We start from the raw sequence: 115,343 nt of genomic DNA on the forward strand, positions 1-115,343 counted from the left end.
GGCCCCGCTGGTCGCCGTGGTCACCTGGCCGGACGGCACCGGCGGCCGCTCGGCCGCTGCGGCGGCCCGCCTGGAGTCCGCCCTCGCCGCCGCGACGGAACCCGGCACCCGGGTCCTCTCGTACGCCGGCACCGGCGACGGGGCATTCCTCTCGCCCGACGGCCGCACCACCTACGCCCTGGTCTACCCCCGCTCCGGAAAGCCGGACCTGGCCGGACTCTCGGCGGTGCGGGACGCCACCGAGCGGCTGCGCACCGGGCTGCGCGCGGCGCTGCCCGAAGCCCGGGTGAACGTGACGGGCGTGCTGCCGCTCCAGGAGGACAGCGCCACCGAACGGCCGGCGCTCCTGCTCCAACTGACCAAGGCAGCCAGCGCGTTGGGCGCCCTCCTGCTGCTCCTGCGGACCTTCCGTCCGCTGCTCTCGCTGCTTCCGCTGCTGTTCGCCGCGGTGTCGTCGGTGGCGGCCCTCGTGGTGGTCCTCGCGCTCGCGGGCGGCATGGAGCTGAGCTTCGTCGTGGTGTATCTGATCCCGGCCGCGGCCCTCGCGCTTTCGGTGCGGCGCGCGGCGACCCTGGTGACGGCGTGGCGCGCGGAGCTCGCGCGCGGCTCCGACGCCCGGCTCGCCCCCCTGCGCGCGGGTTCCGTACTGGCGGACCGGGCGGTGACCGGCGCCTTGGCCGGGGCCGCGGCCCTGGCGGCGCTCGCCCTGCTCCCCGTCCCCTTCCTGCGCTCGATCGGCATCGCGGGAGCCGCGGTCTGCCTCATCACCACCCTGGCCGCCCTGACGCTGGGCCCGGCACTGCTGTGCTGGGCGCCCGGCCGGCTGCGGGAGCGGCGGCCGAGCAAGGGCCGATCACCACAACTCCGTTTTTGCCCAGGGGAGTTGGCGCCGCCGGGTAGGCGTCCGCGTGCTCCGCGCCTGCTCGCCGCCGGCGCTCTCGTCGCCCTCGCACTGCTCACCGGGGCGGCCGGGTTCCTGACGGCCGGGAATCCCCGGGCCGACGCGCTGGTGCGCGGCGGGCCGGCCCGGGACGGGCTCGACCAGCTGACCGCCGCCGGGATTCCGTCCGGCGTCCTCAACCCCCTTGAGCTGCTTGCCCCTTCCGGCGTCGAACCCGCCGAAGTGGCAGCGCGGGCGGCCCGGGTTCCCGGAGTTGTGACGGCCGTGGCGCCCGATGCCGCGGCCTGGCGCCGCGACGGGACCGCGCTCGTCGCCGTGATCCCGTCCGGGGAGCCGATGACCGCGTCCGGCCGCCGCACGATGAAGGACGTGCGGTCCGCGTCGGCCGGGACGGAGACGCTGACCGGCGGTTCGGGCGTGCCCGAACTCGACCTGGTCCAGGGCGTGTACCGCCTGGTCCCGCTCGGCCTTGCGGTCATGGCGCTGCTGGGCTTCGCCGTGGTGGCCGGGCTGCGGTCCGCCGGGGTGGCCGTGCGGGCGGCGCTGTGCGGGGCGGTGTCGGCGCTCGCGGTGAGCGGGCTCCTGGTCCTCGTGTGGCAGTACGGCCCCGGCGCCCGGCTGCTGGGCGGGGTCGCGGCGACGGGGGCGGTGACCGGGTGGGTTCCGCTGGTGGCGGGCGCCCTGGCCTTCCTCGACGCGCTGGACCGGGCCGTGGCGCCCGGGTCCGCACCGCGCGTGCGGCCCGGCATCGGACTCGTCGGCCCCCTGTCCCTTCTGGCCATCGGGCTCGGGCCCCAGGTCGAACTCGCCCTGCTGGTGACGGGACTCGGCGGTGCGGTGCTGCTGAACTCGATGCTGTTCCGGGCCCTTGCGGCCCTGCCCGGAAGGTCACGTCCGGGCGCACACGAAAGGTCCGCGGAAACCGCCACACGTGCCCTTCCGGCCACCCCGGCGTCATCTTATTGGTCTAGACCTAGATTGCCGCTCGGCCATACGATCCCCCTGGCCGAACCATCGGACCACGCACGGTGACATCACGGCATACGCGAACCTGGGGGAACCCGCATGCTAGAGGCACTCGGAATCCAGCAGTCCACCGAAACCGTCTACCGGCTCCTGCTTGAGCAACCGAGTTACGGCGTACCGGAGTTGGCCGAACAGTTGGGATGGTCCGAGAGCGAGGTCCGGTCGGCGCTCGCCCATCTCGCCGATCTGCGGCTCGTCCTGATGGACGACGCCTCGGAACCGGTGGCACCGTTCAACCCGGACGTCGGCTTCGCGTTCCTGCTCTCGCGGGCCGAGGCCGAACTGACCAAGCGCAGACGCCAGGTCGAGGTGGCCCAGCAGGCGGTGGCGGCGATCCTGGCCAAGTTCAGCGAGAGCGGCACCTTCCGGCACGACGTGGTCGACCGCATCCAGGGGGTCGACGCGGTGCGCGAGCGCCTGGAGGACCTGGCCTCCAGCGCCCGCGCCGAGTGCCTCTCGCTGCTGCCCGGCGGGGCCCAACTGCCCGACACCATGGACGCGAGCCAGCCTCTGGACCAGCTCGCCCTCGAACGCGGGGTGCGCATCCGCAGCATCTACCAGGAGAGCTTCCGCAACGATCCGCCCACCCTGGAGTACGTGCGCTGGTACTGCGATCTCGGCGGCGAGGCCCGCACGGTGCCCATCGTCCCGATGCTGATGGTGATCGTGGACCGCAGCGCCGCGCTGGTCCCGGTGGACCCGCAGGACGCGCGGGCCGGGGCGCTCGAAGTGCGCAGCCGCGGTCTGGTCAACGCGCTGGTCGTCCTGTTCGACCATCTGTGGGAGTCGGGCACCCCGTTCGGGGAGGCGCCCCGGCGCAACGAGCACGATCTCTCGCCCCAGGAAAGGGAGTTGCTGCTGCTCCTCGGCATCGGCTGCACGGACGACATCGCCGCCCGGCGGCTCGGGGTCTCCCTGCGGACCGTGCGCCGGATGAGCTCGGACCTCATGTCCCGCCTGGGCGCCCGCAGCCGTTTCGAGGCGGGCGTACGAGCGGCCAAGGAGGGCTGGCTCTGACGTTCCGTCAGGAGTCCTGGCCGCACTCGCGCCCCGTCCGGATTCCGGACGGGGGTTCCCTTGGCCGGGTCTCTCCCCTAGATTTCCTGCGCATTACCAAGTGATCCGCAACACCAGGTGATCCAACGCGCAGGTGATCGTGAGGGGACGGAACCACCCATGCCGGAATCGACGGAAGTGAAGAGACCGGTGATCACGCCCTTGCGCGTGGTCATCGCGCTCTGCCTGATCGCGCCCTTCGTGGCGATGCTGTGGGTGAGCTCGTACGCCAAGACGGACCCCGCGCTCGGCGGCATCCCCTTCTTCTACTGGTACCAGATGCTCTGGGTGCTGATCTCGACGGCGCTCACGATGATCGCGTACAAGCTGTGGCAGCACGACCAGCGTTCGCGCACCACCGCCCCCAGCACCTCCGACAGCAGCAAGGGGGGTGCGTCCAAGTGAAGGACGGCGTGAACGGCGTCGCACTCGGCGTCTTCATCTTCTTCTTCCTGGCCGTCACGGTCATCGGCTTCATGGCCGCCCGCTGGCGCAAGGCCGAGAACGAGGCCTCGCTCGACGAATGGGGCCTGGGCGGGCGGTCGTTCGGCACCTGGGTCACCTGGTTCCTGCTCGGCGGCGACCTCTACACGGCGTACACCTTCGTCGCGGTGCCCGCGGCGATCTACGCGGCGGGTGCGGCCGGGTTCTTCGCGGTGCCCTACACGATCCTCGTGTACCCGCTGATCTTCACCTTCCTGCCGCGCCTGTGGTCGGTGTCGCACAAGCACGGCTATGTCACCACTTCGGACTTCGTGCGCGGCCGGTTCGGCTCCAAGGGCCTCTCGCTCGCGGTCGCGATCACCGGAATCCTCGCGACGATGCCGTACATCGCCCTCCAACTGGTGGGCATCCAGGCCGTGTTGGACGTCATGGGTGTGGGTGGCGAGTCCGGCAACTGGTTCGTCAAGGACCTGCCGCTGCTCATCGCGTTCGCGGTGCTCGCCGCGTACACCTACTCCTCGGGCCTGCGCGCCCCCGCGCTGATCGCGTTCGTGAAGGACGGCCTGATCTACCTCGTCATCGCGGTGGCGATCATCTACATCCCGATCAAGCTGGGCGGCTTCGACGCGATCTTCAGCGCCGCGCAGCACAAGTTCGCGACGCCGAACCCGAAGACCGGGCAGCCGACCGGGGCGATCGCTCCCGGCCACGCCGGCCAGTGGACGTACGCCACGCTCGCGCTCGGCTCGGCCCTCGCACTGTTCATGTACCCGCACTCGATCACCGCGACGCTGTCCTCGCGCAGCCGCAACGTGATCCGCCGCAACACCACGATCCTGCCGCTGTACTCCCTGATGCTGGGGCTGCTCGCGCTGCTCGGCTTCATGGCGATCGCGGCGGGCGTCAAGGTGAGCAACGGCCAGCTGGCCATCCCGCAGCTGTTCGAGGACATGTTCCCCGACTGGTTCGCGGGCGTCGCCTTCGCGGCGATCGGCATCGGCGCGCTGGTCCCGGCGGCGATCATGTCGATCGCGGCCGCGAACCTTTTCACCCGCAACATCTACAAGGACTTCATCAAGCCGGACGCGTCGCCCGCGCAGGAGGCCAAGGTCTCCAAGCTGGTCTCGCTCGTGGTGAAGGTCGGCGCACTCGTCTTCGTCCTGACCATGGACAAGACGGTCGCGATCAACTTCCAGCTGCTCGGCGGCATCTGGATCCTGCAGACCTTCCCGGCCCTGGTCGGCGGCCTGTTCACCCGCTGGTTCCACCGCTGGGCACTGCTCGCCGGCTGGGCGGTCGGCATGGTCTACGGCACGCTCGCCGCGTACGGAGTGGCCTCGCCCACCCAGAAGCACTTCGGCGGCTCCTCCAAGGAGATCCCCGGCATCGGCGAGATCGGCTACATCGGCCTGACGGCCTTCGTGATGAACGTGGTGGTGACGGTCGTCCTGACCTTCGTGCTGCGCGCCGTGAAGGCCCCCGACGGCATCGACGAGACGTCCCCCGCCGACTACACGGCGGACGCCGGCGACCCCGGCGTCGCCGTCGAGCTCCCCCCGGCGACAGCGGGCTCGGCCCACTGATCCCGGGCCGCAACCAGTACTGCCAAGGGCCGCCGCACCCACCAGGGTGCGGCGGCCCTTCCGCAGGGCGACACAACATGTGGGGGGTGCTTCAGGGAGCACCCCCCACATGTATGCTCGTGCTCGCTGTCGCCGCAGGGGAATCCGGTGGGAATCCGGAACTGTCCCGCAACGGTATGACCTGTACGTCTTTGTACGGGTCGAGTCCGAGCACCTGCCGACGGCGCGTCCGGGTCGACCGAACCGGACGCCAGACGTCCGGGCCTCGCGGTTGGGCCGGTGGACGACGTGCCGAGGGCTGCCCCGACGCGCGCCGACGCCTCCCCCGAAGGCCCCGTGCCGAGCGAGGAGTGCCCCCACGTGACCATCGCCCCAGCGGATCCCGCTTCAGCGATCACCGAAGAGCTCGCGGATGCCCCCGGGACCGCGCTGCTGCGGACCCTGACGGAGCTCACCGCCGATCTCGCGGACACCGACCCCGGCCGGGTCGCCGCCGCCGCGCTGCGGGGCCGCAACGCCCGCTCCGACGAGGCCGAGCTGCGCGAGCTGGCCACCGAGGCGGCCGCGGGGCTCATCTCCGAGGACCCGGCGTACTCCCGTCTCGCCGCGCGGCTCCTGACGATCACCATCGCCGAAGAGGCCGCCACCCAGGGCGCGGTGTCCTTCTCCGCCTCGGTCGAGGTCGGCCACCGCGAGGGCCTGATCGCGGACCGGACCGTCGAGTTCGTCCGCGCGCACGCGGGCCGCCTGGACGCCCTGGTGGACACCGCCCTCGCCGACGGCGCCGACGACCGTTTCGGCTACTTCGGCCTGCGCACCCTCTTCTCCCGCTATCTGCTGCGCCACCCGATCACCCGCAAGGTCGTCGAGACCCCCCAGCACTTCATGCTGCGCGTGGCGTCCGGCCTCGCCGAGGACGATTCGGTCCGCGCCCTGGGCGAAGTGGCGTCCCTGTACGGCCTGATGAGCCGCCTGGACTACCTGCCGTCCTCCCCCACGCTCTTCAACTCCGGCACCCGGCACCCCCAGATGTCGTCCTGCTACCTGCTCGACTCGCCGCTCGACGAGCTGGACTCGATCTACGACCGCTACCACCAGGTGGCCCGCCTCTCCAAGCACGCCGGCGGCATCGGCCTCTCGTACTCGCGCATCCGCAGCCGCGGTTCGCTGATCCGGGGCACCAACGGCCACTCCAACGGCATCGTCCCGTTCCTCAAGACGCTGGACGCCTCGGTGGCCGCGGTCAACCAGGGCGGCCGGCGCAAGGGCGCGGCCGCGGTGTACCTGGAGACCTGGCACTCCGACATCGAGGAGTTCCTGGAGCTGCGCGACAACACCGGCGAGGACCAGCGCCGCACGCACAACCTGAACCTCGCACACTGGATTCCCGACGAGTTCATGCGCCGCGTCGACGCCGACGGCACGTGGTCGCTGTTCTCGCCGGCCGACGTGCCCGAGCTGGTCGACCTGTGGGGCGAGGAGTTCGACGCCGCCTACCGCAGGGCCGAGGCCGCGGGGCTCGCCCAGAAGACCATGCCGGCCCGGGACCTGTACGGCCGCATGATGCGCACCCTCGCGCAGACCGGCAACGGCTGGATGACCTTCAAGGACGCCTCCAACCGCACCGCCAACCAGACGGCGGAGCCCGGCCACACGGTCCACTCCTCCAACCTGTGCACCGAGATCCTGGAGGTCACGGACGACGGCGAGACGGCCGTCTGCAACCTCGGGTCGGTCAACCTCGGCGCGTTCGTGGTGGAGGGAGCCCGCGGCGGGGAGATCGACTGGGAGCGCCTGGACGAGACCGTCCGCACCGCGGTGACCTTCCTCGACCGGGTCGTCGACATCAACTTCTACCCGACCGAGCAGGCCGGCCGTTCCAACGCCCGGTGGCGTCCGGTGGGCCTGGGCGCGATGGGCCTGCAGGACGTCTTCTTCAAGCTGCGCCTGCCCTTCGACTCCCCCGAGGCGAGGGCCCTTTCCACCCAGCTGTCCGAGCGGATCATGCTCACGGCGTACGAGGCCTCCACCGACCTCGCCGAGCGGTCGGGCCCGCTGCCCGCCTGGGACAAGACCCGTACCGCGCGCGGTGTGCTGCACCCCGACCACTACGACGTCGAGCTGACCTGGCCGGAGCGCTGGGCGGCCCTGCGGGAGCGCATCGCCAAGGTCGGCATGCGCAACTCCCTGCTCCTCGCGATCGCCCCGACCGCGACCATCGCCTCCATCGCGGGCGTGTACGAGTGCATCGAGCCGCAGGTCTCCAACCTGTTCAAGCGCGAGACGCTCAGTGGCGAGTTCCTCCAGGTCAACGGCTACCTGGTGGAGGAGCTCAAGAAGCTCGGCGTGTGGGACGCGCAGTCCCGCGAGGCGCTGCGCGAGGCCAGCGGCTCGGTGCAGGACTTCGGCTGGATTCCGGCCGAGGTGCGCGCCCTGTACCGCACGGCGTGGGAGATCCCGCAACGCGGCCTGATCGACATGGCCGCGGCCCGTACCCCCTTCCTCGACCAGTCGCAGTCGCTCAACCTGTTCCTGGAGACGCCCACCATCGGCAAGCTGTCGTCGATGTACGCGTACGCCTGGAAGCAGGGCCTGAAGACGACGTACTACCTGCGCTCGCGCCCGGCGACCCGCATCGCCCGCGCCGCCCAGGCCGCCACCATCCCCGTCCAGCAGGCCGCGCCCGACGCCGACGCGGTCGCCTGCTCCCTGGAAAACCCCGAGTCCTGCGAGGCCTGCCAGTAATGAGCTCCACCGACAAGAAGAACCTCCTCGACCCGGGCTTCGAGCTGACCCTGCGTCCCATGCGCTACCCGGACTTCTACGAGCGCTACCGGGACGCGATCAAGAACACCTGGACCGTCGAGGAGGTCGACCTCCACTCCGACGTCGCCGACCTCGCGAAGCTGACGCCGGGCGAGCAGCACATGATCGGCCGGCTGGTCGCGTTCTTCGCGACGGGCGACTCGATCGTCTCCAACAACCTGGTGCTCACCCTCTACAAGCACATCAACTCCCCCGAAGCGCGGCTCTACTTGAGCCGTCAGCTCTTCGAGGAGGCCGTGCACGTCCAGTTCTACCTGACGCTGCTCGACACCTACCTGCCCGACCCGGAGGACCGCGCGGCCGCGTTCGACGCGGTCGAGGAGATCCCCTCGATCCGCGAGAAGGCGCAGTTCTGCTTCAAGTGGATCAACGAGGTGGAGAAGCTCGACCGGCTGGAGACCAAGGCCGACCGCCGCCGCTTCCTGCTCAACCTGATCTGCTTCGCGGCCTGCATCGAGGGCCTGTTCTTCTACGGCGCCTTCGCCTACGTCTACTGGTTCCGCAGCCGGGGCCTGCTGCACGGCCTCGCCACCGGCACCAACTGGGTGTTCCGCGACGAGACGATGCACATGAACTTCGCCTTCGAGGTCGTGGACACCGTCCGCAAGGAGGAGCCCGAGCTCTTCGACGACGAGCTGGAGCAGCAGGTCACCGACATGCTGAAGGAGGCCGTCGCCGCCGAGCTGCAGTTCGGCCGTGACCTGTGCGGCGAGGGCCTGCCGGGCATGAACACCGAGTCGATGCGCGAGTACCTGGAGTGCGTCGCGGACCAGCGGCTGACCCGCCTCGGCTTCCCGGCGGTCTACGGCTCGCAGAACCCGTTCTCGTTCATGGAGCTCCAGGGCGTCCAGGAGCTGACGAACTTCTTCGAGCGCCGCCCGTCGGCCTACCAGGTCGCGGTCGAGGGCTCGGTCGGCTTCGACGAGGAGTTCTAGCCCGCCGGCACCAAGCGCGAGGCCCCACTCCCTCGGGGGGAGCGGGGCCTCAACGCGCCGGTGGCGTACGTCAGTTGTTGGGCACGGTCTCGTACCGCGGGGTGCCCTCCGCCATCTGCTTCAGCGCGTCCTTGCGGTCGCGCTTGGAGAGGCGGTCGATGTACAGGTAGCCGTACAGGTGGTCCGTCTCGTGCTGGAGGCAGCGCGCGAAGTAACCGGTGCCGCGCACCTTGATGGGGTTGCCCTCGACGTCCTGACCGCGGACCACCGCGTAGTCGGGGCGGGCCAGCTCGGCGTACGCGGTCGGCACGGACAGGCAGCCCTCGTTGGACTCGTCCAGGACGCGCTGCTCGGCCGGGAGCTCTTCGAGCACCGGGTTGCAGACGACGCCCACGTGCCGCACACCGTCGTCGTCCGGGCAGTCGTACACGAACACCTTCAGGTCCACGCCGATCTGGTTGGCCGCGAGGCCCACGCCCTCGGCCGCCTTCTGGCTGGCGAACATGTCGTCGACGAGCCGGGCGAGCTCGCCGTCGAAGGCGGTGACGTCCTTGCACTCCTTGTGGAGCACCGGGTTGCCGACGACCGTCACCGGGCGGGCGGTGCCGCGCTCGCGGTAGGCCAGCTCACGCGCCTCGCAGTCCTCCGTGTCCACGACGAACCCGTCGTTCTCGACCTGCTGGTCCGTCTCCTGCTGCGCCATGTCCGCCGTACGCCTTCCTGAAAACCCGATTCGATCCGTACAAGCCTAAGGCCGGTTCAGCAGACTTCTTCCAGATCCCGCCACTCCCGGCTGTCCGGGTTGTCGGCCACCCAGCCGTCGAGCAGGCCGCGCACCAGGCCCGCGGGGGCCGCGATGCCGCACTCGCGCTCGGGAACCCACAGGTCGCCGTTGGTGCGGTGGCCGAGCGGGCCGGGGTGTCCGGGCTCGCTGTGGTCGTGCGGGTCGAGGTGCTCGCCGTCGCCCTCGTCGCTGGGCATCTCCGACTCGGAGCAGGCCCGGCAGAGCAGGCGCACGGAGGAGGACCAGTCCTCGGCCGCGAAGCCGGCGTCGGCCGCGAGGCGCTCCAGCGCGTCCCGGTCGGTCTCGGTGGCGGCCTCCAGGAGGACCACCCAGGTCGGCACGGGCGAGGGCGCCCACAGCTCGATCTCGTCGAACACCGGGAAGGACGGGCCCGCGGCGGTGGTGCGCTCGCCGTGCGGGACGCCGTCGTGCAGCACGACCTCGCCCCAGCGGCGGCCCGAGGAGGGCAGTGGGATGGAGAGGACCTCCATGCGGGCCGGGTCGAGCCGACGGCCCCACACCACCTCGGCCTCGCCCTCGGGCGACAGGCGCACGGCGGCGCTGCCCAGCTCCATGCCGACGGGCTCGCCGCTGCCGGTGGCCTCGCCCGGCACCTTCAGGCCATAGGCCTGCCAGGCACGGCGGGCCAGCGGCCAGTCCTGCAGGGCGGTGGCCGCGATGCCCACGTTCCACCAGTCGGGGGCCCCGCTCTCCTTGTCGAGCAGGGCCACGGCCCGCAGCCCGGCGGCCCGCGCCTGCTCCCAGTCGTGCCGGAACTTGTGCAGGAGCGCCAGGTTGAACCAGGACTCGGACAGCCAGGGCTCCAGGTCCGCCGCGCGCGTCAGCAGCGCCCCCGCGTCCTCGTACCGGCCGTCGCCGATCAGCGTGAACGCACGGTCTGTGGCCTGCCGCCACGAGGCGGAGGGCCGGTGCCGTCCCTTGCCGAAGATCCTCACGATTCCCGCCTGCCCAGACCGGCCCCGACTACCGGGTCGGTCTTACGGTCTCCCAGTTTTCTGGGTTCTTTTCGCATCCAACCATGCCCGGCCGGAAGGCCGCTCATTACTCCTGGGTTACCCAGGAGGCACCCGGGTCAGACAGCCTCGGGCCAGCACACGTGCCAGGGATTCGACAACCTGGGGATGGTAGTCGCGGCCGGTGCCCAGGCGCAGCTGTTCGAGTGCGTTCAGCGATCCGCCGGGCCCTTCGGCGCCCTCCGCAAGGTCGTCGTAGGCGTTGACCGCGCGGACGATCCGCGCGGGCACCGGCTGCTCCCGGTACGGGTCGGCCTGCCGCTCGACGATGAGGGCGACATCGGAGGGCACCCCGGTCTGGCGCACGACCGCGCCGCCGAGCAGCGCGATCCGGCGCTGCTCGGCGACGGGCAGCCTGGCGGTGGCCCCGGCGGGGACCGGGTCGAGCAGGGAGAGCTGTCCGATGTCGTGCATGAGGGCCGCGTACTCCAGAACGGTCAGCTCGCTCTCGGACAGACCCAGCTCCCGCCCGACGGCCCGGCTGAGCTCGGCGACCCGGCGGGCGTGGCCCGCCTTGGTGTACCCGGCGATCTCGGTGGCGCGGGCCAGTGAGGTGATGGTCTGGCGGTAGGTGACGCGCACGGCCGCGTACCTCCGGAAGGCCAGCTGGGTGAGGAGCAGCGGCACACAGAACACGGGCAGCGCCCACAGCCCGGCGACCGCGACCGCGAGGGCGATCACCGTGCCGGTCGCGCACACGGCGGAGCCGATGCCGAGCAGGCCGCGCAGCTCGTCCCGGAGCAGCGGCCCGAAGGGGTAGCGCGTACGTGCGCGGAGCAGCAGCGCGGCCACCACCGCGTCGCACAGCGCGGTGAGCAGGAGCAGCAGCAGGAGGACGAACGCGAAGGAGGGGCCGCGCCCGAACCAGTCGTCGAGCAGTCCGGAGTTGTACAGCGGCTGGAAGCAGACGGCGGCGAAGGCGACGGTCAGCACCCGCCGGGCCGCCTGGTCGGGGCGCGGCCCGCGCCCGACGGCGACGTGCGGTACGGAGCCCAGCAGCGCGGAGGCGACCACGACGGCGATCACCTGGAGCACGCCGTGCCCACTGGCGTGCCCGGCGTTCTGTCCGAGCAGCGCGTACGCGAGCGCTCCCGCCGAGGCGAGCGGCGCCGGGTCCCGCTCGCCCTCCCGCGCGCCCCACCGGGCCAGCTCCCCCACCGCGATGAGCACGCCGAAGGCCGCCGCGGTGCCGGGGTCGGCGAGCCCGTCGCGCAGGGTCGCCCAGATCGCCCAGGCGCTGAGCGCCGCGGCGAGGGCGTGGACGGCGAGCACGGGGGCGGTGGGCCGGGCGGCCATGTCAGGCCCCCTGGGCGTTGGAGGGACGGGGTTCGGGGCGCCGGTCGGGGTCGGCAGGGCCGGACCCGGGGCGCCCGTCGGCCTCGGGGGTGCGGGGCGGCCGGGGCGGAGGCACGTTTCCGCGCGCGGCCGTGGTGGCGGGCTCGTCCGCGGTGACCTCCACGTGCCAGCCGTACCGGGACAGCGCCCGCACCAGGCCCTCCACCATCCGCGGGTCGAACTGTGCGCCCGCACAGCGCTCCAGCTCGGTGACGGCGGCGGCGACGGGCCTGGCCCGCCGGTAGGAGCGGGTGGACGTCATCGCGTCGAACGCGTCGGCCACCGCCACCACGCGTGCCGCCTCGGGAATCTGGCCGCCGGCCAGGCCGTAGGGGTAGCCGCTGCCGTCGAGCCGCTCGTGGTGGTGCAGGATCGCGCCGCGGGCCTCGCCGAGGAAGCCGATGCCGCGCACCATCTCGTGGCCGTACTCGGGGTGCAGTTCGATCACCGCCCGTTCCTCGGGGGTGAGCGGCCCGTCCTTCCTGAGGACCCGGGTCGGCACCCCGAGCTTGCCGACGTCGTGCAGGATTCCGGCGAACCGGATGACCTCCAACCGCCCTTCCTCCATGCCGAGTTCACGCGCGATCATCTCCGAGGCACGGCCCACGCGCTCGCTGTGGCCGCGGGTGTAGCGGTCCTTGATGTCGACGGCCTGCACGAGGGCGCGGATGGTGGCCTGGTGGGCGGCGCGCTCGCGCTGGTACTGGGCGAACACCCAGCAGGAGATGTACATCGGCAGCAGCACGAAGAGCGCCGCGGGCGGTCCGAACCGGCTGCGCCACAGCACCGCCATCATCAGCCCGGCGAGCCCGTGCACGCAGTGCGGGGCGAGCGAGCGCAGCAGCAGGCCGCGCCAGGCGGTGCGGACCGGGCGGCGCTCGGCGGTGGCCAGGATGAGGCCGTCGAGCGCGGTCAGCACCAGGCAGAAGACGAGAGCGGCGGCACCGGCGGGCACCAGCGCGTAGGGGAAGTCGGGCGCCGCCGCCGAGCTGCCGCCGCCCAACGCCGCTCTTCCGCCGAGGAGTTGATGGGCGCCGGCCCCCGCGAAGGCGGCGATGGCGAGCTCGGCGGCCCGCCAGGACCGGCGCACTCGGCGCGGCTCGTCCTCGACGTACGCGATCAGCGCGCCCGGCACCGCGACCAGGGCCGCGGCGGGAGGCGGAAGCAGGAAGACCGCGGCGAGCAGCACCGGGAAGAAGGAGCCGGAGGCGATCGGCACGCTGACCCGGCCGGCCAGGATCGGGCAGCGGGCCGGCCATTCGCAGAGCGCGTACAGGCCCGCGAGCAGGGCGACGGCCGCCCAGGGCACACCCCCGCGCAGCACGGGCAGGGCGCAGGCACCCGCACCCGCGGCGGTACCGACGACGGCGAGGCGCGCGCCTGCCGGAATGTCCCGCAGTCCCCGCGACTGCGCCATGGCCCCCACCTCCCCATCCGCCCGGGCAGTCCATTGCGTATGGCTTCGCGAGGATAGGCCCGTGGGCGGCGGCGGTCAGGCGCATGGTCGGAATAGGCCGTTTCGAGCCACCCGGATTCGCACCTTCGGGTGACGCGCCCCGGCAAAACGGGGAGCGGCCCCGGCCGATGGCCGGGGCCGCTCTCAACTTCCCTGCCGCGGGCGGCAGTTCACCGTTCTTGATCGTCCGCGTCACAGCGGCGGACGGCCCGGGTCACTCGGGACGCAGCGTCGGGACCTCTCCGGTGACGACGTCCTGCTCGGGCACGGCCTGGCCGGAGCGGATCAGGTCGATCCGGCCCATCACCTTGGAGCGCAGATCGCTCGGCACGTCGTCCGAGCCGCAGCAGCGCTTCACCAGCTTCTTCACGGCCTGCTCCAGGCCGTACTTCTCCAGGCACGGCGAGCACTCCTCGAAGTGCACCTCGAACTTGTCGCAGTCCGTGGGGGGCATCTCGTGGTCGAGGAACTCGTAGAGATGGTCCAGGACCTCAGAGCAGTCCGTCTCGTGCGGCTCTCCGCAGCTCATGAGCCCGAGCCTTTCGCTTCGTCCGACTCGCCGGCGCCGGCCGGGACGAGCCCGCGGTCACGGGCGTAGTCCTCCAGCATTCCGCGCAGCTGGCGGCGGCCCCGGTGCAGCCGGGACATCACCGTACCGATGGGAGTACCCATGATGTCGGCGATCTCCTTGTACGCAAAGCCCTCTACGTCCGCGAGATACACGGCGATGCGGAACTCTTCCGGAATGGCCTGGAGGGCCGCCTTCACGTCCGAGTCGGGCAGGTGGTCGAGCGCCTGCGACTCGGCGGAGCGCAGACCCGTGGACATGTGCGACTCGGCGCGGGCGAGCTGCCAGTCCTCGATCTCCTCGGCGGCGCTGCGCTGGGGCTCGCGCTGCTTCTTCCGGTAGGAGTTGATGAACGTGTTGGTGAGAATCCGGTAGAGCCAAGCCTTCAGGTTGGTGCCCTCGCGGAACTGGTGGAAGGACCCGTACGCCTTGGCGTACGTCTCCTGGACCAGGTCCTCCGCGTCGGCCGGGTTGCGCGTCATGCGCAGGGCCGCGGAGTACATCTGGTCGAGGTAGCCGAGGGCATCCCGCTCGAAGCGCGCATTGCGCTCGGCGGTGGTCTCTTCCACGTGGCCGTCGTCGGTCCCTGTGACCGGACCCACCTCCTCGAACGGTGTGACGGATCCGAATGCGGACCCACTCGAATCGGAGGATAGACGACGATCCGCTCCGCCCGCCGCTCGAACAGGAGCGGTCCTGGCCGCGGAAAGCACCGTCCACTCCAGGTCAGAGGCGGCCTTGCGGCTCGGGCAGATGGTCGAACCCATGCGACGGACTCCCTCTCCACAGCTTGGTCTGCTAGGTCTGCGTAATCCCTTACGTCGGCCATAACAGCGGCCCCGCACCGCGCATTCCCGGGGCCGACGGGGAGTCAGGGACCGAGCGTGCCGAGCCATCCGCCGACCGCCCCGGTGATCACGTCCAGCGCCTCCTGCTGCGTGAGGGAGGCACGTTTGGGCACGGCGAACCCGTGGTCGGCGAACGGCACTTCCACGAGCTCGTACGCCTCTTCGGGGAACTCGGCGGGCTTCCCGAAGGGGTCGTTGCCGCCCTGGACCACGAGGGTGGGCGCGCCCGCGCCGAGCAGCTCCGGCGCCCTCGACTTCTCCGGCTTGCCCGGTGGGTGCAGCGGGAAGCTCAGGGCGAGGACCCCGGCCGCTCCGAGCTCCGCCGCGGTGCGGCAGGCGACCCGCGCCCCGGCGCTGCGGCCGCCCGCGACGACGGGCAGGCCCTTCTTCGCCACGGCCGGCCAGAGGTCCCGCCATCCGGTGTCCAGCGTCCTGGGCGCCGGGGCCAGCTTCTTGCCGGCCACCCGCCAGGGCTGCTCCACCAGGGCCACGCTCACCCCGAGCGGCGGGAGCGCGCCGGCCAGCGCCTGGAGGTCACGGGCCTCGATGCCGCCGCCCGCGCCGTGGCTGACGGCCAGCACCAGGCGGGCCTTCTTCGCGGGGTGCCAGGTGATGCGCGCGTCCCCCGCGCCGGTCTCGATGATCTCGCTGTCGGTCACGGGGCCATCCTGCCGCGCGGGGTGCCCCGGCCCGGGCAGGGCGGTCAGAACAGCGTGCCCTCCTCCGGGCCCTCCAGTTCCGTCACAAGATCCGGCCCGTTGTTGCGGACGTTGCTGACCGCCGTCGAGACGGGATAGGCCCGCATGAGGCCCTCGGGCGGCGGCGCGAGCAGCCCGCGCAGTTCCTCGGTGTCGACCCGGGCCGGGTCGAGCCACGCCGACCAGCGGTCCGGCGTCAGCATCAGCGGCATCCGGGGGTGGATCTCGGCGAGGGAGCCCGGGCCCTCGGCGGGCGCCACGGCCAGCGGGCCCGCCTCGGCCTCGGTGGTGATCACCGAGCAGGTCACCCACCAGGCGGAGGGGTGGTCGTCGGGCAGGGTGCGGTCGCGCCAGAACTCGTACAGACCGGCCATCGCGAAGACCGAGCCGTCCGCCGGGGTCACGAAGTACGGCTGCTTGCGGGGCCGCTTCTTCTTGCCCTCGACCTCCAGCTCGCGCTCGCCGACGCCGGTGACCCATTCGTAGTAGCCGTCCGCCGGGATGATGCAGCGGCGCGAGGAGAAGGCCTTCTTGAAGGAGGGCTTCTCGTGGACGGTCTCGGCCCGCGCGTTGATCATCCGGGCCGCGCCCTCGGGTGATTTCGCCCACGCGGGGACGAGCCCCCACTTCAGCTTGCGCAGCTGGCGAACCGGACGGGGCGATTCGGCGTCTTTGAGAGGACGCTCCAGGACGACGTGGACCTCTTTGGTCGGGGCCACGTTCCAGTCGGGCTCCAGGGCCTCGGCCGGGTCCCACTTCTCTATCTCGAAGACGCCCGCGAGATCCTCGGGCTTCCGACTCGCTGCATACCTACCGCACATAGGTGCCAGACTGCCACGGCGCCCGTACCCCATGAGGAGCCGTCCCAGAAATGTCCGCCCTGCAAGACTTCCAGCTCTTCGGCACGCAGAGCGCCCCGGCCTCGTGGCTGGTGGTGGCGACCGGCGTGGCCGCGCTCGTGTTCGTCGTCCCGCACGGCCTGTGGCGGCTTTCCCGGAACGCCATCACCATCGCCCACGAGGGCGGCCACGGCCTGGTGGCGCTGGTCACCGGGCGCCGCCTCGACGGCATCCGGCTGCACTCCGACACCAGCGGCCTGACCGTGAGCCGGGGCAAGCCGCACGGCCTCGGCATGATCCTCACGGCCGCCGCCGGGTACACCGCTCCCCCGCTCCTCGGCCTGGGCGGCGCCTGGCTGCTCGCCGCCCACCACGTCACGCTCTTCCTGTGGCTGGCCACCGCCCTGCTGCTCGCCATGCTGGTGATGATCCGCAACGCGTACGGCGTCCTGACGGTGGTGCTCACCGGCGCCGCGTTCCTGCTCGTGTCCTGGCTGACCGGGCCGGACGTCCAGTCGGCGTTCGCCTACACGGCCGTGTGGTTCCTGCTGCTCGGCGGGGTGCGCCCGGCGTTCGAGCTCCAGCGCAAGCGCCGCCAGTACAACGACGGGGACTCGGACGCCGACCAGCTGGCCAGGCTCACCCACGTGCCGCCGGCGCTCTGGCTCTTCCTCTTCCACGCCGTTTCGGTCTGCTCACTGATCGGCGGCGGCCGCTGGCTGCTCGGCCTCTAGGGCCCGGCCCCACTAAAGTGAGGGCCATGACCGAAACGCCCGTGCACCCCGCCCTCTGGCCCGCCCCCCTCGCGAGCGGAACCGTCGACGCGACGGTCACCGTGCCCGGATCGAAATCGGTCACCAACCGCGGGCTCGTCCTGGCCGCGCTTGCCGCCGAGCCCGGCTGGCTGCGCCGCCCCCTGCGCTCGCGCGACACCCTGTTGATGGCGGAGGCGCTGCGCACCCTGGGCGTCGGCATCGAGGAGGGCGTGGGCCCGGACGGTTCGGGCGAGGCCTGGCGCGTGATCCCGGCCGGTCTGCACGGCCCGGCCACGGTCGACGTCGGCAACGCCGGCACGGTCATGCGCTTCCTGCCCCCGGTCGCCACGCTCGCCGACGGCCCGGTCCGCTTCGACGGCGACCCGCGCTCCTACGAGCGCCCCCTCGGCGGTGTCATCAACGGCCTGCGGGCGCTCGGCGCGCGCATCGACGACGACAGCCGCGGCGCACTCCCGATGACCGTGCACGGCGCGGGTGCCCTCGAAGGCGGCCGGGTGGAGATCGACGCCTCGTCCAGCTCGCAGTTCGTCTCGGCCCTGCTGCTCTCCGCGCCCCGCTTCAACCAGGGCGTCGAGGTCCGGCACGTCGGCGCCACGCTGCCCTCCCTGCCGCACATCCGGATGACGGTCGACATGCTGCGCTGCGTGGGCGCCCAGGTCGACGAGCCGGAGACGGGCGGCGAGCCGAACGTGTGGCGGGTCTCGCACTCGGCGCTGCTCGGACGCGATCTGACCGTCGAGCCGGACCTGTCCAACGCCCAGCCGTTCCTGGCCGCGGCCCTCGTCACCGGCGGCACGGTCGTGATCCCCGACTGGCCGGCCCGCACGACCCAGCCCGGCGACCAGCTGCGCGGGATCTTCACGGAGATGGGCGGCACCTGCCAACTGACCGACCGCGGGCTCGTGTTCAACGGCTCCGGCCGCATCCACGGCATCGACGTGGACCTGAGCGAGGTCGGCGAGCTGACCCCCGGCATCGCGGCCGTCGCGGCCCTCGCCGACTCCCCCTCGACGCTGCGCGGCGTGGCCCATCTGCGGCTGCACGAGACGGACCGCCTGGCCGCGCTCACCAAGGAGATCAACGAGCTCGGCGGCGATGTGACGGAGACCGCGGACGGTCTGCACATCCGTCCGCGCCCGCTGCACGGAGGCGTCTTCCACACCTACGACGACCACCGCATGGCCACCGCCGGCGCGATCATCGGCCTCGCCGTCGAGGGCGTCCGGATCGAGAACGTGGCGACCACGGCCAAGACGCTGCCCGACTTCCCCGACATGTGGAGTTCCATGCTGGCGGGGTCCGGAAGCTGAGCGGGACTTAAGATCATGCGCCGCTACGGCAAGAACCCCGACGAGGACGACATCCGCGTCCGCCCCAACCCCAAGGGCAACCGCCCCCGCACCAGCATCCGCCCCAAGCACGAGGACGCGGCCGAGGGCATGGTCCTCACCGTCGACCGGGGCCGGCTGACGTGTCTGGTCGGGGACCGCACGATCCACGCCATGAAGGCCCGCGAACTGGGCCGCAAGGCGGCGGTGGTGGGCGACCGGGTCGACATCGTGGGCGACCTGTCCGGCAAGAAGGACACGCTCGCGCGGATCGTACGGATCGGCAAGCGCACCTCGGTCCTGCGGCGCACGGCCGACGACGACGACCCGTACGAGCGCGTGGTGGTCGCCAACGCCGACCAGCTCGCCATCGTCACCGCGCTCGCCGACCCAGAGCCGCGCCCCCGTCTCATCGACCGCTGCCTGGTGGCCGCCTACGACGGCGGGCTCACGCCCCTCCTGGTGCTGACCAAGTCGGACCTGGCCCCGGCCGACGAACTCCTGGAGATGTACGGGGCGTTGGGCGTCCCGTACGTGGTCACCTCGCGCGAGGAGCTGTACGAGGGCGACGCGGCGGACCGGGTGCGCGAGCAACTGCACGGCAAGGTCACCGCGTTCGTGGGCCACTCCGGCGTCGGCAAGACGACCCTGGTCAACGCGCTGGTCCCGGAGGCGCAGCGGCGCATCACCGGCCATGTCAACGCGGTCACCGGGCGCGGCCGGCACACCACCACCTCCGCGCTCGCGCTGCCGCTGGACAGCGCGGACGGCGGCTGGGTCGTCGACACCCCGGGCGTGCGTTCCTTCGGTCTGCACCACGTCGACCCGTCCCGGGTGATCCTGGCCTTCCCCGACCTCGTACCCGGCACCGAGAACTGTCCGCGCGCGTGCAGCCACGACGAGGCGGAGTGCGCGCTCGACCAGTGGGTGGCGGACGGCCACGCCGATCCGGCCCGGCTGTACTCGTTGCGCCGACTGCTCGCCACGAGGGAGCGACGCGAGGGCGACTGACCTGTTTCCAGGGGCGTGGGCAGGGCCTCCGTTGCATAATCGCACCAAGTGTTGACCATGCAGTCAGCGACGACGATGCGTTGTGGGAGGCCCTGGACATGGCGTGGCTGCTGGTCGTGGTGGCGGGAATCCTGGAGACGGGCTTCGCCGTCTGCCTCAAGCTGTCGCACGGTTTCACCCGGCTGTGGCCGACGATCGCCTTCGCCGCGTTCGCGCTCGGCTCGTTCGGTCTGCTCACGCTGTCGCTGCGGAAGCTGGACGTGGGTCCGGCCTACGCGGTGTGGACGGGCATCGGCGCCGCGGGTACCGCGATCTACGGCATGGTCTTCCTCGGCGACGTGGTCTCCACCCTCAAACTCGTGTCCATCTCGCTGGTCATCATCGGCGTGATCGGGCTCCAGATCTCCGGCTCCGCCCACTGACCCACGCCCCGGAGAAAGTTGACGACACGTCAGATGCGGGCGTCGCTACCCAGCCGCACGTGCCGGGAGGCGGGCGAGCACCGCGCGGATGTACCCGGCGTGCCCCTCGCCCCGCGCGGGCGGGGCCACCACGCAGGACAGGCCGAGCCGCACCGCCGTCTCGCAGTACCGGCCCAGCTCCGCCGGGTCCGCGCCCGGCGCCTCCTTCTCCAGGGCGGCGATCGCCCGGTCCCGTACGGCGGCCACGAGTTCGGCGGGGCCCGGCACCCCGGCGTCGGCGCGGCGCTGGGCGGGCACCGGCGAGAGGGCCACGACGGCACGGGTGGACGGCGCGGGGAGACGTTCGCCCCAGCAGCCCGTGAGCAGCGCCCGCACCAGGGCGCTGGAGCGGGCCGAGCCGAGCGTCCACTCCACCACCTCGACCATGCGGTCGGCGGCGCCGGTGTGCTCGGCGAGCGCCCGGTCCACGCCCCGCAGATAGACGTCGGCCTCCCGGCGCACCAGCGCGCGGGCCAGGCCGTCCTTGCTGCCGAACTCGTTGTAGAGGGTCTGCCGCGAGACCCCGGCCGCGGACGCCACGTCCACCATCCGCACTCCCGACCAGGGCAGCCCCGCGAGCGCCGAGAGAGCGGCGTCCAGTAAGGATTCCCGCGCTGTGGGCATGGTCGCCTCCCGGGCCCCCCGAGGCCTTGCGGGCGGCTCCGCGTTCAGAGTTGACGTGCGCGGAGGGAGTGTCAAGGGGCGCCGGGGGCGGGCACGGGGGCGTTCCGGAGTGCGGGCGCCGTGGCCCGCACCGCGGACGGTCGCTACGGTGGTGACCATGCCCGACTATCACGATGATCTGCGTCTCGCCCACGTCCTCGCGGACGCCGCCGACGCGGCCACCATGGACCGGTTCAAGGCCCTCGACCTGGTGGTCGAGACCAAGCCGGACATGACACCGGTGAGCGAGGCCGACAAGGCGGCCGAAGAGGTCATCCGGGGGCATCTCCAGCGCGCGCGGCCGCGCGACGCGATCCTCGGCGAGGAGTACGGCCTGGAGGGCACCGGCCCCCGGCGCTGGGTGGTCGACCCGATCGACGGCACCAAGAACTACGTCCGGGGCGTGCCCGTCTGGGCCACGCTGATCTCGCTGATGGAGGCGGGCGAGAACGGCTTCCAGCCGGTCGTCGGCGTCGTCTCGGCGCCCGCCCTGAACCGGCGCTGGTGGGCGGCGAAGGGCCACGGCGCGTTCACCGGCCGCAGCCTGACCTCGGCGACCCGCCTCAAGGTCTCCAGCGTCTCCAAGCTGGCCGACGCATCGTTCGCGTACTCCTCGCTGAGCGGCTGGGACGAACGGGGCAAGCTGGACGACTTCCTGGACCTGACCCGGGAGTGCTGGCGGACGCGGGCGTACGGCGACTTCTGGCCGTACATGATGGTCGCCGAGGGCTCGGTGGACTTCTGCGCGGAGCCGGAGCTGTCCATGTGGGACATGGCGGCGAACGTGATCGTGGTCCAGGAGGCCGGCGGCGTCTTCACCGGCCTCGACGGCCGGGCGGGGCCGCACAGCGGCAACGCGGCGGCATCCAACGGCCTGCTCCACGAGGAACTGCTCGGCTACCTCGGAGACGACCCGCAGGCCTGACGCGACGTCAGGGACGTTACGGCGGGCCCGGGTTGGGCCCGGCCGGAAGCCGGCACTCGACCCGGCCGAGGCCCTCACCCGCCACGGTCGAGGCCCCTACCAACGCGGCCGCGACCCGCGCCACCCCGATCGAGACCCGCACCCGCCGCGGGCCGGGGCCCGCACCCCGCATCACTGAGGCGCACGAGGGGCGTGAGTCGTACTTTTACGCGCCCCTCTACTTACCTCTACCAGGCCCTTGTTGACGGCCGGTCCGGATGCAATTCTAGGAGTCGCCCCACTTGTGAACTTGTGAATTCTTTCCGGAGCGGGCATGGTTCGCCGCGCCGGGAGACGAATCCACCAAGGAGGTGGCTCCATTCATGCTCGTCCGTGACGCCATGAGCACGATGGTCCTCACCATCGGACCCGCCCACACCCTCCGCCAAGCGGCCCGGCTGATGTCCGCACGCCGGGTCGGCGCGGCCATCGTCCTCGACCCCGACACCAGCGGCCTCGGCATCCTCACCGAACGCGACATCCTCAACTCCGTCGGCCTGGGCCAGAACCCGGACCACGAGACGGCGAGCACACACACCACCACGGACGTCGTCTTCGCGGCGCCGTCCTGGACCCTGGTCGAGGCCGCCGACGCGATGACCCACGGCGGCTTCCGGCACCTGATCGTCCTCGACGACCACGGACCCGTCGGCGTCGTCTCCGTCCGCGACATCATCCGCTGCTGGGCGCCGGCCCGCCGCGAGACCGCACTGGCCGGCTGAGACCGCTCCCCGGCCGAGGCGATGCGCCACCGCACGCCAGAAGGCCGGACCCCCGAGGGAGTCCGGCCTTCTGCCCACCTTCGGCAGGCGACCGCGTATCAGCCGCGGAGGGCCTGGACCGCAGCTTCGAGCCGCTTGCCGAAGTCACCGTCCGCCTGGCGGAAGTTGTTGATCGCGCGCTCGGCGATGTCGTCGCGCGAGACCTTGGCGATGAAGCCCGCCAGATTGTCGATCAGACGCGCCTTCTCGTCCTCCGAGTACAGCCGGTAGAGGTTTCCGGCCTGCACGAAGTCGTTGTCCTCAGCGTGCACCGGCGCCGCGATGCTGCCCGTGACCCCGGTGACCTGACTGCCCTGCCACAGCGGGCGGTCGGTCTGGAAGGGGCCGCCGAAGCTGTTGGGCTCGTAGTTCTTCGCGCCCTTGTGGCGGCCGTCGTACAGGTAGCCGTCACGGGAGTTGGTGCGCGCCTCGGTGGCGTGCGGGCGGTTCACCGGCAGGTGGTCGGCGTTGATGCCGACGCGGTAGCGGTGGGCGTCGCCGTACGCGAAGAGGCGGCCCTGGAGCATCTTGTCCGGGGAGGGACCGATGCCGGGCACGAAGTGCGCCGGGCTGAAGACGGACTGCTCGACCTCGGCGAAGATGTTCTCCGGGTTGCGGTTGAGCTCCAGCTTGCCGATCTCGATCGGCGGGTAGTCCTCGTGCGGCCACACCTTGGTGAGGTCGAACGGGTTGAAGCGGTACGTCGCCGCGTCCGCCTCCGGCATGATCTGCACCTGCACGGTCCAGGACGGGAAGTCGCCGCGCTCGATCGCCTCGCGCAGATCGCGCTGGTGGCTGTCCGGGTCCTCGCCGGCGAGCTTGTTGGCCTCGTCCTGGGTGAGGTTCTTGATCCCCTGGTCGGTCTTGAAGTGGTACTTGACCCAGAAGACCTCGCCGGCCTCGTTGTTCCACTGGAACGTGTGCGAGCCGTAGCCGTTCATGTGGCGCAGGGTCGCCGGGATGCCGCGGTCGCCGAAGAGCCACGTCACCTGGTGGGTGCTCTCGGGGCTCAGGCCCCAGAAGTCCCAGACGTTGTCGGCCTCCTGGCTGCCCGTGTACGGGTCGCGCTTCTGGGTGTGGATGAAGTCGGGGAACTTGATGGCGTCCTTGATGAAGAAGACGGGCGTGTTGTTCCCGACCAGGTCGTAGTTCCCCTCCTCCGTGTAGAACTTCAGCGCGAAGCCGCGGGGGTCGCGCACGGCGTCGGCCGAGCCGAGGTTGCCGGCCACGGTGGAGAACCGCAGGAACGTCTCGGTCTGCTTGCCGACCTCGGAGAGGAACGCGGCGCGCGTCCACTGGGACACGTCACGGGTGACGGTGAACGTGCCGTACGCACCGGCGCCACGGGCGTGGACGATGCGCTCCGGGATGCGCTCGCGGTTGAAGTGGGCGAGCTTCTCCAGGAGCGACTGGTCCTGGATCAGAACGGGACCGCCGGCACCCGCGGTCGCGCTGTTCTGGTTGTCGGCGACCGGCGCTCCGGCCTCCGTCGTAAGCGGTCCCTGTGTCACGTGCGCCTCCTGCGTCATTCCTGCGAGTCCTGTCCCTCGGCCTGAGCCGGGTTCGATCCTACAATGGACATTGTCTAAGTCAAGCAGAGGTCCAAACCCACACCAGGTCGGGACTGGCGCCCCTCTCCTGTTAGGCTGATGTCCATGAGTGACCTGTTGGAGCGACTGCGCGGCCGTGGCTGGCGCATGACCGCACAGCGCCGCGTCGTGGCCGAGGTCCTCGACGGCGACCACGTCCACCTGACGGCGGACGAAGTGCATGCCCGAGCCGTGGAACGACTGCCCGAGATCTCCCGGGCGACGGTGTACAACACCCTGGGTGAGCTGGTGACGCTCGGTGAGATCCTCGAAGTCTCCACGGACCGCCGCGCCAAGCGCTACGACCCGAACGCACACCGCCCCCACCAGCACCTGGTCTGCGCCCAGTGCGGCGCGATCCGTGATGTGCACCCGCAGGGCAACCCGCTGGCCGACCTCCCCGACACCGAGCGCTTCGGCTTCACGATCGCGGCGGTCGAAGTCACCTACCGCGGCACCTGCCCCAACTGCGCGGCGGCCTGACCTCCACGACCCGATCCCCACAACGCGAAGAAGCCCTCCGGCCGGTGGCCGGAGGGCTTCTTTTCTGCCGCCGCGCATCGACGGCGTACGCAAACGGCTGAGGCCCGAATCCCCCAAAGGATTCGGGCCTCAGCCTGCAAGTAGCGGGGACAGGATTTGAACCTGCGACCTCTGGGTTATGAGCCCAGCGAGCTACCGAGCTGCTCCACCCCGCGTCGGTGAACACAACCTTACGGGACGCCATGGACCAGCGCAAATCTGTTCGCCGGGCCACGAAGAACCCCGACAGGACTAGGCCGTGAGCTCCTGGTGGAGCGCCTCGCGCAGCCGGGCCGCCCGCTCCGCGACCTCCGCCGGGCCAAGCTCGACGGCCCTCGCGCACCAGCGCTGGCCCTCGGACAGCTCGCCGTGCCGGGCGGCGAGCAGGGCGAGGCGCAGCGCGGCCCGGCCGTGCCCGGCGTGCGCGGCCCGGGTCCACCACAGGGCGGCCTCGCGCTCGCGGCCCTCGCGGGCGAGCAGGAGCCCGAGGTTGAAGGCGCCGTTGCGGCTGCCCGCCTCGGCGGCCTCCCCGTACCAGCGCGCGGCCGCCTCCAGGTCGTTGCGGGCTGCCGCGAGCATGCCGACCCGCACCTGGGCCCGGCGGTGGCCCTGCTGCGCGGCCCGCTCGTACCACTCCTCGCACTCGGTCTTCTCGCCGAGCGGCTCGCCGAGCACCGGCGGTCCGGGCGGGGGCTGGCGGGCGTCGAGGAGGCTGGCGAGCCGGAAGGCGGCCTCGGCGCTGCCACCGCCCGCCGCACAGCGCAGATGCCGCTCGGCGGCCTGCTCCTCCCCGTCCCGCAGCAGCGCGATGCCGACCTGAAGGGCCGCGTCCGTGTGCCCGGCGGCAGCCGCCCGCTCGTACCACTTGAGGGCCGTGCGGTCGTCGTCGCGGCCGGCGAAGAGGATGCCGAGGTTGAAGGCGGCGTCCACGCTGCCGGCCTCGGCGGCCTTGGAGAACCACGGCTCGGCACCGGTCGCGTCGCCGGCCTGCAGCAGCAGGATGGCGAGCGCGTTGGCGGCCTCGCGATGCCCGGAGTAGGCCGCCCTGCGGTACCACTGCTCGGCCTGGGCCGTACGGTTCTGGGCGGCGCAGAGCAGCCCCAGGTTGTACGCGCCGTTCACGTCCCCCGCGCTCATCGCGGCCCGGTACCAGCGCTCGGCGGTCTGCTGCTCGCCCCGTGCCGCGTGCAGCGCGCCGAGCGCGTTGGCGGCGTTGCCGTCGCCGTCCTGGGCGGCGCGCAGCCACCACACGGCGGCGCTCTCCTCGTCACCCGCGTCGCGCAGCAGGAAGCCGAGCGCGCAGGCGGCCTTGGCCTCGCCGTCCTTGGCGGACGTCAGGTACCAGCGGCCGGCCTCCTTCAGCTCGCCGCGCTTCTCCAGGATCGCGCCGAGGTGCAGCGCGGCCCTGCGGTGGCCGCGGGCGGCGGCCTGCCGGTACCAGGGCTCGGCCTCGTCGGACGCGCCGTCCTCGTCGGGCGCCTGTTCGACAGCGATGTCACCGGGGCCCTCGCCGGACGCCTCGCCGTCCGCCCGCCCGTCGAGCAGCCGGGCGAGCCGGTAGGCCGCTTCGCGGTGACCCTGCACGGCGGCCGCGCGCAGCCAGCGCTCGGCGCCGACGTCGCTGCGGTGCTCCAGAAGGTCGGCGAGCGCGTACGCGCCGAGCGCGTGGCCCTGCTCGGCGGACTGGCGCAGCCAGTACTCGGCGGCGGGCTCGTCGCCCCGCTCGCGGTAGTGCCGGCCGAGCGCGTGGGCCGCGGCGGCGGATCCGGCGACGGCGGCGATGCGCCACCAGCCGGCCGCCTCGTCCGTGTAGCCGCGCTGGTGGAGCAGGACGCCGAGGTTGTTGGCGGCGGCCCGGTCGCCCTCGGCGGTGGCGCCGCGCAGATAGGGCTCGGCGCTGTCGAGGTCGCCGCGGCGCAGCAGCAGGGAGCCGAGGACGCTCATCGACTCGGCGTCGCCGTTGTCGGCGGCGCGCCGGTGCCGCGCCTCGGTCTCGGCGTCAGCGGTGTCAGCATCCTCATCGGAGCGTGTCTGCACAAACCGCCCTGTCTCCAACAGAGTTGCCCTGTCCCCCATAAATACCATCGTCGCACCACCCGCAACCCGCGTACACCTGGTATACCGCAGCCAGTGAGGTCACTTCAGCGTTTTGTCGACATGCCCACAGAGAGACACACCAAACCCCTTCGGGGCCAACTCCCTTGAACAAGAGCGCTTTTCACGCCAAATGGTTCCAGCCACCGGTCATCGGACAGTGCCGACGACCCTGGCGCGAACGCGACGAGGGCCCGGATCCTTGAAAGGATCCGGGCCCTCGTCAGTGAGTAGCGGGGACAGGATTTGAACCTGCGACCTCTGGGTTATGAGCCCAGCGAGCTACCGAGCTGCTCCACCCCGCGTCGGTAAACCCAACGCTACCACGGTGGAGATGGCCTTCTGACCAGGGCCGATCGGGTCGGCCCCGGTCAGGGCGGCTCAGCTCTTCGGCTTGTTCGCCTTCGCCTCCGAGTCGGCCGCCTGCTGCAGTGCGTCCTGGAGCGCCTTCTGGGCGTCGCCGTAGGCCTTCCAGTCGCCCTTGGCGAGCGCTTTCTGACCGTCGTCGTACGCCTTCTGGGCGTCCTTGATGGCCTGGTCCACCGTGGCGTCGCCGGTGGCCGGCGGCATAGTGGGGGGTGTGGTGGTCGGCGGCGGCGTCGTGGGCGGCGTGGCCCCGTCGGCGCCGAACACCGCGCTGAGCGCGTCCGCCAGGTTGTCCTTGAAGGCGGTCTTGTCCCCGTAGGAGACGCCGACCTTCTTCAGGAGCGGGTAGTTGGCGCTGCCACCGCGTGCGTACACCGGCTCGATGTACAGGAAGCCCCCGCCGAGCGGCACGGTCAGCAGGTTCCCGTAGTCGATCTCGGAGTCGGTGCCTCTCAGGTTCCGTACGAACTCGGCGACTTCGGGCAGGCCGTTGAGCTTGCTCTGCACCTGCTGCGGGCCCTGCACGTTGTCGGTGACCCGGAGCAGTCTGATCTTGCCGTAGTCCTTGCTCGCGGCGTCGGCGTCGACCGCCATGAACCCGCCCAGGTTGGGGCGGCCGTTGGGCGTGAACGTCGTCGTCAGCGAGAACATCTTCCCCTGCGGCTCGGCACCCGGCATCTTCATGGACAGGTAGTACGGCGGAACCGCGTTGTTGTCCTTGTTGGTCGGGTCGTCCGGAACCTGCCAGGCGTCACTGCCGCTGTAGAACTGCGCGGGGTCGGTGACGTGGTAGCGGGTCAGCAGCTCGCGCTGGACCTTGAACATGTCCTGCGGGTAGCGCAGGTGCGAGAGCAGCTCGGCGGGGATGGCGGACTTGGCCTTCACCGTGCCCGGGAACGCCTTCATCCAGGTCTTGAGGACCGGGTCCTTGTCGTCCCACTGGTACAGCGTGACCGTGCCGTCGTACGCGTCGACGGTCGCCTTCACCGAGTTGCGGATGTAGTTGACCTGGTTCTGCTGGGCCACCACCGCCCGCTGGTTGTCGGTCAGCGAGTCCGTCGTGGTCTCACCGAGCGTGGTGCGCGAGGCGTAGGGATAGCCGTTGGTCGTCGTGTACGCGTCGACGACCCACTGGATGTGCTTGCCCACGACCGCCGGGTAGGCGTCGCCGTCGATGGTCAGCCAGGGTGCGACCGCCTCGACGCGCTCCTTCGGGGTGCGGTTGTAGAGGATCTTCGAGCCCTTGCCGATGGCTCCCGAGTACAGGATCTGCGGCTCGTTGAAGGTGACGGCGTAGGCGGCCCGGTTGAAGGGGTTGGACAGGCTCACGCCGCCCTTGCCCTCGAAGCTCGTGGTGACCTGGCCCTTGCCCTCGCTCTCGTAGTCGAGCTCCTTCTGGGGCCCGCCGACGATCGAGTACTGGTCGGTCTTCTCGCCGTAGTAGATGCGCTGCTGGTAGTCGGAGGCGAGCTGGCCGCTGGTGGGCAGCCCCGATTCGGTGAAGTCGGGCGCGCCGTTGACGTCCACGCTGGTGCCCTTGGCCGCGATCGCGCCGAAGCCGTGGGTGTAGGTGAAGTGGTCGTTGATCCAGTTGCGCTTGTCGATGCCCTTGAGGTTGAGCTCGCGCAGCCCGATGACGGTGTCCTGCTCCTTGCCGTCCTTGTCCTTGTACCGGTCCACGTCCAGGGTCGAGGGGAACTGGTAGTACTTGCGCTCCTGCTGGAGCTGCTGGAAGGCGGGCGAGACGACGTTCGGGTCGATCAGGCGGTAGCTCGCCGCCGCGTCGGCGTCCGAGCGCAGCTTCGGGTTGTCCTTGGCGTCGGTGGTGCCCTTGTAGTTCTCCACGTCCGCGTTGTCGATGCCGTACGCCTTGCGGGTGGCATCGATGTTCTTCTGGATGTAGGGGGCTTCCTTGGCCTGCTCGTTGGGCTGGACCTGGAACTTCTGCACGATGGCCGGGTAGAGGCCGCCGATCAGGATCGCCGAGAGCACCATCAGGCCGAAGCCGATGACGGGCAGCTGCCAGGTGCGGCGCCACAGCGTCGCGAAGAACAGCACCGCACAGATGACCGCGATGCAGAACAGGATGGTCTTCGCCGGCAGGTAGGCGTTGGCGTCGACGTACCGAAGGCCCGTCCACTTGTTGGTCGCCTTGAAGTCACTGGACTTGACCGCGAGTCCGTACCGGTCCAGCCAGTACGCCACGGCCTTGAGGATCACGAAGACGCCGAGCAGCACCGAAAGGTGCCCGGTGGCCGCTCCCGTGGCACGCGCGCCGGGGCTGGTGATGCGCAGGCCGCCGTACAGGTAGTGCGTGAGGGCGGCGGCGATGAGCGACAGGACGGCGGCGGCGAAGCCGAAGCCGAGCATGAAGCGGTACCAGGGCAGGTCGAAGGCGTAGAACGACACGTCCAGCTTGAACTGGGGGTCCTTCTGGCCGAACGGCACCCCGTTGACCCACATCAGCCAGGTGCGCCACTGACCGGAGGCCGAGGCGCCGGCGATGAGCCCGATGAGGGCGGTGATCCCGAGCAGCATCCACTTCTTGTACGGGGCGATGCCCATCCGGTAGCGGTCGAGGCTCTGCTGCTCCAGGGACATCGCGCTGAGCGGCGGCCGGAGCCGGTGCGCCAGCCAGATGTTGAGGCCGACGGCGAACGCCATCAGGAGTCCGAAGACGAGGAACAGTCCGATCTTCGTCCACAGCTGGGTGGTGAAGACCGACGAGTAGTGGACCGAGCGGTACCAGAGCCAGTCGGTCCAGAACCCCGCGAACATGACGAAGGCCATGGCGAGCACGGCCAGAATGCCCAGTGTCATCAGCAGGGTCCGGACCCGGCGGGACGGCCGGCCGACTCTGATCCGTGGCCCGGACGGGCCTGAGCCGCGGTCCGGCATCTGGAAAGCCAAGGTGCGCACCTCGAAGTTCGCTGTCGTATGGGCGGGCCCAGCGATCGTAGAGCCCACTCATGCAACTTACTGAGGCTTTACTCAGTTCCCGATCGGGGGGTGAAAGAGGGCAGGATGTTGTCCATGTCCAACGTTTCCCCCTCCGGCCCTCCGATGGCCGCGAGCCCGCTCACCCGCGCGGTGCTCGAAATCGACGAGTACGCATCCGGTCTGGGCTGGGACAAGCCGGCCCGCCTCTTCGCGCTCGTCGACACCGCGAAGCTCCGTGCCCAGGCGCCGAACCTGGTCTCTCCCGCCGACGACGCCCAGGTCTCCGGCCTGACCCCCATCGAGCAGGAGGAGATCCCGCGGAACAAGCCGCTGGACAAGTTCCTCGGCACCATCGCCTGGCCCGACTCGGTGGCCGGCTGCGCGCTCACGGTGGAGCGCATGATGCTGCCGCCGTCCGCCGAGACCTCCGTGCCCGAAGGGCTGAGCGACAGGGAGCTCGCCAAGTGGGTGGCCGCCCACCCCGACCGCCAGGAGGTGCGGATGACGGTGGCGGTACTGCGCGGCGGCGCCCGCGAGTCCGCCATCCGGCTGCGCGAGAAGGACTCCGCCACCGAGGTCCTGACCGGCCCCGACCTGGTGCCGGGCCTCGCCGAGGCACTGGCCGCGACCTTCGTCTAGCGGCCCCGCGGAGGGGGCGGTCGGCGTTACTTGGCCGAGCAGCTCGGCAGGCCGGCCGTGTCCCCCGTGCGGATCTTGTCGAGCGCCTGCCGGGCGTCGTGGATCGTGTCGACCTTGATCAACGTCAGCCCCGAGGGGATGTCCGAGGCGGCCGCGGCGCAGTTGTCCTTGGGCGTCAGGAAGTAGCGCGCGCCGGCCTGGCGTGCGCCGATCAGCTTCATCTCGATGCCGCCGATCGGGCCGACCTTGCCGGTGTCGTCGATCGTGCCGGTGCCCGCCACGAACTTTCCGCCCGTCAGGTCCTCGGGCGTCAGCTTGTCGACGATGCCGAGCGAGAACATGAGCCCCGCGCTCGGCCCGCCGACATCGGCGAGCTTGATGTCGACGCTGAACGGGAACGCGTGGTCCGTGCCGGCCTGGATGCCGACGATGGCCCGGTTGCTGTCCGGTGCCTTCTCCGTGGTGATGGTGATCTTCTCGCCGCCCTCGGGCGCCTTGCCCGCCTTCTTGGCGGCGGCGGTGTCCTTGGCGGGGACAATCGTGAAGACCACGTTCTGGCCGGGCTTGTGCTTGGTGACGAGCGTCGCGACGTCGCCGGGCTTGGTGACCGCAGTGCCGTCGACGGCCTTGATCGCGTCCCCGGCGTGCAGCTTGCCCTCGGCGGGGCTGCCCTTGACGACGGAGGAGACGATGACCCAGCTCTTCACCGGGATGCGCAGCTCGTTCAGGGCCGCGACCTTCGCGCTCTCCTGGGACTGGCTGAACTCCTCGGCGTTCTCCTGGTTGGACTGCTCGTCGGTCTTGCCGTCCGGGTAGAGCGTGTCGTGCGGGACGACGACGCTGTCGTGCGCCAGCCAGCCGTACACGGCCTCGACGAGGTTCATCCGGTAGTCCGCCCCGGTGACCCTGACCGTCGTCATGTTGAGGTGACCGGTCGTCGGGTACGTCTTGTGGCCGGAGATCTGCAGCACCGGCTCGCCGCCGGAGTCGCCGAGCGTGTTCACGGTGGGCCCGGGAGACATCTCCGCGTACGGCACTTTGATGAGCACCCCGGCGCAGAGCAGCGCGATCAGCACGAGGGTGGAGGCGAGCATCGTCGCGGTGCGGCGTGGCATGGAACGACAGTACGGGACCGATCTGTGGGCCCACCCCTGGGGCCGGTCCGTACGGGGGCCGTTGGCGAACGCGTACGGGCAAAGACCGGTGTGCGCCGACGGTCGTGCGTCGGTCGTGCGTCGGTCGTGCGTCAGAGGGCGTCGGATCCGGAGCGGGATTTCTCCATCGCTTCACGGAACCGGCTGTATCCGGCGAGTTCAGCCACATCGCCGGAGGTGCGATCACGGGCGGCCCAGCTCGCCCATATCGCCGCGCCGACAGCAGCGAAAAGCGGAATCAGCAGCCAAGTGAGTACAGCCATTCCGACCTCCCGTCCCCAAATGAGCTACCGCAACCGACAGATCAGCAGATTAGCCATCCGCTGGTTCAACGCTTGCGCCAGGGGTGCGGTTACGCAAATCGGGGCGCATGGCACCCGACGGGGTTTCAGATACGGAGGCCGCGTCAGCAGGCGCCGACCCACTCCTCCGTACCGTCCGAGAAGCGCTGGTGCTTCCAGATCGGGACCTCGTGCTTGAGGTCGTCGATCAGCTTGCGGCAGGCCTCGAAGGCCTCCGCGCGGTGCGGGCAGGACACCGCGACGACGACCGCGATATCTCCGACCTCCAGATCGCCCACACGGTGGACGGCGGCCAGCGCGCGGACCGGATAGTCGGCGACGACCTTCTCGGCCACCCGGCGCATCTCCGCCTCGGCGCTCGGATGGCAGGAGTACCCCAGGGTGTCGACGTCGGTGCCGCCGTCGTGGTTGCGCACGGTGCCGACGAAGAGCGTCGTACCACCCGCCGCGAAGTCGCCCGAGGCCGCGAAGACCTCGTCGACCGAGAGCGGGGTGTCACGGATCGCGAGGAGGCGGATCGGGTCGTGCGCCGCCTGCTCGCCGGGGTGGTCGGGGTACGTGCGTGCCATGGTTCCATCGTGCCGTACGGGAGCGACATCCCGGAATAGCTCTTTCGACCGGGCGCCGCGGCCCTCCGTAGGAGGGTCCTACAGCCCCCGGCGCTTGCGGGCCCTGCGCACCACGGCGGCGGCGCCGAGCAGGGCGACGGTGGCACCGGCGGCACCGGCGGCGGTGGCGTCCTTGCGGCCGAGCCTGCGGCCCGCGACGGTGTGCCGGCCCGCGACCTCTTCGAGGAGCTCGGCGAGCACCTCCTCGTTGGTCCACTGCGGCCGCCAGCCCGCGTCGTGCAGCCGCCCGACGCTCACGACCCAGGGATGCATCGTGTACGCGAGGTCACCGGCCGGCGAGGGCGTGAGTCCGATCCGGTGCAGTCGGGCCGCGGCCCCCAGGGCGACCGCCGAGGGCAGCTCCATGCGGCGGATGCCGCTGAGCTCCTCGACCTCCTCCTGCTCAAGCCATCCGTCGCAGCCCACCGCGAACTCCCCGTCGACCTTCCCGAGCGCGGCGTACTCCAGCGCGCTGCACAGGTCGTCCACGTGGCAGAACTGCCAGGTCGGACGCGATCCGGCGACCACCAGGAGGCGCGGCGACTCGAAGTACCGGGTGAGGGCGGTGTCGGTGCCGCCGACCAGGACGGCGGGCCGGACCACGGTGACGTTGAGGCCGGGGTGGGCGCGCGGGGCCCGCCGTCCCAGCCGCTCGATCTCCAGCAGGTCGCCGACGCCGGTGGCCTCGGCGGTGGCCCGCAGCTCGGCGTCCTCGGAGAGCGGGATGTCGTTGTCGGGCAGCGCCCCGTAGACCATCGCCGAGGTGCACAGCACCACCCGGTGCACGCCCGCGGCGGCCGCGGCGGTCAGCACGGTCTGGGTGCCGCGCACGTTGTAGGCCGTGCGGGCCGCCGCGTCCGTCTCCAGGTCCAGGTCGAGCGCCAGGTGCACGACGACGTCGGCGCCGCGCAGCTTCTCGGCGATCGCCGGGTCCCGTACGTCCAGGATGTGCCAGGTCGCCTCGGAGACCTCGCCCCTGCGCTCGTCGAGGGCGATGACCTGCTTGACCTCGTCGGACGCGGCGAGCCGCGCGGTCAGCAGGGCGCCGATCCCGGACGCGGCACCGGTCACGGCGACGACGGGACCGCGTGATGTTGAGGTTGAGAGGTTTCGCGCTGCGCGAACCTGCGGATCTGGGGAACTCACCGGGCGTCTCCAGCGGTTGTCTTCAGTACGTACGTTAATGACGCGTACGTACCAGGTGGCGTCCATCCTGCCGCAGCCCGCGAGGCGGCGGAGCACCGAGCCCTTATCCCGCTCGGATGTCTACGCTGGTGGTGTTGTGGGGAAGCCGCCGTCGGCAGCAGCCGGCGGCCTGACGAGCCGAGGAAACCCGTGAGTGACACCCCATTCGGATTCGGCCTTCCGCCGGAGGAGCCGGAGAACGGCGACGGCCAGAAGAAGGACCCTGCCGGTGGTGGCCAGGGTGCCGGTGGCCAGGGCGGCAACCCCTTCGGCTTCCCGGGAGCAGCCGGCGGCGAGGACAACCCGTTCGCCGCGATGTTCGGTTCGATGAACCCGAACGACCTGGGCGCGGCCTTCCAGCAGCTCGGCCAGATGCTCAGCTACGAGGGCGGTCCCGTGAACTGGGACATGGCCAAGCAGATCGCCCGCCAGACGGTCGCCCAGGGCACCGCCGACGGCACCAAGGACGAGAGCGTCGGCCCCGCCGAGCGCGCCGCCGTCCAGGAGGCCGTGCGCCTCGCCGACCTGTGGCTCGACGACGCGACGTCGCTCCCCTCGGGCTCCACCACCGCGGTGGCCTGGAGCCGCGCGGAGTGGGTCGAGGCCACGCAGCCGGCCTGGAAGGAACTGGTCGACCCGGTCGCCGAGCGCGTCGGCGCGGCCATGGGCGGTGTGCTGCCCGAGGAGATGCAGGCCATGGCGGGCCCGCTGATCGGGATGATGCGCTCCATGGGCGGCGCCATGTTCGGTCAGCAGATCGGGCAGGCCGTGGGCACCCTCGCGGGCGAGGTCGTCGGCTCGACCGACATCGGGCTGCCGCTCGGCCCGGCCGGCAAGGCCGCGCTGCTCCCGCTGAACATCGAGGCCTTCGGCAAGGACCTGGGCGTCCCCAAGGACGAGATCCGCCTCTACCTGGCCCTGCGCGAGGCCGCCCATCAGCGGCTCTTCGCCCATGTGCCGTGGCTGCGCTCACATCTGTTCGGCGCGGTCGAGGGCTACGCGCGCGGCATCAAGGTCGACACCGCGAAGCTGGAGGACGCGGTCGGCCAGCTCGACGTGTCCAACCCGGAGCAGCTGCAGGAGGCGCTCCAGCAGGGCATGTTCCAGCCGGAGGACACCCCGGAGCAGAAGGCCGCACTGGCCCGCCTGGAGACGGCGCTCGCGCTGGTCGAGGGCTGGGTCGACGCGGTGGTCCACGCGGCTGCCAAGCCCCGGCTCACCTCGGCGGACGCGCTGCGCGAGACGCTGCGACGGCGCCGGGCGACCGGTGGCCCGGCCGAGCAGACCTTCGCCACGCTGATCGGCCTCCAGCTGCGTCCGCGCCGGCTGCGGGACGCCGCGCGCCTGTGGGCCTCGCTCACCGACGCGCGCGGTGTGGACGGCCGGGACGACCTGTGGGAGCACCCCGACATGCTGCCGACGGCCACCGACCTGGACGACCCGGACGGCTTCGTGCACCGCGAGCACCTCGACTTCTCGGAGCTCGACAAGATGCTCGGCGAGGCCGCCGAGCAGAACGGCCCCTCCCTGAAGAAGGACGACGGGAAGCCGGCCGCGAACGGCGAGAGCGACGAGACCGGCGAGACCGGTGCGAACGGCGACGGCAAGGGCGAGTCCGACAAGTGAGCCTGCACGACGACGCCGTCCTGGTACTGAAGGCGTACGAGGGCCAGGCCGAGCTGCGCCAGGCCTACCTGGACCACCTCTCGGCGCACCCCGACGGCATGTGGAAGGCCTGTGGGGCGGGCCATCTGACGGCGAGCGCGCTCGTCATCGACCCGGAGCGGGAGCGGGTGCTGCTCACGCTGCACAAGAAGCTCAACATGTGGCTCCAGATGGGCGGCCACTGCGAGCCGGGCGATGCCACGGTGGCGGCCGCCGCGCTGCGCGAGGCCGAGGAGGAGTCCGGTGTCGCCGGGCTCACGCTGCTCGCGGGCGGGCCCGTCCGCCTCGACCGGCACCCCATCCCGGCACCCTGCCACTGGCACCTGGACATCCAGTACGCGGCGCTCGCCCCGGCCGGCGCGGTCGAGGCGATCAGCGACGAGTCCCTGGACCTGCGCTGGTTCGGCTACGACGAGGTGGCCCAGGTCGCCGACGAGTCGGTGGTCCGCCTCCTGGAGGCGACCCGGGCACGGCTGTAGCCGGAGCCGTGCGGGCAGACCGAAAGCCGAGGCCGTGCCTCAACCGGCAATGAAGTAAGGGGCGTTCACCAAGGGTGAGCGCCCCTTACTCCTGCCTTCGACGGCAGCCGGCTAGCTCCAGGCGTTGCCCTGGTTCTGGGCGTGGGCGCCCTGCTGGCCCATGCCGTACTGGGCGCGCATGCCTTGGCCGATCACCGCGTTCTGCGGGGGCAGCACCTCGCTGGGCTGGACCAGGGCGAAGCCCTGGCCGAGGAAGCTCAGCTCCCAGCCCTCGCCGGTGTTGCCGCGCCGCCGCCACACGCCGGTGGAGTGCGTCTGCGCCTGCATCTGGACGCGCAGCGACGTCGACCAGGCCACGATCGCGTCCGCGTCGGCGTTGACGTACTTCTCGGGCGTGACCTGGAGCATCAGCGGCTGGCCCGAGGTCATCAGGACGACCTTGCCGGTGCCCGTGATGTTGAGCTGGTACTTGCCGGTGCCGGACACCCCGTACTGGCTGTCCACGGCGATGACCTCGTGGTGCAGTGAGGAGTCCATCGCGAGGACGTAGCCGCTGTCGACGGTCAGACCGTCCCGGTCGACGTCCACCACGTGGACGTACTGGGCCAGGTTGGCGAGGTAGACCGTGCCCTGGCCCGAGACGCGCATCAGGTCCAGGCCCTCGCCGGTGCGGGCGCGGGCGTTGCGCTGGCCGTTCGACTGGTACTCGCCGTCGAACTCCATCAGCCCCTGGTAGGCGACCATGGCCCCCTTGCGGGCCAGGAGGTCGTCGTGGCCGGTGAGCACGGCCCGCAGCAACTGCGGGTTCTGCGCCGTGTACCGCTCCGGGGACTGCTGCTCGGTGTAGCTGAAAAGCGGGCTCTGCATGGTGTCTCTCCCCCTCAGCCCCGGGCCCGCAGGCGGTCCGTGCTGTCCTCACTCGGCTGTACGACGACGATGCCCTGGCCCGAGAAGGCCATCTGGTACGCCTCTCCGCTGCCCCGGCCGATCAGCGAGGAGGCCTTGAAACTGCGCTTGCCCTTCACCTTCAGGTTCGGGGACCAGGCGACCAGCGCGTCCGGGTCGACGTACGTCTCGTCCTCGCCGCTGCCGCAGTCGACGACGACCGGCGTGCCGCGGGAGGTCAGCGCGACCCAGCCGGTGCCGGAGATCTTCACGTTGAACAGGCCCTGGCCGGCGAACTTGGCGAGCCCCTTGACCCGTTCGACACCCCACTGCAGGCTCGCGTCGAAGGCGAGCACATTGGTGCCGTTGACCGAGAGCGCGTCGTTGTCGAGGTTGACGATCACGACGTTGGCCCCGTAGTCGGCGAGGTAGAGCAGCCCGTCGCCGGTGCACTTCATGAGGGGCGCGCCCTCGCCGGTGATCCAGTCCCGGGCCATCTGGCGCACGGCGGGCGGGTTGGGCTCGTACTCGATGAAGCCCTCGTAGGCGACCATCGAGCCGACCCGGGCGAACAGGTCCTGGCCGGTGACCATGGCCACCTTGAGCATGGCGCTGCCGTGGTTCTCCATCCGGGCCGCGACGGGGGTGGGGGCATAGCCCGTGAGCTGCTGGTTCATTCTTCGGGCTCCCTCAGACCTCGTACGGCTGGACGACGATGAAGTTGCCGGGGGCGCCCCGGAACTGGAGATTGACGGACTCGCCGCTGTGCCCCGGATAGGCGTTGCGCCGCAGCCGGACCTGGCTGGAGACGATCACCTGGGACGCGGCGGACCAGGCGACGATCGCGTCGCTGTCGGCGAACGTGGTCGGGGTGACCGGCAGCACCACCGGGGTGCCGTGCGTCATCACGACGACGGTGCCGGTGCCCTGGAACAGCATGGTGAACAGGGCGCCACCGGGAATGCCGTGTCCCTCGATACGGCGGACCTCGTACTGGAGGGACTCGTCGAAGGCCAGGACGTGCTCGGCGGAGACGCAGATGCCGTCGCCCTGGAGCTCGATGGGGTGCAGATGGGCGCTGTTCTCGGCGAGGAAGACCTGGCCGCGGCCGGTGCACCGCATCAACTGCATTTCCTGGCCGGTCGCGTTGCCGACGATCCGGCCCGCGAAGCCGGCGCCCTTGTACCCGAAGTCGACCTTGCCCTGGTACATGACCATGCTGCCCTGGCGGGCCAGCACCGGCTGACCGCCGGCCCCGAGATCGACCCGGACGAGCTGCTTGTTCTGCGAGATCCAGCGCTGGCCCGTGGGCAGTTCCTTGTACATCTGGATGGCCGCCTGCAGGCCACCGCCCTGCGGCCGGCCATAGGCGGCGGGCTGTCCATGGGGCGCCGGCCGACCGTACGGAGCGGGGGCACCCGGCGGCGGCACCTGGCCGGGAATGTGACCCGGCCCCTGCCCGAACTGGGGCTGCTGCGGCGGCTGTCCGTAGGGAGGCTGCTGGGGCTGCCCGTACGGCGTCGGCGCGGGCGGCGGCGGCACGGCGCCGGGCACCAGGTGCATCGGCGCGGCGATGGTGGGCGCCGCGTGGATCTGGGGGCTCGGCGCGGGGGCCGGCGCGGGTGGTGGGGTGGACCCCTGGGGCGGCGGCGCGTAGTGCTGCGGAGCAGGCGCGGGCGGTGGCGCGTTGAAGGCGGGCGCGGGCTGCGGGGTCTGCGCCGGGGCGCCGAACTGCGGTGCGGGCGCGCCGACTTGGGGCGGCGGCGCGAAGCCCGGGGCCGCGCCCTGCGGCTCGGGCTGCTGCGGGGCCGCGGGCTCCTCATCCAGGACCTCGCCGCCGAAGTTCTTCAGGAGGGCTTCGAGGCCTCCGTCGAAGCCCTGGCCGACGGCGGCGAACCGCCACACGTCCTTCAGGTAGAAGTCGCCGAGCATGACGGCCCGCTCGGTGCTGAACTCCGCGCCCGTGAAGGAGTACCGGACCACTTCCTCGCCGCCGGCGACGACCCGGATGTAGCCGGGGCCGGCCTGCGACATCTGGCCCGCGCCGTCGAGGGACGCGGTGAAGGAGAGCTTGTGGATGTTCGCCGGAACCCGGTCCAGGGTGACGCGGAACGACTCGGTGTCACCGGCCTGCGCGCCCAGGAGCTGGATCGACTCCTCGGGGGACTTCGGCTGGTTGAAGAAGACGAAGTAACGGTCGTCCGACAGCTGCTCGTTGGCGTCGAGCCCGAAGCAGCTGATGTCGAACGTCAGCCCGGGCCCCCCGATCTGCACGCCCACGTACAGATCCGTCCCTGCCGTGAGATCACTGACCTTGGCCTTGTGGCCGCGCTGGAATTCCCTGGCCATGCGTACCGACCGTCCCCCATCCCGAGGTGAATGCGTCGCGCCAGGCTAACGGCTGCCTCGGACAATCGGCGAAGCCGCTACACATTCGGTACAGAACCGTCGACCCGCATCGCGGGCCCCGCGTTCCTCACTCCTCGCGGGCACCCGGCAGGTGCGGAAGGCGGTCGGCGGCGACCACGCCCTCCAGGTAGCCGCGGGCCCGCTCGGTGCGCGGATAGGCCTCAAGGAGCCGCCAGAACCGGGGGCCGTGGCCCGGCACCAGGAGGTGGGCCAGTTCGTGCAGCAGCACGTAGTCGACGACGTACTCCGGCATCCCCTGCAGCCGGTGCGAGAGGCGGATGCTGCCCTCGGCCGGGGTGCACGAGCCCCAGCGGGTGTTCTGGTTGGTCACCCAGCGCACGGACGCCGGGCGGGCCCGGCCCTCGAAGTACTGCTCGGACAGCCGCTCGGCGCGCTCGGTCAGCTCGGCGTCGCCCAGCATGCGCTTGCTCTCCTGCGCTGCCAGCTTGTCCAGCATCACCGTGACCCAGCGCTGCTCCTCGGCCTCCGACATCCGGGCCGGGATCAGCACGATGGTGCGGTCGCCCTCGCGGTAGGCGGAGACCGTCCTGCTGCGCCGGGCGCTGCGGCGGACCTCGACCGCGCTCGTCGCCGGACCGCGTGGCGGCAGGCCGGAGGGGCTGCGCGGCGGGCTTCCGGCACTCTGCAGTGGGTCGGCGGGCACGCCCCGACGTTACCCGCTGGCAGTGGGGGAAGTCCCGCCTCCGGGACGGTTGAGCCATGATCCATCCGCTGGGGTGCAGCATTCGGATGACTAATACCCCACGCCTGTGGACAACTTTTCCCACCCCTCGGCGCAGCCGTGCATTCTGGCCTCATGCCGCACGGGAGCCTGCGATCGGGCAGGTTCCGGGGACGTACGGGCACGACGACGGGGGTTCTCGCGATGCATCCGATGCTGAAGCCGGCGCTGCGCCGGGCCTGGCGGGACCGGTCGACCGTGCAGTTCGGGATCACCCCCGCGCAGGCGGTGGTCGTGTCGCCGGTGGACCCGGCGACGGGCCATTTCCTGGAACTGCTCGACGGCACACAGGGCCTGCCGATCCTGTACGAGCGGGCGCGCGCCCTGGATCTGCCACCGGGCCAGGTGGACGAGCTGGTGACCCGGTTGACCGCGGCCGGCGTGGTCGACGATCCGACGGCCGGCGGCCCGGCGGCGGACGCGCTGCGCGATCGGACGGGCGCGCTGGAGCGATTGCGGCCGGATCTGGCCTCCCTCTCCCTCGTCCACCCCGAGCCGGGCGACGCGGCGGCCAGACTCGCCGCCCGCGGGGCCGTACGGGTCCAGGTCCGGGGCGCCGGGCGGGTCGGCGCGAGCGTCGCGGCGCTGCTCTCGGGCGCCGGGGTGGGCCGGGTCGACGTCCTGGACGGTGGCCTCGCACAGCCGGGGGACGTGGCGCCCGGCGGGCTGCCCGAGGGGGCGGTGGGCGAACGCCGCGCGGCGGCGGCGGGACAGCTCGTCCGGCGGACGGCGCCGGGCGGGTCGCCGCGACGGGCCCGGGAGGCGGAGCAGACGCCGCTCTCCCTCATCGTGGTCGTCCCGCGCGATCCCCTCGATGTGTACGCGCCGAACGCGGCAGACGCCGAGGAGTGGATCGGGGGTGGAATTCCCCATCTCTATGCGGGAGTTGTGGAGACGACCGGGCTGGTGGGCCCGCTGGTCCTGCCGGGCGGCACGGGCTGTGCGGGCTGCCTCTCACTCGGCCGCGCGGAACGCGACCCCGCCTGGCCGCGGCTGCTCGCGCAGTGGCGCTCGGGGCGGCGGCACACCGCCGTACCGGCCTGTGACCTGGCCCTTGCGGCCGCGGTGGCCGGCCTCGCGGCCGCGCACGCGCTGGCGTTCCTCGACGGCGGCCTTCCGGCGAGCACCGGCACCCGCTGGGAGGCCTCGCTCCCGCAGCTCGACTGGCGGTCCGCCCCGATCACGCCACACCGTGACTGCTTCTGCGGCGCGGTCGGGAACACTCGGGGGGAGCAGGCCGCCGGGGCCGCCCGGGCGCAGGACACAATGGCCCGGTAACGCCTGCGAGGGCGCTGCTGTCTGGGATTTGGAGGGGCTCATGTCTGATCTTCCCCGGAAGGCGGTCACCCGGACCGCCAAGCTGGCCGCTCTGCCACTTGGCTTCGCCGGCCGGGCGACCTGGGGCCTGGGCAAGCGGATCGGCGGCAAGTCGGCGGAGCTGGTCGCCCGCGAGCTTCAGCAGCGCACCGCCGAGCAGCTCTTCAAGGTCCTCGGCGAGCTCAAGGGAGGGGCGATGAAGTTCGGGCAGGCGCTGTCCGTCTTCGAGTCCGCCCTCCCGGAAGAGGTCGCGGGTCCCTACCGGGCCGCCCTGACCAAGCTCCAGGAGGCCGCGCCCCCGATGCCGACCAGCACGGTCCACGGCGTGCTGGAGCGGCAGATCGGCGCCGACTGGCGGGAGTTGTTCCTGGAGTTCGACGAGAAGCCGGCGGCCGCCGCCTCCATCGGGCAGGTGCACCGGGCGGTGTGGCACGACGGGCGCACGGTGGCCGTCAAGGTGCAGTACCCGGGGGCGGGCGAGGCGCTGCTCTCGGACCTCACCCAGCTGAGCCGGTTCGCCCGGCTGCTCGGGCCGTTGATCCCCGGGATGGACATCAAGCCGCTCATCTCCGAGCTGCACGACCGGGTCTCGGAGGAGCTGGACTACGAGCTGGAGGCGCGGGCCCAGCGGGAGCACGCCGAGGAGTTCGCGGGCGATGCCGATGTGCTGGTGCCCGATGTGGTGCACCAGTGCGACCAGGTCCTGGTCACCGAGTGGATCGAGGGGATACCGCTCTCGGACGTGATCAGGGACGGCACACCGGAGCAGCGCGACCGCGCCGGTCAGCTCCTCACCCGGTTCCTCTTCTCGGGCCCGGCCAGGACCGGGCTGCTGCACGCCGACCCGCATCCGGGCAACTTCCGGCTGCTGGCGCCGGAGAAGGACGGCGGCCCCTGGCGGCTCGGCGTCCTGGACTTCGGCACGGTGGACCGGCTGCCCGGCGGCCTGCCCTCGACCATCGGCGAATCCCTGCGGATGACGCTGGAGGGCGAGGCCGAGGCGGTGTACGAGCGGCTGCGCGAGGAGGGCTTCGTCAAGGAGTCCATCGAGCTCGACCCGGACGCGGTGCTCGACTATCTGGTGCCGATCATCGAGCCCGCCCAGGCCGACGAGTTCACCTTCAGCCGGAGCTGGATGCGCGGGCAGGCGGCCCGAATCGCCGATCCCCGCTCTCCGGCCCACCAGTTGGGCAAGCAGCTCAACCTGCCGCCGTCGTATCTGCTGATACACCGCGTGACGCTGTCCACCATCGGGGTGCTGTGCCAGCTGGACGCGACGGTGCGGATGCGGGCCGAGTTGGAGGAGTGGCTGCCGGGGTTCCTGGCGGACGCGTCGCCCGATGCGGAGCCCGTCGCGGTCGCGGAGCCGACGGTCGAAGCGGTGGCGGAGCCGGCGGTCGAGGCGGTGGCGGCCGAGGAGGCGTGAGGGCGGGCGCCCGGCACGGCCGCGGGCGCCGCCCCGGGCGGTGCGCGACGGGCGCCGCCGGGAAGAGCGGGGCGGCGGGCATCCCGGCGGTGTCCGCCTGGCGCCGCCGGGAAGAGCGGGGCGGGCGCTACCACCAAGCCGCGTCGAGCCTGCCTTCGATGGCTCTGATGTTGGCGCGGGCACAGTCGTCGCAGTAGTAGCGGCCGGTGCCGTTCTCGACCGAGTAGGTCCACATGGGCGGTGGGCCGCCTGCCGGAGCAGGGGTCCCGCAGTGGGAGCACACGATGGTTTCGGCCACCGGCCGATTCTGGTCGTCCACCTCGCGACGATACCGCCGTAGCGGGCCCGCCGGGACCACAACGCACCGCGGGGGCAGGTCCGTTCGGACCTGCCCCCGTCTTGCTGTCTGTATTCCGGTTGTGCCTGGCGCGCCGGCCGTCAGTGCATGACGGCCATGGCGAGGGCACGGCGGGCGCGCATCGACGCGCGCTCGGCGCGCCGCTGCATCCGCCGGGCGGAGACCAGGCGAACCGCCTGGCGCTCCACCTCGGCCTCCTGCAGTCGCTGATGCATATGCGCACGAGCCAAGGCTTCTGGCATGAGTTGCATTTCAAGGGTCCTGTTCTGACGCGACTCGTTCGCGCCGGTGGTGGTGAAGTCTGGGGTCGCGGAGCCGGTCGGCTCGCTCGCGGACGTCGTCATCGGGGCCTGCTTCTGGGGGTCGTTCGTTCGGGGGCGGTCGATGGTTCCCGGGCGGTTCATGCGGCGACCGGGTTCTTGCGCGGGCGACCACGCGGCCGCTTGCGGGCAACGACCACACCCTGGACGAAGAGCTCTCCGCCCCAGACACCCCACGGCTCGCGCCGCTCCTTGGCGCCCGCGAGGCAGGCGGCCATCAGGGGGCAGGTCTGGCAGAGCGACTTGGCGTACTCGACATCGGCCGGGGACTCGGCGAAGAAGACCTCCGGGTCGAAGGAGCGGCAGGGCACGGGTACGCCGAGGTTCTCGATGGCGTCGTCGAGCGCGGTGAGCGCGGTGAGGGGAGTCAAGGCGGGGTCCTCCGTGAGACCGGGCGGGGGAAGAGTCGGGGCGGGCGGTACGGACGGGGCGTGCGCTTCGAGTTGCACGGTGTTTTCTTCCTCGTCTTGTCGGCTGTGTCGTTCCGGCCGGTCGGCCGGGTTGCGGCTGGTACCGAGGCCCCCTTCGCTCCGTCCGTCCCGTTCGGGACAAACAGAAGGGCCGCGGATCCCTGATGGGGTTCCGCGGCCCTGAAGGCGCCTGCCTGATCCGTATCAGGCTGGATCGCTCCAGGGTTCGAGCCCACGGAAGGCCCACATCGTGTGGTGCTGGTACTTCTTCGTCTGCTTCTCGGCTCCGGCACCGGCCGCCGCAAAGGCGTGGGCCATGGCCCGTCCCTTCGCTACTGCTGCTTCCGGTGCCTGAATCGGTCGCTCATTGCGCTCATCACGCACGGGGAGGCCCGCCAGGGAGGCCGGGACGACGGCCGAGAGGCCGACGAGACCGGAGACGCCGGTGGACAGACCGGTGCCCTGAGGAGAAGAGCCGAGCGTGCAGGTGGCGACGACCGAGCGGTCCGTCACTTTGGTGCTGATGAAGCTGGGGATGAACTCGATGTAGCTGGCCACTGGTCTCGCCTCCTCTCGGCGTCTCGGGGACTTCGGCCTCGCGGCCTGATCCCATGCGTATTCGGATGAGTACAGCTAAGTACAGCACGGAGACCGGGCTTCGGAGAAGCTCTTGTTTCCGTGGTTAAGAACCTATGGGGATTCCCCTGGCGGGCGCAAACTATTTTCTCGACGATTTTTCATGAGCCGTCCTCGTCGACTCCTCCAGGCTCCTCACCTGCACAGATGGCAAGGACATCGGCGCCGAACCGGTTCAGCTTGCGGGCGCCGACGCCGGAGATCACCGCGAGCTCGGGGCCGCTGGACGGCACGGCCTCCGCGATCGCCATGAGCGTCTTGTCGGTGAAGACGACGTAGGGCGGCATGCCCAGCTCCCGCGCCTGGTCGGCACGCCAGTCCCGCAGGCGCTCGTACAGCGCCTCGTCCATGTCCGACGGGCAGTCCTCGCAGCGCATCAGCTTCATCTCACCGGCCTCGGTGAGCGTCTTGCCGCACACCCGGCAGAGCACCGGCCCCCGGTGGACGCGCTTGCGGGCGGCGGGCCCGCGCTCGATGCCGCCCGTCCCGCCCGCGACCGCGCGGGCGCGGGAGCCGGAACCGGGGCGCAGGCCGTCCAGGAAGTGGCTGGGGCGCCGGTGGGCCCGGCCGCCGGGAGAGCGCGAGAGCGACCACGAGAGCCCGAGGTGGATGCGGGCCCGGGTCACGCCGACGTACAGCAGCCGGCGCTCCTCCTCGATCTGCTCGTCCGTCTTGGCGTAGGTGATCGGCAGCATGCCCTCGGTGAGGCCGACCAGGAACACGGCGTCCCACTCCAGGCCCTTGGCCGCGTGCAGCGAGGCGAGCGTGACGCCCTGCACGGTCGGGGCGTGCTGGGCATCGGCCCGTGCCTGGAGCTCGGCCACCAGGTCGGACAGCGTCGCGTCGGGCTTCGCCTTCACGTAGTCCTCGGCGAGACGGACGATCGCGGCCAGCGACTCCCAGCGGTCGCGCACCGCCCCCGAGCCCTTCGGCGGCGCCGCCGTCCAGCCCTTGGTGCCGAGCACGGCCCGCACCTGGGAGGGCAGGTCCTCGGCGTCGTCGAGCAGCGCGTCGTTGCGGCCGGCCAGGCGGGCACCGCTCAGCGCGGTCTTCGCTTCGCGGACCTCGGGGCGCTCGAAGAACCGCTCGGCGCCGCGCATCTGGTACGGCACGTCCAAGTCCGCCAGGGCCTGCTCGTAGATTTCGGACTGGGCGTTGATCCGGTAGAGCACCGCGATCTCGCCGGCCGGGACGCCGGAGCGGATGAGGTCGCGGATGCGCCGGGCGACTCCCTCGGCCTCGGCCGGCTCGTCGCCGTACTCCGTGTAGACGGGCTCGGGGCCCGTGGGGCGCTGGGAGATCAGCTCCAGGCGGTGCTCGGCGGCGCGCCCGCTCGCCTGGTTGAGCAGGCCGTTGGCCAGGTGCACGACCTGGGGGGTGGAGCGGTAGTCCCGGACCAGCTTGACGACCGTCGCGCTGGGGTGGCGGGTGCGGAAGTCCAGCAGGTGGTCGGGGGTCGCGCCGGTGAAGGAGTAGATGGTCTGGCTGGCGTCGCCCACCACGCACAGGGTGTCGCGGTCGCCGAGCCACAGATCCAGCAGGCGCTGCTGGAGGGGGCTGACGTCCTGGTACTCGTCCACCACGAAGTGCTGGTACTGGCTGCGGACCCGCTGGGCGATGTCCTCCCGGTACTGGAGGACGCCGACCATGAGGAGCAGCACGTCCTCGAAGTCGATGACGACGCGGTCCTGCTTGAGCTGTTCGTACGTCCGGTAGATCTGGGCGATCTCGGCCGGGTCGCGCGGCGGCTCCCGGTGCGACTTGGCGACGGCCGCCGGATAGTCGGCGGGCACGGTCTGGGTGACCTTGGCCCATTCGATCTCGCCGGTCACGTCGCGCAGCTCGTTGCGGTCCAGCCGCAGGCCGCCGCGGGCCGCCGCCTCCGCGACCAGCTGGACCTTGCGGTCGAGGAGCCGGGGCGGATGCTGACCGCCGACCGCCATGGGCCAGAAATGCTGGAGCTGGCTGAGGGCCGCGGCGTGGAAGGTGCGGGCATGGACGCTGCCGACGCCGAGCTCGCGCAGCCGGCCGCGCATCTCGGCGGCCGCCCGGTTGGTGAAGGTGACGGCCATCACCCCGGCCGGGGGCAGGATTCCCGAGCGCACCCCGTACGCGATCCGGTGGGTGATCGCGCGGGTCTTGCCGGTGCCCGCGCCGGCCAGCACGCACACCGGACCGTGCAGGGCCGTCGCGACCTCGCGCTGCTCGGGGTCGAGCCCTTCGAGCACCGCGTCGGCCGTGTCGGGGACCGGCGGGAACAGAGTGGAGTGCGTTGCTGATGTCACCCCGCCATGCTGCCAGGTCGTCCGGGACTGCTGCGCCGCGTTGTCCACAGGTGGCGTCCGCGGTCCTACGAATGCCCTGCCCGATGCCGTCCGGTGCCCTGTCCGATGCCGTCCGGTGCCCGGCCCCCGCCCGTCGAGCGGGCCGGAGCGGGCCGCGCGGACCGGCCATGGCGGTTCGGTCACATGCGGGGGCGGCTCGGGAATGGTGGTCGGCTCCCGTACGTTCCACAGCCTGCGGAACCGCGTTTGGGCGGGGCGCGCACGCCAGTCAGCTATACAGAGGAGCGCGAGACACATGCCGGGCACTGTGACGATGTACAGCACCACCTGGTGCGGCTACTGCCAGCGGCTGAAGAAGCAGATGGACCGCGAGGGCATCGCGTACACCGAGGTCAACATCGAGCACGACCCGGCGTCCGCCGAGTTCGTGGAGAAGGCCAACGGCGGCAACCAGACGGTCCCGACCGTGCTCTTCGACGACGGTTCGACGCTCACCAACCCGTCGCTCGCGCAGGTCAAGCAGAAGATCGGCGTCTGAGGCGACCGAGCGGAGCGAGCGGCCCGGAGCCGCTCGCCCGGCCATGCGGAAGGCCCCCGTCCAAGCTTGGACGGGGGCCTTCCGCATGGCCGGAACCGATCGCGGCCGGCGTCAGTGGGACGGCTTCGGCAGGGGCTTTCCGTACCAGAGCTCGATGAGGCGGGCCGCGATCGAGATGCCGTACGGGGGCAGCACCTCGCCGGACTCGAAGGCGGCGGCGAGGTCCTCGCGGGAGAACCAGCGCGCCTCGTGGATCTCCTCGCCGTCCACGTTGATCTCGCACGACGTGGCCTTCGCCATGAAGCCGAGCATCAGGCTGGACGGGAAGGGCCAGGGCTGGCTCGCGACGTACTCGACCGGGCCGACCGTGACACCGGCCTCCTCGAAGACCTCGCGGCGCACTGAGTGCTCGATGGACTCGCCGGGCTCGACGAAGCCCGCCAGGGTCGAGAAGCGGCCCTCGGGCCAGTGCACCTGGCGGCCGAGCAGCGCCCGGTCCTGGTCGTCGGTGACCAGCATGATCACGGCCGGGTCGGTGCGCGGATAGTGCTCCGCGCCGCAGGCCGGGCAGCGGCGGATGTGGCCGGCCGCCGCGATCACGGTGCGCTCGCCGCAGCGGGAGCAGAAGCGGTGCAGGCGCTGCCAGTTCTCCAGGGCCACCGCGTGCGTCATCAGACTCGCCTCGCGGGCCGAGAGCAGCAGCCCCGCCTCGCGCAGCCCCGCGGGCCGGGCCGACTGGTCCATGCGGCCGGGCAGGGCATCCTTCTGCAGGGCGAAGTAGCTGACGCCGTCCTCGTCGGTGCCCAGGAAGTAGCGGTGGGTCTCGGTGACCGGGGCCTCGAAGGCCGGGGTCATCACGAGCTCGGTGCGCCCCTCCGCCCCGTCCGCGGGCTCGTCGATCAGAACCTGGCCGCCGGAGACCACGAAGACCCGGGTCGTCGGATGGCTCCAGGCGGCTGCCAGCCAGGCCTCGTCGAGGCGGTGGTGGGCCGCCCGGTCGATGCCGCTCGGCTCGGTCAGGCCGATGGGCGTGGCGAGCCCGATCGGCCGGTCCGTGAAGGCTTCACTGCTGGTGGTGCTCACAGGTGCTTCCAACTCCCCCGGATGGATGGTGTGTTCAGCGATTTCTGTCAGCCGGTGGCTGGGGGCCGACGGCTCAGGCTGTGGTGGCGGCGAGGTCGCTCCACAGGTGGGCCGTCGTCTCGACGCCCTTGAACAGGAGGTCGAGCTCGACCTTCTCGTTGGGCGCGTGCCAGCCGTCGGAGGGGACCGAGATCCCCAGGAAGAGAACGGGCGCCGCCAGTACGTCCTGGAGGTCGGCGGCGGGTCCCGAACCGCCCTCCCGGGTGAAGCGGACCTTCGTGCCGAAGGCCTGCCCCATCGCCCGGACCACGGACTTGAGCGCCGGGTGGTCGAGGGGGGTGAGGCACGGCCGGGTGCCGGCACTCCAGGTGATCTCGTGCCGGATGCCGGCCGGGAGCTGCCCGGCGGTCCAGTCCGTGACGATCTTCTCGATGTGGTCGGGGTCCTGGCCGGCGACCAGGCGGAAGGACAGCTTCACCATCGCCGACGACGGCACGACCGTCTTGCCGCCGGGGCCCTGGTAGCCGCCGCCGATGCCGTTGACCTCGGCCGTCGGACGGGCCCAGATCCGCTCCAGGGTGGAGAACCCGGCCTCGCCGTGGGCCGCCCGGGACTTGGCGGTGCGCAGCCATGCGGCCTCGTCGAAGGGCAGCTCGGCGAACAGCTCGCGCTCGGCGTCGGTCAGCTCGGCGATGCCGTCGTAGAAGCCGGGCACGGTCACGTGCTGGTCGGCGTCGTGCAGGGCGGCGACCAGGCGGGCCGCGGCCGTCGCCGGGTTGGGCACCGCACCGCCGAAGGACCCGGAGTGGATGTCCTGGGCGGGCCCGTACAGCTGGATCTCGCACTCCGCGAGGCCGCGCATGCCGGTGCACACGGTAGGAGTGTCCTCGGACCACATGCCGGTGTCCGACACGATCACCACGTCCGCGGCGAGACGCTCGGCGTGCTCCTCGACCAGGGCGCGGAAGTGCGGCGAGCCGGACTCCTCCTCGCCCTCGACGAGGAGCTTGAGGTTGACCGCGGGGGCGGTGCGGCCGGTGGCGGCGAGGTGCGCGCGGACGCCGAGGGTGTGGAAGAACACCTGGCCCTTGTCGTCGGCGGCGCCGCGTCCGTACATCCGCCCGTCGGCGATCACCGGCTCGAACGGCTCGGTGTCCCAGCCGTCCGCGCGGGCGGCGGGCTGGACGTCGTGGTGCCCGTAGACCAGGACGGTGGGCGCACCCGGCTCGCCCGAGGGCCACTCGGCATAGACGGCGGGGGCGCCCGGGGTGTCCAGGATCTCCACGACCGGGAAGCCGGTCTCGCGGAGCTTGGCGGCGAGCCAGTCGGCGCTGCGGCGCACGTCGGCGTCGTGGTCGGGCTGGGCCGACACCGACGGGATGCGCAGCCACTCGGCGAGGTCGCCGAGGAAGGCGGCGCGGTGCTGCTCGATGTACGTGCGCACCACTGCGGTGGCGGTCTGGACGGCGCTGTCCGGGGTCTCGCTCATGCCCTTGAGCCTATCCGGCCGGTGGCGGTGGCCGGTCCGCCGGTCCGCCCTGCGGACGGTGCCCGAGCAGGATCGCCTCCAGCCCGGCCCGGCCCGGCAGGCGGGCCGGGCGGACCGTCTCACCTGTGCGTACGTACACGAACGCGGCCGTCACCGACTCCAGGGGGATGCCCAGCTGCTCGGCCCAGGCGACCCGGTAGACCGCCAGCTGGAGGGGATCGGCGGTGGCCTTGCGCCCGGTCTTCCAGTCGACGATCTCGTACGTGGCGAGGTCGCCGTCGCCGTCCTTGTAGACGGCGTCGATCCGGCCCCTGATCACCCGGCCCGCGAGCGTCAGCTGGATGGGCGCCTCGGTATGGAACGGGGTGCGGTCCGCGTACGGGGTGCGCTCGAAGGCCTCCTTGAGGGCGGCCAGATCGTGCTCGTCCGCGATGTCGGCCTCGTTGTCGTCGGCGCCGGGCAGCTCGTCGGGTCCGAGCATGGGCAGCGGGAGCTCGTCGAAGCGGGACTCCACCCAGGCGTGGAAACGGGTGCCCCGGCGGGCGGCCGGCTGCGGGCGGCGCGGCATGGGACGGGCGAGGTCACGGGCGAAGGCATCGGGGTCGGCGGCCAGGCTCAGCAGCTCGGACGCGGTGAGCGAGGCGGGCACCTCGACCTCGCGGGTGGTGGCGCGGGCCCTGCGCAGCTCGGCGGTGAGCGCCTCCAGGTCGCGATCCCAGGAGTGCAGGGTGCGGCGGTCCTCGGGGGTCAGACGCGGGGCGGGGATGGCGAGGGGTGCCTCGGCCGGGGCGTGGCCGCGGGCGCCCGAGTCGGTGTGGGGTGGCGCCGTGCGGGTGTGCTCGGCGGGCCCCTCGCGCTCGATGTACTCGGCGAGCTCGGCGTGCTCGATGTGCTCGATGTGCTCGGCAGGCTCGACGTGCTCGACAGGCTCGGTCAGGGCGGCCTCGGTCGGGGCCGGCTCGGCCTCCGCGTCGGAGGAGGCGCGGGCGGTGGCCGGGCGCTCCGTGGGCAGCAGGTCCCAGTCGTCGGCGGCAAGGTCTCCGGGACCGCCGAACTCCCCTTCCCCATAAGGCTCGTCCCCGTAGGGCTCGTCCTCGTAACCGTCGTCTTCATAAGGCGCGTTCGCCCAGCCGTCGTCGTCGGGCGCCTCGGCGTAGGCCGCCTGCTCATGAGACGGGGGCGTCACGTCATGGCCAACGTCGTTGTAGGAGGCGGGCGTTGCGTCCTCTCCGTGCGAGGCGGTCGCCAGATGCGCCAGGACCCGTTCGGCGGCGGCGCGGCGGCGGGCCAGGGACTCCGGGTCGAGCGGAAGGGGCCAGGCGTGCGTGGTCGCGGACTCGTGGAGGGCCGGGTTCTCGGCGTCCTCGGCCGGCTGGTCCGCCCATGCCTCGATCTCGCCGTGGCCCGCCACGCAGTGCTCGTACAGGGCGTGCAGGAAGTCCGACGGGCCCCGGGGCTTCTTCTGGCTCGGTCCCCACCAGTGGCCGGATCCGAGGAGCAGGGTGCGGGGGCGGGTGAACGTGACGTATCCCAGGCGGAGTTCCTCCGTGTGCTGGTGGTCCTTCATCGCCTCCTTGAAGGACTTGAGGCCCTTCGCGTCCCACTCCTCGACGACGGGCAGCGTCGCGGCGTCGCCGCGCAGCGCGTGCGGCAGGACCTTCGCCTGGGCGGTCCAGACCTCCCTCGACCGGGTGGACGGGAACGTGTCGGTGACCAGGCCGGGGACCGCGACGACGTCCCACTCCAGGCCCTTGGACTTGTGCGCGGTGAGGACCTTCACCGTGTTCTCGCCGCCGGGCAGCGCGTTGTCCAGGCCCTTCTCGTACTGCGCGGCGGTGCGCAGGAAACCGAGGAAGGCGAGCAGGGACGCCTCGCCGTCGAGCGCGGCGAAACCCGCCGCTATGTCGAGGAAGCCGGAGAGCGTCTCGCGGCGGCGGGCCGCCAACGCGTGCGGGGAAGCGGAGAGTTCGACTTCGAGGCCGGTGACGGTCAGCACGCGGTGCAGTACGTCCATCAGCGGGTCGGCGAGCGAGCGGCGCAGGTCGCGCAGCTCGGCGGCGAGGCGGGCGAAGCGGACGCGGGCCTCGGCGGAGAAGGGCAGGCCGTCGTCATCGGCGCCTTCGAGGAAGGTGTCCAGGGCGTCGGCGAGGGAGATCACCTCGGCCGGGTCGACGCCTTCGACCGCGTCCGCGAGGCGCTGGTCGGGGTCGTCGGAACCGGCGCGGGCGCGGCGTACGAGGTCGCGGGCGCGGCGGCCGAGGAGCGCCAGGTCGCGGGGGCCGATCCGCCAGCGCGGGCCGGTCAGGACGCGGACCAGCGGCGCGTTGGCGCCCGGGTCCTGGAGGACTTCGCAGACCGCCACGAGGTCGGCGACCTCCGGCAGGTGCAGCAGGCCGGAGAGGCCGACGACCTCGACCGGGATGTCCCGGGCCACCAACGCGCCCTGGATTTCCGGGAAGTCACCGGCCGTGCGGCACAGGACGGCGATCTCGCCGGGTGCCTTGCCGGTGCGCACCAGGTGGGCGATCGAGTCGGCGAGCCACTCGATCTCCTCCTGGTGGGTGTCGAGCAGCGCGATGCGGACGCCGCCGTCCCGCTCGGCGCCGGGGGCCGGGCGCAGCGCCTCGACTCCTTCGTGCATCGAACGCAGCGGAGCGGCAAGGGAGTTGGCGAGGTCGAGGAGACGGCCGCCGCTGCGGCGGTTCTCGGAGAGCGCGTAGCGGGTGGCGGGCCTGCCGTCGGCGTACGGGAAGTGGCGGGGGAAGTCGTCGAGGTTGGCGACCGAGGCGCCGCGCCAGCCGTAGATGGCCTGACAGGGGTCGCCCACGGCGGTCACGGCGTGCCCCGTGCCGCCGCCGAAGAGCGCGGCGAGCAGCCGGCGCTGGGCGACGGAGGTGTCCTGGTACTCGTCGAGGAGCACCACCTCGAACTCCTCGCGCAGGATTCGGCCGACCTCGGGGTGGGTGAGCGCGAGCTCGGCGGACAGCGCGATCTGGTCGCCGAAGTCCAGCAGGTCCCGGCTCTTCTTGGCGGCCCGGTAGCGGGTGGTGAGGTCGAGCAGTTCGAGCCGGGCGGCGGCGGCCTCGGGCACCTTGCGCAGCTCGGCGTTGCTGAGCCTGGCCCCTTCCAGGGTGCGCAGCAGCTCGTGGTCGTGCGCGGCCAGCCGCTCCGGGCGTACGAGGTGTTCGGCGAGCTCGGCGTCGAGTGCGAGCAGATCGCTGACGAGGGAGGCGAACGACTTGGTCAGCGTCGGATAGGGCCCCGGCGCCTCGCGCAGCACACGGGCGGCGAGCTGGTAGCGGGTGGCGTCGGCGAGCAGCCGCGAGGTGGGCTCCAGGCCTATGCGCAGGCCGTGGTCGGTCAGGAGCCTGCCCGCGAAGGCGTGGTACGTGGAGATCCCGGGCTCGCCCTGCTCCGGCTCGGGAGCGTCCGGGTCGGTGATGCCCGCCCGGATCAGGGCGGTGCGCACGCGCTCGGCGAGCTCGCCGGCCGCCTTGTTGGTGAAGGTCAGGCCCAGGACCTGCTCGGGTGCGACCTGGCCGGTGCCCACCAGCCAGACGACGCGGGCCGCCATGACGGTCGTCTTGCCGGAACCGGCTCCGGCCACGATGACCTGCGGGGCGGGCGGCGCGGTGATGCAGGCCGTCTGCTCCGGGGTGAAGGGGATGCCGAGGAGCTCTTTGAGCTGCTCGGGGTCGCTGAGGTGGGTGGGCACGTCAGGAAGGGTAGTGGGGGGTGCTGACAATGGGGGATTTGTGGGGGTGCCGTCGTGGGGGGGGCGCGGGCAGGCCCGGACCCGGCCCAGGGCTGCCCGGACGGCGCTACTCCACCACCTGCCGCCCCTCCGGCTGAGCCGTGCACGCCGCGCGGAACGTGCAGTGCGTGCAGTGTGTTCCCGGGGTCGGGGTGAAGTGTTCGTCCAGGACCTTGCCCGCAGCCGTGGCCAGGAGCCCGCCCACCCATTCGCCCTCCAGGGGCTGCTGGGACTGGACCTTGGGGTAGGCGTCGCCGCCCTCGCGCTTGGGGGCGGCCTGGCGCAGGTGGACCAGTTCGGCTCCGCCGGAGTCGGGGCGGCGGCCGTCGAAGGCCTCGTCCAGGGCACCCTCCCTGACCGCCAGCTGGTAGACGGCCAGCTGGGGGTGGGCGGCGACCTCGGCGGCGGTGGGCGGCTGCTTGCCGGTCTTGAAGTCGACCACGTACGCGCGGCCCTCGACGTCCTTCTCGACACGGTCCATGGAGCCCCGGATGCGGACCTCGTACTCCCCCGCCTCCAGGGTCACGTCGAAGCCGTGCTCGGTGGCGACCGGAGTGCGGCCCGCGCGGTCCAGGGTGTGCCACTGGAGGAAGCGTTCCAGGGCGGCGCGCGCGTTCTGCTTCTCCTGGACGGACTTCCAGGGCGCGTCGAAGGCGAGCGCGTCCCACACCGAGTCGAGGCGTTCCATCAGGACGTCCAGGTCGGCAGGGGTACGGCCGGAGGCGACCTCGTCGGCGAGGACGTGGACGACGTTGCCGAAGCCCTGGGCAGCGGTCGCGGGGGCGTCCGCCTTCACTTCGCGGCCCAGGAACCACTGCAGCGCACAGGTGTTGGCGAGCTGGTCCAGGGCGCTGCCGGACAGGGCGAGGGGCAGCTCGCGGTCGCGCAGCGGGACCTGCGAGCGGGTCGGCTCGTGCAGGCCCCACCAGCGGTGCGGATGGGCGGCCGGGACCAGTGGCTGGCCCTCGTCGTCGGTGAGCGCGGCAAGCCGGCCCAGGCGTTCGGCGGCGGCCTCGCGCAGCGCGTCGGAGGCCGCGGGGTCGACGGTGGTGGCCCGCAGCTCGGCGACGAGGGCCGCCACCGCGAGCGGCCGGCGGGGACGGCCGGTGGTGTCGCGGGGCTCGACTCCGAGCTCGGTGAGGAAGCGCGACGGCTGGTCGCCGTCGTCCGCCGCGGCCTTGACCGCGGTGACGACCAGGCGGTCGCGGGCCCGGGTGGCCGCGACGTAGAAGAGGCGTCGTTCCTCGGCGAGGAGCGCGCCCGGGGTGAGCGGTTCGGCCAGGCCGTCGCGCCCGATCCGGTCGGCTTCCAGGAGCGAGCCGCGCCGGCGCAGATCGGGCCAGAGCCCTTCCTGCACCCCGGCGACGACGACCAGGCTCCACTCCAGGCCCTTGGAGCGGTGGGCGGTCATCACGCGTACGGCATCGGGGCGGGCGGCCCGGCGGGTCAGGGTGTCGGCCGCTATGTCCTGTGCGTCGACCTCTTCGAGGAAGTTGAGCGCGCCCCGGCCGCCGGTGCGCTCCTCGGCGCGGGCCGCGGTGTCGAACAGGGCGCACACCGCGTCGAGGTCGCGGTCGGCGGCCCGGCCGCCCGCCCCGCCGCGCAGCGCCGCGCGTTCCAGGCGCCCCGGCCAGGGCGTGCCGTTCCACAGCTCCCACAGTGCCTCGGCCGCGGTGCCGCCGCCCGCGAGGAGTTCGCGCGCCTTGCGCAGCAGGGCGCCGAGGCGCTGGGCGCCGCGGGCGTAGGAGGGGTCGTGTGCGACGAGCCGTTCGGGCTCGGCGAGCGCGCGGGCGAGCAGCACGTCGGAGGGGGCCGGGAGCCGGGTGCCCGCGGCCCGCTCCTCGTCGCGCAGAGCCCGGCCCAGGCGCCGCAGGTCGGCGGTGTCCATGCCGCCGAGCGGCGAGGTGAGCAGGGTGTGCGCGGTCTCGGGGCCGAGCCAGGCGGGGGCCGTCGCGGGCGGGTTCGCCGGGCCCCTTCGGGGGTGGACGAGGCTGACCGGGGCGGGGGCAGCCTCGTCCGCGGCGGCCTCCTTCGACGCGGCCTCGGCCACCACGCGCAGCGCCGCGAGCAGCGGCCCGGCCGCGGGCTCGTCGCGCAGCGGGGTGTCCGCCCCGGAGGTGTCCACGGGGATGCCCGCCGTCGTCAGCGCGCGGCGCAGCGCGGGGATCGTGCGGGTGCCGGCGCGGACCAGGACCGCCATCTCCTGCCAGGGGACGCCCTCTTCGAGGTGGGCGCGGCGCAGCAGGTCGGCGATGTTCTCCAGCTCGGCTGAGACCGTGGGGTAGGTGTACGTCTCGACCCGGCCGCCGGTGCGGGTGGGCCGCAGCTCGCGGTGCGCGCGGACCTGCTCGACGGGGAGGCGCGGCAGCGGCATGCGGCGGGTGAGCAGCCGGGTCGCGTCCAGGAGCGCGGTGCCGGAGCGGCGCGATGTGGTGAGCACCTCGACCGGCGCGGGGCTGCCGTCCCGGCGGGCGAAGGTGTCGGGGAAGTCGAGGATGCCGTTGATGTCGGCGCCGCGGAAGGTGTAGATCGACTGGTCCGGGTCGCCGAAGGCGACCAGGGTCCGCCCGCCGCCCGCGAGGGCTCGCAGCAGCCGCACCTGGGCCGGGTCGGTGTCCTGGTACTCGTCGACGAACACGGCGTCGTAGGAGGGCAGCTCGACGCGCTCGGCGAGCAGGACCGCGCGGTGCACGAGTTCCGCGTAGTCCAGGACGCCCTGGAGGTCGAGGACGTCGAGGTACTCGGCGAGGAACGCGGAGGCCGCCTTCCAGTCCGGGCGTCCCGCGCGCTCGGCGAAGCGGGCGAGCGCGTCCGGGCCCAGGCCCAGTTCGCGGCTGCGGGCGAGCACCGCGCGCACCTCGTCGGCGAAGCCGCGCGTGGTCAGGCAGGCGCGCAGTTCGTCGGGCCAGCCCACATGGGCGAGCCCGGTGCGCTGGAGGTCGATCTGCCCGGCGAGCAGATCGCGTACGGCCACGTCCTGTTCGGGGCCCGAGAGCAGCCGCAGCGGCTCGCGGAACAGCTCGGCGTCCTGGTGGGCGCGCACCAGGGCGTAGCAGTACGAGTGGAACGTGGTGGCCTGCGGGCTCTTGGCTCCGGCACCGAGCCGCAGCGCCATGCGGTCGCGGAGCTCGACCGCGGCCTTGCGGCTGAAGGTGAGCACCAGGACGCGCTCGGGGTCCGTGCCGGCCGCCACCCGCGCCGCGACCGCCTCGACCAGGGTGGTGGTCTTGCCGGTGCCGGGCCCCGCGAGCACGAGAAGCGGACCCGAGCGGTGGTCAACCACCCTGCGCTGGGGCGCGTCAAGGAGAGGGGGCTCCACCGGGTCCGGCAGGGTACGCACCAGCCGGTACGCGCCGGGGGCCGCCCGGCGTACCTGCTGGTACGCCGTACGCCCGGTGGAGGAGGAGTTCACGTGGATCGCCGGTCCTGGTGGGTGTGCTGGTCGTGATGGTGCTTACGGGGCCCGCGCGGTCGGCACGGACCCTCGACGGTACGCCGAACCGTGCCCGGAACGCAGCGAGTCATCCGTACGGTCCTCAGGCCGCCCCCGGCGACGCCGGATGGCGGAAGCTGTCAGGTATGAGCCGCCCCGCCGCCGAGTCCGCCCGCCGCGCCGGAACCGTCCCAGCGCGCCCGGCGCATGTCGAGCCGCGGCAGATGGCCCTCGGCGGACCGGCCCGCCTCGCGCAGCGGTGTGGTCTCGTCCCGGTAGTGCTCCAGGGCGCGCAGCTCGTGGCCGGGCAGCAGCGCGCCGTCCGCGCGCACCACGCGCCACCACGGGACCGCGCTGCCGTACAGCGCCATGACACGGCCGACCTGGCGCGGGCCGCCCTCGCCGAGCCACTCCGCCACGTCCCCGTACGTCATCACCCGGCCGGGCGGGATGCGCTCGGCGACGTCGAGGACCCGTTCCGCGTACTCGGGAAGCTCGGGCGGTGCCTCGTCCGCCCGGTCCCGCTGCTCCTGGCTCATCCGCTCCATATTGCCGCACGCCACCGACAGTCGCCCCGAGTCGGTCCCACCGCGCGCGCGATGCGGCCGCGTAGCGGCAAAGGGGCGCAACTCACACAGCGCACGCCCCGGCAATGCACCCTGATGCCCCCCTGGGATCTCTGGACATGCCACCATCATGCGGGCGGTGAGCGGTGATACGAGACAGAGACAAGACGGACGAGCCAGCGAAGGAGCGGGGCGTGCAGCCACCCGAGGCGGCGGCAAGCAGCACCCCTGGAACGGGGCGGCAGCCCGCCTCGTCCGAGGCTCCCGGGCCGGCGGACGAGGACGCGGCACCGGGCGCGCGGGCCGGCCACGGAACCGAGGACGCCGACACGGACGCCGGCACAGACGCTGACAAGCGCGCGGATGCGGATGCGGATGCGGGCACCCAGGACCGGGGAACCCCCGAAGCCCCCGTGACCTTCGAGAAGCCCGGGGCGGCCGAGGGACCCGGCGGGCCGGGGCGTACGGAGTGCGGCACGGGCGGCGGCGCCACCCTGTGCGACGACACCTCCGGCTCCATCGAACGCGTCTCCGTGGACGAACCGCTGCTGCCCGCACGCGTGCACCGCCCCTCGGACCTGCTCCGGCTGCTCACCGGTGTCCTCGCGATCGCCGTCGTCCTCGCCGTCGCCGCGTTCGCCCACGGCACCACGTCCGGCCTTGAGGACGACATCACCAAGGGCACCACCGGCACCCCGGACGTCCTGATCCGGCTCGCCGGACTCGCCTCCAGCATCGCCGTGCTCGTCCTGCCCGTCGCCTTCGCCATCGAGCGGCTCATCAAACGGGACGGGCTCCGGATCGCCGACGGCGTGCTCGCCGCGGTGCTCGCACACGGCGTCGCCCTCGCCACCGACCTCTGGGTCGCCAAGTCCGCGCCGGGCTCGATCACCGAGGCGCTGACCCGGCAGTCCACGTCCGGCGGCCTCACCGACCCGGTGCACGGCTATCTCGCCCCGGTCATCGCCTATATGACGGCGGTCGGCATGGCCCGCAGACCCCGCTGGCGGGTCGCCCTGTGGGCGGTGCTGCTGCTCAACTCCTTCGCGGTGCTCGTCGGCGCGCAGACCACCCCGTTCTCGATCATCGTGACGATCCTGATCGGCTGGACGGTCGCGTACGGCACGCTCTACGCGGTCGGCTCCCCCAATGTGCGGCCCACCGGACAGACCCTGCTCGCGGGCCTCAGGCACGTCGGCTTCGACCCGGTGACCGCGCTGCGCGCCGAGGACGTACCGGACTCCCTCGACCAGGGCGAGCGGGGCCGGCGCTATCTGGTGACCCTGCGGGACGCCCCGCCCCTCGACGTCACGGTCGTCGACCGCGAGCAGCAGGCGCAGGGCTTCTTCTACCGGGTGTGGCGCCGCCTCACCCTGCGTTCCATCACCACCCGCCGCTCCATCCAGTCCCTCAGACAGGCCCTGGAGCAGGAGGCGCTCCTCGCGTACGCGGCGATCGCCGCCGGGGCGAACGCGCCCAAGCTGATCGCCACCTCCGAGCTCGGCCCGGACGCCGTGATGCTGGTCTACGAGCACACCGGCGGCCGCTCCCTCGACTCCCTGGACGACGAGGAGATCACCGACGACCTGCTGCGCGAGACCTGGCGTCAGGTGGAGGCGCTCCAGTCCCGCCGGATCGCCCACCGCAGGCTGGCCGGGGACGCGATCCTCGTGGACCGCGCGGGCAGCGTGATCGTGACCGATCTGCGCGGCGGCGAGATCGCGGCCGGCGACATCGTGCTGCGGATGGACATCGCCCAGCTGCTCACCACGCTCGGCCTGCGCGTCGGCGCCGAGCGCTCGGTTGCCTCCGCCCTGGACGTACTCGGCCCGGACGCGGTGGCCGACAGCCTCCCGCTGCTCCAGCCCATCGCGCTGCCGCGTTCCACCCGGGCCACACTGCGCAGGCTCGGCCGCGAGCAGGCGCAGCGCGAGCGCGAGGCGGTCCTCGAAGCCTCGGACGCGGCCAAGGAGGCGAAGGCCGCCGAGGCAGCCGCCGCCAAGGAGGCCGCCGCGCATCCCGAGGCCGTGGCCGCGCCGGACGACCGCAAAGCGGTCAAGGCGGAGAAGAAGGCCGAGAAGGTCGCCATCGACGAGGCCCTGGACGAGGCGCACGAGGACGATCTGCTCACCCAGATCCGCCACCAGGTGCTGCTGATCCGTCCACAGGCTCCGGTGGAGCCGGTGCGCCTGGAGCGCATCAAGATGAAGACGCTGATCAGTTTCGTGGCGGGAGCATTCGCCGCGTACTTCCTGCTCGTCCAGCTCACCAACATCAAGTTCGGCGACCTGGTCGCCAACGCGCAGTGGGGCTGGGTGGCGGCGGCCGTGCTGTTCTCGGCGCTGTCCTACCCCGCCGCCGCGGCCAGTCTCCTCGGCTTCGTGCCCGAGCGGGTGCCGTTCTGGCGGGCGGTGGTGGCGCAGGTCGCGGGCTCCTTCGTGAAGCTGGTGGCGCCGGCCGCGGTCGGTGGCGTCGCCCTCAACACGCGGTTCCTCCAGCGCGCGGGAGTACGGCCGGGGCTCGCGGTGGCGAGCGTGGGCGCGTCGCAGCTCTTCGGGCTCGCGTCGCACATCTCGCTGCTGCTGATCTTCGGTTACGTCACGGGCACCGAGCAGACCTCGGAGCTGTCCCCGTCCCGCACGGTGATCGCGGGGCTGCTCACGGCGGCCGTCCTGATCCTGGTCGTCACGGCGGTCCCGTTCCTGCGGAAGTTCGTGGTCAGCCGCGTCCGCTCGCTGTTCGCGGGCGTGGTGCCGCGCATGCTGGACGTGCTGCAGCGGCCGCAGAAGCTGGTCACCGGGATCGGCGGGATGCTGCTCCTGACCGGCGTGTTCGTGATGTGCCTCGACGCGTCGATCCGGGCCTTCGGTACGGGGAGCGAGCACACGCTGAGCTACGCGAGCGTGGCGGTCGTCTTCCTGACGGCCAACGCGCTCGGTTCGGCGGCGCCGACGCCGGGCGGCGTGGGGGCGGTCGAGCTGGCGCTGTCGACGGCGCTGACGATCGCCGGCATGACGGCGGAGACGGCGACGTCGGCGGTGCTGCTGTACCGCCTCCTCACCTTCTGGCTGCCTGTGCTGCCGGGCTGGCTGTGCTTCAACTACCTCACCAGGAAGGGCCAGTTGTAGGAGCCGGGTACCGCGTGCGGGACGGTGCCCGTTCGCGCGGCCCCCCGCGCCCCGCCCCCTAGAACGCCGCCAGTAGCGTCCCCAGCAGGGCCAGTGAGCCCAGGACCTCCACCGCTCCCACCACGCCCACCTTCAGGCCCCGGCCGGGCAGCAGGGCCGCGCGCAGCAGGTAGAGCGCGAAGGGGGCCGCGAGCCAGGGGTCCAGCAGGGCCGCGGCCACCAGCGCCACGGCGTGGTAGGCCACCGAACTCCGGTAGTAGGTACGCGAGTTGCGCTCCCGGATCATCGTCTTCACGTACGGCACCGTCCCGCCGAAGTACAGCAGGCACGCCAGCGCCGGAGCCAGGCCCGCACCCCATGTCCCGCCCCCGAGCCGCAGCGCCACGAGCAGCATGCCGCAGGCCGGGACCACGGCCGCGAGGCCGTTCAGCAGGGCCCGCTCCCGATTGGCGTACGCGTAAAGGGAGTTGACCGCGACGAAGGGGGCCGCGCACGCCGCCGCCAGGAGCAGCCAGGGGTGCGTCGCGGCCATGCCGAGGCCGACGGCCGACGCGGCCGCGCCGAAGACCCACGCCGGGCGGACGTGCCGGCGCGGCGCCTTCGGGTTGCGCGAGATCCGGGTCAGCCGCAGCCACTGCTGGGCGTGGTACACCGCGAGGTAACCGAGGAGCCAGGACGCGAGCAGGGGCGGATGAGTCCAGCGCGGGTGGCCCAGGAACGTGCCGGCGAGGAACGGGACGGCGAGCATCGCCCACGCCCCGTGCTGGTTCGGCAGCCAGCGGCTCCGGCTCACGCGACCACCCCGACCACGACACCCACGACGCCCCGCCTTTCCGTTTTCCCGAAAATGGCCAAAAGTACTGGGTGCCCCGCGCATCCGGCACCGTAATCAGTTTCTCAGGCCACCCCCGGGACATTTGTGGAATTAGGTCACCGCCCACTGGGACCAAAGTCCCCGGGTTCCAAGAAACGGCGGGCGTAGGCTCGTTGACGGCCGTCCGGAGGCGTCCGCATTTCCCGACAACCCGTCCGGAAAGGCCCGCTCACATTCTTTTTCCGGGCCGGAGGAGTTTCCGTTGCAACAGAGGCCGCAACAGAAGGAACAGCGCGATCGCGGCATGGCCGACGCACTCGTGCGGGCGGGCAGCTTCTTCACCCGCGCCGAGGTCTCCGACGACCTGCGCACCGTGCACCGCACCGGCGGACGCGGGGCCGAGTCCTTCTACCGGGACCGGTGGAGCCACGACAAGGTCGTGTACTCGACGCACGGCGTGAACTGCACCGGGTCCTGCCGCTGGAAGGTGTACGTCAAGGACGGCATCATCACCTGGGAGACCCAGGCCACCGACTACCCCTCCGTCGGCCCCGACCGCCCCGAGTACGAGCCGCGCGGCTGCCCCCGCGGCGCCTCCTTCTCCTGGTACAGCTACTCCCCCACCCGCGTCCGGTACCCGCACGTACGCGGCGAGCTCCTCAGGATGTACCGCGAGGCCAAGGCCCGCCTGGGCGATCCGGTACTGGCCTGGGCCGACATCCAGGGCGACCCCGAGCGGCGCCGCCGGTACCAGAAGGCGCGCGGCAAGGGCGGTCTGGTGCGGGCTAGCTGGGAGGAGGCCGTCGAGATCGTCGCGGCCGCCCACGTCCACACCATCAAGGAGCACGGCCCCGACCGGGTCGCCGGCTTCTCCCCCATCCCGGCGATGTCGATGGCCTCGCACGCGGCCGGCGCCCGCTTCCACTCCCTCATCGGCGCGCCGATGCTCTCCTTCTACGACTGGTACGCGGACCTGCCCGTCGCGTCCCCGCAGGTCTTCGGCGACCAGACGGACGTGCCGGAGTCGGGCGACTGGTGGGACGCGGCCTATCTGATGATGTGGGGCTCCAACGTCCCCGTCACCCGCACCCCCGACGCCCACTGGATGACCGAGGCGCGCTACCGCGGCCAGAAGGTCGTCACCGTTTCCCCGGATTTCGCGGACAACACCAAGTTCGCCGACGAGTGGATGCATCCGCACCCGGGAACGGACGGCGCGCTCGCCCTCGCCATGGGCCATGTCATCCTCAAGGAATTCTTCGTCGACCGACAGACTCCGTTCTTCACGGATTACGTTCGGAAGTACACCGATCTTCCTTTCCTGGTCTCCCTGAAGGAGACCGATGAAGGGCTCGTCCCGCACAAGTTCGTGACGGCCGCCGACCTCGGTGAGGACACCGAGAACGCACAGTGGAAGACCGTCCTGATCGACGACGCCACGGGTGAACCCACCGTCCCCGGCGGCACTTTGGGCCACCGCTGGGGCTCCACGCCCGAGTGGAACCTGGATCTCGGCGACACCGTGCCCCGGCTCACCCTGCTGGGCGAGAGCGGGGGCGAGACCGCCGAGGTCGTGCTGCCGCGCTTCGAGGAGACCGCCGAGAACGCCGAGGGTGTCGTACGCCGAGGGGTCCCGGTCCGCCGCATGGGCGGCCGCGCCGTCACCACCGTGTACGACCTGATGCTCGCCCAGTACGGGGTCGGACGCCCGGGCCTGCCCGGCGTGTGGCCCACCTCGTACGAGGACGCCGGCACCCCGGGCACCCCCGGCTGGCAGGAGACCCTCACCTCCGTGCCCGCGGCCCAAGTGGCGCGTGTGGCAAGGGAGTTCGCCGATACGGCGGAGAGGTCCGAGGGCCGCTGCATGATTCTGATGGGCGCCGGCACCAACCACTGGTTCCACTCCGAGACGATCTACCGGGCCTTCCTCGCGCTGCTCACCCTGACCGGCTGCCAGGGCCGCAACGGCGGCGGCTGGGGACACTACGTCGGGCAGGAGAAGTGCCGCCCGGTCACCGGCTGGGCCACCCTCGCGAGCGCCTCCGACTGGGCCAGGCCGCCCCGCCACATGATTGGCGCGGGCTGGTTCTATCTGCACACCGACCAGTGGCGCTACGACACGCTGCCCACCGAGGCGCTGGCCTCGCCCCTCGGCGACGGCCGCTTCGAGGGCATGACCGGCGCCGACTGCCTGGCCGCCTCGGCCCGCATGGGCTGGATGCCGTCGTACCCGACCTTCGACCGCAACCCCCTGGAGCTCGGCGAGGCCGACGACCCCGTCCAGCACGTGGTGGACGAACTCAAGGCGGGGCGGCTCGGCTTCGCCGGCGAGGACCCGGACGCTCCGCACAACTGGCCGCGCGTCCTGAACGTATGGCGCGCCAATCTGCTCGGCTCGTCCTCCAAGGGCAACGAGTACTTCCTCAAGCACCTGCTCGGCACACATTCCAACCTGCCGGACGACGGCCCCCGTTGTGCCCCGCGCGATGTGACCTGGCACCCGGAGGACGTCGAGGGCAAGCTCGACCTGCTGCTCGCGATGGACTTCCGGATGACGTCCACGACGCTGCTCAGCGATGTCGTGCTGCCCGCCGCCACCTGGTACGAGAAGCACGACCTGTCCTCGACCGACATGCACCCGTTCCTGCACGCCTTCACCCCGGCCGTGGACCCGCCGTGGCAGGCCCGCTCGGACTACGACGCCTTCCACGCGATAGCCGCGCGCTTCGGCGAGCTGGCCAAGGAGCACCTCGGGGTGCGCAGGGACGTGGTCGCGACCGCCCTCCAGCACGACACCCCGGGCGGCGAGATGGCCCAGCCCGGCGGTGTGGCGCTCGACTGGTCCAAGGGCGAGTGCGAGCCGGTGCCGGGGCGCACCATGTACAACCTGACGGTCGTCGAGCGGGACTACGGCGCGGTCGGCGAGAAGTTCGCCGCGCTCGGCCCGCTCGTCGACCAGCTCGGCGTCACCACCAAGGCGATCACCTTCGACGTGGCCGAGGAGATCACGTATCTGGGTGAGAAGAACGGCCTGGTACGGAAGGGGGTCGCCGAGGGGCGGCCACGACTGGACACCGCCCAGCACGCCTGCGAGGCGATCCTCTCGCTGTCCGGCACCTCCAACGGGCGCCTGGCGACCCAGGGTTTCGAGACCCTGGAGAAGAAGACCGGGCAGCACATGGCCCACCTGGCCGCCGAGGCCGAGGGCAAGCGCATCACGTTCGCGGACACCCAGGCCCGCCCCGTTCCGGTGATCACCTCGCCGGAGTGGTCGGGCAGCGAGTCGGGCGGGCGGCGCTACACGGCGTTCACCGTCAACACCGAGCACCTCAAGCCCTGGCACACCCTCACCGGGCGCCAGCACTTCTTCCTGGACCACGACTGGATCCACGAGGTGGGCGAGGCGCTCCCGGTCTACAAGCCGCCGCTGGACATGCACCGCCTTTACGGGGAGCCCGAGTTGGGCTCCACCGACGGCAAGCAGGTGGCCGTCCGCTATCTCACCCCGCACAACAAGTGGGCGATCCACAGCCAGTACCAGGACAACCTGTACATGATGACGCTGGGCCGCGGCGGCCAGACGATCTGGATGTCCCCGCAGGACGCCGAGGCGATCGGCGTGCGCGACAACGACTGGATCGAGGCCGTCAACCGCAACGGCGTGGTCACGGCCCGCGCGATCGTCTCGCACAAGATGCCCGCCGGCACGGTCTACATGAACCACGCCCAGGAGCGCACGGTCGGCGTGCCGAAGACGGAGAAGACCGGCAAGCGCGGCGGCATCCACAACTCGCTGACCCGGATCATGCTCAAGCCCACCCATCTCGTGGGCGGCTACGCCCAGTTGACGTGGGCGTTCAACTACCTCGGCCCGACCGGAAACCAGCGCGACGAGGTCACCGTCATCCGGCGCCGCGACCAGAAGGTGGAGTACTGAGATGCGCGTCATGGCTCAGATCGCGATGGTCATGAACCTCGACAAGTGCATCGGCTGCCACACCTGCTCGGTCACCTGCAAGCAGGCGTGGACCAACCGGCAGGGCACCGAGTACGTCTGGTTCAACAACGTCGAGACCCTCCCCGGGCAGGGCTATCCGCGCCGCTGGGAGGACCAGGAGAAGTGGAAGGGCGGCTGGGAGCGCACCCGCTCCGGCAAGCTGCGTCTGCGCGCGGGCGGCCGCCTCAAGCGCCTCGGCCAGGTCTTCGCCAACCCCGAACTCCCCGAGATCGACGACTACTACCAGCCCTGGACCTACGAGTACAAGAACCTGATCGACGCCCCCGCGGGCGACGACCTGCCGGTGGCGCGGCCCGTGTCCAGCCTGACCGGCGAGCCCGTCGACAAGATCGAATGGGGCCCCAACTGGGACGACAACCTGGGCGGCGCACCCGAGAACGCCCCGCTCGACCCCATCGTGGAGAAGATCCGCGACGAGGTCGGCGAGAAGATCCGCTTCGAGTTCGAGCAGAGCTTCATGTTCTATCTGCCGCGCGTCTGCGAGCACTGTCTCAACCCCGCGTGCGTCTCCTCGTGCCCGTCGGGCGCGATGTACAAGCGCGAGGAGGACGGCGTCGTCCTGGTCGACCAGGACCGGTGCCGCGGCTGGCGGATGTGCGTGACGGGCTGCCCGTACAAGAAGGTCTACTTCAACCACGCCACCGGCAAGGCCGAGAAGTGCACGTTCTGCTTCCCGCGCATCGAGGTGGGACTGCCGACCGTCTGCGCGGAGACCTGCGTCGGGCGGATGCGCTACCTCGGCGTGATGCTGTACGACGCCGACAAGGTGGCCGAGGCCGCCGCCGTCGAGGACGAACACGACCTGTACCCAAGCCAGTTGGAATGCTTCCTCGACCCGAACGACCCGGCGGTCGTCGCCGCGGCCAGGGCCTCGGGCATCACCCACGACTGGATCGAGGCGGCCCGCCGCTCCCCGGTGTACGACCTGATCGCCACCTACCAGGTCGCCCTGCCGCTGCATCCGGAGTACCGCACGATGCCGATGGTCTGGTACGTGCCGCCGCTGTCACCGGTCGTCGAGGCGGTCGCCGCGAGCGGCCACGACGGCGAGGACGCCGGCAACCTGTTCGGCGCGATCGACGCCCTGCGGATTCCGGTGGAGTACCTGGCCGAGCTCCTGACCGCGGGCGACCCCTACCCGGTGGAGGCGGTGCTGCGCCGGATGGCCGCGATGCGCGCCTACATGCGGCGGGTCAACCTCGGTGAGGAGCGCGAGGAGTCCATCGCGAGTGCCGTCGGGCTGACGGGCGCCGAGATGGAGGACCTGTTCCGGCTGCTCGCGATCGCCAAGTACGAGGACCGCTACGTGGTGCCGAGCGCGGCCCGGGCCGACGCCGAGGCCCTCGCCGGCTCCCACCCGCTCGACGAGGCGTGCCCGGTCGGCGAAGCCGGCCCGGTCGGACCGAGCACGGAAGTGGCCCCGGGCCGCGTCCTGTTGAACCTCTCCCCCACCCGGAGGAGCGCATGATCCCCGAGAACTCGGCCGTCCTGCGACTGGTGGCGGCCCGCTGCCTGCGCTACCCGGACGACACCTTCCACGCCCAACTCCCCCTGTTGCGCGAGGCGTTGCGACGGAACCCGGGTGCGGCCGCCGAACGCCTCCAGGCCTTCGTGGACATCGCGGCGGCCACCGACCCGCTCGACCTGTGCGCGCACTACACCTCCACGTTCGACACCCGTAACCGGCGCTGTCTGTATCTGACGTGGTGGACCGACGGTGACACCCGCCGCCGGGGCCTTTCGCTGGTCCGCATGAAGCGGATCTACCGCGACCACGGCCTGGAGTTCGGCGACGAGGAGCTGCCCGACTTCCTGCCCGCCGCCCTGGAGTTCGCCGGGCGCCACGAGGAGCCGGGCACCCGGCTGCTCCAGGAGCACCGCGCGGGCCTCGAACTGCTACGGCTCGCCCTGACCGAGACCGGCACCCCGTACGCCGACGTCCTCGAAGCGGTCTGCGCCACGCTGCCCGGCGCGTCGCCCACGACGAAGGCCGAGGCGAAGGCGCTGGCCAAGGCGGGCCCGCCACAGGAGACCGTGGGCCTGGAGCCGTTCGGGCCCGGCGTCGAACTCCCCTGGCCCGGCTTCCCCGAGAGGAAGGCATCCTGATGGACCTGCTCCTGTGGGGCGTACTGCCCTATGTGTCGATCGCCCTGCTGATCGCGGGCACCTTCTGGCGGGCCCGCTACGACCGGTTCGGCTGGACCACCCACTCCAGCCAGGTCCACGAGTCGCGACTGCTGCGCATCGGCTCGCCGCTGTTCCACTTCGGGATGCTGTTCGTGGTGCTCGGCCACGTGGTGGGCCTGGTGATCCCGCAGAGCTGGACGGACGCGGTGGGCGTCAGCGACCACACCTACCACCTGCTCGCCGTGTCGACGGGCGCGGTCGCGGGCGTCGCGGCGGCGGCCGGCATCGGCATCCTGGTCTTCCGCCGCTTCAAGGTCCCCGCGGTACGCCGGGCGACCCTGCGCAGCGACCATCTGATGTACACGTTCCTGCTGGGGGCGATGGTGCTCGGCCTGACGGCCACGATGCTCAACTCGACCGGCGCGACCGGGGATTACAACTACCGCGAGGGCATCTCGATCTGGTTCCGCTCGCTGTTCACCTTCCAGCCGGACTACCACCTGATGGGCGCGGCGCCGCTCGCCTTCCAGCTGCACATCCTGTTCGGCTTCACGCTGTTCGCGCTGATCCCGTACTCGCGCCTGGTGCACATGTTCAGCGCGCCGGTGCAGTACCTGTTCCGCCCGTACGTCGTCTACCGGCGCCGCGATCCGAAGCTGACGGCCAACCGGGAGGACCGGCGCGGCTGGGAGAGGGTGCGATGAGCGGGCGCACCCTCGTACGCAAGCCCCGGCACGCGGTGGCGGAGCGGCCCTTCATCGTCATCTGGGAGGCCACCCGGGCCTGCCCGCTCGCCTGTCTGCACTGCCGCGCCGAGGCGCAGCCGGACCGCGACCCGGGCGAGCTCGACGGGGTGGACGCCCGGCGCCTGATGGACCAGATAGCCGCGTTCGGCAGGCCCGGCCCGCTGTTCGTCATCACCGGCGGTGACCCGTTCCAGCGCGCCGACCTCAACGACCTCGTGGCGTACGGGACTTCACTGGGACTGCGGGTCGCGGTGTCGCCGTCCGGCACCCCGACCCTGACCCGTGCGAACCTGACCGCGGTGCGCGACGCGGGTGCCGTGGCGCTCTCCCTCTCGCTCGACGGATCGACGGCCGAGCGGCACGACGCCTTCCGGGGCGTCGACGGCGTCTTCGACTGGACCCTGGACGGCTGGCGCACGGCCCGCGAGCTGGGTCTCAAGGTGCAGATCAACACCACGGTCACCCGCACCAGCCTGTCCGACCTCGCCGACATCGCGGCCCTGGTGCGGCGCGAGGGCGCGATGCTGTGGTCCGGCTTCATCCTGGTGCCGACCGGTCGCGGCGCGGGCCTCGACGCACTGACCCCGGACGAGATCGAGGACGTGCTGCACTTCCTGCACGACTGCGGCTCGATGATCGCCACGAAGACGACGGAGGGCCACCACTTCCGTCGCGTCGCCCTCCAGCGCGCGATCCTGGCCCGGCACGGCGAGCACCCGGAGCTTGGTCCGCTGCACGGCGAACTGACGCGGCGAGCACAGGAGTTGGGCTTCTTCGAGGGCGAGGGACGCCCGGTGCGGCGGCCCCCGATGGACGTCTCTTCGGGCCGGGGCTTCGTCTTCGTCTCGCACACCGGCGAGGTGCACCCCAGCGGGTTCCTGCCCGTCTCGGCGGGCAATGTGAAACACCATCCGCTGGCCGACATCTACCGCGGCTCGGCCCTGTTCGCGACGCTCCGCGACCCCGCGCTGCTGCGCGGCAAGTGCGGGCGCTGCGAGTTCAACACCGTCTGCGGCGGCTCGCGTTCACGCGCCTACGGGCTGACCGGCGACGTGCTCGCCGCCGACCCGTGGTGTGCGTACGAGCCCGGCAGCTTCCCCCATCGAGACGACCTCCGAGAGCTGGCCCCATGACATCGAAGCGATCGGTCATCATCGTCGGCGGAGGCATCAGCGGCCTCGCCGCCGCCTGGCAGCTGCGCGGCCGCGCCGAGGTCACCGTTCTGGAGAGCGGGCCGCGAGTCGGCGGCAAGCTCCGCACCGGCACGCTGGCCGGGGTCGCCGTCGACGAGGGCGCCGAGTCCGTGATGGCGCTGCGGCCCGAGGCGGTCGACCTCGCCGAGGCGGTCGGCCTCGGCCGGGCCCTGGCCGACCCGGCGCCCGCACCGGTGACCGTGTGGACGCGCGGTGCGCTGCGCCCGATGCCCGCCGGACATGTGCTCGGCATCCCGTCCGACCCGGCCGCGCTCGCGGACACCGGTCTCCTGTCGGACGAGGGCCTTGCCCGGCTGCACCAGGAGCCGTCCCGGCCGGCCGGCCCCGTCACCGAGGACGTCGCCGTCTCCGCCTACCTCGCCGAGCGCATCGGCCGGGAGGCGGTGGACCGCCTGGTGGAGCCGCTGCTCGGCGGTGTGTACGCGGGCAGCACCGACGCCCTGTCCCTGCGCTCGGCGATGCCGGGCATCGCGGGCATCGCCGAGCGCGGCGCGCCGCTGCTGCCCGCACTGCACGGCCGCCCGCGCCCCACGGGCTCCTTCGTACGCGGCGTCGAAGGCGGCACCGGGCGGCTGCCGCTCGCCGTCGCCCGGGCCAGCGGGGCCCGCGTGCTGACGGGGACGACGGTACGGGCCCTGGAGCGCACCCCGTCCGGCACTTGGCGGGTGCAGGCGGCCACCGCCGACGGCCCGCTGCTGCTCTCCGCCGACGCCGTGATCCTCGCGGTGCCCGCCTTCGCGGCGGCCGCCCTCCTGCGCCCGCACGCGCCCGTCGCGCACACGGACCTCGCCGCGATCCCGTACGCGAGCACGGCCGTGGTGACGATGGCGTTCGCGCGCGACCGGGCCGGGCTCGGCGGGCTTCCCTCCGGCAACGGCTTCCTCGTACCGCCCGTGGACGGCCACACCGTGAAGGCGGCGACCTTCCTGTCCAACAAGTGGCGCTGGCAGGCGGACGCGGCCCCGCACCTCTTCCTGCTGCGCGCCTCGATCGGCCGGGCCGGCGAGGAGCACCTCCTCGACCGCCCCGACCGCCACCTCGTCCGCACCGCCCTGAACGACCTGCACCACGCGGCGGGTCCGATCGGCGAGCCGCTCGCGGCCCGGGTCAGCCGCTGGGACCGGGGCCTGCCCCAGTACACGGTGGGCCACGCCGCCCGCCTCGCCCGCATCCGCGAGGACATCGCCCGGCTGCCCGGGCTTGAGGTGTGCGGCGCGGCGTACGAGGGCGTCGGCATCGCGGCCTGCGTGGCGACGGGGTACGCGGCGGCGGAGCGGGTGGCGCAGGAGGCCCCGGCAGGCGTTCCCGGCCGAGCGGGCGGGTAGGGGCGCGAGCCCCGGGCGCGCCACCCTGATGGGCCGCCCCGCTCGCGCGCCCCCCGGCCCCCCGCCGCAGGATGGGGGGATGGAACACCACCGTGCCCCGCGAGGGCGGAACCGGGCCGCCGCGATCAGCGCCGCCGCCGTACTGCTCGCCGCCGTCGGCTGTTCCGGCGGAGCGAAGGACGAGGGCGGGCTCACCTCCGGCACCGCCGACGTGTCCAAGCTCGCCACCCAGAAGCTGACCTGGAAGGCGTGCGCGGCACCCACCGCTGCGGAGGGCACGGGCTCGGCGCCCTCGCCACCGCCCGGCGGAGGCGAGTGGAAGTGCGCCACCATGAAGGCGCCGCTCGACTACGCCGACCCCAAGGCCGGCACGATCGACATCGCCCTCATCCGTGCCGAGGCCACCGACAAGGCCCACCGCATCGGCTCGCTGATCTTCAACTTCGGCGGCCCCGGCGGCTCGGGCGTCACCACGCTGCCCGCCGCCGCGAGCGACTACGGCGCCCTGCGTGCCCGCTACGACCTGGTCAGCTTCGACCCGCGCGGGGTCGGCGCCAGCGCGCCCGTGCAGTGCGAGAACGACTCCCAGCTCGACACCTACTTCGCGCAGGACGCCACCCCCGACGACGCAGCCAAGGAGAAGACGTACCTCGACGGCCTCAAGTCCTTCGCCGGCGCCTGCGAGGACAACTCCGGCAAGGTGCTCCCCCACGTCGGCACCACCAGCGCCGCGCGCGACATGGACCTGCTGCGCCAGGTCGTGGGCGATCCGAAGCTGTACTACATGGGGATCTCGTACGGCACCGAGCTGGGCGGCGTCTACGCCCACCTGTTCCCGAAGAACGTCGGGCGGGCCGTGTTCGACGCGGTCGTCGACCCCACCAGCGACGTCGAGCAGGGCGCGATCGGCCAGGCCAAGGGCTTCCAGCTCGCCCTGGACAACTTCGCTCAGGACTGCGTGAACCGGGGCGACAAGTGTCTGCTGCGCGGCGCGAACGTCAAGGAGGTCGAGGACGTCATCGTCAAGCTGCTGGCCCAGCTCAACACGAAGCCGATCCCGGCGGGCAACAGCGGGCGCCTGCTCGGCCAGACCCAGGCGACGAACGGCATCGCGCAGGCGCTGTACTCCAAGGAGTACTGGCAGCTCCTCGAACAGGGCGTCGACGAGGCCGAGGGCGGCAACGGCGCGCTGCTGCTCGCCCTGTCGGACGCGATGAACGGGCGGAGCAAGGACGGCACGTACAGCAACATCCAGGCGGCCAACGCGGCCATCAACTGCGCCGATTTCAAACAGCGTTACACGCTGGAGCAGACGAAGGCCAAGCTGCCCGAGTTCCACCGGGCGTCGCCGGTCTTCGGCGACTTCATGGGCTGGGGCCTGATGGGCTGCTCCGCGTGGCCGGTCGCCGGGCAGTGGACCACCCCCGACGTGAGCGCGCCGGGCGCGGCCCCGATCGTGGTCGTCGGCAACACGGGCGACCCCGCCACGCCGTACCAGGGCGCCAAGAACATGGTGGACAAGCTCGGCCCCGGCGTCGGCGTGGAGCTGACGTACAAGGGGCAGGGGCACGGGGCCTACAACAGCGGCAACAAGTGTGTGCAGAGCGCGGTGAACTCGTATCTCTTGGACGGAAAGGTGCCCTCTGCTGGGGCGGTGTGCCAGTAAACGGGTTTCTTGCTTCTCGGCTGCGGGCCGGTGGGGGCCGGTCGCGCAGTTCCCACGCCCCTGGCAGGGTTGACGCCGCAGCATGGCCGAAGGGGCGGCCCCGCACGCATGGTGCGGGGCCGCCCCTTCGGCCATGTCTTTCTGTCGAAAACCACGCCTCAGTAAATCGGCTTCTCCGGCTCGATCTGGTTGACCCAGCCGATCACGCCGCCGCCGACGTGCACGGCGTCGGAGAAGCCCGCGGACTTGAGGACCGCGAGGACCTCCGCCGAGCGGACGCCGGTCTTGCAGTGCAGGACGATGCGCTTGTCCTGCGGGAGCGACTCCAGCGCCGTGCCCATCAGGAACTCGTTCTTCGGGATCAGCTTCGCACCCGGGATCGAGACGATCTCGTACTCGTTCGGCTCGCGGACGTCGATGATCTCGATCTTCTCGTCCGCGTCGATCCACTCCTTGAGCTGCCGGGGAGTGATCGTCGAGCCCATGGCCGCTTCCTGGGCCTCCTCGGACACGACGCCGCAGAAGGCCTCGTAGTCGATGAGCTCGGTGACGGTCGGGTTCTCGCCGCAGACCGCGCAGTTGGGGTCCTTGCGGACCTTGACCTGGCGGTACTGCATCTCCAGGGCGTCGTAGATCATCAGGCGGCCGACCAGCGGCTCGCCGATGCCCGCGAGGAGCTTGATGGCCTCGTTGACCTGGATGGAACCGATGGACGCGCAGAGCACGCCGAGCACGCCGCCCTCGGCGCAGCTCGGAACCATGCCCGGCGGCGGGGGCTCCGGGTAGAGGCAGCGGTAGCAGGGGCCGTGCTCGGACCAGAAGACCGAGGCCTGGCCGTCGAAACGGTAGATCGAACCCCACACGTACGGCTTGTTGAGCAGCACGCACGCGTCGTTGACGAGGTAGCGGGTGGCGAAGTTGTCCGTGCCGTCGACGATCAGGTCGTACTGGCTGAAGATCTCCATCACGTTCTCGGCTTCGAGCCGCTCTTCGTGGAGGATCACGTTCACGTACGGGTTGATGCCCTTGACCGTGTCCCGCGCGGACTCGGCCTTGGAGCGGCCGATGTCGGCCTGGCTGTGGATGATCTGCCGCTGCAGGTTCGACTCGTCGACCTCGTCGAACTCCACGATGCCGAGCGTGCCGACACCGGCGGCGGCCAGGTACATCAGAGCCGGGGAGCCGAGACCGCCGGCGCCCACGGCGAGCACCTTCGCGTTCTTCAGCCGCTTCTGCCCGTCCATCCCGACGTCGGGGATGATCAGGTGGCGCGAATACCTGCGGACCTCGTCTACGGTGAGCTCAGCTGCTGGCTCGACCAGGGGTGGCAGTGACACGAGAACCTCAATCACGCGGTCGGTCGGTAAGTCAGTACGGTTGTTCTCTCCGTAACACTGCCACGCTCCCCCTCATTCCGAGATACCGGGTCCGATCCGCGAGACGATTTCGTCCCAGTAGCCGGGCAGCGCCTCGAATGCGTTGATCTGTCCGTTCCGGTGGCGCGGGCGGTCGGCCCGGTCCGTGAAGTAGATCGTGCCCGCGCCCTGCCAGCGGGCGATCCGCAGCGCCTCCTCCAGATGCGTCCTGGGCACGCCGTGCACCAGGTGGCAGAAGCGCTCCGGCGGGTAGTCGGCGGTCCATTCGGCCACTTGGGACCAGCGGTAGTCGTGCCAGGTTCCGCTGAAGGTGACCAGTTGATCGGCGGTCTCCGCGTAGCCCGGGTACGGGTGCGTGCCGTGACCGAAGACCAGGTGGGCGTCCTCGCGCAGGGCCCGGAGGGTGTCGGCGGTGCGCCGCATTTCGGGAAGCGCGTCTCTCTCCGCGGGACAGCGGTCCAGGAGGAAGCCGTCGACCCGGTACCAGTCGAGATAGCGGTGCGCCTCGGAGATCCGCTCGCCGAACGGACGGCTGCCGTGCGCCGTGTCGAGGTGGCCGAGCACCCGGATTCCCGCGTTGCGCAGTCTGCCGACCGCTTCGAGGCAGTGCGGGTCGGGCCGGCTGCCCGGGCCGCCCGGGCAGCCGCCGGAGACGTTCAGCACGGCCCAGTGCAACGGCGTTCCGGGGCGCGTGAGTTCGGCCCATTCGACGGGTGCGACCAGCGGGTGCGCGTAGCCGGGGACGCCGAGGCCGAGCCGGGTGGAGCCGGTCGCCGCCCGCTGGCTCTGGAGACGGGTCAGATTCGGCACGCCGCCTCCATCCAGATGTCGGCGAGCGACTCCTCCAGGTTGATCCGGGGACGCCAGCCGAGCCGGTCGCGGGCGGTGCGCACGTCCGCCTGCTGCCAGCTGCCGCAGCCGTCGGGGTACGGGGACGGCGTGGCGAGGTGTTCGAGGGCGCCCTCGCCGGAGCGCGGCGAACCGATGAGGCCGGGCCGCATGGCGGGCGGCCCGTCGAGCTCGTGCAGCGCGCCCGCGTAGCCGGCCACCCTGGCCAGCACGGCGGCCGCGTCGCGGAGCTTCACCGCGCGTCCGGTGCCGATGTTGACCACGCCCTGGGCCGCCGAGAGCGACGCGGCGTGCACGGCCCGCGCCACATCGCGTACGTCCACGAAGTCCCGCTGCACACCGAGCCCGCCGAGCTTCAGCTCGCCGTCGCCCGACTGCATGGCGCGCCGCATCGCCTCGGCGAGCCGGCCCAGCGGGGAGCCCGCGGGGGTGCCGGGGCCGACGGGCGAGAAGACGCGCAGCACGATCGCGTCGAGCCCGGAGCCGAGGACGAGCTCGGTCGCGGCGAGCTTGGAGACGCCGTACGGGCCGCCGGGGCGCGGCACCGCGTCCTCGGCGGTGGAGGAGCCGGGCTGCGAGGGCCCGTACTCCGACGCGCAGCCGATCTGCACCAGGCGGGCGCCGCAGCCGCTGCGCCGCAGCGCCTCGCAGACGGTGGCGACGGCGACGGTGTTGTGCCGGGTCAGCTCGCGGGCGCCGCCCCGGGTGGCTCCGGCGCAGTTGACGACGACTCCGGGGTGTACGGCGTCCAGGAAGCGCGTCAGGGCTCCCGGGCTGCCGGTGGCGAGGTCGAACCGTACGTCGGCGTCGTCGCCGCGCCCGAGGGCGGTGAGCTGGACGGCGGGGTCGGCGAGCAGGCGGTCGGCGACGAACCGGCCGAGGTATCCGTTGGCTCCGAGCAGCAGCACCCTCATCGCACGGTCCTTCCGTGCGGGCGGCGGGAGGCCGGGGGCAGGGCGGTCATGTGTCGTTCTCCTTCAATTGCCTTCTCGGCCGGCCCTCGATGGGGCGGGCGAGTCGTTCGGCGCTTCGGTGGGGTGGGCGCGTCGTTCATCGGGCGCCTCACTGGTCACAGTGGGCCGAGGCGCGGGCCAGTACGGCGGCGGCTCGGGCGAGCAGGGCGAGGGCGGCCGCGCCGCACACCACGGCGGGCACGGCCCCGACGCCCCAGGTTCCTGCGGCGTCGGCCACGGGCCGGCCGACGAGGGTGAGGCCGGGTAGCCGCCCGGCGAACACGGAGGACAGCGCGAGCAGTTCGGCTCCGGCCGCGGCGGCGAGCACCTTGGTGGCGGCGCCGGAGAATCCGTGGGCGGCGAGCAGCCGGGCGAGCCAGAGCAGCAGACCCAGCGCGACGCAGGCCGTGAACTCCCCTGATCCGTATGCCAGTTGGGCAGCTGCCAGGCAGACGGCCAGGCCGCCGATGAACAGCGCGGCGGTGGCCAGGAGCAGGGGCCGTGAGCGGCCCGAGAACTCCGCGAGACCGCGGCTCGAAGCGAGCTTCCTGCGCGCCTGTACGGAGAAGAGGTGCGCGCACCACATCGCGGGGGCGACGGCGAAGGCCAGGCCGGTGGCCGCCGCCGGGTCGAGCGCCCAGAGCCCGTCGGGGCCACCGCTCAGGGCGTCGGAGAGCAGCCCGTCGCCGCCGATCGCGTACGCCATGAGCCAGCCGGCGCAGATGCGGGCCAGGGGTCGGTCGCCCGGGCCCGCGCGCAGCGGGCCGCGCCGCAGGGTCAGGGTGAGGGCCACCGCGAAGGCGGCCGCGCCGAGCGCGCCGAGCGCCGGACGCACCCCGCCGGAGGTGAGCTGGACACCCGTGACGGCGAGGGTGCAGACGGCGCCCGGGAGCAGCGCCCACAAGGCCCAGGTGGCCGTTGGGCGGCTCGGCTCCGCGGCCGGGTCGGCGGTTGCGGCGTCCCGGGGCACCCGGGCGTAGAGCTCTTCGGCGAGTGAGAAGACATCGCGGTGCCGGAAGCGGGCGGCGGTCCGGTCGGTGACGCCGTGTGCCTCCAGACCGGCCGCGATCTCCAGCGGGTCGACGGCACGTTCGCACAGTGCACGGTGGCGGTGCATGAGCGCCTTGACGGGGTCGGCGGGCCCGCGGCGGGCGGTGGTGGGCAGGTCGGTCACGCGCCCGCACCTTCCTCCGCGATGTCGAGCCGGTCGCGCGGATCGAGGCGGTCGCGCCGGTCGAGGCGCTCGCGCATGAGGACGGCGAGCGGGCCGCCGGCCCAACTCGGCGTCGGTCCCGTGGTGTTCGGTACCCGTGCCGCGGTCGGGGCGGCCCACCGTCCGGGCACGTGGGCCTCGGCGGGGTGGGCGAAGGGCCGGGGTGCGTCCGCCCGGCCGGTGCTCTCGCGATGGACCGGGTTGTGCGACATGAGCTCCAGGTAAATGCCGCGAAATGCCGCGATGTTCTGCTCGACGGTGAACAGTTCGAGCGCGCGGGCGCGGGCGGCGGCGCCCAGGCGCGCGCGCCGCTCGGGATCGTGCAGCAGGCTGAGGCAGGCATCGGCGAGGGCGCGCGGATTGCGCGGCGGCACCACCAGGCCCGTGCCGCCGATGACTTCGACGACCGCGCCGGTGTCGGTGGAGACGGTGGCCCGGCCGCAGAACATGGCCTCGACGAGGCTGAGCGGGAAGCCCTCCACGACGCTGGACAGGACGACGACGGCGCCTGCGGCGTACGCGTCGGCCAGGTCGGGGGCCTCGGGACCGCCGAGTTCCTCGAAGGAGACCGGGTTGTCGCCGACGGCGTGGGCACCGGCCGCCTCGTCCGGGAAGAGCTGGGCGGCGAGCGCCCGGCAGTGCGCGAGGTAGCCGGCGTCCTCGTCGCCCTCGGCGGGGACGGAGACCAGGCGCAGACGGGCCTCCGGGTCGGCCCTGCGGACCTCGGCGAAGGCGTGCAGGAGCGCGACGAGGTCCTTGGCGGGCTCGATCCGGCCGACCCACACCAGGGTGTGCGGATCGCCGCCGTAGACACCCTCGCCCACGGCGTGGAAGCGGTCCGCGGACATCCCGGGGTAGACCGTGCGCAGCTTGGCGCGGTCGGCGCCGCAGCGCTCCTGCCAGCGGCGGGCGTGGGTGTTGCCGGGGGTGACCAGCTCGGCCCGTGCATACACCTCGGCGGCCAGGCGCCGCTGGAACCCTGCCTGCAACGCCCTTACGGGGGAGGCCAGTCGACCGCTCGCGAGGTACTGGGCGCGCAGTTGGACGCCGTACTCGGTGACCAGGAGCGGGACCCCGCAGAAGCGTTTGGCCAGAAGCCCGGGCAGGGCCGCGCTGCCGCCGGACGTGGCGTGGCTGAGGTCGGCGGCGCCGAGCGCGTCGTCGCCGTACCAGTCGAGGGAGAGCGGGCGCAGGGCGCGCTCCAGGAGGCCCGCGAACGCGAGGTGGTCGGGGACCCGGGCGGCCCGGACGGCCCGGTTCGCGCCGGGCGCGCGGCAGGCGGCCTCCAGGATGCGGACGGCTGCCTCCGACCGCAGTTCACCGCCGAGCCCGCCGTGTTCCCGGGCCAGGCCCGCGAGCCCGTAGAGTCCCTCGGCGAAGCCGTCGGCCGCGCCCTGAGTCTCGTTTTCCTCCGTGCACAGGGCGGTGGCGAGGTGCCCGAAGTGGGCGGCGAATTCGCGCCGTTCGCGCCGATCGTAACCACGGGCGGTGCGCCCGCGCCCGGCGTGGTGGTGCTCGGGCGCGGCCCAGAGCGGCGCGGTGCGCACCCGGCGGACGTGGGGCGGCAGCTCGATCAGGCCCCGCTCCTCCTGCTCGCGGCTGCGGCTCAGCGCGAATATGTCGAACTCGTGCCGCGCGAGCCCGCGCACGAGCCGGTCGCACCACAGTCTCGACTCGCCGGTCGTGTACGGATAACCGCCATCCGTGAGCAGTCCGATCCGCATGTGCGCACCCCCGATCTCCCTTGTGGGCGGCCCCCGTCGGCACCGGGGACTCGCAGCGGGAAGAACGTAAGCGGAGATGCCGATGGCGCGACGGACGGTTGTCCATCGCGCCACCGGAAGGGGTGAATGCACGTAACTTTCCCGAGCCGGGTGCGTTCGGTCGCGCTACGGTGCCGCTCGATCACATACGGCTACGCCGCGGCCACGTGCGCCTCCTCGCGCCTGGCCGCGCGGCGGACGGCGGCCAGGGCGGGGTCGAGGGACGGGACGGCGGCGAGCAGCTGCCGGGTGTACGGGTCCTTCGGCGCGCCGTAGACCACGTCCACCTCGCCCTCCTCCACGATCCGGCCCCGCCGCATCACCGCGACCCGGTCGCTGACCTGCCGCACCACGGCGAGGTCGTGCGCGACGAAGACCAGCGCGAGGCCGAGCTCGCGCTGCAACTCGGCGAGCAGAGCGGTGACTTGGGCCTGGGTGGTGACGTCGAGGGCCGATACGGGCTCGTCGCAGACGATGAGCTTCGGCTCGGCGGCCAACGCCCGTGCGATCCCGACCCGTTGGCGCTGTCCGCCGCTGAACTCGTGCGGGTAGCCGTCGTAGCGGTCCGGGTCGAGCCCGACGCGGGCCAACAGCTCGGCGACGCGGGCCCGGATTCGGGTGTCGTCGCGTTCGCCCGCGGCGCGCAACGGGTCGGCGACGGATTCGCCTATGGAACGGCGGGGGTTGAGGGAGGAGACGGGGTCCTGGAACACCATCTGGACGTCGCCGGAGCGGGTGACGTGTCCGGCGCTGGGTTCGAGCAGCCCCACGAGCATGCGGCCCAGGGTGGTCTTGCCGCTTCCGCTCTCGCCCACGATGCCGAGGGTTTCGCCCCGGCGGACGTGGAGGTCGACGCCGTCGACGGCGTCGAACGCGGCCCGGCCCCGCCCGAAGCTCTTGCTGAGCCCGACGGCCTCGATGACGACATCCCCGCCTGCGGCGGAGGCTTCCCCCACCCCACCCCTTCCCGGAAGCCTCCGGGGGGATGGGACGGCTGCGGACCGTGCATGGCTGGTCGCGCCGTTCCCCGCGCCCCTGTCGGCACCGGGGTGGGCGGGGTCTTCAGCCCGTCCGGCGTTGGAGGACGAGCCCCCTTCGGGCGCGAACGGGGTCCGGGGCAAAGCCCCGGGCGTCACGCTCGGCAGGGCCGGCGAAAGCCTCGGCACCGCAGACAGCAGCGCCTTCGTGTACGGCTCCCGCGGGGATGCCAGGACCGGGCCCACCGGGCCCCGCTCCACCTCCCGGCCCGCCCGCATCACCAGGACCTCGTCCACGCTCTCCGCCGCGACCCCCACGTCATGGGTGACCAGGAGCAGCCCCAGCCCCTCGTCCCGGCGCAGGTCGTGCAGCAGGTCCAGGATCTGCGCCTGGACGGTCACGTCGAGCGCCGTCGTCGGCTCGTCCGCGATCAGCAGCCGCGGCTCGCACGCCAGCGCCATCGCGATGAGCGCCCGCTGCCGCATGCCCCCGCTGAACTCGTGCGGACGGGAACGGGACTTGCGGGCGGCATCCGGGATGCCGACCCGGTCGAGCACGGTGATCGCCCGCGCCCGGGCGGCCCGCCGCGAGCCGCCCTTGTGGACCCGGTACACCTCGGCGATCTGGTCGCCGATCGTGTAGTACGGGTCGAGCGAGGACAGCGGGTCCTGGAACACCATGGCCGCCAACCCTCCCCGCAGGGATCGGAGTTCGGCGTCGGAGGCGGCGTTGACATCGATCCCGGCCACCCGGATCGTGCCCGAGACCCGCGCCCCGGTGCCCCGGTGCAGACCGAGCAGCGCGTACGCCGACGCGCTCTTGCCGGAGCCGGACTCACCGACCACGCCGAGCGCGGCGCCGGGCTGAAGGGTGAAGGAGAGGCCGTCGACGGCCCGGACGTCGCCGAAGGAGATGTGCAGGCCGGTGACCTCCACCAGCGGCGCACCAGCAGGAACCGGCGTCATGAGAGCACCACCCGTCGATCGGCCGTCGCGTACAGGACGTCCGCGACGGCATTGGCAAGCACCACGAAGAATCCGGTGGTCAGGACCACGCCGACCACGACCGGCAGGTCGACCGTGCGCACCGACTCGACGAGCTGACGGCCGATGCCGGGGATGCCGAAGAGCGTCTCGGTGAGCACCGCGCTGCCGAACATCGTGCCCGCGTCGAGGGCGCTGAGCGCGATGACGGGGGCGACCGCGCCGCGCAGCGCGTGGCGCCCGACGATGGCCCGCTCGGTGAGTCCGTACGCCCGGAACGTCCGCACATGGTCCTCGGCGAGCGTCTCCAGCATCGAACTCCTGGTCAGGCGCGCGTACTTGGCGGATTCGATCAGGGCCAGGGAGAACCACGGCAGCAGCAGGCCCCAGAACCACTGTTCCGGGTTGTCCGTGAACGGCACGTACTGCGGGAACGGCAGCCACTGCAGTGTGGAGCAGAGGACGATGATCAGCAGCAGACCGATGACGAACACCGGTGTCGACGTGCCCGCCAGGGTCAGCCAGGTCAGCAGTCGCTCGACCACTCCCCCGCGCTTCCACGCGGAGAGCACCCCGGTGCCGACGCCGATCAGCAGCCACAGCGCGAACGCGCCGATCACGAGGGAGCCCGTGACGGGCAGCTTTCCGAAGATGAGGTCCGTGACCTGCTCGTCGGTGCGGTAGGACTGGCCGAGGCAGGGCGCGGAGCAGTGCACCACTCCCGTGCCGGAGGAGAAGTCGCGTCCGGCGAAGATGCCCTGGATGAAGTGGCCGTACTGGAGGTACAGCGGGTCGCCGAGCCCCAACTTGTCGTGCACCAGGGCGACTTGCTGCGGCGAGCAGCGTTCGCCGCAGACGATCTGGGCGACGTTGCCGGGGGCCACGTAGAAGACCGCGTACACGACGACGGAGAGCGCGAGGAGCACGAGGACGGCTCCGGCGATCCGCCGCAGCAGAAAGCCCGTGAAGCCGTTCAACTTGCCTTCTCCTCAAGCGACTCGATGGGGCCGGTGGGCTTGTTCTGGTTGCGCGTGCCCACGCGCAGACGCGACGCCGCCCTCGGGTCGAGCGCGGTGCGCACCCCCTCGCCGATCATGGTCAGGGACAGGACGGTGATGAACAGCAGCCCGGCCGGCAGGAGCAGATAGGTCGGCGCCGCCTGGTACCAGGTGTTGGCGTCGGTGAGCATCTGGCCCCAGGACGGCGTGGGTGGCTTGATGCCGACGCCCAGGAAGGACAGGGCCGCCTCGGCCACCACATTGCTCGGGACGAGCAGGACCGCGTACGTGATGACGGGTGCGGCGAGCGCGGGAAGCAGCTCGCGGCGGGCGATCGCCCAGGTGCCCCAGCCGCTGAGCCGGGCCGCCGAGACGTGGTCCAGGGTCTTGAGCGACAGGGCGCCGGCCCGCACGATCTTCGAGGTGCCGAACCAGCCGAGCCCGGCGATGATCAGCGTGATCAGGACCGGCCGCGGGATCGAGGCGGGGGCCACGGCGAGCAGACCGAGCGTGATGACGAGCATGGGCAGGGCGGCCGCGACATCGGTGACGCGGCTGACGATCTGGTCGGCCCAGCGCCCGCCGAGCGCGGCGAACAGGCCGAGTCCGACGCCGAGCGCGACCTGGATGAGGGTGGCCACGAAGGCGACACCGAGCGAGACGCGGGCGCCGTAGACGATGCGGGCGAACAGGTCGCGCCCGGTCTGCGGTTCGACGCCGAGCCAGTGCTCGCCGCTGATCCCGCCGAACGAGCCGATCGGCACTCCGCCGCTGGCCGAGTCGACGAGCGCGGGGTGGTAGGCGTTGGGGTTCTGGCCTTCGAGCGCGGTGAGCAGCGGGGCCGCGAGCGCGACCAGGACGAGCAGGGCGAAGACGGCCGCCGCGGCGGTGACCGCGCGCTGGGCGCGCAGCCGCCGCCAGAAGAGACGACCGCCGGGGGCGGGCGTGGTGACGCCCGCCCCGGTGGTCAACAGGGCTTCGGACATGGTTACTTGACCGCGACCTGCGAGATGTCGAGCACACCGGTCCAGTCGCTGATGACGACGTTCTTGACGTCCTTGCCGACGAGCCGCTTGTAGACGGGGTGGAACAGCGGCACGACCACGGCCTGCTCGCCGATCTTCTTGTCGAGCGCGCCCCAGCGCGGGGCGGCGGCGGCCAGGTCCGTCAGCTTGTTGATCTCGTCGATCTCACTGTTGACGGAGGGGTCGTTCAGGAAGCCGGTGTTGAAGTTGGCGCCGTCCTGGACGATCTGGCGGCCGTCGAAGATCGGCGCGAGGAACGGGCCGCCGGAGGGCCAGTCCGCGCCCCAGCCGCGCAGGAAGAAGCCGGGCTCCTTCTTGGTGCTGGCGACGGTGTCGTTGTAGTCGTTGCCTTCGAGACCCTGGAGCTTGACGGTGATGCCCGCCTTCTTCAGGGCGTCCTGGAGGGCGGTGGCGACCTCGGGCCCCTTCGGGCCGCCCTTGGCGTTGGAGTGGGTGAGCGTGACGGTCAGACCGTCGGCGTAGCCCGCCTCCTTCAGGAGCTCCTTGGCCTTGTCGGCGTTGCCGGACGCACCCGCCGGGAACGGGTCGTACGGGGTGTAGCCGAAGGCCTTCTGGTTCGGCAGGAAGGTGGTGGCGGGTTCGGCGAGCGAGGAGCCGCCCACGGCGTTGACGGCCGAGGTGCGGTCGACGGCGTACGCGATGGCCTGGCGGACCTTCGGGTTGTCTAACGGCTTCACGTTCGGGTTGAACGCGATGTAGTTGGTGTAGCCGAAGTGCCCGGTGCCGACGCGTGCGGCGAGCTGCTTGTCGCTGGTGACCTTGGCCAGCTCGGCCGGGCCCAGGTTGGTGTCGGTGGTGACGGCGGCGGCGTCCGGGCCCTGGGAGGCGGAGAGCCGCTGGTTGATGACGGCCTGGTCGAGCCCGGAGCGCACGTCGATGGTGTCCGGGTAGGCCTTGCGCTCGGGGTCGGTCGCCTCGGACCAGTTCGGGTTGCGCTCCAGGACGAGGTGCTCGCCGTCGTTCTCGTTCTTGACGACCTTGTACGGGCCCGAGGAGACGGGGTGCTCCTCGTACTTGGTGCCGTTGTCCTTGGCCTTGGGGACGGGTGCGAACTGCGTCTGGGTGGCCAGGAAGGGGAACTCGCCCTCCGGCTTGTTCAGGTGGAAGACGATGGTCTTCGCGTCCGGCGTCTCGATCGAGTCGAGGCCCTTGCCGCCGTCCTTGTAGGGGCCCTCGTACTTCGCCCCGCCGACCAGCCAGTCTCTCAAGTACGGTGCGCCGCCGGAGAGTTCGGCCGCGAAGGAGCGCTCGATGCCGTACTTGATGTCGGCGGTGGTGATCGGGCTGCCGTCCTCGTACTTGAGGCCGTCCTTGAGCGTGTACGTCCACACGGTGGCGTCCGCGTTGGGCCGGCCCGTGTCGGTGGCGAGGTCGGGCACCACCTTCGTGCCTTCGGCGCCGCTCGCGCGCTTGCGGGTGGTCAGGGTGCGGAAGACGAGCGAGGGCACGTTGCCGCCGCCGGAGGTGTAGAGCCTGGCCGGGTCGAAGTCGGTCTGCGCCTCGTTGTTGAGGACGCTGAGCGTGCCGCCCTTCTGGGGCGTGCCGGACGCCGCGGACCCCGCGCTCTTGGCGCCGCTGTCCTCGGGGCCGCAGGCGACGGCGCCCACGGCGAGAACCACGGCTATCGCGGCCGCTCTTGCGACATTCCCCGACGAAATGGACGTGTGACGCATCGGATGTAGACCTCTCGGTGACTGCTGGGCAGGGCGACGGAGACGGGCGCCCACAGCACCAAAAGGAAAGAGGGGTGGCTGCGCCCGTGTGCGGAGACCGTGCGGAAGCACGGAAATGCCCGGGCGCAAAAAGGGAAAAGGAAGGTCGAACGCGCTCGGGACGGCGTCAGCTACAGAGAATGTCGGCCACGCTGTGCCCGGTCACGCCGATGAGCGCCAGCTCGATGGCGGCGCGTTCGGGGGTGGCGTGACGGTGCGACATGCCGAGAAATATGGACGAACGGCTGTTCACTGTCAATCGAGAACGAGACGGTCGTCCCACATTCTGGGACGTGTCGCACCGGTGCGGCTCAACTCTTCGGATACACCCAGGGGTTGGGCAGGCACTTGATCCCGTCGATGTCCAGGGACTTGGTCTGCTGCTGCATCACCGGGGCCAGCGCGCCGGGCGTGCGGCAGCTCACATGGTTGTGCCCCAGCCGGTGGCCGACCTCGTGGTTGATGAGCATCTGGCGATAGGTGAACATCGCCTTGCCCCAGCCGTACGTCACCGAGCCCTGCGCCCAGCGGAACGCGTTGATCATCACGCGGTCGGTGGCGGCCGAGTCGCAGGAGACGTTGTCCTCGGTGGTGTCCAGGCCCGACTTGGCGCACCAGACCCCGGTGGTCCCGGGGCTCGCGAGGGTGACCACGAAGTCCGGCTTGCCCGAGGAGATCCGCTCGAAGGTCATGTCCCCGCCGTGCGCCCAGCTGCGGTCGTCGTTCAGGGTCTTCTGCACGGCCTGGGCGAACAGGGCGCCGTCCAGGCCGAGGCCCTGCTCGATGTCGACCTGGTAGCGGTACTTGTGCCCCTTGCCCGGTGCCGCGTCGAACCCCGGCACGGTGTCGAACGTGCCGGACGCCTTGAGCTTGGGGTCCATCGGGTACTGCTGGGCCATCTTCTGGTCGTACGTCAGGACCGCGGGCGCGATCCCCGGGGTGGAGCGGCCGCTGCCCCGGGAGGCCGAGCCGTCGTCCTCTCGGCCCTTCTCGCCCGCGGCTCGGCCGGCCGCGTCGTGCTTCTCCCCGGCGGAGGTGACCTGCCCGGCGACGACGACCGCGAGCACGGTGGTCACCGCGGCGGCCGCGATCCCGGTGAACGTCCGCCCCTTGGACACCTTGGAGCCCTTGAGCCCGGAGCCCTTGAGCCCCTTCGGCTTCGCCTCGGGAGCGGGTGCCGGCGGCTCTTCGCGCAGCTGCGCCGGGACTCCGATGGTGCGCTGCCTGCCGGTGTCGCCGGTGCCGGTGCGGGGCCCGGATTCGGGCCCCGGCCCGTCGAAGGCCTCCGTGTAGGAGCGGCGCGGGCCCGGTATGCGCGGGCCCCCGGTGTTGAGAGGGGTGCCGGTCATGGCCGGGCGCGGCTTGCCGTGCCAGTCGCCGTAGTGGGACGCGGCCCCGCCACGGGGCCCGTCCTCGTCGTGCTCGGGGTGTCCGCCGCGCACCTGCGGGGTGCCGAAGGCGGGAGTGCCCGCGCCTTCCCGCCCGTCGGAGCCGTTGACCGCCGGGGCCTGCCGTCTGCGGCGGCCACCGCCGGAGGCGACGGCCGACTCGGCCTCGGAGGCCGGTGGCGCCTGGGGTATCGGCGCCGCGTCGCCGGTCTCGCTGGGTCGGCTGTGTCGTCCCACGCCCCGGATCAGCTCCTGTTTCCTCGGTCGTCGCCGCGGTGGTCGCCGGCGCTCTCGTCGATCAGCTCCCGCACGGCCTGCGCGACCGTCTCGGGGTACTCCATCATCGCCACGTGCCCGGCATCGGGCAGGGTAAGCAGCCGCGAATCCCGGAAGGCGGCCGCCGCCCGGCGGGCCATCCGGAACGAGACGAGCTGGTCGCGCGCCCCGTACACGAGCAGCGTCGGCGCGAGCACCCGCTCCGCCTGCCGCCACAGGCCGTGCTGGCCGCCCAGGGTGTACGCGTCCACGATGCCACGGGCCGAGCGGGCCATCGCATCCCAGAAGTAAGGGAGTTGGAGGCGCCGCTCCATCTCCTGCACGGCGGCCTCGAACCCCTCGGGGCTCACCCGGCCCGGGTCTCCGTAACAGAGGGCCATCACCCCGCGGGTGCGGTCCTCGGCGTTCCAGTCCCTGGTCAGCCGCGCGAACAGGGAGGCCACGCCCGGCAGCGCGACGAGCGCGGTGGGCCAGGCGCTGCGCTGGACGCGGATCTCGGGCAGCGCGGGCGAGACCAGGGTGAGCGTGCGCACCAGGTCGGGCCGTACGGCCGCGACCCGGGTGGAGACCGCGCCGCCCAGCGAGTTGCCGATGAGGTGGACCGGGCCGCGGCCCGCCGAGTCCAGCAGGCGGATCACGGCGCGGGCATGCGCGGTGATCGAGTAGTTGCCGTCGTCCGGCGGCGGGGAGTCCCCGAATCCGGGCAGGTCGAGCGCCTCGCCCTCCAGCCGGTCGGCGAGCAGCGGCATCAGCGCCGACCAGTTCTGCGAGGAGCCGCCCAGCCCGTGGACGTACAGCGCGGGTTCGAGGCCGGGGCGGGCGTCGCCGGGCCGGGACCTGACGGTCAGCGTGAGGCCGGGCAGGCTGACGGAACGCAGCTCCTCGCCCTCCGCGACCCTGACCGCGCCCACCCGCGGTGCCAGTGAGGCAGCGGCGGGGGTTTCCGGCAGCTCGGTCGAAGACATGCGGCAATGTTACGAGACGATCACACCGTGGTTCATGTGTTCGCCGTCACAGGCCGTATAGCGGCCGGCGCCACGAACTCCTAGGCTCGTAAGGAAGCCCCCGAATCACTCGCAGTGGACGAAAAGGGAGCAGTCATGTCCGTCGATCCGAGCGATCCGGAAACCTTTCAGGACGAAGCAGAAGGCGACCGCGCGGCCGAACTGTCCGAGGAGACCCCCGAGGCGGACGCGGCGGAGCAGCACACGGACGTACGACAGGACCGTGACGACCCGCTGAACCGTGTGGATCCGGGCACGGCCAACGAGGCGGACGTTGCCGAACAGGCGCGTGTGGTCGCCCTCGACGAGGACGACTACCGATGATTTGTTCGGTTTACCCCGGGTATCTCCGGCTACCCGGCGCGTCCGGTCCGTGAAATTCTGCGTCCGCACCGCGCACAGCCGGGTTACCCAAAAGTACGATGGCGGCGCGCGTACATCGCGCACCAGATCAACTTTGGGAGGCGGCGTGACAGCCATCGAGCAGACCGAGGCGGCGCGCCCGCGAGGCACGCGCCTGCCGCGCCGGGCCCGCCGCAATCAGCTTCTGGGCGCGGCCCAGGAGGTTTTCGTCGCGCAGGGTTACCACGCGGCCGCCATGGACGACATCGCGGAGCGCGCGGGCGTGTCCAAGCCGGTGCTCTACCAGCACTTCCCCGGCAAGCTCGAGCTCTACCTGGCCCTCCTGGACCAGCACTGCGAGTCACTGCTCCACGCGGTGCGCACCGCGCTGGCTTCGACGACGGACAACAAGCTGCGCGTCGCCGCGACGATGGACGCCTATTTCGCGTACGTCGAGGACGAGGGCGGCGCCTTCCGGCTCGTCTTCGAGTCGGACCTCACCAACGAGCCGGCCGTGCGCGAGCGCGTGGACCGGGTCAGCCTCCAGTGCGCCGAGGCGATCTCGGACGTCATCGCCGAGGACACCGGCCTGTCCAAGGACGAGTCGATGCTGCTGGCCGTGGGCCTGGGCGGCGTCTCCCAGGTGGTGGCCCGCTACTGGCTCTCCAGCGAGTCGACCATCCCCCGCGACAAGGCGGTGGCGCTGCTCACCTCGCTGGCCTGGCGGGGCATCGCGGGCTTCCCGCTGCACGGCACCGAGGGGCACTGAGCGGCATCCGGCCGGTCATTCCCGGATCCTGTTCGCTCCTGGCGTTCGGCGACCGGCCATTTCCGGTCGCCTCGCCGGGCTAATGTGTGCAGCGTACGGCGCGGCTGACCGCGCACCGCACGAGGTCGGAGGGACTTAGCCGTGGAGGTCAAGATCGGCGTGCAGCACGCGCCCCGGGAGATCGTTCTGGAGAGCGGGCAGTCCGCCGAACAGGTCGAGAGCGCGGTATCCGACGCCCTCGCCGGCAAGGCGCAGCTGCTCAGCCTCACGGACGACAAGGGCCGCAAGGTCCTGGTGCCGGCCGACAAGATCGCATACGTGGAAATCGGCGAGCCTTCGGTCCGCCGCGTGGGCTTCGGCGCCCTGTAGTACACGGCACGCAACGGAAGGGGGCCACCGGTTCGCACCGGTGGCCCCCTTCCGCATGCCCGGCGTACCCGTGCGGCCGTGCCCCCGGGGTGCGCTCCGCGGTTGCGGCGAGCCGCGCAGCCTTGCTTCCTCCCAGTGAGGGGAGGGTTGCGTTCCGGGAGGCTCGGGTAGGACGGGTGTGACCGGTTCCGCCCTGGCCGCACCCCTGGGAGGCGACGTACATGCTGCTGGAAGCCCTTGGCTCCGTACTGCTGGGATTCGCCCTCGCGTGGGCCGCCGTGACCCGGCTGTCCCACCGGCTGCCCGACCGCCGCACCGTGCTCGGAGTCGGCCCGCTCGCCGGGCTTTTCGGCGCTTTCCTGACCCACTCCGCGATCGGCCCCGGCCACGGGGTGATCACCCTGCTCGGCGCCACGTTCGTCGCGTCCGTCACACTCTCGCTGCTGCTGCGGCCGACCCGCCGTCTACGCCGGTGGGCGGCGTAGACGGCGCTGCCGTCGCCCTCTTGACCGGGCGTCAGGCGCGCGGGGAGCCCTCTTGACCGGGCGTCAGGCCCGCGGGGAGCCCGGAACCCTCTAGGCGGCCAGGCCCAGCGCGGCCATGCGCTTGGTGTGGGCCTTGGTGATCCGCGTGAACATCTCGCCGACCGCCGCGAGGTCGAAGCCCGCGGCCACCCCGTCCACCCCGCCGACCAGCATCGTCGAGAGCGCGTCGCGCTCGGCGACCACGCGCTGGGCCTGCGAGAGAGCCTCGCCCATCAGCCGACGGGCCCACAGCGCGAGCCGGCCGCCGACACGCGGGTCCGCCTCGATGGCGGCCCGCACCTTCTCCACCGCGAAGTTGCCGTGCCCGGTGTCGTCGAGGACCGACAGAACCAGGGAGCGGGTGTCGGAGTCGAGGTGATTGGCGACCTCGCGGTAGAAGTCGCTCGCGATCGAGTCGCCGACGTACGCCTTGACCAGGCCCTCAAGCCAGTCCGACGGGGCGGTCTGCTGGTGGAAGTCGTCCAGCGCCTTGGCGAACGGCTCCATCGCGGCCGTCGGCTCGGAGTCGATGTGGGCGAGCCGGTCGCGCAGCCGCTCGAAGTGGAGGAACTCCGCGGAGGCCATCTTCGCCAGCTCCGCCTTGTCCGCCAGGGTCGGCGCGAGCTTCGCGTCGTCGGCGAGCCGCTCGAAGGCCGCGAGCTCGCCGTAGGCGAGGGCACCGAGGAGGTCCACGACCGCGGCGCGGTACTGGGGAAGCGCGGAGGCCGTCTCCCAGTCCTGGGCGGCGATCCCGGTGCGCTCGGGCTCCGGGGTGATTTCTTCGGCTGCAGTGGCGTTGTCAGACGTCTCCATAAGCCGCACAATAGCCCGCCCGGGGCAGGCTGTAAGGGCCTGCTTGCTCACACCCGTACCACCGGTCCCGCGAATTCGCCCAACACACATGCGCGAATCCGGGGTACAGTGGTAATGCGCCCGGCGAGTATTTCGACGGGCTGCACGAATGAGGATGCCCGGTCGGTTGCTCGGTCGGCTCCGACCCGACAGCCCTCCGCGGGGCACGTATCAGTACGTGTCACCGAAGAGGGATCCCTCAGCGGCACGAGCGCTTGAGCGACGGCAGTGGTCCCGCGCCACCCGGCAACCCGATCGAATCTGATCCCCCGCCGGATGAAATGGGCACGGTAAGACCCGCCGCGTTCGCCTCCGTACCGCGTCTCACAGAAGAGGCAGCACCCTGACTACGTTCCGAGAGCTCGGGATTCTCCCCGAGACCGCCGAAGCCCTTGAAGCCGTCGGCATCGTGTCCCCGTTCCCCATCCAGGAGCTGACGCTCCCCGTCGCGCTCTCCGGCACCGACATCATCGGCCAGGCCAAGACCGGCACCGGCAAGACGCTCGGTTTCGGCCTGCCGATCCTGGAGCGCGTGACCGTCCCCGCCGACGTCGAGGCCGGCCGGGCCGCGTCCGAGCGGCTCACCAACACCCCGCAGGCCCTCGTCGTCGTCCCGACGCGCGAGCTGTGCCAGCAGGTGACCAACGACCTCCTCACCGCGGGCAAGGTCCGCAACGTGCGCGTGCTCGCCATCTACGGCGGCCGGGCGTACGAGCCCCAGGTCGAGGCGCTCAAGAAGGGCGTCGACGTGATCGTCGGCACCCCGGGCCGCCTCCTCGACCTCGCCGGGCAGAAGAAGCTCGACCTGTCCCACGTCAAGACGCTGGTGCTCGACGAGGCCGACGAGATGCTCGACCTCGGCTTCCTGCCCGACGTCGAGAAGATCATCCAGCTGCTTCCGCCGAAGCGGCAGACGATGCTGTTCTCCGCGACCATGCCGGGCGCCGTCATCGGCCTCGCCCGCCGCTACATGTCGCAGCCCACGCACATCCGCGCCACGTCGCCGGACGACGAGGGCACGACCGTCGCCAACACCGCGCAGTTCGTCTACCGCGCCCACTCCATGGACAAGCCGGAGATGGTCGCGCGCATCCTGCAGGCCGAGGGCCGCGGGCTCGCGATGATCTTCTGCCGTACGAAGCGGACCGCCGCGGACATCGCCGAGCAGCTCGCCAAGCGCGGCTTCGCCTCCGGCGCGGTCCACGGCGACCTCGGCCAGGGCGCCCGCGAGCAGGCGCTGCGCGCCTTCCGCAACGGCAAGGTCGACGTGCTCGTCTGCACCGACGTCGCCGCTCGCGGCATCGACGTCGAGGGCGTCACGCACGTCATCAACTACCAGTCGCCCGAGGAGGAGAAGACCTACCTCCACCGCATCGGCCGCACCGGCCGCGCGGGCAAGAAGGGCATCGCGATCACGCTGGTCGACTGGGACGACATCCCGCGCTGGCAGTTGATCAACAAGGCGCTCGACCTGAAGTTCCCGGACCCGGTCGAGACGTACTCCACCTCCCCGCACCTGTTCGAGGAGCTGAAGATCCCGGCCGGCACCAAGGGCGTGCTCCCCCGGGGCGAGCGCACCCGCGCGGGCCTCGCGGCCGAAGCGGTCGAGGACCTGGGCGAGACCGGTGGGCGCGGGCGCAAGTCCGCCGCCGCGGCTCCCGTCGTCACCGAGGAGCGTCCGGCCCGTACGCGTACGCCGCGTCAGCGTCGCCGCACCCGTGGTGGCACGCAGCTGGAAGGCGGCGAGGTCACCGCGCCTCCCGTCGCGACCCCGGTGGCCGAGGCCACCGAGACCGTGAGCGAGCAGCGCACCCCGCGCCGCCGCCGTCGTACCCGCGTGGGTGCGCCGTCGACCGCGCCGCAGGCCGCTGCCCCGGTGATCGAGGCCGCGCCGATGGCTGCCGCCGTGGCCGAGGCGCCCGCCAGGACCGAGCCCGCCCGCAAGGCCGAGCCGACCGTCAAGGCGCAGGCCGTCCGCAAGTCCGAGCCGCGCCGGCGTTCCGCGCCGGTCGCCGCCCCGCCCGTCGTCGAGCCGGTCGAGGCGAAGGCGGCGCGTCGCCGCCGGGTGCGCAAGGCCGCCGAGCCCGAGGTCGGCTTCGTGACCCCCGAGTCGGCCGCGCTCGAACTGGCCAGGGCCGCGAAGGCCCGGACCACCGCCGCGATGACCGAGGTCGCCGAGGCTCCGGCCGCCGCGGTCGCGGTGGCGGAAGCCCCGGCCAAGCCGAGGCGTACGCGGACGAAGAAGGCGGCGGAGCCCGTCGTCGAGGCCGCCCCGGTCGTCGAGACCGCGCCTGCGGTCGTGGCCGAGGCCCCCGTCAAGCCCCGCCGGACCCGTGCGAAGAAGGTCGCCGAGGCCGCGCCCGAGCCGGTCGTCGAGGCTGCCGCCGAGGCCGAGGCCCCGGTGAAGCCGCGCCGCACGCGCAAGAAGGCCGCCGAAGCCGTCGTCGAGACGGTCGAGGCCCCCGCGGCAGAGGCCACCCCCGAGGCGGCAGAGGCCCCGGCCAAGCCGCGGCGCAGCCGCGCCAAGAAGGTCGCCGAGGCCGCGCCCGAGGCGGCAGAGGCTCCGGCCAAGCCGCGTCGCAGCCGCGCCAAGAAGGTCGCCGAGGCCGCGCCCGAGCCGGTCGTCGAGGCTGCCGCCGAGGCCGAGGCCCCGGTGAAGCCGCGCCGCACGCGCAAGAAGGCCGCCGAAGCCGTCGCCGAGACGGTCGAGGCCCCCACGGCAGAGGCCGAGGCCCCGGCCAAGCCGCGTCGCACCCGTGCGAAGAAGGCCGCGGTCGCCCCCGAGGCGTGAGCCGCACCGCCTGAAACGGCCCGGTTCCCCTGCGGGGGTCACCGGGCCGTTCGCGTTCCCGCGCCGGGCTCCGCCGGGGCCGCCGGATACGCTCTACTCATGAGTAAGCCCCGCTCCCTCGACCTTCCGTCGCGTACGCGTGCGTACCGGCTCGGCACCCCGCGCCAGGAGTTCGCGGTGCTCGATTCGAGGCCGGAGCGGCGGGTGCGGGGCACCGTGCTCCTGGTGCCGGGGTACACCGGGAGCAAGGAGGACTTCCTCGCGCTCCTCGACCCGCTGGCGGACGCCGGGTACCGGGCAGTGGCGGTCGACGGGCGCGGGCAGTTCGAGAGCCCGGGGCCGCGGCGCACCTCCGGCTACACCCCGCGCGTGCTCGGCGCCGATGTGATCGCGCAGGCAGCGGCCCTCGGCGACGGGCCCGTGCACCTCGTGGGGCACTCCTTCGGCGGCTTCGTGGCCCGCTCGGCGGCCCGGCTCGACCCGTCCGCCTTCCGCTCTCTGACGCTGCTGTCGTCCGGGCCGGGGCGTGTCGCGCCCGATCAGCGCACGAAGCTGCGGATGCTCCGGGCCGCGCTGCCGGTGCTGCCGCCGTCGTGGGTGTGGGCGGTGACGCAGTGGCTGGACGGTCGGGACCCGGCGTACGTCGCCGATCCGCCCGAGATCGTGTCCTTCCTCGAACGCCGCTGGTTCAGCACGCAGCCCGCCCAACTCATCGCCACCGGGCGGCAGTTGAGGGTCGAGCCGGACCGTACGGAGGGGCTTGCGGGGTTGCCGCTGCCGCTGCACGTGGCGTACGGGGACGGGGAGACGGTGTGGACGGTCGGGGAGCTGGCGCACATGGCGCGCAGCGTGGGGGCTCGGCACACCGTGATCGCCGGGGCGGACCACTCCCCCAACGTCTCCCATCCGGAGGAGCTGGCCTCGGCCCTGGCCGACTTCTGGACCACCTGAGCCGCGTCGGCCCGGCGAGGTTGTTCACGCGGTTCCCCGCGCCCCTGGGTGGCCCGCACGACCCAGCACCGACCATCACCAACCCCGCCAGGGGCGCGGGGAACTGCGCGACCAGCCCTCGGCGGCCCGCAGGCGAGCGAATCGCGGCGGGCACGGCCACTCCGCACCGGGTCAGTACTGGGACTGGAGGTGGTGCCAGAAGCCGTCCCGGAGGGAGCGGCGGAGGTCCGCGTGGCCGCGCAGGGAGTACTGGAGGAGGCGCTCCGCCTCGATGAGGAGGTCCTGGTCGACCGGGCCGGGCAGGTAGGGGTGGCCGGGCAGGAGGTCGGCGAGGGCGGCACGCCCCCGCTCCGAGAGCCACGTCGCGGCGATCCGCGCCCCCACGAACCGCACGTCCTCCCGGCTCGGCGCCGGCCCGTCCTGCTCGTACAGCGTGACCGGCCGCCGCGTCACGTACGGCTTGCAGAAGTCGAGGTCGAACGTGCGCTGGCTGTCGACCTCCCACAGCAGCGGCTCCGCCTGGTTGCGGCCCTCCGCCGCCTCGATGCCCCACAGGTGGACCCGCGCCCCGTACCCCTGCGCTGCCTCGACCGCCGAGACGAGGTCCTCGTCGCCGCCGATCAGCGCCGCGTCACTGATCGCGCGGTGGCGGGCCAGCGACTCCAGGTCGGAGCGGATCAGGGAGTCGACGCCCTTCTGCTGGTTGTTCGCGTTGAGGTTGCCGAGCCTGACCTTGACGTCGGGCAGCTCGGCGATCGACTGCTGCTCGGGGGTGTGGATGCGCCGGCGCGCGCCGTCGTACCAGTACACGCGGAGCAGCCTGCTGTCCGCGAAGATCGTGCGCGCCTTGTCGATGAAGGCCTCGATCAGCCCCTCGGCGTCGAGGTCGAAGGAGCGCCGGTCCTCGGTACCGGTGACGAGGAGGCCGCCGGCCGCGTAGACGTACCCCGCGTCGACGAAGATCGCATGGGTGGAGGGCGTCTTCGCGACCTCCGCGAGCATGCGCTGGAGCAGCTCGTTGGTGGCGTCCAGCTTGCGGTCCAGCTGGGCGACGAGTTCATGGGGCACCTGGGCCGGCTGAGGTTCCTGGGATTCGTCCATACGCTTTCCATTGTCGACTTCGTGACGCAGCGGGCACAACCGGGCACGGGTGGTTGCTTTCTCCGGTCAATCCTTAGCAATCCGAAAAATTTCCTTAGCGTAGGGAATGTTTGCTGGAGGCAACCCGTTGATCCCTACGGAACGCGTTGCACAGTGGCCACGCAATCCACTCTTAACGGGCGGGCAACCGCCCCGACGCCTCGTGGGAGCAGGCTGTTCCAGCAGCCCCCCGCACCAGTAGTTCTCCTAGCAGGAGGATCAGACGAAGGGAGAAGCCATGCGCTTCGAAATCATGCGCCTGGACGACGTCGACGGTACCGCCGTTGACAGCACCGTCGTGGACGCCGCCTCCGTCAACCGGATTGTGCAGCAGGCCGCCGCCATGGGTCAGCGCATCTACATCCGCCCGACCGAATCCGCAGCCTCGTAACGCGTAAGAGGCAGTGAGTGCCCCCGCGAGCCGTGAACGGCCGCGGGTGCCGTATGCAGAAGCGCCCCCGTACAGACGAGTACGGGGGCGCTTTGGTATGTCCGAGGGCCTCAACAGGCCTTCCCGGGGCGTCAGTTGGCGTGGATGACCTGGGTGACGCCGTTGATGATCTGCTGCACCGCGAGGGCCGAGAGCATCATGCCCGCGAGCCGTGTGACCAGGACGACGCCGCCGTCCTTGATGACGCGGATGATCAGCAGCGAGTACCGCATGGTCACGTAGAGCACGAGATGGATGGCGATGATCGCCGCCCAGACCGAGACCTGCCCGGACACCGAGTCGTGGTTCTGGACGGCCAGGATGACCTGCACGATCGCGCCGGGCCCCGCGAGCAGCGGCATGCCGAGCGGCACCAGGGCGACGTTGACGTCCTTGGTCTGCTGGGGCTCGTCGGTCTTGCCGGTGAGCAGATCGAGCGCGATCAGGAGCAGCAGCAGACCGCCCGCGATCATCAGCGCGGGGACGTCGATGTGCAGATACGTCAGGATCTGGTGCCCGACGAGCCCGAAGAGCGTGATCACTCCGAGCGCGACGGCGGCAGCCTGCCACGCCATCCGGCGCTGGACCTTGGCGGCCCGGCCGGCGGTCAGCGCGAGGAAGATCGGCGTGATCCCGGGGGGATCCATGATGACGAACAGGGTGAGGAAGAGGGAGCCGAAGACGGCAGCGTCGAACACGGTGAGCCTTGCAAGTGAGGGGCGTACATGAGGAGGGCTGGGGCGCTGGTGCGCGGGCCGGCCGGGCCCGTCCCCCGGGGCCGCGTGGAAGCCGGCCGGGGCGGGGGTTCGAGGAGTGGGGGTGCGGGGGCGGTGCCCCCGGGGCGGGGAGAGGCGCGCTCTCCCTACGGGCGGGCGCCTCCGCCCGCGCCCGGCACGGGGAAGGCCCCCGTGGCGCGGCGGGTGATCTCGCCGTAGATCTCGGGGTCGGTGGTGTACTCCCCGAGCCGTACGGTCTTGCGGCTGCCGTGGTAGTCGCTGGAGCCGGTGGCGAGCAGGCCGAGCTCGCGGGCGAGGCCGCGCAGCCGGTCGCGGGTGGGGGCGTCGTGGTCGGTGTGGTCGACCTCGATGCCGTCGAGCCCGGCGGCGGCCAGCTCCGCTATCGCGGACTCGGGTACGACCCGGCCGCGCTTGACGGCGAGCGGGTGGGCGAAGACGGTGACGCCGCCGGCGGCCTTGACGAGCCGGATCGCGTCGAACGGGTCCAGCTCGTGCTTGCCGACGTAGGCCCGGCCGCCGTCGCCGAGCCAGTCCGGCACGAAGGCGTCGGACACCGAGTCGACGACGCCGAGTTCGACGAGCGCCTCGGCGACGTGGGGGCGGCCCACCGAACCGTCGCCCGCGATGCGCGCGACCTGCTCCCAGGTGATGGGCACGCCGAGGTCACGGAGCTTGGCGACCATGCCTTGGGCGCGGGGCACCCGGTCGTCGCGCACGAGCTCGCGCTCGCGGGAGAGCTCGGGCTCCTCGGGGTCGAAGAGGTAGGCCAGCATGTGCAGGCCGATGCCGTCGATGCGGCAGGAGAGTTCGGCGCCGGTGACGAGGGTGAGCCCGGCCGGGAGCGCGGCGATGGCCTGCGCGTATCCGCGGGTGGTGTCGTGGTCGGTCAGCGCGACGACGTCGAGCCCGGCGGCGGCCGCGTTGGCGACCAGCTCGGCAGGGGTGTCCGTACCGTCCGACGCCGTGGAGTGGGTGTGCAGATCGATGCGCACGACGCGTACTCCAGGGCATAAGGGACGGATCAGGGGACGGTCAAGGATAACCGCCCGGCCGCGCCCCGCGGTCCGCTCCCGGATCGCCGGGTCAGGACAGGATGCGCGGGGTCAGCGCCCCGCACGGGACCAGCTCGACCTCGGCGCCCGCGTCGCGCAGGTCGGTCAGGACGAGCTCGTCGTACATGAGCAGGCCGGACTGCTCGGGCCACACGATGGCCCACAGCCAGAGCCCGCAGGCCTCCCCGGCGAAGACGGCGCGGTCGTCCGGGGTGCGGGTGACGTGCCACATCGGGGTGGGCCGGCCGGCCGCGAGGACCTTGGTGTGCGGAGGCTTGTCGACGCTCATGAACGGGCCGGGGTCGGGCCCGTCGATGCCCGCGTACCGCGCGCCGAGCCCCACGCCCAGTTCCTCGGCGACCAGGATCAGCTCGCCGATGCCGCCGAGCGGGCCGGGGCCCGAGCAGGCGACGGCGGTCGCGCGGCCACCGCTGCGGTCGTCACCCGCGTACGCGACGCCGGTGAACAGCCAGCCGACGGGCAGCGGCCAGGGCATCCATGCCGGCACCTGGGCCCGGCGCACGACGACCTCCAGGGCCTCGACGCTGGGCGGCACCACCGGCTGGAGCGGATACACCGGCCCGTGCGCGTCGCACTGCCAGGTGTCGGCAAAGAGACCGGGCGCCCTGACCCGGCCTCCGCACTTCGGGCAACTGGGTTCGCCCCTCATAGAGCCCCACGGTCCTCCCCGCCCGTCGCCCCGTCAAGGACGATCACCCATCCGGAGTGCGGTCCACCCGTCGGCCCCGGACGCGGAGCCGGGGGCAGGGGCCCGGAGGCCATGCGAGACCGCGAGAAAAGTAGTTTCATCTTGCATCCATTAGCCTAGCTAAGTTATTATGTGTATCGCACAACGATCTTGGGTCACCCATCGAGCGGTGACCGTCCCAACGGGAAGCGGGAGCAACCATGCGGCAAGGAGAGGACCCTCTCGACGAAGGTGCGGGAGCCGGCAGTCTGTTGCGTCAGCCCAAGGCGGTCTGGGCGACCGCGGGCGCGTCCGTCGTGGCCTTCATGGGCATCGGCCTGGTCGACCCGATCCTGCCCTCCATCGCCAAGGGCCTGGACGCCACACCCAGCCAGGTCTCCCTGCTCTTCACCTCGTACTTCCTGATCACCGCCGTCGCCATGCTGGTCACCGGCTTCGTGTCCAGCCGGATCGGCGGCAAGAAGACGCTCCTGGCGGGCCTCGCCCTGGTGGTCGTCTTCGCCGCGCTCGCCGGCACCTCGAACTCGGTCGGCGAACTCGTCGGCTTCCGGGCCGGATGGGGGCTCGGCAACGCGCTGTTCGTCTCCACCGCGCTGGCGGTCATCGTGGGCGCCGCGGCCGGCGGAAGCGCCGCCGCGATCCTGCTCTACGAGTCCGCGCTCGGGCTCGGCATGGCGTGCGGGCCGCTGCTCGGCGCGATCCTCGGCGACATGAAGTGGCGCTACCCCTTCTTCGGCACCGCGGCCCTGATGGCGATCGGCTTCATCGCGATCACGGCGCTCCTGAAGGAACAGCCCAGGCCCGCGCGCAAGACGTCGCTGCTCGATCCGATCAAGGCGCTCGGCCACGGCGGGCTCGCCTCGGCCGCGGCGTCCGCGTTCTTCTACAACTACGCGTTCTTCACGGTCCTCGCCTTCACCCCGTTCGTCCTGAACATGTCGCCGTACAAGTCGGGCGGAGTCTTCTTCGCCTGGGGCGTGCTGCTCGCGGTGTTCTCGGTCCTCGTCGCGCCGCGGCTCCAGAAGCTGTTCGGCTCGCTGAAGGTGCTCGGCGGATCGCTGGTGCTGCTCGCCGCCGACCTGATCGTGCTCGGCTACGGCAACCACGCCACGGCCGTCGCCGCGACCATCGCGTCCGGCGCGTTCATCGGCCTCAACAACACCGTCTTCACGGAACTGGCCCTGGGTGTCTCGGACGCGCCCCGGCCGGTGGCGAGCGCGGGCTACAACTTCGTGCGCTGGTTCGCCGCGGCCGCGGCCCCCTACTTCGCGCCCAAGATCGAGGAGTGGAGCAACATCCACATCCCGTTCGTGGTCGCTGCCGTCGCGGCGGTGCTCGGTGCGCTGATCGTGTGGGTTCGGCGCTCTTCGCTCACGCACGAGGCGGAGGAACTGCAGCCGGCGCATGCCTCGGAGGACGGGGTCTCGGTCTTCGCCAACTGAGCGGGTGGCCTCCGGCGGGGCGGGGGGGCGGGTTGTTCGTGCCCCAGCAGGACCGGCGCTGATCGGCATCGGCATCCCCAGCCCGCGCGGTGCCTGCCCCGGGGGCCTCGGCCTTCGGGTGCGGGCCGTGCGTGGCTGCTCGCGCAGTTCCCCGCGCCCCTCAACGAATCGGCGCCGACAAGAGACGGCACACCCAGCCCGCGCGCTGCCCGCCCAGGGCCTCCGCCTTCGGGTGCGGGCCGTGCGTGGCTGCTCGCGCAGTTCCCCGCGCCCCTGTAGGTGGACCCCCTCCTACCGGTCGCGCCCACCGCGGCGCAGCCGCACATGCCACCGCCCCACGTCCTCAAACCGGATCGGCCCCGGCCGGCACCACCAGCCCGTCCGGCGATTGAGGACGAGCGCCGTTCAGGCGCGAACGGGGTCCCGGGCGGAGCCCCCGGGCCTCGCTCTTCGGCTGCGGGCCGTGCGTGGCTGGTCGCGCAGTTCCCCGCGCCCCCAAGTACCTCGGCGCTGGGGCACCTTCAGCCCGTCCGGCGATTGAGGACGAGTGCCCTCAAGGCGCGAACGGGGGCCGGGCGCAGCCCCGGGGTGGGGGGTCAGTCCAGGGCGACGGACTTGCGCAGGGGGTCCCGCAGGTCCGTGCCCCGCGTCAGCCAGCGCTCCTCCAGCTCCGCCGCGCCGCGAACCCGCTTCCAGGCGGCCTCGTTCGAGGTCATGGGGAGCAGCGGCAGGAAGCGGACCGGGTCGAGCGGGGCGTCGAGCTCCAGGTCCTCGACCAGGCCGCCCGGCTCGGCGACCAGCACGGATGCGAACGGGGCGCCGGGCCACAGCGGTTCGCCCAGGTCGAGCGAGGCGCCCGGGGCCACCACGAGACCCTCCACCTGCGGGGACGCGGCGAGCACGGCGAGCGGGCGGAGCACCTTGTCGGTGTCGGCGAGCCCCGCCCGCACCGACAGGACCAGCTCGGCCCGCGGGCCCTTCACCGGGTCGGCAAGGGCGGAGGTGGGATCGGCCATCGGCTGGGCGGACATGCCGAGGGTCGCGTACCGGACGATGTCGCCCTCGGTGAACCGCAGCACCTCGATGCGGTCCGTACCGAGGAAGGTGACCGCGGCGCGCGCGTCCGGCTCGCCCAGCGCAGTGCGCAGCCGGGCCTCGACCAGAGCAAGAACATCAACCATGGGCCGAGCATAGAAGGCGTATGCAAGCGGCAAAGAAGGGCCTCGGCGCAACAGTGGGCTGATAGTCTTGGCCGCTGTTCGGGACAGCAGGAAGTTCCCCACGGGGGACCGGCTGGAGGAGGTGGGGCTGCGATGGATCGAAGTCGGCCTGGCAGTACCAACCGCTCTTCCGCACGGCTGCGTTGTTCCCGGTGATCTGAACTCTCGTCGATCCGAGAGCGTGCATACCCGGCCCTCGTGCCCGGAAACACCTGAACCTCATGGCGTTTCGCCAACGGAAGAGCATCTCGCCTCGCGTTGTCCGTTTCAGTAGCGAACGCCGTCCCCGCGTGCCCCTGTGGTGCCGCCCGCTTTGCGAACGTGTGCGATGGATACCCCTCCGGGTCGATTCGACCTCTTGGCCCCCTTCGTCGCAGAACGTCCCCATTCCGGGCAGTTCCAGAGCGTCACGCCCCGACGGCCCCTCCGTGAAGGAGTCCTGCCATGTCGATGATCCGTGACCTGCGCGCCGTGGTCCGCCCCGCACTGCGCAAGACCAGCACCCCGTACAACGGCTACGACAACACCCGCGACCCGTCGGCGAGCAGCGCCGTCGTGGACTGCGCGGTCTACCGCGACGGACAGCGGCTGCGGTCCGTCGAGGAGAACACCTGCCTCACCCCGCGCGAGGCGATGCGCCGGGTGCGTGAGGGCGGCGGCTTCGCGTGGATCGGTCTGCACGAGCCGACCGAGGCCGAATTCGCCGGTATCGCGGCCGAGTTCGGGCTGCACCCGCTCGCCGTGGAGGACGCGGTCCACGCCCACCAGCGGCCCAAGCTGGAGCGCTACGACGACACCCTGTTCACCGTCTTCAAGACCATCCACTACGTCGAGCACGCCGAACTCACCGCGACCAGCGAGGTCGTGGAGACCGGCGAGGTGATGTGCTTCACCGGGCGGGACTTCGTCATCACCGTCCGGCACGGCGGCCAGGGCTCGCTGCGCGCGCTGCGCAAGCGCCTCCAGGACGATCCCGAGCTGCTCGCCAAGGGCCCCTCCGCCGTGCTGCACGCCATCGCCGACCAGGTGGTGGACGGCTACCTCGCCGTCGTGGACGCGGTGCAGGACGACATCGACGAGGTCGAGATCGAGGTCTTCTCGGCCCCGGCCAAGGGCAGCCCGCGCGGGGTGGACGCCGGCCGGATCTACCAACTCAAGCGCGAGGTACTGGAGTTCAAGCGCGCGGTGTCCCCGCTGCTGCGGCCGATGCAGCTCCTCAGCGAGCGCCCGATGCGCCTGGTGGACCCGGACATCCAGAAGTACTTCCGTGACGTGGCCGACCACCTGGCCCGCGTACAGGAACAGGTCATCGGCTTCGACGAGCTGCTCAACTCGATCCTCCAGGCCAACCTCGCCCAGGCCTCCGTCGCCCAGAACGAGGACATGCGCAAGATCACGTCCTGGGCGGCCATCATCGCCGTGCCGACGATGGTGTGCGGGGTGTACGGCATGAACTTCGAGTACATGCCGGAGCTGCACTGGAAGTACGGCTACCCGGTCGCGATGGGTCTGGTGGCCGTGGCCTGCTTCGCCATCCACCGCACCCTCAAGCGCAACGGCTGGCTCTGACCGGTCAGTTGGCGCGGTTCGCCCGGACGACCAGGGCGAGCCCGGCCAGGATCACCAGGAGCGCCGGGTAGGCGAGGACCGGCGGCTGCTGGCCGAGCCAGAGCGCCGCGATGAGGGCGGCACCGGGCGTTTCGAGCAGGATCGCCGTGGAGGTGACGGACGGCCCGAGGCTCGCCACCACCCGGTTCAGGAGGGAGTGGCCGAGCAGCTGCGCCGCGAGCGTGAGCACGGCGAGCTTCGCCCAGGTCCCGGCGTCGTACGAGGTGAGGTCGGCCCCGCTGACGAGCGACGCCGCCAGGAGCCCGACGGCGGCCGTGCCGTAGCAGAGGTAGGTGTACGGAACGGTGTCCACGCTCTTGCGGACCTCCGCGCCGAGCAGCACGTAGCCGGCGGCTGCGATACCGCCGCCGAGCGCGAGCGCGTCGCCCGCGAGCGCGCGCGAGGACAGGCTGAGGTCGACGCCGGTGAGCAGCAGGACCCCGACGCAGGCGGCCAGGGTGCCGCTCCACACCAGGGCCGGCGGGCGGTGGCCGCGCAGCCGCAGCGCGACGGTGGTCCAGATCGGGGTGGTGGTGCACAGCGCGGTCGACGAGGCCACCGACGTCATGCTCAGGCTCGGCAGCCAGAGCCCGAAGTGCAGCGCCAGCAGACCGCCCGCGCCGAGCGTGAGGCCCACCTCGCGCCGGGTCAGCGCGCGCAGCCGGGCACGGTACTTGAACCAGGCCACCGGGGTCAGCGCGCCGACCGCGAGGGCGTTGCGCCAGAACGCGATGGCGAGCGCGGGCGCGGCGGTGGCGGCGATGAGCGGCGCGGACAGCGAGACGCTGGCGAGGGCGACGCCGAGCAGCACGAGATCGATGCGCGGGACGGCGGCGACGGCCGGCGCGGGGGTGGTGGCAGTGGTCACGGCCGCAGCGTAAGGGGCATGGCCGGATTACGGAACTGACTATTCCCGGGGGCCTCTACTGTGGTCCCATGACGCAGACGTTGCTCGACCAGGCCCTGGTCGAGGAGGCCACGAAGAAGTCCGGGCTCATCTGGGTGCGCGGCACCGGGGTGGCCGCCGAGCGCGCCCTGTGGCACGCCTGGCTCGACGGGGCCGCGTACGTCGTCGGAGGCGGTCCTGGCGAGCAGCCGCTCGACGGGCTGCCGGACGGCGGCACGGCGACGGTGACGGTCCGCTCCAAGGACAAGGGCGGCCGGCTCGTCGCCTGGACCGCGGCGGTGTCGGAGATCCCGGCGGGCTCCGAGGCGTGGGACACGGCCGTGGCCGAGCTCAAGGGCAAGCGGCTGAACGCGCACGACGGCGAGGCGATGCCGGCCCGGTGGGCCGCGGAGTGCCGCCTGCTCCGGCTGACGCCGGCGGGCCCCTTGGAAACGGCCCCGGAGTCGTCCCTGGCCGCCTCGCCCGTGCCCACACCGGCGACCACCCGGCATCCGGTACCTGCGGCGCTCCCCAGGCTGCTTTTCCGACGCAAGCGGCGCTGACCCGGTCCGGCGGCCGCACGCATCAGGTCGTCGGGAGCTGGTGGCCGTAGTCCACCGTCGCGTCCTTCGACGGCGGCGCGAGCGCGAAGTCCTTGTTCCAGTCCGCGAGTTCGAGGACTCCGGCGCCGCCCGCGCGCTCGAAGCGCAGGGGGTAGGGCGTGCCCTGGAGGGAGACGTCGAGGGTGCCGCCCTCGCCGTCCTTGCCCGCCTCGATCCGGACCGTACGGACCGTGCCGACCTCCGAGCGGTCCCCCTTCGACAGCGTGCCCTGCAGCCCCAGCATCCCCTTGAGCAGGACCGACTTGTCGGTGAAGCCGCGCAGTTGCTGGTAGGCGGGGTCGCCCGACGGCACCTTGACGTACTTGTCGTCGAGCTTGCCCGCGGCCTGCGCCGCGCCGCCCGACTCACTGTGCGACCAGAACCCGGCGCCCGCCTTGAGGAACAGGTCGTCGCCCACCCGCAGCAGCCCGAACGTGCTCTTCTGCGAGGTGACCGTGCCCGACCCGCCGCTGCCCTTCAGCTTCATGTCGATCTTGTACGAGCCGCCCTTGCTGACCAGGGTTCCCGACAGACGCACCGCGTCCGCCCCGTCCGCGGCCGTACGCGCCTTGCTCTCGATCTCGGGAGCGGACAGCTTGCCGACGCCGTTGGTCCCCTCGTCGGGGTCCGAGCCGCAGGCGGTGAGCGCCGCGGCGAGGCCCGCGCACAGCACCACGGGCAGCGCGGCCCGGCGGGCCCGGACCCGCACCCGGACGGCCAAGGGGGATGAGGTCACCTGCGCACTGCCTCTCACATGGATGTAGGGGGTCGGCAGACCGCACCCTACCCGCCGTGCATACGCTGCTCGGCAGAGCTCCGGACGGACGACCCGCAAGGGCGTACCGCGCCGCCACCGGCTAGCCTGAAGCCCTTGTCCCACAGCGATCGCGGTGGTGCGGAGCAACCCTGAACAGTAAGGAGGCGCTCGTATGGCGGCAGGCGCCCCCCGGGTCTTCGTATCGCATCTCTCCGGCGTCGCCGTCTTCGACCCCAACGGCGACCAGGTCGGCCGGGTGCGCGACCTCGTGGCGATGCTCCGGGTCGGCCGCAGGCCTCCCCGGCTGCTCGGCATCGTCGTGGAGGTCGTGAGCCGGCGGCTCATCTTCCTGCCCATGACCCGGGTCACCGGAGTGGAATCGGGCCAGGTCATCACGACCGGCGTGGTCAATCTGCGCCGCTTCGAGCAGCGGCCGACCGAGCGCCTGGTCCTCGGCGAACTCCTGGACCGCCGGGTCACCCTGGTCGAGGACGGCGAGCAGGTGACCGTCCTGGACGTGGCGATCCAGCAGCTTCCGGCCCGCCGCGACTGGGAGATCGACAAGGTCTTCGTGCGGCGCGGGAAGTCGGGCGCGCTGCGCCGCAAGGGCGAGACGCTGACCGTCGAATGGTCGGCCGTCAGCGGATTCTCCCTGGAGGAGCACGGGCAGGGCGCCGAGAACCTGGTCGCCACCTTCGAGCAGCTGCGCCCCGCCGACCTCGCGAACGTCATGCACCACCTCTCCCCCAAGCGCCGGGCCGAGGTGGCCGCCGCCCTCGACGACGACCGGCTCGCGGACGTCCTGGAGGAGCTGCCGGACGACGACCAGGTGGAGATCCTCGGCAAGCTGAAGGACGAGCGGGCCGCCGACGTCCTGGAGGCGATGGACCCGGACGACGCCGCCGACCTGCTCTCGGAGCTGCCCGAGGAGGACAAGGAGCGCCTCCTGACCCTGATGCAGCCCGACGACGCGGCGGACGTGCGAAGGCTGCTCTCGTACGAGGAGCGCACGGCGGGCGGTCTGATGACCACCGAGCCGATCGTGCTGCGGCCAGACGCCACGGTCGCCGACGCGCTGGCCCGGGTGCGCCAGCAGGACCTCTCGCCCGCGCTCGCCGCGCAGGTGTACGTCTGCCGTCCGCCGGACGAGACGCCGACGGGCAAGTACCTCGGCATGGTGCACTTCCAGCGCCTGCTGCGCGAGCCGCCGTTCACCCTGGTCAGCTCGGTGGTGGACAGCGATCTGAAGCCGCTGCCGCCGAACGCCTCGCTGCCGTCGGTGACCAGCTTCCTCGCCGCGTACAACATGGTGGCCGCGCCCGTGGTGGACGAGAGCGGCTCGCTGCTCGGCGCCGTGACCGTCGACGACGTACTCGACCACCTGCTGCCGGACGACTGGCGCGAGACGGAGTTCCACGGGCCTGAGGGGGTTCCCGATGGGCAGCACTGACCGCGCCGAGGAGCGCGCCCGGGCGGGCGGGGCGAGCGCCGTGGCCCGCGGCCGCACCCGGCTCGACCAGCCGCGCTCGGGGCGCGTGCGGCTGCTGCCGGAGTGGGACCCGGAGGCGTTCGGGCGGTTCAGCGAGCGGATCGCGCGGTTCCTGGGCACCGGGCGGTTCATCGTCTGGATGACCCTGATCATCATCCTGTGGGTCGCCTGGAACATCTTCGCGCCGAGCAGTCTGCGCTTCGACAACTACCCGTTCATCTTCCTCACGCTGGCCCTCTCGCTCCAGGCCTCGTACGCGGCCCCGCTGATCCTGCTCGCGCAGAACCGGCAGGACGACCGCGACCGGGTCACCCACGAGCAGGACCGCAAGCAGAACGAGCGGTCCATCGCCGACACCGAGTACCTGACCCGGGAGATCGCCGCGCTGCGGATGGGCCTCGGCGAGGTGGCGACGCGCGACTGGATCCGCTCCGAACTCCAGGACCTGGTCAAGGAGATGGAGGAGCGCCGGCACCTATTCCCGCCGGAGCGGCCGTACGGACGTGACGAAGGCGACCGCTGACAGGGCTTTCCGTACTGTGCGGTAGGCGCCGTACCATCGACCGTATGGCTACGGAAGACGCGGTGCTTGAGGCACTGGCGACGGTGAACGACCCCGAGATCCACCGACCGATCACTGAGCTCGGCATGGTCAAATCGGTGCAGATCGCCGAGGACGGGGCAGTGGCCGTCACGGTGTACCTGACCGTCTCCGGCTGCCCGATGCGCGAGACCATCACGAAGAACGTCACGGAGGCGGTCGAGCGGGTCGAGGGCGTCAGCCGTGTCGACGTCACGCTCGACGTGATGAGCGACGAACAGCGCAAGGACCTCGCGTCCGCGCTGCGCGGCGGCACCGCCGAGCGCGAGGTGCCCTTCGCCCAGCCCGGCTCGCTGACCCGCGTGTACGCGGTCGCCTCCGGCAAGGGCGGCGTCGGCAAGTCCTCGGTCACGGTCAACCTGGCGGCCGCGATGGCCGCGGACGGCCTGAAGGTCGGCGTCGTGGACGCCGACATCTACGGCCACTCGGTGCCCCGCATGCTGGGCGCCGACGGCCGGCCCACCCAGGTCGAGAACATGATCATGCCGCCGTCCGCGCACGGCGTGAAGGTCATCTCCATCGGCATGTTCACCCCGGGCAACGCCCCGGTCGTCTGGCGCGGCCCGATGCTGCACCGCGCGCTCCAGCAGTTCCTCGCGGACGTGTACTGGGGCGACCTGGACGTCCTCCTGCTCGACCTGCCGCCGGGCACCGGTGACATCGCGATCTCGGTGGCCCAGCTGGTGCCCAACGCCGAGATCCTCGTGGTGACCACCCCGCAGCAGGCCGCCGCCGAGGTGGCCGAGCGGGCCGGTTCCATCGCCGTGCAGACGCACCAGAAGATCGTCGGCGTCGTCGAGAACATGGCGGGCCTGCCGTGCCCGCACTGCGACGAGATGGTCGACGTGTTCGGCACCGGCGGCGGCCAGAAGGTCGCCGACGGGCTGACCAAGACGACCGGTGCGAACGTGCCCGTCCTCGGCTCCATCCCGATCGACGTCCGCCTGCGCGAGGGCGGCGACGACGGCCGTCCCGTCGTCCTGTCCAACCCGGACTCCCCGGCCGGCGCCGCCCTGCGCGCCATCGCGGGCAAGCTGGGCGGCCGCGCCCGCGGCCTGTCGGGCATGTCCCTCGGGATCACCCCGCGCAACAAGTTCTAGCCGAGCGGCCGGGGCGTCCACAGACGTCCCGGCCGATCCGTCGGGCCCATCCACCCGGGCCCATCCATCCAGGCCGATCCACTTAGGCCGATCCACCTAGGCCGGGACGGACAACGCCGCGAGGTATTCGGCCAAGGCCTCCTTCGTGCGGTGGAGCGGGAAGCGGGCACCCAGCTGTCCGTCCGGCCGGACGACGAATCCGGTCGGGCCCTGGGGCCGGTAGAGGCGCGCGAACTCCCCTGCCGCGTCCAGATGTCCGGGCACCGGCAGCTCCGCGAGGGCCGACAGTTCGGCTGGGCTCGGCAGCGGGGAGCGGGCGGTCCGGGCGCCGGGTTCGAGGGGCTCGATTCCCTGGGCGACGATCGCCACCGCCCGCAGCTCTGGTCCCCGCCACGCAGCCGTCCCGAGGACTCGGGCGCCTTCGAGGTCGGCGGCCGCCCGGGCGACCGCCGGATCGGCCGGATCGGTCAAATAGAGCATCACGACGTGCCCCGGGCAGCCGCGCAGCACGTCGAGCAGCCGCATCCGGTAGGTGACCAGGGGCGCGGCGAGCCCGTTGCAGTCCGGGGCCCGGTCGCCCGGCTGGGGCGCGTCGGACGGGCCGTACGGGGTCGTGGCGAGCGGTCCTTCGCGGTGGTCGATCAGCAGCTGGGCCTCGCGGAGCATCAGCGTCCTCGGCTCGTCGGGGTCGGCCTGGACACCCTCGGCGGCATGCCGCACGGTCCGCCCCACGACCTCCTCGCCGACCGGGCGGCGCTCGGCGTCGTAGCTGGTGAGCAGGGCGGATCCGGCCGAACCCCGCAGCACGAGGGCGAGCTTCCAGGCCAGGTTGCAGGCGTCCTGGATGCCGGTGTTCATGCCCTGGGCGCCGGTGGGCGGATGGATGTGCGCGGCGTCCCCGGCCACGAAGACCCGCCCCTCGCCGTAGCGGTCGACGATGCGGTGGCTGATGCGGAACACCGAGGACCAGCGCATCCGGGAGAGGACGGTCGGCTCCGGTGCGAGCCGGTCGACGACCGCCTGGATCTGGGAGAGCTCCGGGAGGCGCTCGCCGCCGAGGCCATGGGCGATGCCGTCCGGGTCCGCGCCGCTGCCGCCGGGGACCGGGGCGCCGTCCTCGGCCGGGCGTTCCGTGACGAGCTCGGGCGGGGCCGGCATGGACACGCGGTACCGGTTCACGCCGGGCAGCGGCACACAGACCAGCAGGTCGTCGACGGTGCCGTCCTCGGCGCGGTGGAGGGACCGCACGCTGTATCCGGCGGGCAGGTCCCAGTCGGTCTCGATGTCGGCCAGCATGTAGCTCGTGGGGAAGGCGCCTCCCTCGAACGAGAGCCCCAGCCCCTTGCGGACCGCGCTGTGCGCGCCGTCGCAGCCGATCAGAAAGCTGACCCGGGTCTCCTCCTCGTTCCCGGACGCGGTGCGCAGGAGCGCGCTCACCCCGTCGGCGTCCTGGCTGAAGGAGAGGAGTTCCGTCTGCCGCTCGATGGCCGTGCCCAGGCCCGCGAGGTACTCCTCCAAGAGACGTTCGGTCTCGTACTGCGGCAGCGCGGCGAACCCGTACGGCACCTCGGGCGGCAGCTCCAGGTCCACCTTCGGCTGCTCGACGCCATTGACGTACGTCAGCTGGCCGTGGATCGGCACGGCCGCCTCCAGGACTTCGCGGACCAGGCCCATCCGGTCCCAGATCTCCAGCGTGCGGGGCTGGATGCCCACGGCCTTCGCGTACGGGAGCCGGGCCGGCAGCCGGTCGACGAGCCGGACGCGCACTCCGTTCCGGACGAGCTCGGCGGCCGCGCTCAGGCCCACCGGGCCGGCGCCCACGACCAGTACGTCGGTGCTGGGGTTGTGTGCCACGGGTGCCTCCCGGTCTCCGCCTCGGGCCCCCGTTCCCCTTCCAGTGTGGCCCTGCGCGGCCCGGGCGGCGCGGCAGCGGGGATCGTCTCGGTGCGGCCCGTGCGAGGCCGACCTATCCTGCTGAGAGGGGAGGGCTGGGGACCGGAACCCGGCACAAGCCCGCCGTGGTGCGCGAGCGGACGCGGGGGCTCCGGTCCGGTGCTTGACCATGTGCACCACTCCCCGAGGCCACCTGGATGTCCGTATGGATACCGACCCGATGGCACCCACCGCCCCCGCCCGCTGCCCGGCCGCCGGGTCCCGCCGGGCGGTCCCGGCCCGGACCGCCCCGACCGCCCGGGCCCGCCCCTGGGCCGCCCTGCTGCTCGCATCCGCGCTGACGCTGACGGTCACCGCGCCCGCGATCGGCGCTCAGGCCGGCCCGCAGCGCACCGGCGCGGTGCGCGCCGCGCCGGACCCGCGGAGCCTCACGCCGGATCTGATCGCGATGATGCAGCGGACACGCATCCCCGGCGCGATCGTCTCCGTCAGCACCCCCGACACGGGGACCTGGACCACGGCCCTGGGCACCGGCGACCTCGCGACCGGGGCGCCCGTCAGGACCGACCAGCACCTGCGGATCGGCAGCATCACCAAGACCTTCACGGCGACGGTGGTACTGCAGCTCGTCCAGGAGGGCAAGTTGTCGCTCGACTCCCCGCTGGCCGACTTCCGCCCGGACGTTCCGAACGCCGCGCACATCACCGTCCGCCAGCTCCTCCAGATGACCAGCGGCCTCTACAACTACTCGGAGGACCCCGGCTTCAACCGGCGGCTCGACCAGCGGCCCGAGAGCCGGTGGAGCCCGCAGGAGCTCCTGGACGTGGCCTTCCACCACCCCGCGTACTTCCCGCCGGGCAAGGGCTGGCACTACTCCAACACGAACTACGTGCTGCTGGGACTCATCGCCGAGCACCTCACCGGGCAGCCCCTTGAGCAGCTGTTCAAGGAGCGCGTCTTCGACAGGGTTGGCATGGGCGACACCAGCCTGAACAGCGATGCCACGGTGCCGAATCCGCAGGCCAAGGGCTACGAGTTCATCAGCAACGTCGGCAGCCTGACGGCCCCGGTACTGACCGGCAAGGACGCCGCCTGGGCCGACTGGAAGGCCGGCAACCCGTACGAGGTCACACACGTCAACGCCTCGTGGGCCTGGGCCGCGGGCGCCGCCGTCTCCACCGTCGACGACCTGCGGCGCTGGGCCCCGGCGCTGGCCGAAGGCACCCTGCTGAGCCCCCAACTGCAGCGGGAGCGGCTGCACTTCATCCCCACCTCACCCCAGCCCGGCAGGCCGACGTACGGACTCGGCGTCGCCGACGTCGACGGGTTCATCGGCCACGACGGCCAGATCCCCGGCTACAACAGCTTCGTGGGGTACGACCCCGAGCGCCGCGCGACCGTGGTGGTGCTCGTCAACCTCAACCAGTCCCCGGACGGAACGGCGCCGGCCGACCAGCTGACCAAGTTCCTCATCTCCAAGCTCTTCCCGGCCACCCGGCCGACCCCCGGCGGGAGCGCCGACGCTTCGGCCACGGAACCGCGCAGTCAGCGGTAAGGGGCGCCTCGCCAGGGCGAGGCACCCCTTACCGGTACCGCCGTGGGCCCACCGCGTACTCACTCGTACGAGGCGATGTCCTTGACCACCGAGAAGCCGAGCCCGTAGGCGCTCAGGCCACGCCCGTACGCGCCCAGGTGCACCCCACTGCGGGCCGAGCCCGCGAGGATCCAGCCGAACTCGGACTCGCGGTAGTGGAACTCGGTCGGCTCACCGTCCACGGGGAGCGAGAGCGTCGACCAGTCGGGGCCCGCCAGGTCGTCGGCGAGTTCCCAGGCCGCTTCGGTCTGCTGGTCCAGCCAGTCGCCGCGGAGGACGTGGTCCATCTGCGCGGGCCAGGTGAAGGAGAGCAGCCCCGAGCCCGCCAGCCAGGCCGCCGAGGAGACCGAGGTGGCCTCCAGGACGCCCGTGCCGTCGCCGCTGCGGCGGACCGGGTTCGCGGGGATGCTCACGACCACCGCGAACCGCTCGCGCTCGGCCGCGCCGCCCGGCGCCTCGGGCCGTATCGACGGCTCGTCGCCGTGTCCGAGCGAACCGTGCTGGACCGTGCCGTCGGCGGCGAGCGCCACCTGCATCAGCCAGCGCGGCCCGGTGAACGCCTCGTCGAGCCCATACCAGGGGAAGGGCGCGCGCAGATAGCCGTCGACCGTACGCCGGGCGCCCGGCACTCCCTCCGGTGTGGCCTTGGCACCCTCGGGCCCCCCTTGAGGGGACTGCCCCGCTACCCGACTTGTCGTCTCCATCTGCCCGGCCGCCTCCTAGATCAGTTGCGTCCGGAGCGGCCCGCCCCCCTCGGGCGTCCTGGCATCCGGACAGATGGAGGATAGCCATCTCTTCGGGGCTCGCCGGAAAAGCCCATGTCGGATTGGCGTGTATCAGCGGGTATCGGCGCCCGTCAGGTGGCGTCGGCGTCGAACGGCGGGCGCTCGCCCGGGTCCAGCTTCTCGCGCTTCTTCAGCAGGTCGGGGGTGGCCGAACCGTTCACCGCGCCGCCCGCCGCGGTCGTGGCGGGGGCCGATTCGCGTCCGTGCACGGCGTCCGCGACCTCCTCCATGTCCTTGCGGAGGTCGAAGCTGTTGCGGATCTCCTTCAGGCCCAGGTCGTCGTTGTCCATCAGCTGCTTGCGGACGAAGTTCTTGGGGTTCAGGTCCTCGAACTCGAAGTCCTTGAACTCGGGACCCAGCTCGGCCCGGATGTCCTGCTTGGCGCTCTCGGAGAAGCTGCGCACCTTGCGGATGATGTTCGACAGGTCCTGGATCAGCTTGGGGAGCTTGTCCGGGCCGAAGATGAGCACGGCGAGGACCACGAGTGTGACCAGCTCCATGGGCCCGATGTCGTTGAACACCCGCTGCTCCTCGTGTTCTCAGTGCTCGCGATCTCGGCGCTTGGTTCTCAGCCCCGCGTCCCGTCATGGACCGCTCCACGGTACCCGGCGAAACTGTCGCCGCGGTACCCGCGGGGTGACCTTTGGACATCGGTACGGGGCCGGTGGTCCGCCGGGCGCGGCCCGGCCCCGTACCGGGGGTCTCAGGAGGCGGAGCCGAGCGTCAGCGTGAGCTCCTGTTCCTTGCCGTCCCGCGTGAGGGCGAGGCGCAGCCGGTCGCCGGGGCGGTGGGCACGGATCTTCACTATCAACTCCTCGGCGCCGTGCACCCGCTGGCCGTCCACCTTGGTGATCACGTCCTGCGGCCTGATGCCCGCCTTGGCGCCGGGGCCGTCCGCGGTGACGGACGGCTTGCCGTCGACCGCCTTGTCGGCCACGCGGGCGCCGTCGCCGGTGAACTTCATGTCGAGCGTGACGCCGATCACCGGGTGGGTGGCCCTGCCGGTGTTGATCAGCTCCTCGGCGACCCGCTTGGCCTGGTTGATCGGTATGGCGAAGCCGAGGCCGATCGAGCCGGCCTGGCCGCCACTGCCCTCCGAGCCACCGCTCCCGGCGGACCTGATCGCGCTGTTGATCCCGATCACGCGGGCCTTGGAGTCGACGAGCGGGCCGCCGGAGTTTCCCGGGTTGATCGGGGCGTCGGTCTGGAGCGCGTCGACGTAGCTGACATCGCTGCCGTCGCCGTCCTCGCCGCCCGCCGTGATCGGGCGCTCCTTGGCGCTGATGATGCCGGACGTGACCGTGTTGGAGAGGTCGAAGGGCGCCCCGATCGCCACCACCGGGTCCCCCACCAGGACGTTGTCGGAGTTGCCGAGCGCGAGCGGCTTCAGCCCCGATACGCCGCTGACCTTCACGACCGCGAGGTCGTACCCGGTGTCGCGGCCGACCACCTGGGCGGCCACGCTCTCGCCGCCGCTGAAGGTCACCGAGATCTTCCCGGAGTCGCCCGCGGCCTTCACGACGTGGTTGTTGGTCAGGATGTGCCCGGCGTTGTCGAGGACGAAGCCGGTGCCGGTACCGGACTCCGCGGCGCCGGTGACATGGATGGTGACCACGCTCGGCAGCGCGCTCGCGGCGATCCCGGCGACGCTGTCCGGCGCCCTGCCCTGCGGCTCCTTGCCGGACTGCGGCAGCCTGACGCTGGTGATCCCGCCGTTGCGCTCGACGTACGCGCCCACGCCGCCGCCGACGCATCCGGCGACCAAGGCGAGCAGCACGGCCCCGGCCAGCAGCGCCCCGCGCCGCCGCTTCCTGGGCACCGGGTCGCCCGCCTTGGTGAACGGCTCCCCCGGGGCGCTCCAGGGGTCGTACTGCAACCACTGGGAAGCAGGGGGCGCCGGAGGCGCCGGAGGCGCGGCGTAGGGGGCCTCGGAGGCGGGCGCCTGGCCGGCGGCGTACGGGGGCTCGGGCGCGGGCGCCTGGCCGGCGGCGTACGGGGGCTGCTGCGGCAGCGCGGTGCCGCCCGGCGGTGTCGGCACGGGTCGCTGCACGGGCGGCGCCGGCGCCCACGGCCCGGGACCGCCGTACGGGGGCGTGCCGTAGGGATCGGGAGCGTGCAGGGGCTGACGCGGGGCCGGGGGTGCGGCGCTCCCGGCCGACTCGGCGGGGATGGGCCGGGTGGCCGGGGGTGCGGGCGAAGCCGGGGCATCGACCGGCTCGGCGGGGCCGGTGGCAGAGGCGGGCCGCGGGGCCCTCGGCCCGGGGGCGCTCGACGGCGGGGCCGGGGCCGGGGGCTCGGGGGTGCTCGGTGGGGAGCCCGGGGACGGGGGCTCGGGGGCCGGACCGCCCGGTATGGACTCCGCCTCGGAAGCGGGAGTATCGGCGGCCGGAGTATCGGAAGCCGAAACTGACGGTGCGTCAGTACTGGCTTCCGGGGCGCCAGGCCGCTCCCGCACGGGGTGGACGGGCTCGGTCGCCCCGGCCGGCGGTGCCAAGTCGTAGGCGTCGGCCGGGGGTTCCGTGGCGCGGGGGCGGTCTGTCTGCGGACGGCTCCACCACTTCGGCTTCGGCCCGGTGGGCTGCTCGTTCATGCTCTCCCCGCAACTGGCTTCCCTGCGTGCTCCGACGAGCACCCCTCCCCGGGATTCAACCAGGTCGCCCGGGGTGGCGGCAGAGCACGGTCAGTGCCGGACGGCCAGCGGAAGCCCAGGGGTGATCGGCGCCGCGAGCTGCTGCGGCGCCCCCGGTGCCACGGAGGGCACGGCGGTGAGCACCCCGGTCGTGAGGTCCGTCGTGGTGAGCGGCAGCGTCGCCACCGCGGGCCGTATGAGCGGCGGCAAGGACGAGCCGTTCAGCCGGCCCGCCGGGAACGCGCCGCCGAGCGGCTGGACCGGGCCGTTCTGCGCGGGCATGGCGTTCAGCGTGCGGGGGCCGGGTGCGGCGGTCGCCATGGGCTGTGCCGACATCGCCGACAGGAAACCGGCCGCCGCGCCACCGCGGCGCCGGTCCTCGGCCGAACTGCCGCTCGGGGCAGGGCTGTTGGACCGCATCGGCACGACATTGCTGCCGGTCCCCGCGGCACGGGCCCCGGACGCCGAGCCCAGCGGGAGCGTGCCGCCGAGCGCGATGGCCGCGAGGGACACGGCACTCGCCGCGGCGAACGCGAATCGGCGGCCGCGCCAGGGCGAGCCCGGGCGGTCCTGCTCAGACCTGCCCACCTCGTGGATGCGGAAGCCGGCGCGCAGCCCGTCGGGCAGAACGGCCGCGTGGGAGCCGACCGGAACGTAGCCGAAACCGCCCGGGCGGGGAACGCGCGGGTCCCCGGAATCGCCGGCCGTGGGGCTCAGCACTCCGGATCCTGCGAAGAACCCGTCGGCTCGGCGTCCCCCGCCCAGCGGTCCCCCGGAGCCGTCGTCGTCGTCTCCGGGGCCGGCCGGTCCGCCGGGCAGGCCCTGGAGCCGGGCGAGGAAACCCTCGGAGGGCGGCGGCGGGGCCGCCTGGGCGAAGACGTTCTTCAGATTGCGCTGGGCGTCGGCCTCCGCCTTGCACTTGGCGCAGGTCGCCAGATGGGACAGGACACGCTCGCGGGCATCGTGGTTCAGCTCGCCGTCGACCAGGGCCGCGAGCCGGTCC

General features: G+C 72.1%; 97 protein-coding genes, 2 tRNA genes and 1 riboswitch (2 of these 100 only partly in view). Of the genes, 41 read left to right on the top strand and 58 right to left on the bottom strand.

Annotated elements, in window-relative coordinates; translation table 11 throughout:
* The 6 genes from IE267_RS00525 to IE267_RS00550 form a co-directional block, all read left to right on the top strand.
* A protein-coding gene (locus IE267_RS00525) for an MMPL family transporter (protein WP_189761852.1) crosses the window boundary here: on the top strand, positions 1-1,933 show its 3' portion. 215 nt of this gene lie to the left of the window's left edge; 1,933 of the gene's 2,148 nt are visible here — the last part of the coding sequence; its start codon lies beyond the left edge, outside the window; the stop codon is at positions 1,931-1,933.
* 33 nt (positions 1,934-1,966) lie between these two features.
* Positions 1,967-2,944: a helix-turn-helix domain-containing protein gene (locus IE267_RS00530; RefSeq protein WP_161246219.1), complete on the top strand. Its 978-nt coding sequence runs from the start codon at positions 1,967-1,969 to the stop codon at positions 2,942-2,944.
* Between the two features lie 159 nt (positions 2,945-3,103).
* Complete coding sequence (locus IE267_RS00535; RefSeq protein WP_161252273.1) at positions 3,104-3,388, top strand: DUF3311 domain-containing protein; 285 nt, start codon at positions 3,104-3,106, stop codon at positions 3,386-3,388.
* A complete protein-coding gene (gene mctP / locus IE267_RS00540) occupies positions 3,385-5,010 on the top strand; it encodes a monocarboxylate uptake permease MctP (protein WP_167157072.1) in 1,626 nt (541 codons plus the stop codon). The genes IE267_RS00535 and mctP overlap by 4 nt, the downstream gene beginning before the upstream one ends.
* Positions 5,011-5,123: 113 nt before the next feature.
* A riboswitch (cobalamin riboswitch) is annotated at positions 5,124-5,246 on the top strand.
* A 124-nt stretch (positions 5,247-5,370) separates the two neighbouring features.
* A complete protein-coding gene (locus IE267_RS00545; protein WP_189761853.1) occupies positions 5,371-7,755 on the top strand; it encodes a ribonucleoside-diphosphate reductase subunit alpha in 2,385 nt (794 codons plus the stop codon).
* Entirely contained in the window at positions 7,755-8,771 is a 1,017-nt protein-coding gene (locus IE267_RS00550) for a ribonucleotide-diphosphate reductase subunit beta (protein ID WP_167157076.1), read from the top strand. The genes IE267_RS00545 and IE267_RS00550 overlap by 1 nt, the downstream gene beginning before the upstream one ends.
* Positions 8,772-8,841: 70 nt before the next feature.
* On the opposite strand, the gene def is transcribed toward IE267_RS00550, so the two are convergent.
* From def to IE267_RS00590, 8 genes are all read right to left on the bottom strand, one after another.
* Entirely contained in the window at positions 8,842-9,474 is a 633-nt protein-coding gene (def, locus tag IE267_RS00555; protein ID WP_161252281.1) for a peptide deformylase, read from the bottom strand.
* Between the two features lie 56 nt (positions 9,475-9,530).
* On the bottom strand, positions 9,531-10,511 hold the full coding sequence (locus IE267_RS00560; protein WP_161252283.1) for a tetratricopeptide repeat protein: 981 nt from the start codon (positions 10,509-10,511) through the stop codon (positions 9,531-9,533).
* 117 nt (positions 10,512-10,628) lie between these two features.
* A complete protein-coding gene (locus IE267_RS00565) occupies positions 10,629-11,885 on the bottom strand; it encodes an HD-GYP domain-containing protein (RefSeq protein ID WP_189761854.1) in 1,257 nt (418 codons plus the stop codon).
* A 1-nt stretch (position 11,886) separates the two neighbouring features.
* Entirely contained in the window at positions 11,887-13,323 is a 1,437-nt protein-coding gene (locus tag IE267_RS00570; protein ID WP_373304454.1) for an HD-GYP domain-containing protein, read from the bottom strand.
* Between the two features lie 271 nt (positions 13,324-13,594).
* Complete coding sequence (rsrA, locus tag IE267_RS00575) at positions 13,595-13,909, bottom strand: mycothiol system anti-sigma-R factor (protein ID WP_100575009.1); 315 nt, start codon at positions 13,907-13,909, stop codon at positions 13,595-13,597.
* Positions 13,906-14,550, bottom strand: a complete 645-nt coding sequence (locus IE267_RS00580; RefSeq protein WP_167157084.1) for a sigma-70 family RNA polymerase sigma factor — start codon at positions 14,548-14,550, stop codon at positions 13,906-13,908. The genes rsrA and IE267_RS00580 overlap by 4 nt, the downstream gene beginning before the upstream one ends.
* Before the next feature lie 269 nt (positions 14,551-14,819).
* Positions 14,820-15,455, bottom strand: coding sequence for an alpha/beta hydrolase family protein (locus IE267_RS00585; protein ID WP_189761856.1), 636 nt, complete (start codon positions 15,453-15,455; stop codon positions 14,820-14,822).
* Between the two features lie 44 nt (positions 15,456-15,499).
* Positions 15,500-16,315, bottom strand: a complete 816-nt coding sequence (locus tag IE267_RS00590; protein WP_189761857.1) for an SOS response-associated peptidase — start codon at positions 16,313-16,315, stop codon at positions 15,500-15,502.
* 50 nt (positions 16,316-16,365) lie between these two features.
* On the opposite strand from IE267_RS00590, the gene IE267_RS00595 reads away from it, so the two are divergent.
* The 4 genes from IE267_RS00595 to IE267_RS00610 all read left to right on the top strand — a co-directional run bounded on the left by IE267_RS00595 (position 16,366) and on the right by IE267_RS00610 (position 19,870).
* Positions 16,366-17,067 carry a M50 family metallopeptidase gene (locus tag IE267_RS00595; protein ID WP_161252293.1) on the top strand — a complete coding sequence of 234 codons (702 nt, stop codon included), beginning with the start codon at positions 16,366-16,368 and terminating at the stop codon, positions 17,065-17,067.
* Between the two features lie 26 nt (positions 17,068-17,093).
* A complete protein-coding gene (aroA, locus tag IE267_RS00600; protein WP_167157088.1) occupies positions 17,094-18,419 on the top strand; it encodes a 3-phosphoshikimate 1-carboxyvinyltransferase in 1,326 nt (441 codons plus the stop codon).
* Positions 18,420-18,434: 15 nt separating this feature from the next.
* Positions 18,435-19,448, top strand: a complete 1,014-nt coding sequence (gene rsgA, locus IE267_RS00605; RefSeq protein ID WP_167157090.1) for a ribosome small subunit-dependent GTPase A — start codon at positions 18,435-18,437, stop codon at positions 19,446-19,448.
* A 98-nt stretch (positions 19,449-19,546) separates the two neighbouring features.
* Positions 19,547-19,870, top strand: a complete 324-nt coding sequence (locus tag IE267_RS00610) for a DMT family transporter (RefSeq protein WP_100575099.1) — start codon at positions 19,547-19,549, stop codon at positions 19,868-19,870.
* A gap of 45 nt (positions 19,871-19,915) precedes the next feature.
* On the opposite strand, the gene IE267_RS00615 is transcribed toward IE267_RS00610, so the two are convergent.
* Positions 19,916-20,533, bottom strand: a complete 618-nt coding sequence (locus IE267_RS00615) for a TetR/AcrR family transcriptional regulator (protein ID WP_167157093.1) — start codon at positions 20,531-20,533, stop codon at positions 19,916-19,918.
* Positions 20,534-20,690: 157 nt separating this feature from the next.
* On the opposite strand from IE267_RS00615, the gene hisN reads away from it, so the two are divergent.
* Both hisN and IE267_RS00625 read left to right on the top strand, forming a co-directional pair.
* Positions 20,691-21,497: a histidinol-phosphatase gene (gene hisN / locus IE267_RS00620; protein ID WP_189761858.1), complete on the top strand. Its 807-nt coding sequence runs from the start codon at positions 20,691-20,693 to the stop codon at positions 21,495-21,497.
* Between the two features lie 362 nt (positions 21,498-21,859).
* Positions 21,860-22,258: a CBS domain-containing protein gene (locus IE267_RS00625; protein ID WP_161252302.1), complete on the top strand. Its 399-nt coding sequence runs from the start codon at positions 21,860-21,862 to the stop codon at positions 22,256-22,258.
* A 98-nt stretch (positions 22,259-22,356) separates the two neighbouring features.
* On the opposite strand, the gene IE267_RS00630 is transcribed toward IE267_RS00625, so the two are convergent.
* Entirely contained in the window at positions 22,357-23,826 is a 1,470-nt protein-coding gene (locus IE267_RS00630; RefSeq protein WP_167157097.1) for a catalase, read from the bottom strand.
* Between the two features lie 126 nt (positions 23,827-23,952).
* Here IE267_RS00630 and IE267_RS00635 point away from each other — a divergent pair, with 126 nt between their 5' ends.
* On the top strand, positions 23,953-24,369 hold the full coding sequence (locus IE267_RS00635) for a Fur family transcriptional regulator (protein ID WP_053729883.1): 417 nt from the start codon (positions 23,953-23,955) through the stop codon (positions 24,367-24,369).
* 141 nt (positions 24,370-24,510) lie between these two features.
* Here the strand turns inward: IE267_RS00635 and IE267_RS00640 are convergent.
* The 4 genes from IE267_RS00640 to IE267_RS00655 form a co-directional block, all read right to left on the bottom strand.
* Positions 24,511-24,584: transfer RNA gene (locus IE267_RS00640), tRNA-Met, on the bottom strand.
* 76 nt (positions 24,585-24,660) lie between these two features.
* The gene (locus IE267_RS00645) at positions 24,661-26,493 is read right to left on the bottom strand and encodes a tetratricopeptide repeat protein (RefSeq protein ID WP_167157099.1); all 1,833 of its coding nucleotides are present in this window, start codon (positions 26,491-26,493) and stop codon (positions 24,661-24,663) included.
* Between the two features lie 240 nt (positions 26,494-26,733).
* Positions 26,734-26,807: transfer RNA gene (locus IE267_RS00650), tRNA-Met, on the bottom strand.
* Positions 26,808-26,883: 76 nt separating this feature from the next.
* Positions 26,884-29,766, bottom strand: a complete 2,883-nt coding sequence (locus IE267_RS00655; RefSeq protein ID WP_189762131.1) for a UPF0182 family membrane protein — start codon at positions 29,764-29,766, stop codon at positions 26,884-26,886.
* Positions 29,767-29,901: 135 nt separating this feature from the next.
* Here IE267_RS00655 and IE267_RS00660 point away from each other — a divergent pair, with 135 nt between their 5' ends.
* Positions 29,902-30,447: a PPA1309 family protein gene (locus tag IE267_RS00660; protein ID WP_167157101.1), complete on the top strand. Its 546-nt coding sequence runs from the start codon at positions 29,902-29,904 to the stop codon at positions 30,445-30,447.
* A gap of 26 nt (positions 30,448-30,473) precedes the next feature.
* Here IE267_RS00660 and IE267_RS00665 read toward each other — a convergent pair whose 3' ends face one another.
* The 4 genes from IE267_RS00665 to IE267_RS00680 all read right to left on the bottom strand — a co-directional run bounded on the left by IE267_RS00665 (position 30,474) and on the right by IE267_RS00680 (position 33,657).
* Positions 30,474-31,562, bottom strand: coding sequence for a YlbL family protein (locus IE267_RS00665; protein WP_167157103.1), 1,089 nt, complete (start codon positions 31,560-31,562; stop codon positions 30,474-30,476).
* Between the two features lie 131 nt (positions 31,563-31,693).
* Complete coding sequence (locus IE267_RS00670; RefSeq protein WP_167157105.1) at positions 31,694-31,864, bottom strand: hypothetical protein; 171 nt, start codon at positions 31,862-31,864, stop codon at positions 31,694-31,696.
* 143 nt (positions 31,865-32,007) lie between these two features.
* Positions 32,008-32,472: a molybdenum cofactor biosynthesis protein MoaE gene (locus tag IE267_RS00675; protein WP_161249423.1), complete on the bottom strand. Its 465-nt coding sequence runs from the start codon at positions 32,470-32,472 to the stop codon at positions 32,008-32,010.
* Positions 32,473-32,550: 78 nt separating this feature from the next.
* Positions 32,551-33,657: an SDR family oxidoreductase gene (locus IE267_RS00680; RefSeq protein WP_167157107.1), complete on the bottom strand. Its 1,107-nt coding sequence runs from the start codon at positions 33,655-33,657 to the stop codon at positions 32,551-32,553.
* A gap of 189 nt (positions 33,658-33,846) precedes the next feature.
* On the opposite strand from IE267_RS00680, the gene IE267_RS00685 reads away from it, so the two are divergent.
* Together IE267_RS00685 and IE267_RS00690 are read left to right on the top strand one after the other, a co-directional pair.
* The gene (locus IE267_RS00685) at positions 33,847-35,322 is read left to right on the top strand and encodes a zinc-dependent metalloprotease (RefSeq protein WP_189761859.1); all 1,476 of its coding nucleotides are present in this window, start codon (positions 33,847-33,849) and stop codon (positions 35,320-35,322) included.
* A complete protein-coding gene (locus tag IE267_RS00690) occupies positions 35,319-35,840 on the top strand; it encodes an NUDIX hydrolase (protein WP_161249429.1) in 522 nt (173 codons plus the stop codon). Before IE267_RS00685 ends, IE267_RS00690 begins: the two co-directional genes overlap by 4 nt.
* 111 nt (positions 35,841-35,951) lie before the next feature.
* Here IE267_RS00690 and IE267_RS00695 read toward each other — a convergent pair whose 3' ends face one another.
* From IE267_RS00695 to IE267_RS00710, 4 genes are all read right to left on the bottom strand, one after another.
* Positions 35,952-36,707: an AIM24 family protein gene (locus IE267_RS00695; RefSeq protein WP_167157112.1), complete on the bottom strand. Its 756-nt coding sequence runs from the start codon at positions 36,705-36,707 to the stop codon at positions 35,952-35,954.
* 14 nt (positions 36,708-36,721) lie between these two features.
* Positions 36,722-37,402: an AIM24 family protein gene (locus tag IE267_RS00700; RefSeq protein WP_167157114.1), complete on the bottom strand. Its 681-nt coding sequence runs from the start codon at positions 37,400-37,402 to the stop codon at positions 36,722-36,724.
* Positions 37,403-37,415: 13 nt separating this feature from the next.
* Complete coding sequence (locus IE267_RS00705; protein ID WP_189761860.1) at positions 37,416-39,074, bottom strand: TerD family protein; 1,659 nt, start codon at positions 39,072-39,074, stop codon at positions 37,416-37,418.
* 127 nt (positions 39,075-39,201) lie between these two features.
* Positions 39,202-39,798 (bottom strand): M48 metallopeptidase family protein, encoded by a 597-nt coding sequence (locus IE267_RS00710; protein WP_161258392.1) that lies wholly within the window; start codon positions 39,796-39,798, stop codon positions 39,202-39,204.
* A 222-nt stretch (positions 39,799-40,020) separates the two neighbouring features.
* Here IE267_RS00710 and IE267_RS00715 point away from each other — a divergent pair, with 222 nt between their 5' ends.
* Positions 40,021-41,154: a ThiF family adenylyltransferase gene (locus tag IE267_RS00715; RefSeq protein WP_189761861.1), complete on the top strand. Its 1,134-nt coding sequence runs from the start codon at positions 40,021-40,023 to the stop codon at positions 41,152-41,154.
* A 40-nt stretch (positions 41,155-41,194) separates the two neighbouring features.
* A complete protein-coding gene (locus tag IE267_RS00720) occupies positions 41,195-42,619 on the top strand; it encodes an ABC1 kinase family protein (protein WP_189761862.1) in 1,425 nt (474 codons plus the stop codon).
* 127 nt (positions 42,620-42,746) lie between these two features.
* Here IE267_RS00720 and IE267_RS00725 read toward each other — a convergent pair whose 3' ends face one another.
* The 5 genes from IE267_RS00725 to IE267_RS00745 all read right to left on the bottom strand — a co-directional run bounded on the left by IE267_RS00725 (position 42,747) and on the right by IE267_RS00745 (position 46,628).
* Positions 42,747-42,938, bottom strand: coding sequence for a hypothetical protein (locus IE267_RS00725; RefSeq protein ID WP_189762174.1), 192 nt, complete (start codon positions 42,936-42,938; stop codon positions 42,747-42,749).
* Positions 42,939-43,057: 119 nt separating this feature from the next.
* Entirely contained in the window at positions 43,058-43,381 is a 324-nt protein-coding gene (locus IE267_RS00730) for a putative WhiB-interacting protein (RefSeq protein ID WP_161254290.1), read from the bottom strand.
* Positions 43,378-43,746: a WhiB family transcriptional regulator gene (locus tag IE267_RS00735; RefSeq protein ID WP_053729898.1), complete on the bottom strand. Its 369-nt coding sequence runs from the start codon at positions 43,744-43,746 to the stop codon at positions 43,378-43,380. Before IE267_RS00735 ends, IE267_RS00730 begins: the two co-directional genes overlap by 4 nt.
* A 165-nt stretch (positions 43,747-43,911) precedes the next feature.
* A complete protein-coding gene (locus IE267_RS00740; RefSeq protein ID WP_189762132.1) occupies positions 43,912-44,244 on the bottom strand; it encodes a hypothetical protein in 333 nt (110 codons plus the stop codon).
* Positions 44,245-44,444: 200 nt separating this feature from the next.
* Complete coding sequence (locus tag IE267_RS00745; RefSeq protein WP_189761863.1) at positions 44,445-46,628, bottom strand: ATP-dependent DNA helicase UvrD2; 2,184 nt, start codon at positions 46,626-46,628, stop codon at positions 44,445-44,447.
* A gap of 295 nt (positions 46,629-46,923) precedes the next feature.
* Between IE267_RS00745 and IE267_RS00750 the strand changes: the two genes are divergently transcribed.
* Entirely contained in the window at positions 46,924-47,166 is a 243-nt protein-coding gene (locus IE267_RS00750) for a mycoredoxin (RefSeq protein ID WP_161254295.1), read from the top strand.
* Positions 47,167-47,277: 111 nt separating this feature from the next.
* Here the strand turns inward: IE267_RS00750 and nudC are convergent, their stop codons facing one another.
* The 5 genes from nudC to IE267_RS00775 form a co-directional block, all read right to left on the bottom strand.
* A complete protein-coding gene (nudC, locus tag IE267_RS00755; protein WP_229860541.1) occupies positions 47,278-48,249 on the bottom strand; it encodes an NAD(+) diphosphatase in 972 nt (323 codons plus the stop codon).
* 73 nt (positions 48,250-48,322) lie between these two features.
* Complete coding sequence (locus IE267_RS00760; RefSeq protein ID WP_189761864.1) at positions 48,323-49,738, bottom strand: dipeptidase; 1,416 nt, start codon at positions 49,736-49,738, stop codon at positions 48,323-48,325.
* Positions 49,739-49,748: 10 nt separating this feature from the next.
* Complete coding sequence (locus IE267_RS00765) at positions 49,749-53,453, bottom strand: UvrD-helicase domain-containing protein (protein ID WP_189761865.1); 3,705 nt, start codon at positions 53,451-53,453, stop codon at positions 49,749-49,751.
* 106 nt (positions 53,454-53,559) lie between these two features.
* The gene (locus IE267_RS00770; protein ID WP_189761866.1) at positions 53,560-56,904 is read right to left on the bottom strand and encodes an ATP-dependent helicase; all 3,345 of its coding nucleotides are present in this window, start codon (positions 56,902-56,904) and stop codon (positions 53,560-53,562) included.
* A 161-nt stretch (positions 56,905-57,065) separates the two neighbouring features.
* Positions 57,066-57,464 (bottom strand): MGMT family protein, encoded by a 399-nt coding sequence (locus IE267_RS00775; protein ID WP_275901278.1) that lies wholly within the window; start codon positions 57,462-57,464, stop codon positions 57,066-57,068.
* A 221-nt stretch (positions 57,465-57,685) separates the two neighbouring features.
* On the opposite strand from IE267_RS00775, the gene IE267_RS00780 reads away from it, so the two are divergent.
* Positions 57,686-60,619 carry a lysylphosphatidylglycerol synthase transmembrane domain-containing protein gene (locus tag IE267_RS00780; RefSeq protein ID WP_189761867.1) on the top strand — a complete coding sequence of 978 codons (2,934 nt, stop codon included), beginning with the start codon at positions 57,686-57,688 and terminating at the stop codon, positions 60,617-60,619.
* A gap of 58 nt (positions 60,620-60,677) precedes the next feature.
* On the opposite strand, the gene IE267_RS40050 is transcribed toward IE267_RS00780, so the two are convergent.
* Positions 60,678-61,412 carry a YwiC-like family protein gene (locus IE267_RS40050; protein WP_268251514.1) on the bottom strand — a complete coding sequence of 245 codons (735 nt, stop codon included), beginning with the start codon at positions 61,410-61,412 and terminating at the stop codon, positions 60,678-60,680.
* Positions 61,413-61,737: 325 nt separating this feature from the next.
* Here IE267_RS40050 and IE267_RS00790 point away from each other — a divergent pair, with 325 nt between their 5' ends.
* The 7 genes from IE267_RS00790 to IE267_RS00820 all read left to right on the top strand — a co-directional run bounded on the left by IE267_RS00790 (position 61,738) and on the right by IE267_RS00820 (position 72,529).
* Positions 61,738-65,370 carry a nitrate reductase subunit alpha gene (locus tag IE267_RS00790; RefSeq protein WP_189761868.1) on the top strand — a complete coding sequence of 1,211 codons (3,633 nt, stop codon included), beginning with the start codon at positions 61,738-61,740 and terminating at the stop codon, positions 65,368-65,370.
* Position 65,371: 1 nt separating this feature from the next.
* A complete protein-coding gene (gene narH, locus IE267_RS00795) occupies positions 65,372-66,919 on the top strand; it encodes a nitrate reductase subunit beta (protein WP_189761869.1) in 1,548 nt (515 codons plus the stop codon).
* Positions 66,916-67,557 carry a nitrate reductase molybdenum cofactor assembly chaperone gene (gene narJ, locus IE267_RS00800; RefSeq protein ID WP_189761870.1) on the top strand — a complete coding sequence of 214 codons (642 nt, stop codon included), beginning with the start codon at positions 66,916-66,918 and terminating at the stop codon, positions 67,555-67,557. Before narH ends, narJ begins: the two co-directional genes overlap by 4 nt.
* Complete coding sequence (gene narI / locus IE267_RS00805) at positions 67,557-68,282, top strand: respiratory nitrate reductase subunit gamma (protein ID WP_189761871.1); 726 nt, start codon at positions 67,557-67,559, stop codon at positions 68,280-68,282. The genes narJ and narI overlap by 1 nt, the downstream gene beginning before the upstream one ends.
* The gene (locus IE267_RS00810; protein WP_189761872.1) at positions 68,279-69,457 is read left to right on the top strand and encodes a TIGR04053 family radical SAM/SPASM domain-containing protein; all 1,179 of its coding nucleotides are present in this window, start codon (positions 68,279-68,281) and stop codon (positions 69,455-69,457) included. The genes narI and IE267_RS00810 overlap by 4 nt, the downstream gene beginning before the upstream one ends.
* A complete protein-coding gene (gene hemG, locus IE267_RS00815) occupies positions 69,454-70,863 on the top strand; it encodes a protoporphyrinogen oxidase (protein WP_189761873.1) in 1,410 nt (469 codons plus the stop codon). The genes IE267_RS00810 and hemG overlap by 4 nt, the downstream gene beginning before the upstream one ends.
* 79 nt (positions 70,864-70,942) lie before the next feature.
* Complete coding sequence (locus tag IE267_RS00820; protein ID WP_189761874.1) at positions 70,943-72,529, top strand: alpha/beta hydrolase; 1,587 nt, start codon at positions 70,943-70,945, stop codon at positions 72,527-72,529.
* A 158-nt stretch (positions 72,530-72,687) separates the two neighbouring features.
* On the opposite strand, the gene moeZ is transcribed toward IE267_RS00820, so the two are convergent.
* From moeZ to IE267_RS00875, 12 genes are all read right to left on the bottom strand, one after another.
* Positions 72,688-73,866 (bottom strand): adenylyltransferase/sulfurtransferase MoeZ, encoded by a 1,179-nt coding sequence (gene moeZ, locus IE267_RS00825; RefSeq protein ID WP_161248339.1) that lies wholly within the window; start codon positions 73,864-73,866, stop codon positions 72,688-72,690.
* 72 nt (positions 73,867-73,938) lie between these two features.
* Positions 73,939-74,715 carry a spherulation-specific family 4 protein gene (locus IE267_RS00830; RefSeq protein ID WP_189761875.1) on the bottom strand — a complete coding sequence of 259 codons (777 nt, stop codon included), beginning with the start codon at positions 74,713-74,715 and terminating at the stop codon, positions 73,939-73,941.
* Positions 74,703-75,668, bottom strand: coding sequence for an NAD-dependent epimerase/dehydratase family protein (locus IE267_RS00835; protein WP_167157141.1), 966 nt, complete (start codon positions 75,666-75,668; stop codon positions 74,703-74,705). Before IE267_RS00835 ends, IE267_RS00830 begins: the two co-directional genes overlap by 13 nt.
* 148 nt (positions 75,669-75,816) lie before the next feature.
* The gene (locus IE267_RS00840) at positions 75,817-76,881 is read right to left on the bottom strand and encodes a hypothetical protein (protein WP_229860542.1); all 1,065 of its coding nucleotides are present in this window, start codon (positions 76,879-76,881) and stop codon (positions 75,817-75,819) included.
* On the bottom strand, positions 76,878-78,644 hold the full coding sequence (locus IE267_RS00845) for a DUF3492 domain-containing protein (protein WP_189761876.1): 1,767 nt from the start codon (positions 78,642-78,644) through the stop codon (positions 76,878-76,880). The genes IE267_RS00840 and IE267_RS00845 overlap by 4 nt, the downstream gene beginning before the upstream one ends.
* 191 nt (positions 78,645-78,835) lie before the next feature.
* Entirely contained in the window at positions 78,836-80,626 is a 1,791-nt protein-coding gene (locus IE267_RS00850) for a dipeptide ABC transporter ATP-binding protein (RefSeq protein WP_189761877.1), read from the bottom strand.
* The gene (locus IE267_RS00855) at positions 80,623-81,621 is read right to left on the bottom strand and encodes an ABC transporter permease (protein ID WP_189761878.1); all 999 of its coding nucleotides are present in this window, start codon (positions 81,619-81,621) and stop codon (positions 80,623-80,625) included. The genes IE267_RS00850 and IE267_RS00855 overlap by 4 nt, the downstream gene beginning before the upstream one ends.
* Positions 81,618-82,628 (bottom strand): ABC transporter permease, encoded by a 1,011-nt coding sequence (locus IE267_RS00860; protein WP_189761879.1) that lies wholly within the window; start codon positions 82,626-82,628, stop codon positions 81,618-81,620. The genes IE267_RS00855 and IE267_RS00860 overlap by 4 nt, the downstream gene beginning before the upstream one ends.
* Positions 82,629-82,630: 2 nt before the next feature.
* Entirely contained in the window at positions 82,631-84,361 is a 1,731-nt protein-coding gene (locus IE267_RS00865; RefSeq protein WP_189761880.1) for an ABC transporter substrate-binding protein, read from the bottom strand.
* Positions 84,362-84,527: 166 nt separating this feature from the next.
* Positions 84,528-84,623 (bottom strand): Ms4533A family Cys-rich leader peptide, encoded by a 96-nt coding sequence (locus IE267_RS40340; protein WP_317617795.1) that lies wholly within the window; start codon positions 84,621-84,623, stop codon positions 84,528-84,530.
* A gap of 88 nt (positions 84,624-84,711) precedes the next feature.
* The gene (locus IE267_RS00870; RefSeq protein ID WP_229860543.1) at positions 84,712-86,025 is read right to left on the bottom strand and encodes a DUF3152 domain-containing protein; all 1,314 of its coding nucleotides are present in this window, start codon (positions 86,023-86,025) and stop codon (positions 84,712-84,714) included.
* An 8-nt stretch (positions 86,026-86,033) separates the two neighbouring features.
* Positions 86,034-87,029 carry an alpha/beta fold hydrolase gene (locus IE267_RS00875; RefSeq protein WP_167157151.1) on the bottom strand — a complete coding sequence of 332 codons (996 nt, stop codon included), beginning with the start codon at positions 87,027-87,029 and terminating at the stop codon, positions 86,034-86,036.
* Between the two features lie 135 nt (positions 87,030-87,164).
* On the opposite strand from IE267_RS00875, the gene IE267_RS00880 reads away from it, so the two are divergent.
* The 4 genes from IE267_RS00880 (at position 87,165) to IE267_RS00895 (ending at position 89,033) form a co-directional block, all read left to right on the top strand.
* Entirely contained in the window at positions 87,165-87,392 is a 228-nt protein-coding gene (locus IE267_RS00880) for an Rv3202a family protein (RefSeq protein ID WP_189761881.1), read from the top strand.
* 145 nt (positions 87,393-87,537) lie between these two features.
* Positions 87,538-88,179 carry a TetR/AcrR family transcriptional regulator gene (locus tag IE267_RS00885; protein ID WP_100574954.1) on the top strand — a complete coding sequence of 214 codons (642 nt, stop codon included), beginning with the start codon at positions 87,538-87,540 and terminating at the stop codon, positions 88,177-88,179.
* 141 nt (positions 88,180-88,320) lie between these two features.
* On the top strand, positions 88,321-88,548 hold the full coding sequence (locus tag IE267_RS00890) for a DUF3107 domain-containing protein (protein WP_100574953.1): 228 nt from the start codon (positions 88,321-88,323) through the stop codon (positions 88,546-88,548).
* Positions 88,549-88,769: 221 nt separating this feature from the next.
* Complete coding sequence (locus tag IE267_RS00895; RefSeq protein ID WP_161252922.1) at positions 88,770-89,033, top strand: hypothetical protein; 264 nt, start codon at positions 88,770-88,772, stop codon at positions 89,031-89,033.
* Between the two features lie 90 nt (positions 89,034-89,123).
* Here IE267_RS00895 and IE267_RS00900 read toward each other — a convergent pair whose 3' ends face one another.
* Complete coding sequence (locus IE267_RS00900; RefSeq protein WP_167157155.1) at positions 89,124-89,885, bottom strand: ferritin-like fold-containing protein; 762 nt, start codon at positions 89,883-89,885, stop codon at positions 89,124-89,126.
* A gap of 382 nt (positions 89,886-90,267) precedes the next feature.
* Here IE267_RS00900 and IE267_RS00905 point away from each other — a divergent pair, with 382 nt between their 5' ends.
* Together IE267_RS00905 and IE267_RS00910 are read left to right on the top strand one after the other, a co-directional pair.
* Complete coding sequence (locus IE267_RS00905) at positions 90,268-92,715, top strand: DEAD/DEAH box helicase (RefSeq protein WP_189762136.1); 2,448 nt, start codon at positions 90,268-90,270, stop codon at positions 92,713-92,715.
* A gap of 99 nt (positions 92,716-92,814) precedes the next feature.
* Positions 92,815-93,666 (top strand): alpha/beta fold hydrolase, encoded by an 852-nt coding sequence (locus tag IE267_RS00910; protein WP_167157157.1) that lies wholly within the window; start codon positions 92,815-92,817, stop codon positions 93,664-93,666.
* 171 nt (positions 93,667-93,837) lie between these two features.
* Here IE267_RS00910 and IE267_RS00915 read toward each other — a convergent pair whose 3' ends face one another.
* Positions 93,838-94,767, bottom strand: coding sequence for an NYN domain-containing protein (locus IE267_RS00915; protein ID WP_189761882.1), 930 nt, complete (start codon positions 94,765-94,767; stop codon positions 93,838-93,840).
* A 277-nt stretch (positions 94,768-95,044) separates the two neighbouring features.
* Here IE267_RS00915 and IE267_RS00920 point away from each other — a divergent pair, with 277 nt between their 5' ends.
* Positions 95,045-95,197, top strand: coding sequence for a DUF8834 family protein (locus tag IE267_RS00920; protein WP_167157160.1), 153 nt, complete (start codon positions 95,045-95,047; stop codon positions 95,195-95,197).
* Positions 95,198-95,328: 131 nt separating this feature from the next.
* Here the strand turns inward: IE267_RS00920 and IE267_RS00925 are convergent, their stop codons facing one another.
* The 3 genes from IE267_RS00925 to IE267_RS00935 form a co-directional block, all read right to left on the bottom strand.
* Positions 95,329-95,934: a MarC family protein gene (locus IE267_RS00925; RefSeq protein WP_167157162.1), complete on the bottom strand. Its 606-nt coding sequence runs from the start codon at positions 95,932-95,934 to the stop codon at positions 95,329-95,331.
* Positions 95,935-96,098: 164 nt separating this feature from the next.
* The gene (locus IE267_RS00930) at positions 96,099-96,965 is read right to left on the bottom strand and encodes a PHP domain-containing protein (protein ID WP_189761883.1); all 867 of its coding nucleotides are present in this window, start codon (positions 96,963-96,965) and stop codon (positions 96,099-96,101) included.
* A gap of 91 nt (positions 96,966-97,056) precedes the next feature.
* Positions 97,057-97,695, bottom strand: coding sequence for a DUF6758 family protein (locus tag IE267_RS00935; RefSeq protein ID WP_161254940.1), 639 nt, complete (start codon positions 97,693-97,695; stop codon positions 97,057-97,059).
* Between the two features lie 239 nt (positions 97,696-97,934).
* Between IE267_RS00935 and IE267_RS00940 the strand changes: the two genes are divergently transcribed.
* A complete protein-coding gene (locus IE267_RS00940) occupies positions 97,935-99,176 on the top strand; it encodes an MFS transporter (RefSeq protein ID WP_189761884.1) in 1,242 nt (413 codons plus the stop codon).
* A gap of 596 nt (positions 99,177-99,772) precedes the next feature.
* On the opposite strand, the gene IE267_RS00945 is transcribed toward IE267_RS00940, so the two are convergent.
* Entirely contained in the window at positions 99,773-100,357 is a 585-nt protein-coding gene (locus IE267_RS00945; RefSeq protein WP_161251597.1) for a suppressor of fused domain protein, read from the bottom strand.
* Positions 100,358-100,840: 483 nt separating this feature from the next.
* Here IE267_RS00945 and IE267_RS00950 point away from each other — a divergent pair, with 483 nt between their 5' ends.
* Complete coding sequence (locus IE267_RS00950; RefSeq protein ID WP_167157166.1) at positions 100,841-101,965, top strand: magnesium and cobalt transport protein CorA; 1,125 nt, start codon at positions 100,841-100,843, stop codon at positions 101,963-101,965.
* A 4-nt stretch (positions 101,966-101,969) separates the two neighbouring features.
* Here the strand turns inward: IE267_RS00950 and IE267_RS00955 are convergent, their stop codons facing one another.
* Entirely contained in the window at positions 101,970-102,872 is a 903-nt protein-coding gene (locus tag IE267_RS00955; protein WP_167157168.1) for a DMT family transporter, read from the bottom strand.
* 68 nt (positions 102,873-102,940) lie between these two features.
* Here IE267_RS00955 and IE267_RS00960 point away from each other — a divergent pair, with 68 nt between their 5' ends.
* The gene (locus IE267_RS00960) at positions 102,941-103,453 is read left to right on the top strand and encodes a hypothetical protein (RefSeq protein WP_167157170.1); all 513 of its coding nucleotides are present in this window, start codon (positions 102,941-102,943) and stop codon (positions 103,451-103,453) included.
* A gap of 22 nt (positions 103,454-103,475) precedes the next feature.
* Here the strand turns inward: IE267_RS00960 and IE267_RS00965 are convergent, their stop codons facing one another.
* The gene (locus tag IE267_RS00965; RefSeq protein WP_189761885.1) at positions 103,476-104,228 is read right to left on the bottom strand and encodes a hypothetical protein; all 753 of its coding nucleotides are present in this window, start codon (positions 104,226-104,228) and stop codon (positions 103,476-103,478) included.
* Positions 104,229-104,421: 193 nt separating this feature from the next.
* On the opposite strand from IE267_RS00965, the gene IE267_RS00970 reads away from it, so the two are divergent.
* Genes IE267_RS00970 through IE267_RS00980 form a run of 3 tightly spaced genes read left to right on the top strand, consistent with a single transcriptional unit; the run spans position 104,422 to position 107,439 of the window.
* Entirely contained in the window at positions 104,422-105,699 is a 1,278-nt protein-coding gene (locus IE267_RS00970; RefSeq protein WP_161251588.1) for a magnesium transporter MgtE N-terminal domain-containing protein, read from the top strand.
* Complete coding sequence (locus IE267_RS00975) at positions 105,686-106,261, top strand: DUF1003 domain-containing protein (RefSeq protein WP_167157174.1); 576 nt, start codon at positions 105,686-105,688, stop codon at positions 106,259-106,261. The genes IE267_RS00970 and IE267_RS00975 overlap by 14 nt, the downstream gene beginning before the upstream one ends.
* A 44-nt stretch (positions 106,262-106,305) precedes the next feature.
* The gene (locus IE267_RS00980) at positions 106,306-107,439 is read left to right on the top strand and encodes an Mrp/NBP35 family ATP-binding protein (RefSeq protein ID WP_161251583.1); all 1,134 of its coding nucleotides are present in this window, start codon (positions 106,306-106,308) and stop codon (positions 107,437-107,439) included.
* A 96-nt stretch (positions 107,440-107,535) separates the two neighbouring features.
* On the opposite strand, the gene IE267_RS00985 is transcribed toward IE267_RS00980, so the two are convergent.
* Complete coding sequence (locus IE267_RS00985) at positions 107,536-109,293, bottom strand: FAD-dependent monooxygenase (protein WP_229860544.1); 1,758 nt, start codon at positions 109,291-109,293, stop codon at positions 107,536-107,538.
* 244 nt (positions 109,294-109,537) lie between these two features.
* On the opposite strand from IE267_RS00985, the gene IE267_RS00990 reads away from it, so the two are divergent.
* Entirely contained in the window at positions 109,538-110,887 is a 1,350-nt protein-coding gene (locus tag IE267_RS00990) for a serine hydrolase domain-containing protein (protein WP_229860546.1), read from the top strand.
* 59 nt (positions 110,888-110,946) lie between these two features.
* Here the strand turns inward: IE267_RS00990 and IE267_RS00995 are convergent, their stop codons facing one another.
* The 4 genes from IE267_RS00995 to IE267_RS01010 all read right to left on the bottom strand — a co-directional run.
* Positions 110,947-111,630: a hypothetical protein gene (locus IE267_RS00995; RefSeq protein WP_167157182.1), complete on the bottom strand. Its 684-nt coding sequence runs from the start codon at positions 111,628-111,630 to the stop codon at positions 110,947-110,949.
* 152 nt (positions 111,631-111,782) lie between these two features.
* Complete coding sequence (locus tag IE267_RS01000; protein ID WP_161251577.1) at positions 111,783-112,232, bottom strand: sec-independent translocase; 450 nt, start codon at positions 112,230-112,232, stop codon at positions 111,783-111,785.
* A gap of 182 nt (positions 112,233-112,414) precedes the next feature.
* On the bottom strand, positions 112,415-114,301 hold the full coding sequence (locus tag IE267_RS01005; protein ID WP_189761887.1) for a trypsin-like peptidase domain-containing protein: 1,887 nt from the start codon (positions 114,299-114,301) through the stop codon (positions 112,415-112,417).
* A 90-nt stretch (positions 114,302-114,391) separates the two neighbouring features.
* Positions 114,392-115,343, bottom strand: partial view of an anti-sigma factor family protein gene (locus IE267_RS01010; RefSeq protein WP_189761888.1) — the 3' portion only. 41 nt of this gene lie beyond the right edge of the window; only the last 952 of its 993 coding nucleotides appear in the window; its start codon lies beyond the right edge, outside the window — the gene reads right to left on this strand; it ends in the stop codon at positions 114,392-114,394.

Origin of the sequence: Streptomyces xanthochromogenes (assembly GCF_014650455.1) — a bacterium.
Taxonomy (GTDB): domain Bacteria; phylum Actinomycetota; class Actinomycetes; order Streptomycetales; family Streptomycetaceae; genus Streptomyces; species Streptomyces xanthochromogenes.

What these genes read in the sequence shown, in the direction of transcription:
- IE267_RS00530 (WP_161246219.1), top strand. Translation starts at nt 1,967, where the DNA reads ATGCTAGAGGCACTCGGAATCCAGCAGTCCACCGAAACCGTCTACCGG.
- IE267_RS00535 (WP_161252273.1), top strand. Translation starts at nt 3,104, where the DNA reads ATGCCGGAATCGACGGAAGTGAAGAGACCGGTGATCACGCCCTTGCGC.
- IE267_RS00550 (WP_167157076.1), top strand. Translation starts at nt 7,755, where the DNA reads ATGAGCTCCACCGACAAGAAGAACCTCCTCGACCCGGGCTTCGAGCTG.
- def (WP_161252281.1), bottom strand. Translation starts at nt 9,474, where the DNA reads ATGGCGCAGCAGGAGACGGACCAGCAGGTCGAGAACGACGGGTTCGTC.
- IE267_RS00565 (WP_189761854.1), bottom strand. Translation starts at nt 11,885, where the DNA reads ATGGCCGCCCGGCCCACCGCCCCCGTGCTCGCCGTCCACGCCCTCGCC.
- rsrA (WP_100575009.1), bottom strand. Translation starts at nt 13,909, where the DNA reads ATGAGCTGCGGAGAGCCGCACGAGACGGACTGCTCTGAGGTCCTGGAC.
- IE267_RS00590 (WP_189761857.1), bottom strand. Translation starts at nt 16,315, where the DNA reads ATGTGCGGTAGGTATGCAGCGAGTCGGAAGCCCGAGGATCTCGCGGGC.
- IE267_RS00595 (WP_161252293.1), top strand. Translation starts at nt 16,366, where the DNA reads ATGTCCGCCCTGCAAGACTTCCAGCTCTTCGGCACGCAGAGCGCCCCG.
- aroA (WP_167157088.1), top strand. Translation starts at nt 17,094, where the DNA reads ATGACCGAAACGCCCGTGCACCCCGCCCTCTGGCCCGCCCCCCTCGCG.
- rsgA (WP_167157090.1), top strand. Translation starts at nt 18,435, where the DNA reads ATGCGCCGCTACGGCAAGAACCCCGACGAGGACGACATCCGCGTCCGC.
- IE267_RS00610 (WP_100575099.1), top strand. Translation starts at nt 19,547, where the DNA reads ATGGCGTGGCTGCTGGTCGTGGTGGCGGGAATCCTGGAGACGGGCTTC.
- IE267_RS00615 (WP_167157093.1), bottom strand. Translation starts at nt 20,533, where the DNA reads ATGCCCACAGCGCGGGAATCCTTACTGGACGCCGCTCTCTCGGCGCTC.
- hisN (WP_189761858.1), top strand. Translation starts at nt 20,691, where the DNA reads ATGCCCGACTATCACGATGATCTGCGTCTCGCCCACGTCCTCGCGGAC.
- IE267_RS00625 (WP_161252302.1), top strand. Translation starts at nt 21,860, where the DNA reads ATGCTCGTCCGTGACGCCATGAGCACGATGGTCCTCACCATCGGACCC.
- IE267_RS00630 (WP_167157097.1), bottom strand. Translation starts at nt 23,826, where the DNA reads ATGACGCAGGAGGCGCACGTGACACAGGGACCGCTTACGACGGAGGCC.
- IE267_RS00635 (WP_053729883.1), top strand. Translation starts at nt 23,953, where the DNA reads ATGAGTGACCTGTTGGAGCGACTGCGCGGCCGTGGCTGGCGCATGACC.
- IE267_RS00645 (WP_167157099.1), bottom strand. Translation starts at nt 26,493, where the DNA reads ATGGTATTTATGGGGGACAGGGCAACTCTGTTGGAGACAGGGCGGTTT.
- IE267_RS00655 (WP_189762131.1), bottom strand. Translation starts at nt 29,766, where the DNA reads ATGCCGGACCGCGGCTCAGGCCCGTCCGGGCCACGGATCAGAGTCGGC.
- IE267_RS00660 (WP_167157101.1), top strand. Translation starts at nt 29,902, where the DNA reads ATGTCCAACGTTTCCCCCTCCGGCCCTCCGATGGCCGCGAGCCCGCTC.
- IE267_RS00665 (WP_167157103.1), bottom strand. Translation starts at nt 31,562, where the DNA reads ATGCCACGCCGCACCGCGACGATGCTCGCCTCCACCCTCGTGCTGATC.
- IE267_RS00670 (WP_167157105.1), bottom strand. Translation starts at nt 31,864, where the DNA reads ATGGCTGTACTCACTTGGCTGCTGATTCCGCTTTTCGCTGCTGTCGGC.
- IE267_RS00675 (WP_161249423.1), bottom strand. Translation starts at nt 32,472, where the DNA reads ATGGCACGCACGTACCCCGACCACCCCGGCGAGCAGGCGGCGCACGAC.
- IE267_RS00695 (WP_167157112.1), bottom strand. Translation starts at nt 36,707, where the DNA reads ATGCAGAGCCCGCTTTTCAGCTACACCGAGCAGCAGTCCCCGGAGCGG.
- IE267_RS00700 (WP_167157114.1), bottom strand. Translation starts at nt 37,402, where the DNA reads ATGAACCAGCAGCTCACGGGCTATGCCCCCACCCCCGTCGCGGCCCGG.
- IE267_RS00705 (WP_189761860.1), bottom strand. Translation starts at nt 39,074, where the DNA reads ATGGCCAGGGAATTCCAGCGCGGCCACAAGGCCAAGGTCAGTGATCTC.
- IE267_RS00715 (WP_189761861.1), top strand. Translation starts at nt 40,021, where the DNA reads ATGCATCCGATGCTGAAGCCGGCGCTGCGCCGGGCCTGGCGGGACCGG.
- IE267_RS00720 (WP_189761862.1), top strand. Translation starts at nt 41,195, where the DNA reads ATGTCTGATCTTCCCCGGAAGGCGGTCACCCGGACCGCCAAGCTGGCC.
- IE267_RS00730 (WP_161254290.1), bottom strand. Translation starts at nt 43,381, where the DNA reads ATGAACCGCCCGGGAACCATCGACCGCCCCCGAACGAACGACCCCCAG.
- IE267_RS00750 (WP_161254295.1), top strand. Translation starts at nt 46,924, where the DNA reads ATGCCGGGCACTGTGACGATGTACAGCACCACCTGGTGCGGCTACTGC.
- IE267_RS00760 (WP_189761864.1), bottom strand. Translation starts at nt 49,738, where the DNA reads ATGAGCGAGACCCCGGACAGCGCCGTCCAGACCGCCACCGCAGTGGTG.
- IE267_RS00775 (WP_275901278.1), bottom strand. Translation starts at nt 57,464, where the DNA reads ATGAGCCAGGAGCAGCGGGACCGGGCGGACGAGGCACCGCCCGAGCTT.
- IE267_RS00790 (WP_189761868.1), top strand. Translation starts at nt 61,738, where the DNA reads ATGGCCGACGCACTCGTGCGGGCGGGCAGCTTCTTCACCCGCGCCGAG.
- narH (WP_189761869.1), top strand. Translation starts at nt 65,372, where the DNA reads ATGCGCGTCATGGCTCAGATCGCGATGGTCATGAACCTCGACAAGTGC.
- narJ (WP_189761870.1), top strand. Translation starts at nt 66,916, where the DNA reads ATGATCCCCGAGAACTCGGCCGTCCTGCGACTGGTGGCGGCCCGCTGC.
- narI (WP_189761871.1), top strand. Translation starts at nt 67,557, where the DNA reads ATGGACCTGCTCCTGTGGGGCGTACTGCCCTATGTGTCGATCGCCCTG.
- IE267_RS00810 (WP_189761872.1), top strand. Translation starts at nt 68,279, where the DNA reads ATGAGCGGGCGCACCCTCGTACGCAAGCCCCGGCACGCGGTGGCGGAG.
- hemG (WP_189761873.1), top strand. Translation starts at nt 69,454, where the DNA reads ATGACATCGAAGCGATCGGTCATCATCGTCGGCGGAGGCATCAGCGGC.
- IE267_RS00820 (WP_189761874.1), top strand. Translation starts at nt 70,943, where the DNA reads ATGGAACACCACCGTGCCCCGCGAGGGCGGAACCGGGCCGCCGCGATC.
- IE267_RS00835 (WP_167157141.1), bottom strand. Translation starts at nt 75,668, where the DNA reads ATGAGGGTGCTGCTGCTCGGAGCCAACGGATACCTCGGCCGGTTCGTC.
- IE267_RS00845 (WP_189761876.1), bottom strand. Translation starts at nt 78,644, where the DNA reads ATGCGGATCGGACTGCTCACGGATGGCGGTTATCCGTACACGACCGGC.
- IE267_RS00850 (WP_189761877.1), bottom strand. Translation starts at nt 80,626, where the DNA reads ATGACGCCGGTTCCTGCTGGTGCGCCGCTGGTGGAGGTCACCGGCCTG.
- IE267_RS00860 (WP_189761879.1), bottom strand. Translation starts at nt 82,628, where the DNA reads ATGTCCGAAGCCCTGTTGACCACCGGGGCGGGCGTCACCACGCCCGCC.
- IE267_RS00865 (WP_189761880.1), bottom strand. Translation starts at nt 84,361, where the DNA reads ATGCGTCACACGTCCATTTCGTCGGGGAATGTCGCAAGAGCGGCCGCG.
- IE267_RS40340 (WP_317617795.1), bottom strand. Translation starts at nt 84,623, where the DNA reads ATGTCGCACCGTCACGCCACCCCCGAACGCGCCGCCATCGAGCTGGCG.
- IE267_RS00875 (WP_167157151.1), bottom strand. Translation starts at nt 87,029, where the DNA reads ATGTCTTCGACCGAGCTGCCGGAAACCCCCGCCGCTGCCTCACTGGCA.
- IE267_RS00880 (WP_189761881.1), top strand. Translation starts at nt 87,165, where the DNA reads ATGTCCGTCGATCCGAGCGATCCGGAAACCTTTCAGGACGAAGCAGAA.
- IE267_RS00895 (WP_161252922.1), top strand. Translation starts at nt 88,770, where the DNA reads ATGCTGCTGGAAGCCCTTGGCTCCGTACTGCTGGGATTCGCCCTCGCG.
- IE267_RS00900 (WP_167157155.1), bottom strand. Translation starts at nt 89,885, where the DNA reads ATGGAGACGTCTGACAACGCCACTGCAGCCGAAGAAATCACCCCGGAG.
- IE267_RS00910 (WP_167157157.1), top strand. Translation starts at nt 92,815, where the DNA reads ATGAGTAAGCCCCGCTCCCTCGACCTTCCGTCGCGTACGCGTGCGTAC.
- IE267_RS00915 (WP_189761882.1), bottom strand. Translation starts at nt 94,767, where the DNA reads ATGGACGAATCCCAGGAACCTCAGCCGGCCCAGGTGCCCCATGAACTC.
- IE267_RS00920 (WP_167157160.1), top strand. Translation starts at nt 95,045, where the DNA reads ATGCGCTTCGAAATCATGCGCCTGGACGACGTCGACGGTACCGCCGTT.
- IE267_RS00935 (WP_161254940.1), bottom strand. Translation starts at nt 97,695, where the DNA reads ATGAGGGGCGAACCCAGTTGCCCGAAGTGCGGAGGCCGGGTCAGGGCG.
- IE267_RS00940 (WP_189761884.1), top strand. Translation starts at nt 97,935, where the DNA reads ATGCGGCAAGGAGAGGACCCTCTCGACGAAGGTGCGGGAGCCGGCAGT.
- IE267_RS00945 (WP_161251597.1), bottom strand. Translation starts at nt 100,357, where the DNA reads ATGGTTGATGTTCTTGCTCTGGTCGAGGCCCGGCTGCGCACTGCGCTG.
- IE267_RS00950 (WP_167157166.1), top strand. Translation starts at nt 100,841, where the DNA reads ATGTCGATGATCCGTGACCTGCGCGCCGTGGTCCGCCCCGCACTGCGC.
- IE267_RS00960 (WP_167157170.1), top strand. Translation starts at nt 102,941, where the DNA reads ATGACGCAGACGTTGCTCGACCAGGCCCTGGTCGAGGAGGCCACGAAG.
- IE267_RS00970 (WP_161251588.1), top strand. Translation starts at nt 104,422, where the DNA reads ATGGCGGCAGGCGCCCCCCGGGTCTTCGTATCGCATCTCTCCGGCGTC.
- IE267_RS00975 (WP_167157174.1), top strand. Translation starts at nt 105,686, where the DNA reads ATGGGCAGCACTGACCGCGCCGAGGAGCGCGCCCGGGCGGGCGGGGCG.
- IE267_RS00980 (WP_161251583.1), top strand. Translation starts at nt 106,306, where the DNA reads ATGGCTACGGAAGACGCGGTGCTTGAGGCACTGGCGACGGTGAACGAC.
- IE267_RS00990 (WP_229860546.1), top strand. Translation starts at nt 109,538, where the DNA reads ATGGATACCGACCCGATGGCACCCACCGCCCCCGCCCGCTGCCCGGCC.
- IE267_RS00995 (WP_167157182.1), bottom strand. Translation starts at nt 111,630, where the DNA reads ATGGAGACGACAAGTCGGGTAGCGGGGCAGTCCCCTCAAGGGGGGCCC.
- IE267_RS01005 (WP_189761887.1), bottom strand. Translation starts at nt 114,301, where the DNA reads ATGAACGAGCAGCCCACCGGGCCGAAGCCGAAGTGGTGGAGCCGTCCG.